Annotated in this window: 70 protein-coding genes and 2 pseudogenes (1 of these 72 cut by a window edge); 35 read left to right on the top strand and 37 right to left on the bottom strand. The window is 61.4% G+C overall.

The genetic code is table 11. The annotated features are described in order from the left end of the window. Nucleotides 1-110 precede the first annotated feature (110 nt). From BM317_RS31375 to tagH (BM317_RS08520), 13 genes and pseudogenes are all read right to left on the bottom strand, one after another. Nucleotides 111-197, bottom strand: a pseudogene (locus BM317_RS31375) (nucleoid-structuring protein H-NS); the annotation flags it as partial. Between the two features lie 552 nt (nucleotides 198-749). Further along, entirely contained in the window at nucleotides 750-1,694 is a 945-nt protein-coding gene (gene tagQ / locus BM317_RS08575) for a type VI secretion system-associated lipoprotein TagQ (RefSeq protein ID WP_092168400.1), read from the bottom strand. Between the two features lie 86 nt (nucleotides 1,695-1,780). Then, nucleotides 1,781-3,523 (bottom strand): formylglycine-generating enzyme family protein, encoded by a 1,743-nt coding sequence (locus tag BM317_RS08570; RefSeq protein ID WP_170842308.1) that lies wholly within the window; start codon nucleotides 3,521-3,523, stop codon nucleotides 1,781-1,783. Further along, on the bottom strand, nucleotides 3,501-4,697 hold the full coding sequence (locus BM317_RS08565; RefSeq protein ID WP_092473973.1) for an ABC transporter permease: 1,197 nt from the start codon (nucleotides 4,695-4,697) through the stop codon (nucleotides 3,501-3,503). Before BM317_RS08565 ends, BM317_RS08570 begins: the two co-directional genes overlap by 23 nt. Further along, nucleotides 4,697-5,413 carry an ABC transporter ATP-binding protein gene (locus BM317_RS08560; RefSeq protein WP_092168392.1) on the bottom strand — a complete coding sequence of 239 codons (717 nt, stop codon included), beginning with the start codon at nucleotides 5,411-5,413 and terminating at the stop codon, nucleotides 4,697-4,699. Before BM317_RS08560 ends, BM317_RS08565 begins: the two co-directional genes overlap by 1 nt. Then, nucleotides 5,413-8,514, bottom strand: coding sequence for a serine/threonine-protein kinase (locus BM317_RS08555; RefSeq protein WP_092473971.1), 3,102 nt, complete (start codon nucleotides 8,512-8,514; stop codon nucleotides 5,413-5,415). Before BM317_RS08555 ends, BM317_RS08560 begins: the two co-directional genes overlap by 1 nt. Next, entirely contained in the window at nucleotides 8,511-9,242 is a 732-nt protein-coding gene (locus BM317_RS08550; RefSeq protein ID WP_092168386.1) for a PP2C family protein-serine/threonine phosphatase, read from the bottom strand. Before BM317_RS08550 ends, BM317_RS08555 begins: the two co-directional genes overlap by 4 nt. Next, nucleotides 9,243-9,896 (bottom strand): type VI secretion system-associated protein TagF, encoded by a 654-nt coding sequence (tagF, locus tag BM317_RS08545; RefSeq protein WP_092168383.1) that lies wholly within the window; start codon nucleotides 9,894-9,896, stop codon nucleotides 9,243-9,245. Next, entirely contained in the window at nucleotides 9,893-13,393 is a 3,501-nt protein-coding gene (gene tssM, locus BM317_RS08540; RefSeq protein ID WP_092168380.1) for a type VI secretion system membrane subunit TssM, read from the bottom strand. The genes tagF and tssM (BM317_RS08540) overlap by 4 nt, the downstream gene beginning before the upstream one ends. Then, nucleotides 13,390-14,703 carry a DotU family type VI secretion system protein gene (locus BM317_RS08535; RefSeq protein ID WP_092168377.1) on the bottom strand — a complete coding sequence of 438 codons (1,314 nt, stop codon included), beginning with the start codon at nucleotides 14,701-14,703 and terminating at the stop codon, nucleotides 13,390-13,392. Before BM317_RS08535 ends, tssM (BM317_RS08540) begins: the two co-directional genes overlap by 4 nt. Before the next feature lie 6 nt (nucleotides 14,704-14,709). Further along, nucleotides 14,710-16,044 carry a type VI secretion system baseplate subunit TssK gene (tssK, locus tag BM317_RS08530; RefSeq protein WP_092168374.1) on the bottom strand — a complete coding sequence of 445 codons (1,335 nt, stop codon included), beginning with the start codon at nucleotides 16,042-16,044 and terminating at the stop codon, nucleotides 14,710-14,712. Between the two features lie 15 nt (nucleotides 16,045-16,059). Next, nucleotides 16,060-16,566 carry a type VI secretion system lipoprotein TssJ gene (gene tssJ / locus BM317_RS08525; protein ID WP_092168371.1) on the bottom strand — a complete coding sequence of 169 codons (507 nt, stop codon included), beginning with the start codon at nucleotides 16,564-16,566 and terminating at the stop codon, nucleotides 16,060-16,062. Between the two features lie 68 nt (nucleotides 16,567-16,634). After that, the gene (tagH, locus tag BM317_RS08520) at nucleotides 16,635-18,131 is read right to left on the bottom strand and encodes a type VI secretion system-associated FHA domain protein TagH (protein WP_092473969.1); all 1,497 of its coding nucleotides are present in this window, start codon (nucleotides 18,129-18,131) and stop codon (nucleotides 16,635-16,637) included. A 416-nt stretch (nucleotides 18,132-18,547) separates the two neighbouring features. Here tagH (BM317_RS08520) and tssA (BM317_RS08515) point away from each other — a divergent pair, with 416 nt between their 5' ends. From tssA (BM317_RS08515) to BM317_RS08440, 16 genes are all read left to right on the top strand, one after another. After that, nucleotides 18,548-19,585, top strand: coding sequence for a type VI secretion system protein TssA (tssA, locus tag BM317_RS08515; protein ID WP_092473967.1), 1,038 nt, complete (start codon nucleotides 18,548-18,550; stop codon nucleotides 19,583-19,585). Nucleotides 19,586-19,666: 81 nt separating this feature from the next. Next, nucleotides 19,667-20,173: a type VI secretion system contractile sheath small subunit gene (gene tssB / locus BM317_RS08510; RefSeq protein WP_003206923.1), complete on the top strand. Its 507-nt coding sequence runs from the start codon at nucleotides 19,667-19,669 to the stop codon at nucleotides 20,171-20,173. A 2-nt stretch (nucleotides 20,174-20,175) separates the two neighbouring features. Then, nucleotides 20,176-21,672, top strand: coding sequence for a type VI secretion system contractile sheath large subunit (gene tssC, locus BM317_RS08505; RefSeq protein ID WP_060740019.1), 1,497 nt, complete (start codon nucleotides 20,176-20,178; stop codon nucleotides 21,670-21,672). Between the two features lie 159 nt (nucleotides 21,673-21,831). Beyond that, nucleotides 21,832-22,320 carry an Hcp family type VI secretion system effector gene (locus BM317_RS08500; RefSeq protein WP_025216165.1) on the top strand — a complete coding sequence of 163 codons (489 nt, stop codon included), beginning with the start codon at nucleotides 21,832-21,834 and terminating at the stop codon, nucleotides 22,318-22,320. An 81-nt stretch (nucleotides 22,321-22,401) separates the two neighbouring features. Further along, nucleotides 22,402-22,860 (top strand): T6SS effector amidase Tae4 family protein, encoded by a 459-nt coding sequence (locus BM317_RS08495; RefSeq protein ID WP_092473965.1) that lies wholly within the window; start codon nucleotides 22,402-22,404, stop codon nucleotides 22,858-22,860. Further along, nucleotides 22,857-23,306 (top strand): hypothetical protein, encoded by a 450-nt coding sequence (locus BM317_RS08490; RefSeq protein WP_092473963.1) that lies wholly within the window; start codon nucleotides 22,857-22,859, stop codon nucleotides 23,304-23,306. Before BM317_RS08495 ends, BM317_RS08490 begins: the two co-directional genes overlap by 4 nt. Beyond that, nucleotides 23,300-23,812 carry a type VI secretion system baseplate subunit TssE gene (gene tssE / locus BM317_RS08485; protein ID WP_058542707.1) on the top strand — a complete coding sequence of 171 codons (513 nt, stop codon included), beginning with the start codon at nucleotides 23,300-23,302 and terminating at the stop codon, nucleotides 23,810-23,812. Before BM317_RS08490 ends, tssE (BM317_RS08485) begins: the two co-directional genes overlap by 7 nt. After that, entirely contained in the window at nucleotides 23,809-25,668 is a 1,860-nt protein-coding gene (gene tssF, locus BM317_RS08480; protein ID WP_060740016.1) for a type VI secretion system baseplate subunit TssF, read from the top strand. The genes tssE (BM317_RS08485) and tssF (BM317_RS08480) overlap by 4 nt, the downstream gene beginning before the upstream one ends. After that, entirely contained in the window at nucleotides 25,632-26,681 is a 1,050-nt protein-coding gene (gene tssG, locus BM317_RS08475) for a type VI secretion system baseplate subunit TssG (RefSeq protein ID WP_092473961.1), read from the top strand. Before tssF (BM317_RS08480) ends, tssG (BM317_RS08475) begins: the two co-directional genes overlap by 37 nt. After that, on the top strand, nucleotides 26,674-29,352 hold the full coding sequence (tssH, locus tag BM317_RS08470; RefSeq protein WP_092168358.1) for a type VI secretion system ATPase TssH: 2,679 nt from the start codon (nucleotides 26,674-26,676) through the stop codon (nucleotides 29,350-29,352). Before tssG (BM317_RS08475) ends, tssH (BM317_RS08470) begins: the two co-directional genes overlap by 8 nt. Before the next feature lie 168 nt (nucleotides 29,353-29,520). Beyond that, nucleotides 29,521-31,458: a type VI secretion system Vgr family protein gene (gene tssI / locus BM317_RS08465; protein WP_092168355.1), complete on the top strand. Its 1,938-nt coding sequence runs from the start codon at nucleotides 29,521-29,523 to the stop codon at nucleotides 31,456-31,458. 18 nt (nucleotides 31,459-31,476) lie between these two features. After that, entirely contained in the window at nucleotides 31,477-31,911 is a 435-nt protein-coding gene (locus BM317_RS08460) for a DcrB-related protein (RefSeq protein WP_092473959.1), read from the top strand. 12 nt (nucleotides 31,912-31,923) lie between these two features. Next, nucleotides 31,924-36,363 (top strand): RHS repeat-associated core domain-containing protein, encoded by a 4,440-nt coding sequence (locus BM317_RS08455; RefSeq protein WP_092168352.1) that lies wholly within the window; start codon nucleotides 31,924-31,926, stop codon nucleotides 36,361-36,363. A gap of 1 nt (nucleotide 36,364) precedes the next feature. Then, nucleotides 36,365-36,643, top strand: a complete 279-nt coding sequence (locus BM317_RS08450; protein WP_092168349.1) for a hypothetical protein — start codon at nucleotides 36,365-36,367, stop codon at nucleotides 36,641-36,643. Nucleotides 36,644-36,725: 82 nt separating this feature from the next. After that, on the top strand, nucleotides 36,726-41,123 hold the full coding sequence (locus tag BM317_RS08445) for an RHS repeat-associated core domain-containing protein (protein ID WP_256574085.1): 4,398 nt from the start codon (nucleotides 36,726-36,728) through the stop codon (nucleotides 41,121-41,123). Between the two features lie 6 nt (nucleotides 41,124-41,129). Continuing rightward, nucleotides 41,130-42,146: a hypothetical protein gene (locus BM317_RS08440; RefSeq protein ID WP_092473957.1), complete on the top strand. Its 1,017-nt coding sequence runs from the start codon at nucleotides 41,130-41,132 to the stop codon at nucleotides 42,144-42,146. 147 nt (nucleotides 42,147-42,293) lie between these two features. Here the strand turns inward: BM317_RS08440 and BM317_RS08435 are convergent, their stop codons facing one another. Further along, a complete protein-coding gene (locus BM317_RS08435) occupies nucleotides 42,294-43,466 on the bottom strand; it encodes a hypothetical protein (RefSeq protein ID WP_092473955.1) in 1,173 nt (390 codons plus the stop codon). A gap of 697 nt (nucleotides 43,467-44,163) precedes the next feature. Between BM317_RS08435 and BM317_RS08425 the strand changes: the two genes are divergently transcribed. Next, nucleotides 44,164-44,523: a DUF6124 family protein gene (locus tag BM317_RS08425; RefSeq protein ID WP_092473951.1), complete on the top strand. Its 360-nt coding sequence runs from the start codon at nucleotides 44,164-44,166 to the stop codon at nucleotides 44,521-44,523. 644 nt (nucleotides 44,524-45,167) lie between these two features. Beyond that, entirely contained in the window at nucleotides 45,168-46,655 is a 1,488-nt protein-coding gene (locus BM317_RS08420; RefSeq protein WP_092473949.1) for a Fic family protein, read from the top strand. 91 nt (nucleotides 46,656-46,746) lie between these two features. Here the strand turns inward: BM317_RS08420 and BM317_RS08415 are convergent, their stop codons facing one another. From BM317_RS08415 to tssA (BM317_RS08340), 16 genes and pseudogenes are all read right to left on the bottom strand, one after another. Then, complete coding sequence (locus BM317_RS08415; RefSeq protein WP_092473946.1) at nucleotides 46,747-47,691, bottom strand: serine/threonine-protein kinase; 945 nt, start codon at nucleotides 47,689-47,691, stop codon at nucleotides 46,747-46,749. Further along, the gene (locus BM317_RS08410; protein ID WP_092473944.1) at nucleotides 47,688-48,416 is read right to left on the bottom strand and encodes a PP2C family protein-serine/threonine phosphatase; all 729 of its coding nucleotides are present in this window, start codon (nucleotides 48,414-48,416) and stop codon (nucleotides 47,688-47,690) included. The genes BM317_RS08415 and BM317_RS08410 overlap by 4 nt, the downstream gene beginning before the upstream one ends. Continuing rightward, nucleotides 48,413-51,886: a type VI secretion system membrane subunit TssM gene (tssM, locus tag BM317_RS08405; RefSeq protein WP_092473942.1), complete on the bottom strand. Its 3,474-nt coding sequence runs from the start codon at nucleotides 51,884-51,886 to the stop codon at nucleotides 48,413-48,415. The genes BM317_RS08410 and tssM (BM317_RS08405) overlap by 4 nt, the downstream gene beginning before the upstream one ends. A 13-nt stretch (nucleotides 51,887-51,899) precedes the next feature. Further along, on the bottom strand, nucleotides 51,900-52,763 hold the full coding sequence (gene icmH, locus BM317_RS08400; RefSeq protein ID WP_092473940.1) for a type IVB secretion system protein IcmH/DotU: 864 nt from the start codon (nucleotides 52,761-52,763) through the stop codon (nucleotides 51,900-51,902). A gap of 5 nt (nucleotides 52,764-52,768) precedes the next feature. Then, a complete protein-coding gene (gene tssK, locus BM317_RS08395) occupies nucleotides 52,769-54,100 on the bottom strand; it encodes a type VI secretion system baseplate subunit TssK (protein ID WP_092473938.1) in 1,332 nt (443 codons plus the stop codon). Further along, nucleotides 54,097-54,600, bottom strand: a complete 504-nt coding sequence (tssJ, locus tag BM317_RS08390; RefSeq protein WP_092473936.1) for a type VI secretion system lipoprotein TssJ — start codon at nucleotides 54,598-54,600, stop codon at nucleotides 54,097-54,099. The genes tssK (BM317_RS08395) and tssJ (BM317_RS08390) overlap by 4 nt, the downstream gene beginning before the upstream one ends. Nucleotides 54,601-54,659: 59 nt before the next feature. Further along, a pseudogene (gene tagH, locus BM317_RS08385) lies at nucleotides 54,660-55,442 on the bottom strand (type VI secretion system-associated FHA domain protein TagH); the annotation flags it as partial. Between the two features lie 20 nt (nucleotides 55,443-55,462). Next, nucleotides 55,463-55,603: a type VI secretion protein gene (locus BM317_RS31030; RefSeq protein WP_092200458.1), complete on the bottom strand. Its 141-nt coding sequence runs from the start codon at nucleotides 55,601-55,603 to the stop codon at nucleotides 55,463-55,465. Between the two features lie 62 nt (nucleotides 55,604-55,665). Next, nucleotides 55,666-57,183 (bottom strand): sigma-54 interaction domain-containing protein, encoded by a 1,518-nt coding sequence (locus BM317_RS08375; RefSeq protein ID WP_092473932.1) that lies wholly within the window; start codon nucleotides 57,181-57,183, stop codon nucleotides 55,666-55,668. 10 nt (nucleotides 57,184-57,193) lie between these two features. Continuing rightward, nucleotides 57,194-59,779 carry a type VI secretion system ATPase TssH gene (gene tssH, locus BM317_RS08370; protein WP_092473930.1) on the bottom strand — a complete coding sequence of 862 codons (2,586 nt, stop codon included), beginning with the start codon at nucleotides 59,777-59,779 and terminating at the stop codon, nucleotides 57,194-57,196. An 11-nt stretch (nucleotides 59,780-59,790) separates the two neighbouring features. Continuing rightward, nucleotides 59,791-60,795 carry a type VI secretion system baseplate subunit TssG gene (tssG, locus tag BM317_RS08365; protein ID WP_092473928.1) on the bottom strand — a complete coding sequence of 335 codons (1,005 nt, stop codon included), beginning with the start codon at nucleotides 60,793-60,795 and terminating at the stop codon, nucleotides 59,791-59,793. Continuing rightward, on the bottom strand, nucleotides 60,759-62,546 hold the full coding sequence (gene tssF / locus BM317_RS08360; protein ID WP_092473926.1) for a type VI secretion system baseplate subunit TssF: 1,788 nt from the start codon (nucleotides 62,544-62,546) through the stop codon (nucleotides 60,759-60,761). Before tssF (BM317_RS08360) ends, tssG (BM317_RS08365) begins: the two co-directional genes overlap by 37 nt. Then, a complete protein-coding gene (gene tssE, locus BM317_RS08355) occupies nucleotides 62,546-62,959 on the bottom strand; it encodes a type VI secretion system baseplate subunit TssE (protein WP_092473924.1) in 414 nt (137 codons plus the stop codon). Before tssE (BM317_RS08355) ends, tssF (BM317_RS08360) begins: the two co-directional genes overlap by 1 nt. Nucleotides 62,960-62,965: 6 nt before the next feature. Further along, nucleotides 62,966-64,441 carry a type VI secretion system contractile sheath large subunit gene (gene tssC, locus BM317_RS08350; protein ID WP_092473922.1) on the bottom strand — a complete coding sequence of 492 codons (1,476 nt, stop codon included), beginning with the start codon at nucleotides 64,439-64,441 and terminating at the stop codon, nucleotides 62,966-62,968. A 25-nt stretch (nucleotides 64,442-64,466) separates the two neighbouring features. After that, nucleotides 64,467-64,970, bottom strand: a complete 504-nt coding sequence (gene tssB, locus BM317_RS08345) for a type VI secretion system contractile sheath small subunit (protein WP_092473920.1) — start codon at nucleotides 64,968-64,970, stop codon at nucleotides 64,467-64,469. A gap of 32 nt (nucleotides 64,971-65,002) precedes the next feature. Then, the gene (gene tssA / locus BM317_RS08340) at nucleotides 65,003-66,559 is read right to left on the bottom strand and encodes a type VI secretion system protein TssA (protein WP_092473918.1); all 1,557 of its coding nucleotides are present in this window, start codon (nucleotides 66,557-66,559) and stop codon (nucleotides 65,003-65,005) included. 448 nt (nucleotides 66,560-67,007) lie between these two features. On the opposite strand from tssA (BM317_RS08340), the gene BM317_RS08335 reads away from it, so the two are divergent. From BM317_RS08335 to BM317_RS08290, 10 genes are all read left to right on the top strand, one after another. Beyond that, nucleotides 67,008-69,056 carry a type VI secretion system Vgr family protein gene (locus BM317_RS08335; protein WP_092473916.1) on the top strand — a complete coding sequence of 683 codons (2,049 nt, stop codon included), beginning with the start codon at nucleotides 67,008-67,010 and terminating at the stop codon, nucleotides 69,054-69,056. Then, nucleotides 69,053-69,907 (top strand): DUF4123 domain-containing protein, encoded by an 855-nt coding sequence (locus BM317_RS08330; protein ID WP_092473914.1) that lies wholly within the window; start codon nucleotides 69,053-69,055, stop codon nucleotides 69,905-69,907. Before BM317_RS08335 ends, BM317_RS08330 begins: the two co-directional genes overlap by 4 nt. Further along, on the top strand, nucleotides 69,904-70,677 hold the full coding sequence (locus tag BM317_RS08325) for a hypothetical protein (RefSeq protein ID WP_092473912.1): 774 nt from the start codon (nucleotides 69,904-69,906) through the stop codon (nucleotides 70,675-70,677). The genes BM317_RS08330 and BM317_RS08325 overlap by 4 nt, the downstream gene beginning before the upstream one ends. An 11-nt stretch (nucleotides 70,678-70,688) precedes the next feature. Beyond that, the gene (locus BM317_RS08320) at nucleotides 70,689-72,866 is read left to right on the top strand and encodes a lipase family protein (RefSeq protein ID WP_092473910.1); all 2,178 of its coding nucleotides are present in this window, start codon (nucleotides 70,689-70,691) and stop codon (nucleotides 72,864-72,866) included. Between the two features lie 213 nt (nucleotides 72,867-73,079). Then, entirely contained in the window at nucleotides 73,080-74,213 is a 1,134-nt protein-coding gene (locus BM317_RS08315; protein WP_092473908.1) for a type IV toxin-antitoxin system AbiEi family antitoxin, read from the top strand. Next, the gene (locus BM317_RS31025) at nucleotides 74,198-75,094 is read left to right on the top strand and encodes a hypothetical protein (RefSeq protein ID WP_092473905.1); all 897 of its coding nucleotides are present in this window, start codon (nucleotides 74,198-74,200) and stop codon (nucleotides 75,092-75,094) included. The genes BM317_RS08315 and BM317_RS31025 overlap by 16 nt, the downstream gene beginning before the upstream one ends. Nucleotides 75,095-75,673: 579 nt before the next feature. Next, the gene (locus BM317_RS08305) at nucleotides 75,674-76,033 is read left to right on the top strand and encodes a DUF6124 family protein (RefSeq protein WP_092473903.1); all 360 of its coding nucleotides are present in this window, start codon (nucleotides 75,674-75,676) and stop codon (nucleotides 76,031-76,033) included. A 401-nt stretch (nucleotides 76,034-76,434) separates the two neighbouring features. Then, entirely contained in the window at nucleotides 76,435-77,466 is a 1,032-nt protein-coding gene (locus tag BM317_RS08300; protein WP_092473901.1) for a histone deacetylase family protein, read from the top strand. An 11-nt stretch (nucleotides 77,467-77,477) separates the two neighbouring features. Continuing rightward, the gene (locus tag BM317_RS08295) at nucleotides 77,478-78,578 is read left to right on the top strand and encodes a polyamine ABC transporter substrate-binding protein (protein WP_092473899.1); all 1,101 of its coding nucleotides are present in this window, start codon (nucleotides 77,478-77,480) and stop codon (nucleotides 78,576-78,578) included. A 232-nt stretch (nucleotides 78,579-78,810) separates the two neighbouring features. After that, nucleotides 78,811-83,424 (top strand): dermonecrotic toxin domain-containing protein, encoded by a 4,614-nt coding sequence (locus BM317_RS08290; protein WP_092473898.1) that lies wholly within the window; start codon nucleotides 78,811-78,813, stop codon nucleotides 83,422-83,424. A 35-nt stretch (nucleotides 83,425-83,459) separates the two neighbouring features. Here the strand turns inward: BM317_RS08290 and BM317_RS08285 are convergent, their stop codons facing one another. Beyond that, nucleotides 83,460-85,007 carry a MocR-like pyridoxine biosynthesis transcription factor PdxR gene (locus BM317_RS08285; protein WP_092473896.1) on the bottom strand — a complete coding sequence of 516 codons (1,548 nt, stop codon included), beginning with the start codon at nucleotides 85,005-85,007 and terminating at the stop codon, nucleotides 83,460-83,462. Nucleotides 85,008-85,107: 100 nt separating this feature from the next. Here BM317_RS08285 and BM317_RS08280 point away from each other — a divergent pair, with 100 nt between their 5' ends. From BM317_RS08280 to BM317_RS08270, 3 genes are read left to right on the top strand one after another with little or no spacing between them, the layout of a single operon-like run. Next, a complete protein-coding gene (locus BM317_RS08280; protein ID WP_092168322.1) occupies nucleotides 85,108-85,749 on the top strand; it encodes an FMN-binding negative transcriptional regulator in 642 nt (213 codons plus the stop codon). Between the two features lie 2 nt (nucleotides 85,750-85,751). After that, nucleotides 85,752-86,198: a GNAT family N-acetyltransferase gene (locus BM317_RS08275; RefSeq protein ID WP_092473894.1), complete on the top strand. Its 447-nt coding sequence runs from the start codon at nucleotides 85,752-85,754 to the stop codon at nucleotides 86,196-86,198. A gap of 10 nt (nucleotides 86,199-86,208) precedes the next feature. Continuing rightward, on the top strand, nucleotides 86,209-86,880 hold the full coding sequence (locus BM317_RS08270; protein ID WP_092473892.1) for a GNAT family N-acetyltransferase: 672 nt from the start codon (nucleotides 86,209-86,211) through the stop codon (nucleotides 86,878-86,880). A gap of 93 nt (nucleotides 86,881-86,973) precedes the next feature. Here BM317_RS08270 and BM317_RS31020 read toward each other — a convergent pair whose 3' ends face one another. Then, nucleotides 86,974-91,920 (bottom strand): OTU domain-containing protein, encoded by a 4,947-nt coding sequence (locus BM317_RS31020; protein WP_256574081.1) that lies wholly within the window; start codon nucleotides 91,918-91,920, stop codon nucleotides 86,974-86,976. A gap of 176 nt (nucleotides 91,921-92,096) precedes the next feature. Beyond that, nucleotides 92,097-92,996 carry a homocysteine S-methyltransferase family protein gene (locus BM317_RS08260; protein ID WP_092473890.1) on the bottom strand — a complete coding sequence of 300 codons (900 nt, stop codon included), beginning with the start codon at nucleotides 92,994-92,996 and terminating at the stop codon, nucleotides 92,097-92,099. A 114-nt stretch (nucleotides 92,997-93,110) separates the two neighbouring features. Between BM317_RS08260 and BM317_RS08255 the strand changes: the two genes are divergently transcribed. The 3 genes from BM317_RS08255 (at nucleotide 93,111) to BM317_RS08245 (ending at nucleotide 97,301) form a co-directional block, all read left to right on the top strand. Next, a complete protein-coding gene (locus BM317_RS08255) occupies nucleotides 93,111-93,932 on the top strand; it encodes an ABC transporter substrate-binding protein (RefSeq protein WP_092168310.1) in 822 nt (273 codons plus the stop codon). Next, the gene (locus BM317_RS08250; RefSeq protein ID WP_060739974.1) at nucleotides 93,929-94,762 is read left to right on the top strand and encodes an amino acid ABC transporter permease; all 834 of its coding nucleotides are present in this window, start codon (nucleotides 93,929-93,931) and stop codon (nucleotides 94,760-94,762) included. Before BM317_RS08255 ends, BM317_RS08250 begins: the two co-directional genes overlap by 4 nt. 418 nt (nucleotides 94,763-95,180) lie before the next feature. Next, entirely contained in the window at nucleotides 95,181-97,301 is a 2,121-nt protein-coding gene (locus BM317_RS08245; RefSeq protein WP_092168307.1) for an autotransporter outer membrane beta-barrel domain-containing protein, read from the top strand. A gap of 208 nt (nucleotides 97,302-97,509) precedes the next feature. Here BM317_RS08245 and oadA read toward each other — a convergent pair whose 3' ends face one another. Further along, the gene (gene oadA / locus BM317_RS08240) at nucleotides 97,510-99,318 is read right to left on the bottom strand and encodes a sodium-extruding oxaloacetate decarboxylase subunit alpha (RefSeq protein WP_092168304.1); all 1,809 of its coding nucleotides are present in this window, start codon (nucleotides 99,316-99,318) and stop codon (nucleotides 97,510-97,512) included. 102 nt (nucleotides 99,319-99,420) lie between these two features. Then, nucleotides 99,421-100,836, bottom strand: coding sequence for an acetyl-CoA carboxylase biotin carboxylase subunit (locus BM317_RS08235; RefSeq protein WP_025216234.1), 1,416 nt, complete (start codon nucleotides 100,834-100,836; stop codon nucleotides 99,421-99,423). 187 nt (nucleotides 100,837-101,023) lie between these two features. On the opposite strand from BM317_RS08235, the gene BM317_RS08230 reads away from it, so the two are divergent. After that, nucleotides 101,024-101,986 carry a LysR family transcriptional regulator gene (locus tag BM317_RS08230; RefSeq protein ID WP_060739971.1) on the top strand — a complete coding sequence of 321 codons (963 nt, stop codon included), beginning with the start codon at nucleotides 101,024-101,026 and terminating at the stop codon, nucleotides 101,984-101,986. On the opposite strand, the gene BM317_RS08225 is transcribed toward BM317_RS08230, so the two are convergent. Together BM317_RS08225 and hexR are read right to left on the bottom strand one after the other, a co-directional pair. Beyond that, nucleotides 101,928-102,137 (bottom strand): PA3496 family putative envelope integrity protein, encoded by a 210-nt coding sequence (locus tag BM317_RS08225; RefSeq protein WP_092168301.1) that lies wholly within the window; start codon nucleotides 102,135-102,137, stop codon nucleotides 101,928-101,930. The two genes, BM317_RS08230 and BM317_RS08225, sit on opposite strands and share 59 nt — an antisense overlap. 275 nt (nucleotides 102,138-102,412) lie before the next feature. Further along, nucleotides 102,413-103,101: the 3' portion of a transcriptional regulator HexR gene (hexR, locus tag BM317_RS08220; RefSeq protein ID WP_003187110.1), read on the bottom strand. Its footprint extends 178 nt past the window's final position; the window shows 689 of its 867 coding nt (coding positions 179-867); the start codon falls outside the window, past its right edge; it ends in the stop codon at nucleotides 102,413-102,415.

The following is a 103,101-nucleotide window of genomic DNA, read 5'->3' as shown; positions in this document are numbered from 1 at the left end:
AGGCCGGCTATTAGGCCGCCTTCGCGGGCAAGCTTTGCTCCCACAGTTGGATGGGGGGACGGCCAAAGAGCCAGGTCGGCTATAAGGCCGCCTCGGCGGGCTTTTGATCTGGGGGCCCCGTTGACCACGCTGGCCGAACGTAGGTATTGCGCAGTGGGCACCTCGGCATGGATGCCGAGGTAGCCGCGCTGGGCCATGGATGGCCCTTCGCGGCGGCCCACGGAGCAATGCCGGAGTGAGGGCACACCGAGCCTAAGCGAGGTGCCGAGTGGTGGGGCAAAGACCTTTTGGTTACTTTTGGGGCGTTTGCCAAAAGTGACCCGCTGTAAGAGCGGAACCGCCAGTAGCCGTTACCGCAGAAATGGATATGTACTTAGTCAAAAACATCCTGGCCGGCTGTCAGGCCGCCATCGCGAGCAAGCTCGCTCCCACAATTGGATCGGGTACAACCGCAAGAGATAGGCCAGCTACTAGGCCGCCTTCGCGAGCAAGCCCGCTCCCACAATTGGATCGGGTACAACCGCAAGAGATAGGCCGGCTACAAGGCCGCCATCGCGAGCAAGCTCGCTCCCACAGGGGATTGGAGGTGTCGCAGATATCACCGGCAACACAAAACAACTGTGGGAGCGAGCTTGCTCGCGATGGCGGCGGGTCAATCGACATGGATGCCAACTGAACGGACGCTATCGCGAGCAAGCTCGCTCCCACAGGTTTTGGCTGCTGACCAATGATCAGCAGCCCTCACTCAATCAAACATTCGGGCAAGGCACCGGTGCCCAGTCACCCAGGTCCGGGTTCTTGCACATGCTGTTGACCTGAGTGGTACCGGCACTGGCCACCTGCTTGCTCTCATCCTGCTTGGCCTTGGCGGTCTGCAGGGTTTTCTCGGTGGTCACCGCTTCTTTCGGCACGGTCGGCAGGTCTTTCTTCTTCGCCGGCTGCACGTTCTTGTTCTTTTTCTTGTTGGTAGTGGTCTGAGCCACGACCGGCGTGGTATCAGCAGTGGCCACGGTCACCACGTCAGTACGCTGCACACCCACTTGCTGCAGGTCTTTCTCATAGGCCTGGGTGTAGTTGTTCAGGTCTTCCGAGGCTTTGCCGTTGACCGCGACGATCAGGTCGTTCGACTCTTTCAGGCCGGAAACGATTTCCGCCAGGCGCTTGCGGCCTTCGGTGTCGTTGACGGTCTTGGCCTTGCGGTCGGCAACCAGTTTGCTGAACGCGTTCTGGTAGCACTGCTGCGAGGTCTTGGCGTAAGCGGTGCTGCGGTCGATGTCGGAGACGCTTTTGTTGACGTCGGCAGCGTAGGAGGCGATGCGCTGGTTGTCATCGGCGATCTGCTTCTGGCGCTCGGTGTAGTAACCGGCTGCGCCACCGGCCAGGGCGCCGCCCGCGGCACCGATGGCGGCGTTGCGGCCACGGTCTTCCTTGTCGGCGGTCAGGGCGCCCAGCAGTGCACCACCGACAGCGCCGACAGCGGCACCAGTGACGACCGACTTGGTCATGTTGCCTTCGGTGGAGCGCAGGTGCTGCACCGGCTCGTAGCAGTTCGGGTAGTACTCGACCTTGGTGCTCGAGGCGACCTTGGAGGTCGGAGACGTGGCGCAACCGGTCAGTACGGTGCTGAAGCCGACAGCGACCATCAGCAAGTGACGCTTGGAAACCGAAGCAAATGGTTTACGGGAGAAAAGCATAGTTGTGTTCTCGTTTAAGTGTTGACCAAGCTCAGCGCGGCGCTATCGCCGCCTGAGTCCCTTCCAAGCTCGCTGACAACGGACACTCAAGACCGCTGAGCGTTCGATGCGAGCAATTCCTTCAATATCGCCGCCGGGTCGGCTCGTTTTTGCTGACGATAATCCCCGACATGACGAACGAATAACGTTGCACGCGCCACCAGGCTCTTGCCCAGTACCGGTTTGCGCTCCAATTCTTCCTTGATGCGCTGGAACTGCGCCTGGATCACGGCATCGGTGTAGCGCGTGCCGGTGGCCAGGTTGTCGATGTAGATCGCCACCGCGCCATCCAGTGCGCTGCGGCCGTTGTCGATGGCCGTGGCGAACAGCGTGGCGCTGGCCTCATCCTTGGCGTCCAGCGCGGCTTGCCGGCTGTTCTGCAGATTGGTCAGGCGAATGTTGTAGTTGTTGACGGTCTCGGCCACCAGGGCCGACGACTGGATCAGGTTGCCTGCCGCCTCCTCGCGCTGCTGGGCGATGAGCGAGACGTTGCGCTTGAGCTCTTCGTTGACCAGGCCCAGTTCGGCTTGCAGGCGCGGATCGACGCTGGCGGCGATGATGCTGTCCAGGCGCTTGGTCGGGTCGTCGGCGTCATCGATGGCGTCGGTCAGGGACGCGAGCCGGCCTTCTTTCTGCCATTGGGCGAACAATTCCTTGTAGCGCGAACGCGGCGCCGACAATGCCCCGACGGCCACGCGAAAACCGGTGGTTTCGTTGCTCTGCTCGGTACCGTCGGCGGCGAACAGCGGGTATTCGCGGCGCATGCCGGTGAACAGCGTGCCCTCGCCTTCCAGGTAGTTGCCGCCCTTGACCACGAAGCCGCCATAAGCGCCCTGGCGGCGACCGGCGTGCACCAACTGGAAGGATTCCTGGACCATCTCGGCCGCGTTGCCCACCACATCGAACAGGCCGATGGGGTTCGGCAACTTGGTGCCGATGGGCATCAGCCGCGCCGCCTGACCGGTGCCACCGGCGACCTGGTTGAACACCGCCCAATCGGCCAGCGGCCCGTCGCTTTCACTGCCCTCCAGGCGCCGGGGAAACAGGCGCCCTTCCAGGTCCTGGCGGCTGACGGCCTGCCCGCCGCGGGCGGCGAATTCCCATTCGACTTCCGTCGGCAAGCGCACGAAACCCAACCCGCCGTCTTCGGCGGAGGTGCCGCGACCGCTCACCGGCAGCAGGTCCTTGTGGTATTTCATCAGCCAGGCGCTGTACACCGCCGAGAAGCGCTCGGCCTCGAACTTCGACAGTTTCACCTTGGGCAAACGCCCCGCCACGCCTTGGGGCAAATCGGCTTGCAGGGTTTCGCAGGCCGGCGCCGCTTCGCCACTGGCCAGCGATTGCGCCTGGGCCATGACCTGGGCGTATTGGCGGGCCGTGACCTCGTACTTGCCGATGAAGTACAGCATCGGCTTGAGCGGCGTCTTGGCGTCGGTCTTGGGCATCAACGGCGTGATGGTCTTGTTCCAGTCCGTGGGCAGGTCCTTGAGGGTGAACTGGCCGTTGATGAAGTCGCGCCGGTAGCCGGAAATGAACGACTGTTGATAACCCGCCTCGCCTTCGCTGAACGGGTAACCGAGACTGATCTCGCGGTCGTCCAGGGTGCCCTGGGCGAGGATGTAGACGTAGCGGAACACCATCTGGCCTTCGCACGGCAGCGGCAGGCTGACGTCGTCGGGCAACGGCTTGGGGTTGTCCAGCTTGTCCGTGCCTTCATCTGCCCAGACCATGCTGGCCAGGCTCAGCGCCACGGCGGCGCCCAATAACTTATACATCGCGAATTCCTTCACACGCCTGGATGCGCGCCACCCGCCAGCCACCGCAAGCCGCCGCGACGGCGCTGACGCCGAGCACGGCCAGCAGGGCCAAAGTGTAGTGACGCACCAACAGATGGCTGGCGTATTCGCCGGGCATCTGTGCAAATAAATAATTGAGGCCCGACTGCGCCAGGCCATACAAGCCGGCACTCAGCAGGGCCGCGAACGTGGCGCTGTAGAGCGCCTGCAACACCACGAACAGCAACAGCGCCGCGGTGGAAACCCCCAGCAGGCGCAACACCGACAACTCCCGACGCTTACGCTCGACCGCCGCCAGGGCGCCGGCAAAGATCGCCGCGAAGGCACCGGCCAAGGCCAACCCGGCGATGATCCAGAACACGATCGACAGATTGCGGCTCAGCGATTGCACTTGTGCGATGGTCTGGGCCTGGGTCGAGACCAGCAGGTTCTGCCCGGCGAAATACTGACGCAGCGGCTCGACGTCGCCGAGGCTGCGGGCATACAAACGAAACGCCGGGTAGACCCGTTGCCCGGCCACACTCACCGCATCGCCCGGCCAGCCGAACGCGGGCACGGCGCGGCCGTCGCGGTAATCCTCGGCGGCCTCCAGCAGGGCCAGCGGTGCAAACAGGCCGTCCCGGGCAAAGGCTTCCAAGGGCAGCACGTGCAAGACCTGAACGCGGGTGCGCTGCGCCTCGCTGCGACCGGCCACCTGCCGGCCGAAACTGGCCTGCACCCAATCGCCGGCCTTGGCGCCGAGCTTTTCAGCGGCGGTCTGGCTGAGCACCACTTGATCCAAGCCTTGAGGCACCGGCAAATGCTCGAACAAGGGATCGTTGGCCGCGGTGGGAATCATCTCGACCGTAACGACCGAAGCATCGCTGCTCAGATCCGCCGTGGCGGCGATCTGGCGGGTGCGCGGCAAGGCAAAGGCCACGTCGCCGCGCTGGCTTAACTGTTCGATGAATTCGGCACTGAAGCGACCGCCGCCCAAGGGGATGATTTCCCGAGTGGCCGGGTCGTTCTGCAAGCGCTCGGTCAGGCTGCTGACCAGGCCGAACTTCAGGCCGAACAACACCAGCAACGGCGCCACCACAGCCACCAGAGCAAGCACCGAGCAGGCCGACAGCCAGGCATCGTTGCGGTAATCCTGCCAGGCCAGGGAAGCCACCAGCGCGCCGCGCATCAGCAAGCCTCCCCGAGGGTGGCGGTGACACCGCCGTCGGCATCGCGACGGCAACTGATGCGTCGCACCTGCAAACCGCTGGCGCGGGCCAGCGCCTCGTCGTGGGTGGCGACCACACAGCACACGCCGTGTTCGCGAGCCTGGGCCACCAACAACTGCATGACGCGCTCGGCGTTCAGCGGGTCGAGGGCGGCGGTCGGCTCATCGGCCAGCAGCAGGCGCGGCCCATGGGCCAACGCCCGGGCACAACTGACCCGCTGGCGCTGGCCGACGGATAAGTCCGCCGGTTTCTTGTCCAGTTGATCGGCGATGTCCAACTGCCCAGCCAGGCGCGTCACGCTTGCGTCATCCTTCAAGCCCAGCAATTTGCGCGACAACGCGATGTTGCCGCGCACATCCAGGAAGCCCAACAGGCCGCCGGTTTGCAGAACATAACCCAGGTAACGACTGCGCAGCTCGGCCAAGGTGCCCTGTTGCGACGCACGCCACAATTTGGCGATGTCCAGCGGCGTGTCGGCGGGCGTGAAGTCGAACCGCCCGGCCTGATCCGGCGCCAACACCAGCGCCAGCAGGTCCAGCAACGTACTCTTGCCACAACCGCTGGGGCCGACCACCGCCAGTTGTTCACCACCGCGCAATTGCAGCCGTGGAATCACCAGGCTGTAGCGCTGGCTGCCGGCGCCCCGGCTTTTGTGCACGGCGTTGAGGGTCAGCATCACGGCAGCGTCGACAACGGAACGCGGTACAAGGCATCGCCCGGCTCGGCGTCGCCGAAGCGCACCCAGTTGGCGAGGTCGTTGTGGAAGGTTTCGTAGAGGCGGATTTTCGAATCCAGCTCGTCGATGAAATCTTCCTGCTCGGCCACGCTCAAGGACAGCCACAAGTCCTGGGTCATGTTCAGCGACTTGCTGCGGTACGGCAGCCCTTCCAGGTACTCGCCGAGAATCCCGCCGTCGGCCAGGTTGCCGCCCTTGCGCAGGGCCGACGGGTCGCGGCTCATGTAGGCACTGGCGCTGGCGATTTCCTGGAAGAAATCCTTGGGCGAGCTCTGGGTCTTGCGGGCCGCGTCGACGATCAGCTTCAGCGACTGCTGCAGGTCGTTGAGTTGCAGCTTGGTCAGCATCACGCACACCTGGAACGCCGGCAGCGCCGGGTTGGTCAGGTCGCGGTCGGCGGTCCAGGCGCTGACCAGTTGCGGCGCCTGGCTGGCGGATTTGCGCCCCAGGAAATCCATGTGCATCGCGTAGCCGACCGCGGCCGACTTGTCGGCCAGGCTCGGCGCGGAGCTGAGCAGTGGCACGCTTTGCGCCTTGTTGCTGCGCACCTGATGAACCAGGTCGGCGAACACCGAACCGATCTCGTCGACCCGCTCGCCGAACTTGCGCACGTCGGCGCCCGGCACCGGAATGTACAGGTCGCCGATCTGCGGATTGGCGTCGGCGGTCAGGGTACGGTACTGGCTCTGGGCGCCGGCATGGGTTTTCTTGCCCGCGTCGCTGAGCAGGTGCAAGGCGTAGATCTTGATCTGCTTGCCCAGCGCCGCCTGGCGCACTTCGGCCTCGTTCATTTGCGTGGCGGCAAATGGGTCGTTCTTGCGCAGGGCTCCGGCGTCGGTGACCAACAGGATCAAACGCCCACCGTAACCGGACCAGTCCATGCCTTCGACGGCTTCCATGACCCCGGCGAACGCATCTTCGTTAAACGAATGGCTCGACACCGTCGATGCCTTGACCTGCCGCGCCAGCTCCATGAAGCGCTGCGGGTCGCGGCCCTGCTCGAGGGTGATCAGGGTCTTGGCGACGTATTCCAGGCCCGGGGTTTTCTTGATGCTGCTGCGGAAACCCACCATGCCGAAGCTGACGCTGTCCAACTCGCCGCGCTCGGCGATGCGGGTTTGCAGTTCGTGGACCACGTCGCGCACCTGGTCGATGTAGGGCTGCATCGACACGGTGGTGTCCACCACCAGCACCACGGCGGTGCGGAACGCGTCGGCGTTGGCGGTGGTGATCGGCGTGTTGCCCGCCGCCTTGGGGGTGTTGCCAGGGTCGATGGACGCCACGTTCAGCAACTGCACCGGCTGGCCGTTTTCATCGAGGCTTTCGCGGGAATCGAAGATCGGCAACAGATAGAACTGGCTCTGCGGCACCGCGCTGGCGGCCGGTTCAAGGGCCAGCACTTGCTGGTCGTCCTGCGGGCTCTGCTGGGCCTTGAGCAACACGTTCTTGGCGGCCGATGGGTTAGCCAGGAGCTTTTCCACTTCCCCAGGCTGACGCAGGAACATCACTGGCGCACGGCCGGAACGTTCGGTGAATTTGAGCACCAGGCTTTGCTTCCAGTCGCTGACCTGGGCGGCAGGCAACCAGCCGTCGCTGCGCCCGTCGGTGGCCGCGCCGACCCGTACCCAGGCGCTGCCATCGAGGTCTTTGCGCTGATACACGTACAACACCGAAAACGCCGGCAGTGCCTTGCCCGGTGCGGCACCCGGCGCCTCGGCGAGTTTCGCCCCCGGCTTGCTGAGCACGCGCTGGAACAGGGTTTTCTTGCCGGCCATCAAGAGCGGACGCTGACCACCGTCGGCCTCGGTCGCCACAGGAGGCTGGGCCGGCGGGGCGGCGGGTGGCTTGACCGCCGGCACGTCCGGGGCCTGCGGCGGCGTCACTTCCGGTGGCTTGACCGAGGTGGCCGTGGCCACTGGCGTCTTCACTTCTTTGCCATCGTCACCGGCCAACCACCAATAACCCGCGCCACCCAACGCCAGCGCCACGGCGACCGCAACGGCGGCCAGGGCGAACACCGGCCCTTTGCGTTGCTCCGACACCGAGGATTGAACCGTCGGTTTTATCGGCGGAGGAACGGGCTTGGACTGCGGCTTGGACTGTGGCGGCGGTGGTGAATAAGCCGGGCCGCTGGGAATGTCGATGGACATGGGCGTCAGGCCCGCCAAGTCATCCACCGCAGGCGACGTGGTCGGCAGTTGCAACGACAACGGCCGGATCAGCGTCGCTTCCGACTCCTCAGGCAGGTTATCCAGCGCCCGCAGCAACGCCGCCGCGTCCGGGAAACGCTCCGCCGGGTCCTTCGCCAACAGTTTGCGCAACACGTCCTGGTAACGGCCGTGGTGCACCGGCAACTCCGGCAACGGTTCGGTCAGGTGCGCCAGGGCCGTGGACAGGGCGTCGTTGCCGGTATACGGCAGTTTGCCGACGAGGATTTCGTAAAGCACCACGCCCAGGGCGTACAGGTCGGCGCGACCGTCGATGTCTTGCCCACGGGCCTGTTCCGGGCTCATGTAGCTGGGGGTGCCGACGGCAAAGCCGGCCTGGGTGAACTGGGTGCGGTCGTCCAGGGACTTGGCGATGCCGAAGTCCGAGAGCACCGCCGTGCCGTCGGCGCGGAACAGGATGTTGGCCGGCTTGACGTCGCGGTGGACCAGGCCCAAGCCGTGGGCATACCCCAGGGCCGAGGCGATCTGGCGGATGTAGGTCAGGCCCTGCTCCGGCGTCAGGCCCGCGGCGATGCGTTCCTTGAGCGTGCCGTTGGGCAGGTACTCCATCGCCATGTAATACAGCTCACCGACGTTGCCGATGTCATGGATGGTGACGGTGTGCGGGTGCGACAGGCGCGCCAGGGTCTTGCCTTCGCGCAAAAAACGCTCGCAGAACGTCGGGTCGGCGGCCAGGGCTGCCGCCATCACTTTCAACGCCACCTTGCGCTCCAGCGAACGCTGGGTCGCCAGGTACACGCTGGCCATCGCGCCTTCGCCGATCGGCCCTTCGATGTCGTAGCCGGGGATGACAATGTTCAGGGTCAAGCTCATGACGCCACCTTCACGACCACCACGGTGATGTTGTCCGGCGCGCCACGCATCAGGCCCAGGGACACCAGGCTGCTGGCGATTTCGCCCGGCTCGTCGTGGCTCAGTACTTCGCGGATCTCCTCATCCTCGACGGTCTTGGTCAGCCCGTCGCTGCACAACAGGTAGCTGTCGCCAGGCACCAGCAGCAGTTCGGTCAGCGCCAGGTTCAGTTGCGCCTCGACGCCAATGGCCCGGGTGACGATGTTGGCCCGCGGGTGCACCCGCGCCTCGGCTTCGCTGAGCAGGCCACTGTCCTGCAGATCCTGGACGTAGCTGTGGTCCCGGGAGATGCCTTCGAGCACGCCGTCGCGCAGGCGATACAGGCGGCTGTCACCGGCCCACAGGCACATGCCCCGCAGGTCGCGGACGGCCAGGACCACCACGGTGCTGCCCATCATGGTCACGCCACGGTTGGCGGTTTCTTCCCGCACGGCGGCGTTGACCCGTAGCAGGTCGCTTTGCAGCGCCGCGACGTACTCATCCAGCGAACGCCCCACGGCGATGCCGCGCAGGCTGTCGACGATCAGGCTGCTGACGTAGTCGCCCGCCGCATGCCCGCCCATGCCGTCGGCCACCACCCAGAGGCCGTTTTCCGGCAGGTCCAGGCAGGCGTCTTCGTTGACCTGGCGGACCATCCCGACATGACTCTTGCTTGCAGACTTGATTGCTTTTCCGGCACTTGGACGCATCTACACAACACCTTCTTGGCCGAGCAAAAATTGCGCAAAATCAGCGGCTGCCGGCATTCCCTGGCAGCGCATCAAACCCGGGGCAATGCGCTCCGATCCCTGGCCCCACCACAGGCTCACGCCTTCACAGGCCGACTCGGCCAGGGCGCTCATGCGCCGCTGCGGGTCGGTGGCATCGAAACGATGCAGGCTGGCGAAACGGCTGCTCGGCGTGCGCGGCAGGTGCATCGGGCTACCGAGGGTTTCCAGCTGTTCGTTGAACGCCTCGAAACTGGCCTCCACGCTCAACGTGCTCAGCAACAGGTTTTCGACCCGCTCAAACCACTCGTCGGCACCGCCCACCACGGACGCCGGGTCCGCATCGGGCTCCAGCAGCACCGCGACGGTCAGCGGGAAATAACGGCCGACCCGGTCGATGCTCGGCATCACCACCCCGACGGCGGCGTCCGGGCCACACACACCCGGCGCGAGCATGAAGCGCCACAGCGGGCTGACCAGGTAAGCATCCAGCCAGCGCTCGCCGAGGCTGCTCTGGCTGGCGAGCAAACCCGCCGCCAACCACGAATCCCACGGCCCGATAAACCCCTGGGGCAAGCCACGGCTGACGAAATCGCCGCGGCTGGCCAACTTTCCATAGAAACCCGGCGTACTCATAGCCGCTCCGGCAGGCTGAAGCCGCTGAGCACTCGGCTCTTGAACGGGTTGAAGGCGCTGTTGGCCCGCAACTCGTAAGAGGCGCTGGCACCATCGACCCGCAACCGCAGGTTGAAGCGATCCGGCGAGTTGCCGGCGGTCAGGTCCGATTGCTCCAGCAAGCGGAACCAGGCCCACGGCCCGTCCAGGGTGATGCCGGAACGACCGCTGGACGACGGCGGCATGATGGAGATCCGCACCACGCCGATGCTGCCCGGGTTCGGCCACTGCATGGCGGTCGGGCGGCTCGGGCCGTGGTCGTAGCTCAACTGCTGGCCGTCGAGGTCGAGCAGGAACTGGGTGATGGTCGAGTCCATCGCCACCGGCTTGAGTTCGAAGCGCACCATCGGCTGGGTGCCGCCGGAGCGGAAGAACGCATCGCGGATGGTGGCCGCGCGCTGGAAGGTCTGCAGCACACCGGGGGCGATGCCGAGCTTCTGCGCCGCGCCCGGCTGCCAGCGCCAGGTCGGCGTCGAGGTGTCGACGTAGGGTTGCAGGTACTTGCGGAAGTAGTTGTCCATCACCCCGCCGACGCCGAAGAACTGGCCGAAATCGTCCAGGGTCGCGTCCCGCGCACTGCCCGGCGACATCGGATAGCGCCCGGCCAGGGACTGGCGATAGATGTTCACCACTTCGCTGGTCCAGGCGGCGTTCAGTTGGTTGCGCACCCCGCCCATCATGCTGTTGGTGGTGGAGTTGACCACCGACTTGACCAGGCCCTGCACCAGCGGCGGCTGGCGTTCGGCGTTGAGGCTGACGCGGGTGGCGGCGGCCGTGGCCTGGTTCTTGGCTTCGCCGAGCAAGGCGTCGCCGCTGGCCCCGACCATGGCGCTGACCTGCACGTACAGAGCGTTCATGTCGGCCAACAGACCGTCGATGGCCGCCGGCTCGCCTTCGCTTTTGCTGACGATGCTGTTGAGCTCGGCGAAGTGCGCGGTGATCGGGTCATCGCTCGCCGCCGGCGCGTTTGGCGTCGCCTGCTCCTGGCCGAGCAAGCTGCCCAAACGCTCCTTGAGCTTGTCCACGCCGCCTTCCACCGGCGCACCTTGGGCGGCCAGCAGGCGTTCATCCTGTTGCAGGTCGGTTTCCTTCGCCACCGCCACCAGCAGTTTTTTCAGCGGCGAGGTCGGGCCGGAAATCACCCGCAGCACATCGGCCGCCTGGGCCACGCTGGTGATCGGCACGAAGTCGATGTCGGCGAGCAAGGCGTCCCATTGGCGCAGGTAGTCCTGGAAGTACAAGCGACGCACATCGGCGGCCAGGCTGGCGACGTTCTGCTGATCGGCTTGTTCAAAGCCCAGCACCCACTGCTCTTCGGCCAGGGTGCCGGTCTGGCTCAGGCTGGTGAGCAAGAAGCCCTGGCGGTAGCCCTTGACGGTGAAGAACCCGCTCAGCGGCTCGCCCAACGGCTTGCCGCTCTTGCGGCTGAACACCAGCGCCGCGTCACGCCCAGCGGCTTCGTTGATGCGGAAGTCCGGGATGCCTTCGGGCAGTTTCTGGCGCTTGATCCGGTCATAGACCCGCTGGGCCACCGGCAATTGCTGCAACTGGCGCCGCAGGTCTTCGACCAGGCGCTGGTCCAGGCGCGCGAGGGGCGGACGCCGCTCGAACAACGCCTGCAAATGCGCGGTCAGGGCCTGGCGCTGCTCGGCCGGCAAGTCCCGCGGCAGGCTGCGGTCCCAATCCAGGGCGATCCAGGCCTTGATGAAGTCGGCATCGTAATGCTCGGTGTCAGCGAGCATCAGGTAGGCCTTCAAGCCCTCGTAGAGGAAATCCGAATTGCCGCCGCTGTGCAGTTGCTCTTCGATGCGCGTCAGCAGGCGTGGCGCGAACACCGCGATCAGCAGCTTGCGGTAGACGCTGCCGGACTCGGCTTCGAGCATGTCGCCCTGGTACAGGCCCAGGCCTTCGGCCCAGCTCGGGGCGTCGTCGGCCAGGTGTTTCACGGCGTTGAGCAATGGCAACACCGCGAGCACATCCCGTTGCGCCGGGCTGAGGTTCTGCACGGTCTGGCCCAAGGGCGCGACCTTCTGATCAACCTGGGCGATGTAGGCCTGGTTGGCACGGTAGCTGACCCACCACAACGTGCTGACCACCAGCACCAGCACCACCGTGGAGGCCAGAACGCCGCGGGCGATCCACTTGCGCCGACGCTCGACTTTCGGGTCGACGCCCACCAGCCCGCGCTCGGCGAAGGCCACGGCGGTGAAGAGTTTTTCGATGAAGTAGCTGCGCCCGGTGCCGGTCTGGCGCGCCAGGTGCTGACGGTCCAGGTTCATGCTCTGGGCCATGGAACCGATCAGGCGGTCGATCGGGCTGCCTTCCTGGGTGCCGCTGGTGAAATACACACCGCGCAGTAACACGCGCTCTTCGAAGGCATTGGGTTTGAACACCCCTTCGAGGAAGCTTTGCAGGCAATCCTTCAGGGCGCCGAACTGCTGCGGGAAGCCGTAGATCAGGTCGCGCCGCGCCGGGTCGCGCTCTTGTTGCAGGCGCTCCACCAGACGGTCGTTGAGGCGTTGCTCAAGGCCGGTGAATTCGCTTTGCAGGTGCGCCAGCGGGCTGTCGTTGCTCTTGCCATCGTCCAGGGCGAAGGTCATGCCCCAGACCTGGGCGCGCTCTTCCTTGCTCAGGGTATCGAAATACTCCATGAACCCGGGCACCAGGTCGAGCTTGGTCAGCATCAGGTAGATCGGGAAGCGCACGCCCAGCTGGGTGTACAGCTCCTGGATCCGCAAGCGAATCGCCGCGGCATGGGCGGCGCGCTCGGCGTCGCTGCCCAGCAGCAGGTCGGACAGGCTGATGGCGATGAATGCACCGTCGATCGGGCGTCGGGCCCGTTGCTTTTTCAACAGCCCCAGGAAACCCAGCCAGGCAGCCTTGTCGATGGTCGCGTCGCTGTCCTGGGTGGTGTAGCGCCCGGCGGTGTCGAGCAGGACGGCCTGGTCGGTGAACCACCAGTCGCAATTGCGCGTACCGCCGACACCGCGCACGGCACCGGCGCCCAGTTGCGCGGCCAGTGGGAAATGCAGCCCGGAGTTGACCAGCGCGGTGGTCTTGCCTGAACCCGGCGGGCCGATGATCACGTACCACGGCAGCTCGTAGAGGTTGCGACGCTCGTCACCGCCCAGCTTGGCTTTCTTGAGCAGGGCCAAGGCTTCGTCCATGCGCTGGCGCAGGGTTTCGAGCTCCTCGGCGGTGGCGATGCTGGTGGGGTCGGGCGGGGTTTGCGCGGCCAGGCTGCGCATCACTTCGGCGGCCTGACGGCGCGCCTGGATGATGCGGAACACCCGGTAGGCGATCCACACCGCGAACACCAGGATGATCAAGGCCCAGCGGCGGCCTTCAGGCACCAGCCAATCGAGCAGCGGGCCGACGAACCAGATGATCAGGCTCAGGGCGATGAGCCCCAGCAATGGAATGACCCAGCGGGTCATAAAACTGAAAAACGCCTTCACTCGACCCCCTCCGCCAATACTGTGATTTCAACCCGACGATTGCGCGCACGCCCCTCTGGGGTGGCGTTGGACGCCAACGGCTCGGTGTCGCTGCGGCCTTCGGCGCTGAAGCGCTCGGGCTGGCCGGTCTTGGCCGAAAGTATTTGCAGCACCGATTGGGCCCGCGCTTCGGACAACGCCCAGTTGGACGGGAACCGGAGGGTGGCGATCGGTCGATTGTCGCTGTGGCCGGTGACCAGGACCTGGCCCTTGACCTTGCGCACCGCATCGGCGATGCGCAGCATCAGCGGCTGGAAATCGTCCTTGATGCTGGCGCTGCCCGAGGCGAACAGTTCATCGCCGCGGATGGTCACCACCGAGCGGTCGACGGCGTCTTCCACGGCAATCCGGTTGGCCCGGATTTCATCGGCCAGAAAGCCTGCCAGGCGTGGGCGCTCGACCACTTTCGGCTGCACCACGGGGCGGTCGATGGTCTGCACCGGGATTTCGCCCAGGAAGTGGATGTTCTTGAACACCGGCTCGGCATCGGAGGCCAGTTTCATGCGCAGGCCGAACAACAGCGCCAGAAGCAAGGCCGCGCCAATGGCCACGGCGATCCACGGCGGCATGAACTGCGCCAGTCGGTCACGGGCCACGGTGACACCGCGCCAGTGCGGCGACAGCTCGCGCTCGTAGTCGCCCCGGGCGCTGCGGATCACCGCACTGGTGCGCTCGCGCAACGCTTCCAGTTGGCTGCGACCGTCGTTCATCACCCGGTAGCGCCCCTCGAAACCCAGGCACATGCACAGGTACAACAGCTCCAGCAGGTACAGGCGCTCGCGGGGGCTTTGCAGGCAATGCTCCAGCAACTGGAACACCTTCTCGCCGCCCCAGGCTTCGTTGTGCACGGTGATCAACAGGCTTTGCTTGCCCCAGTCACTGGTGCCGCCCCACGGCGTGCTCAATACCGCTTCGTCCAGCGCGGTGCACAAGGCGTAGCGGGCCAGCAACACATCGTTGCGCACCACACCGGCGGCCTCGGCGCGCTCTTCGAACTGGCGCAGGTAGGCCAGCAGTTGTGCGCGCAAACTGGCTGGCGCCGGGTGGGCGATGGTGTTGCGCAGGCGCGTCAGCAGGGCCAACAGTGGGCCGGCGGCGCTTTCCAACGGGTTGAGGCCCTCGGCCTTGCCGGTCAGGACCGGCGCGGCCGGCATCGCCAACGGCGCCGGCTGTGGACGACCCGGGTCCGGACGGCCAGGGTCCGGGCGGAATGGATCGGCGCCACGGCCACCGGGCGTCGGCATGAATTGGGTACGATCGTCATTGCTCATCGCGGTTTATCCTCGGATCGCCCAGAAAGCCAGGTTCAGCCCCGGGAACTGGCCGGCGATGTGGAACGCAAAACCGCCGGAGTTGCTCAACTGCTGCCAGTGGTCGCTGCCCCGGTCGAGTTCGTAGTAGGTGGAACCGGCGTGGTACGGCAGTTGCCGTGGCGCCACCGGCAACGGCAGCAGGCCGATGCCCGGCAGTTGCAGGTTGACCAGGTCGCGGATGTGCTCCACCGAGCCGACCTTGCTTTGCTGGCCGAAGCGGCTGCGCAGGGTTTCGGCCGGCACATCGGCACGCACCACCAGGATGAAGCTGGCGCTGTCGAGCAGGGTCTTGTCGGCCAGCATCGCCACGTGGATGCCGTAGGCTTTCTCGACAATCGGAATCGGCGTCGCCTTGCTGTCGATCAGCATCGACAGGGCTTCGCGCAAGGCCTGCATCACCGGCGCGTAGCTGAGGGCCAGGTCATCGTGCTGGTACGGCGGGTATTGCTGCGGTCGTCGTCCGGACGCGGTGAACGTGGAGAACTCCCCGGCCAGGCTCACCAGTTCGCTGTAGAAGCGCTCGGGGTGCAGCGGGCTCAACTGGCTCAGGTGCTGGATCAACGGCTGGGCACGGTTGACCAGTTGCAGCAGCATGAAGTCGGCAATCTCCGAGGCGCCACCGGCACCGGACGCCACCACCCGCCCGGCCAAGGCTTCGCCGCGTTGATGCAGCAGGCCCAGCAGTTCGCTGCGAAACGCCGCCAGCGGTTTGGAGGCGATGACATCCAGCAGTGGCGGGATGTAGGTGTCGTCGAGTACCAAGGCACGGTCGGCACGTTTTTCCTTGATGCGCACCACACCGATGGCGGCGTAGTCGCCGATGCCATCCTGTTCGGTCAACAACCGCAGGGCCCGGGAGCCAAGGGCCACCGGCGCGCGGTTTTCGAACGGCGCGTTGTCGTCGCGCACTTCGCACACCTGGCTCACATAACGCGCGGCGCCGAGGTCTTCGCCTTCGTCCACGGTGTCACGGGCGCCGGCGCGCTTGAGCGGCAAAGCCAGGTACACCAGGCCGTCGCGCAGGTTGTCATCGACGTTCAGCGGTGTGGGCGCCAGGTCATCCTGGGGAATGTCGAAGGGCGTGCCGTCCGGCAACAGGCCCCGCGCCGAGATGATCGCCAGCTTGCCCTGGGCCAGCAGGCCCTGGTCGATCAGCAATTCGGAAAAACCCCAGGCGCCGGCCGACAATGGACGGCTGCGTGCGTCGATGAGGTTTTCCAGGTAACGGTCATGCTGTTGGAAGTGCTGCGTTCCAATGAACATGCCTTCCGACCAGACCACGCGATTGTTCCAGGACATGGGGGCTCCGATTGCTTATTGGGCAGGGCTGGATGGGGGAACGACGACGGCACTGCGCACGGCGCGCACATCGAGGCTGATCTGGTATTCGGTGTATTCGCGCGCCGGGACATTCATCACCGTGCGCCACAACGACTGGTCCAGTTCGCGATAGCCCACCAGTATTCCGATGTGCCGCGTGGCCGGGTCGAGGTCGCGCTGCAGGCTCAGTTGCTGGCCGGGCTGGATCAGCACCTCGTCCTGGTCGATCAGGTCGGCGCCCAGCGTGGCCTGGGCCCGTTCGGCCAGGGCGAAATAATCGGAACGGCCAAAGGTCGCGGCATTTTTCAGTTCGAAAATGCGCACCCGGACCGGGGCCGGCTGGCCGGTGGCGCCGGGGTTGAGGCCGGCAATGGCATGGAAATGCAATTCGATGGCGGCGGTGTCGGCCTCAGCTTCTTCGGACTGGGGGTTGGCCGCATCCTTGGCGCACGCCGTCAGCAGAAGCGCGGTGGCGACTGCGAGTAAAAACCTGGGAATCATCCTGCGTCCTCAATGACGTTTGAGCTATCCGTTGTTGGCCGATCAATATTGTTATAGGACAGCGCCGCTCAACGGCGTCGCTGTCGTGTGCTGTGTTCTTCGTAGGCGCGACTGAACTCGCGACCGAACAGGTCCTGGAAATCCTCCTGGGCTTCCCGGGAAATGTTGCTGTAGAGCTCGGTGAACTGCTGCCAGTACTGGGCCTGCCGCGAGCCGCTGAAAATCCCCGAAAGCCCGCCGGGCTTGGCCATGCGCTCTTCCAGTTGCGCCGGCTCGAAACGCCCCAGCAAATGCTTGATGGCCGCTTCCACACCGGCCATTACCGCCAGTTGGTGGGCCCGCAAGTCGTCGAAACTGTCACGCACCGCCGCGTCCGGGGCCATGAACGCCTGGTTGCCGTGGCGCAACAGCAACAGCAAGGCTTCATCGACATTGGGGGCGAACTTCAGCGGGTTGTTTTCCACAGGCTGGATCATCGTCTGCTGAATGCGGAACTCACCCTTGAGGCTGCTGCGGGCGCGCAAGACATCGATCAGGCCTTCGACCATCAACCGATAACTGCGCCCGATGCTTTCCATCTGTGCTTCGGCATTGGCCTTGTCCAAGCGCAACTGATCCAGCCCGGCACCGCGCAGGAAGGCTTGCAGCAAGTCGGGTTGGGCAGCCTCGGCCGGGGCAACTGGAGCAACTGGAGCAACTGGAGCAACTGGAGCAACTGGAGGTGCGACCGGGGTCTCGACGCGGGTCACCGGCGCTTCACGCACGGGCGGCGGCGGTGCACTGATTTCAGCAAAGATGTCGACGAGCGGAGGCTGCGGAACAGGGGTCGCGACCGGCTCAACCACCGGCGGCACCGGCTGCGGGGCCACGGGCAGCGGGGCAACCGCCACCGGTGCCGGCTTGTCGCTGAACGGGTCCCAGTCGTCCGGAATCACCGAGGCAGCCGGCGGTACAACCGGCTCGACCACGGGTGGCGGGCTCGGCCGGGCAATTGGTGTCGGCGGGCGGAAATTGTGCTGCTCGGCCGGGACATGGTCAGGCTGGGTGGCCGGCGGGACACTGCTCGGGGCCAAGAAGTCGAACAGGTCCGGCAGGGTGTCCATGGCCGACACGCCCTGGAAATGCGCAGGCGAGGCCACCTGGACCGGCGACGGCGTATGCGCCGCGGCGCTCTGCTGCCCCATCAAGGCCTCGAAACTGCTGGGCGATTCGGCGAACGGATTACTGTCGGTGACCGGCAGGTTGAAATCGACGCGGGCCTGGATTTCATAGTCACCAATGCGGATCACCTCGCCGTCTTGCAGGGGCTCGCTATTGCCCTTGCGCAAGCGAACGCCGGCCTTGACCAATTCCACACCATTAGTGCTGTTATCGGTCAAATAATAACGCCCATCTTTGTATTGGATAACGCAATGTTTACCGGAAACCAGGCGCTCCGGGTCCGGTAATACCCAGTCATTATCGGAATTACGGCCAATTGCCATCACCCCCTGGTCCATGGACTTTTCAGAACACTGGCCTGGGGTAATTTTGTGATAACTAGTGATAGTCAAACACAGCGGCATCTTGCCTCCTTGCTGAATACTTCGCGCGCGGGCGGGAGTGAGGGTTCAGACCCTGACGACCCGCCGGCAACCTGCCAACAACCGTAAAAAACGGCTTTTTGCCAGCATGATTGCTGATCATAACCGGCTTGCGTGACAAAAATCCCACGTCAGTTGCCGCTTCGACCGGCAGGTCGGGCAGGCTGTTAAGCGCATCACAACTGTTACATAGGGCATACACAGGCGAAATAGCTTACCTTGACAAGCGATAAGTACTACACCAAAAATGCACAACTTCTTGAATATACATGATGGCACTTTAAGATCATCACGAATCTAAAGGGCCATTACCGTCAAGGAACATGTGAAGTTTCATCCGAAACTTGCGTGTGAACTGCCCGACTTCTATCAAGCGGGTGATAGGGAGATCGATCCAAGTGGATGTGCCTTTGCTGCTCGCCGCCGTTTCCGCGACTTCGCCGTGTGGTGAAGATTTGGAATATGACGCGGATTTCCTGCGCCTGGAACGTGACTCCCGGGGCCAACCCGAGCGCAGCATGGGTGATTCGATCCTGCCTGCCGAACCCCCTGAATGGCGCAGCATCCAGCAGCAGAGCCTGGACTTGCTGCAGCGCAGCAAAGACCTGCGCATTACCCATTTTCTGATGCAAAGCTCCCTGGCCCTCGAAGGTCTGCCGGGCATGGCCCGTGTGCTGACGCTGATCAGCGAACTGCTCAAGCAATACTGGGCCGAACTGCATCCGCGCCTGGACGCCGATGACGATAACGACCCCACCGTGCGCATCAATGCCCTCGCCGGCCTGACGTCCGATGTCACCATTCGCCTGCTGCGCGAAAGCATCCTGACCCGTTCGCGGACCTTCGGTGCCGTCAGCCTGCGCGCCGCCGCCAACGCCAGTGGCCTGCAAAGTTTCCCGGATGAAAACCTCGGTGCCGAACAGCTCGCCGGGGCCCTGCTCGACAGCGACCCCGAGCAGCTGGAAATCACCCGCGCCGCCCTGCTCGAAGCCCGCAGCGCCGCCGAAGCCATCGAGCAGCAGGTCAGCGACCAGGTCGGTTCCGCCCAAGGCGTGGACCTCGGCCCGTTGAAGCAACCTTTGAAGATGGCCCTGCAGATTCTCGGCCAGTTCGCCCCGCAGAGTGGCGACGACGCCCAGGCCGATTCCGTCGGCGACCACAGCGCAGCGCCCGCTGAGCATGTACATGTAAATGTCACAAGCTCACCGCGTAATACCAACACCGTCAGCGGCGACATCAACAACCGCGACGATGTGCTGCGCAGCCTGGACCGGATTCTCGCTTACTACACCCGTCATGAGCCCTCCAGCCCGCTGCCGGTGCTGTTGAACCGGGCCAAGAATCTGGTGCACGCCGATTTCGCGGCCATTGTGCGCAACCTGATTCCCGACGGCATGAGTCAATTTGAAAACCTGCGCGGCCCAGACAGCGAATAAAAAGCGAGCGGATCACGCAGTCACGTCACCGGCACCCCCGATGACGCCAACACCGTCGCTCAAGCGACCAGGAGCAGCAACGTGGCGAAGCAAAGTTCTCAGAAATTCATCGCGCGCAACCGCGCGCCTCGAGTGCAGATCGAGTACGACGTCGAGCTCTACGGCGCCGAGAAAAAGGTCCAGTTGCCCTTCGTCATGGGCGTCATGGCCGACCTCGCCGGCAAGCCCGCCGAGCCTCTGGCAGCGGTGGCCGATCGCAAGTTCCTCGAAATCGACGTCGACAACTTCGACTCGCGCCTCAAGGCCATGCAGCCGCGCGTGGCGTTCCATGTGCCTAACGAACTGACCGGCGAAGGCAACCTGAGCCTGGACCTGACGTTCGAAAGCATGGACGACTTCAGCCCGGCGGCCGTGGCCCGCAAGGTCGACTCGCTGAACAAGCTGCTCGAAGCGCGCACCCAGTTGGCCAACCTGCTGACCTACATGGACGGCAAGACCGGCGCCGAAGAAATCATCATGAAGGCGATCAAGGACCCAGCGCTGTTGCAGGCCCTGGCGAGCGCGCCGAAGCCAGCACAGGACCAATGATCATGACTGACAATACAGCCCGCGAAGGCGCACAGAACCTCGGCGCGACAGAAGAAACCAGCGAGTTCGCGTCCCTGCTGCTGCAAGAATTCAAACCCAAGACCGAGCGCGCCCGCGAAGCCGTCGAGACCGCCGTGCGTACCCTGGCCGAACAGGCCCTGGCGCAGACCGACCTGGTGTCCAACGACGCCATCAAGTCGATCGAATCGATCATCGCCGCCATCGACGCCAAGCTCACCGCCCAGGTCAACCAGGTCATCCACCACCCCGACTTCCAGCAACTGGAAAGCGCCTGGCGTGGCCTGCACTACCTGGTCAACAACACCGAGACCGATGAGCAGCTCAAGATCCGCGTGCTCAACATCTCCAAGACCGACCTGCACAAGACCCTGAAGAAATTCAAGGGCACCGCGTGGGACCAGAGCCCGCTCTTCAAGAAGATGTACGAAGAAGAATACGGCCAGTTCGGCGGCGAGCCTTACGGCTGCCTGGTGGGCGACTACTACTTCGACCAGTCGCCACCGGATGTCGAGCTGCTGGGCGAGCTGTCGAAAGTCTGCGCGGCCATGCACTCCCCGTTCATCGCTGCGGCATCGCCGACCGTGATGGGCATGGGCTCGTGGCAGGAACTGTCGAACCCGCGCGACCTGACCAAGATCTTCACTACCCCGGAATACGCCGGCTGGCGCTCGCTGCGTGAATCGGAAGACTCGCGCTACATCGGCCTGACCATGCCGCGGTTCCTGGCGCGCCTGCCTTATGGCGCCAAGACCGACCCGGTGGAAGCCTTCGCCTTCGAAGAAAACACCGACGGCGCCGACAGCTCCAAGTACACCTGGGCCAACGCCGCCTACGCGATGGCGGTGAACATCAACCGTTCGTTCAAACACTTCGGCTGGTGCTCGCGCATCCGTGGCGTTGAATCGGGCGGCGAAGTGGAAAACCTGCCAGCCCACACGTTCCCGACCGACGACGGTGGCGTGGACATGAAGTGCCCGACCGAAATCGCCATCTCGGACCGCCGTGAAGCGGAACTGGCGAAGAACGGTTTCATGCCGCTGCTGCACAAGAAAAACACCGACTTCGCCGCGTTCATCGGCGCCCAGTCGTTGCAGAAACCGGCCGAATACGACGACCCGGACGCCACTGCCAACGCCAACCTGGCCGCGCGCCTGCCGTACCTGTTCGCCACCTGCCGGTTCGCCCATTACCTGAAGTGCATCGTGCGCGACAAGATCGGTTCCTTCAAAGAGAAGGACGAGATGCAGCGCTGGTTGCAGGACTGGATCCTCAACTACGTCGACGGTGACCCGGCGCACTCCACCGAGACCACCAAGGCCCAGCATCCGTTGGCTGCCGCCGAAGTGATCGTCGAAGAAGTCGAAGGCAACCCGGGGTACTACAACTCCAAGTTCTACCTGCGCCCGCACTACCAGCTCGAAGGGCTGACCGTGTCGCTGCGCCTGGTATCGAAACTGCCGTCGGCCAAGGGCGCATAACACCGACCTTGATGTGATCGTTCCCACGCTCTGCGTGGGAATGCCGCCCGGGACGCTCTGCGTCCCAGTGACGCGGAGCGTCACCCGATGCGTTACCACGCAGAGCGTGGGAACGATCAACAAAACACAATGTGGTTAGAAACCACACAGGGAGAAAACATGGCTGTTGATATTTTCATCAAGATCGGCGACATCAAGGGCGAGTCCATGGACAAGGCCCACAAGGACGAGATCGACGTCCTGAACTGGAGCTGGGGCATGTCCCAGTCCGGCAACATGCACGTGGGCAGCGGCGGTGGTGCGGGCAAGGTCAACGTCCAGGACCTGTCGCTGACCAAGTTCGTCGACAAGGCTTCGCCGAACCTGATGATGCACTGCGCCAGCGGCAAGCACATCGACAAGGTCAAGCTGACCGTGCGCAAGGCCGGCGGTGAAAGCCAGGTCGAGTACATGATCATCAACCTGGAAGAAGTGCTGGTCACTTCCCTGAGCACCGGCGGCTCGGGCGGCGATGATCGCCTGACTGAAAACGTCACCCTGAACTTCGCCAAGGTGCTGGTGGACTACCAGCCACAGAAAGCCGACGGCACCAAGGAAGGCGGTCCGGTCAAGTTCGGCTGGAACATCCGTCAGAACGTCAAGGTGTAATCGAAAATACCCCCGGTGCCACGCGCCGGGGGTGTTTGGTGCTTGCTCGAATCCAATTCTTTCCCACGTGGTATCTGAGTCATGGCCAAGCCTTCGTTTATCAATTTGTGGAAAGCGTATTCCGATCTGCTGGTGACCTACCCCGACGCGAAACCCTGTGATGGTCCGTGGGCCAACCAGTGCGCGATTCGCATGAGTATCACACTCAATACCGAGTTGACCATCAAGGTCAACAAGTCCACCTACACCGAACCCAAGTGTGCCCATGGCCATGCGCGGGGTGCTGAATCACTGGCAAACTGGTTGTGGAAGCATCATCTAGGTCGTCCGACGATTCTCGGAGGCGGCGCAGAAGAGCGTCGCAAGCTGATGGACAAAAGAGGCCTAATCTTCTTCAAGGACTGTTTCCAGCAACTGGGGGAATCTTTAGACGGTCGCACCGGTGACCATATCGATCTATGGAACCGCGGCTTTACCGCCAGCCGGTATGACGATCCGTCCTATCGATCCAGGGCGATCTGGTTCTGGGAGCTTTTATGAACAAGGCTCGTTGCGCTGTATTGATTGGCGGCCTGTTTTCGAGCCTGACAGCCTGTGCCGGGCAGCAAGCGTCATCGGCGACTTCAACCGCAGCGGTGAATCAAGTCGTCGTGATGGGCGGGCAACAGTTGACGCTGGTCGATGACCAACAACGCTGCGCGCTACGCAAACCAGACCAGACGCTAATGCCACTCGACCTGCCATGGCCCTGCCAGTTCACGGTAGACAGACAAGGCAAGTCGCATGTCGAGACCTTTGGCAAGGTGCCTATTGTCATTGTTCTTCATTTCTCGACCGCGGCTCAGAACAGTCCGCAATGTCACTCCGAGTACCGCGCCATACGCCTGATCAATGGCCAACTCGAACCCTCGATAATCGCTCGCCACGCCAGCTGCATGGGTGGCACAGGTGACCAGAAGAATTACACGGGCCTTTTCACTTGGTAACCGAAATCGCCACCCGCGATCGCCTCCAACCCTCCCTATTGGACCGGTTGACCGACGACGATCCGACCAACCCCAAGGAAAGCGCCGACAAACGCGTGCTGTCCCTGACCCAATTGAAAGCCTCGGTGCTGCGTGACCTGGCGTGGCTGCTCAACACCACGTCATTGCTCGACGCCGATGCCACGTTGCATACCCCGGCGGGCACGTCGGTGGTGAATTTCGGCCTGCCGGCGCTGGCCGGCAACAGCGCGTCGAACGTCGATGTCTCGGCCCTGGAAACCTTGATCCACCAGGCGATTGCCACCTTCGAACCGCGCATCCTGCGCCACACCCTGCGGGTGCGGGCCCGGGCGACGGCCGAGATGAACCACAACGCCTTGAGTTTCGAAATCGAAGGCGACCTCTGGGCCCAGCCGGTGCCCCTGCGCCTGATGCTGCAGACCGATCTGGACCTGGAAACCGGCCATGTGCGCGTGGTCAACGCCGACCAGCGGAGACGCTCATGAACCCGCGCCTGCTGGAACTGTACAACCAGGAACTGCACCACGTGCGCGAAAGCGCGGCGGAGTTCGCCAAGGAATACCCGAAGATCGCCAGTCGGCTGACGTTGTCCGGCATGGACTGCGCCGACCCGTATGTCGAGCGCCTGCTGGAAGGCTTCGCCTACCTGACGGCGCGGGTGCAGCTCAAGCTCGACGCCGAGTACCCGACCTTCACCCACAACCTGCTGGAAATCGCCTACCCCCATTACCTGGCGCCGACACCGTCGATGACCGTGGTGCAGATGCAGGCCGACCCGGACGAAGGCTCGCTGAGCAGTGGTTTCCCGCTGCCCCGCGATACCGTCCTGCGCGCCGCCCTGGGTCGCGAAACCCAGACCTGCTGCGAGTACCGCACCGCCCACGCGGTGACGTTGTGGCCGTTGCAGGTCAGCCAGGCTGAATACTTCGGCAACCCTTCCGTGGTGCTCGGGCGCCTGGCCGCCAGCGAGCCCAAGGCCAAGGCCGGGCTGCGCATCACGCTGCGTACCGGCGCCGAGCTGCCGTTCAACAGCCTGGCCCTGGACAACCTGCCACTGTACTTGAGCGGCGCCGACGAACAGCCCTTCCGCCTCTACGAACAACTGCTGGGCAATGCCTGCGCGGTGTTCGCCCGCAAGCCCGGGGGCGACTGGGTGGAGCGTCTGCCCCAGGATGCGTTGCGCTCGCGCGGTTTCGACGATGCCGACGCCGCGCTGCCGGTGGTGTCCCGGGCCTTCCAGGGCTATCGCCTGTTGCAGGAATACTTCGCCCTGCCCCACCGTTTCCTGTTTGTCGACTTCACCCAGTTGAGCCGCGCGGTCAAACGCTGCGACGGCCAGGAACTGGAGTTGATCGTGCTGTTCGACCGTCACGATCCAAGCCTGGAAGGCAGCGTCGGCGCTTCGCAGTTCCTGCCGTTCTGCACCCCGGCCATCAACCTGTTCCCCAAGCGCCTGGACCGCATTCACTTGTCGGAGCGGGTCAACGAACACCACGTGATCGCCGACCGCACCCGGCCGATGGATTTCGAAGTACATTCGCTCAGCGGCCTCACCGGCCACGGCACCGGGCCGGAGCAGCCGTTCTTGCCGTTCTACGCCGTGCGCGATCCGTCCCGCTATGGCCGCGACCAGGCCTACTACACCGTGCGCCGCGAACCGCGCGTGCTGTCCAGCGACCAGCGACGCAACGGCCCGCGCTCGACCTACATCGGCAGCGAAACCTTCGTCAGCCTGGTGGACAGCCAGCAAGCGCCCTACCGCCACGACCTGCGCCAGCTGGGCGTGACCGCGCTGTGCACCAACCGCGACCTGCCGCTGTTCATGGGCGTGGGCAACGGCAAGACCGACTTCACCCTGGCCGACAGTGCGCCGGTTGGCGCCGTGCGTTGCGTGGCAGGTCCCAGTCGCCCACGGGCCAGCCATGCCCACGATGCCAAGGCCTGGCGGCTGATCAGCCAGTTGTCGCTGAACTACTTGTCGTTGAGCGAACAAGGCCAAGGCGCCGCCGCCCTGCGGGAACTGCTGCGCCTGTACGGCGACAGCAACGACGCGGCGCTGCAATTGCAGATCGAAGGCCTGCGGGAAGTCAGCAGCAAGGCTTGCACCCGACGCTTGCCGATGCCCGGCCCGATCGTGTTCGGTCGGGGCCTGGAGATCACCCTGGAATTCGATGAAAACGCGTTTCGCGGCACCGGGGTGTTCCTGCTCGGTGCGGTGTTCGAGCGCTTCCTGGCACGCTACGTGTCGATCAACAGTTTTACCGAGACGGTGATCCGTACCACCGAACGCGGCGAGATCATGCGATGGAAAGCCAAGCCCGGACGTCGTCCGACCCTGTGAGTACCCTGGAGGCGATGCACCAGGAGCCCTGGGAATACGACTTCTTCCAGGCGTTGCGGCGCATCGAGTGCGAATCTCCCGAGCTGCCGCGCCTGGGCCATTCCCTGCGCCTGGCCGATGACCCGTTGCGCCTCGGGCAACAGGCCGACTGCACCTTCGCCCCGGCCACCCTCGCCTCGGTGCAACCGGGCGGCGACGGTACGCCGGCGCGCCTGGAGCAATTCTTCTTCGGCCTCGGCGGCCCCAACGGCCCGATGCCGCTGCACATCACCGAATACGTGCGCGAACGCCAGCGCAACAACGCCGACAGCACCAGCAAGCGCTTCCTCGATGTGTTTCACCATCGCCTGCTCAGCCTGTTCTACCGGGCCTGGGCCGAAGCACGGCCGACCGTCAGCCATGACCGCCCGGACGATGACTACTGGTCGGCGCGCCTGGCGGCGCTCAGCGGCCGGGGCATGCCGAGCCTGCTCAACCAGGGGCTGATCCCCGACACGGCGAAGCTGCACTACAGCGGCCACCTGTCGGCACAGACCCGCTACCCGGACGGTTTGAAGGCGATCCTCAGCGAGTACTTCGGCCTGCCGGTGGAGATCGAAGAATACGTCGGCCAATGGCTGGAACTGCCCGAACGCAGCCGCGTCGGTGTCAACGCCCGACTAGGCGTGGACTTCTGCCTCGGCCGCTTCGTGTGGGATCGCCAGCACAAATTCCGCATTCGCCTGGGGCCACTCAAGCTCGTCGACTACATGGGCATGCTGCCCGGCAACCAACCGTTCAACGAGCTGGTGGCCTGGGTCGCCGAATACCTGGGTCATGAGTTGGACTGGGACCTGAACCTGGTCCTGGAACAGCCCGAAGTCCCGGCACTGCAACTCAACGGTCGTTTCCGCCTGGGGTTCAATACCTGGCTGGGTCGCCCCGAAACAGATGCCAACGATTTAATACTGGCCCGGCATTACGCCGAACAGGCCAACACCTCACAGACCTCAAGGAGCCATGAGCATGGGTGAAATCAGTCGCGCCGCGTTGTTCGGCAAACTCAACAGCGTGGCCTACAAAGCCATCGAAGCCGCCACCGTGTTCTGCAAGTTGCGCGGTAACCCTTATGTGGAACTGGCCCACTGGTTTCACCAGTTGCTGCAACTGCAGGACTCGGACCTGCATCGCATCATCCGCCAGTTCAACATCGAGCCGGCGCGCCTGGCCCGTGACCTCACCGAAGCCCTCGACCGCCTGCCACGGGGTTCGACGTCGATCACCGACCTGTCCTCCCACGTCGAAGAAGCCGTGGAACGCGGCTGGGTCTACGGCAGCCTGATGTTCGGCGAAAGCCAGGTGCGCACCGGTTACCTGGTGCTGGGCATCCTCAAGACACCGAGCCTGCGCCACGCGTTGCTGGGCCTGTCGTCGGAGTTCGACAAGGTCAAGGTCGAAGCCCTGAGCGAGCGCTTTGACGAATACGTCGGCGACTCGCCGGAAAACGCCCTGACCGCCAGCGACGGCTTCAATGCCGGTGCCGTGCCGGGCGAAGCCAGCGGCGCCATGGCCCCCAGCGCCATGGGCAAGCAGGAAGCCCTCAAGCGCTTCACCGTCGACCTCACCGAGCAGGCCCGCAGCGGCAAGCTCGACCCCATCGTCGGCCGTGACGAAGAGATCCGCCAACTGGTGGACATCCTCATGCGCCGCCGGCAGAACAACCCGATCCTCACCGGTGAAGCCGGTGTGGGCAAGACCGCCGTGGTCGAAGGCTTTGCCCTGCGCATCGTCGCCGGCGACGTGCCGCCAGCCCTCAAGGACGTCGAACTGCGCAGCCTCGACGTGGGCCTGTTGCAGGCCGGCGCGAGCATGAAAGGCGAATTCGAACAGCGCCTGCGCCAGGTCATCGAAGACGTCCAGGCCTCGCCCAAGCCGATCATCCTGTTCATCGACGAAGCCCACACCCTGGTGGGTGCCGGTGGCGCCGCCGGCACGGGCGACGCGGCCAACCTGCTCAAGCCGGCCCTGGCCCGCGGCACCTTGCGCACCGTGGCCGCCACGACCTGGGCCGAGTACAAGAAACACATCGAAAAAGACCCGGCCCTGACCCGCCGTTTCCAAGTGGTGCAAGTGGCCGAGCCCTCGGAAGACAAAGCCCTGCTGATGATGCGCGGCGTGGCTTCGACCATGGAAAAACACCACCAGGTGCAGATCCTCGACGAAGCCCTGGAAGCCTCGGTCAAGCTGTCCCACCGCTACATTCCCGCGCGCCAGCTGCCGGACAAATCCGTGAGCCTGCTGGACACCGCGTGTGCCCGCGTCGCCATCAGCCTGCACGCCGTGCCGGCCGAAGTGGACGACAGCCGTCGGCGCATCGAAGCGCTGGAAACCGAGCTGCAAATCATCGCCCGCGAGCACGCCATTGGCGTGGTCATCGGCACTCGCCAGACCCAGACCGAAAGCCTGCTGAGCACCGAACGCGAGCGCCTGGCCGAGCTGGAGAGCCGCTGGGCCGAAGAGAAAACCCTGGTGGACGAGCTGCTCGCCACCCGCGCCACCCTGCGCGAGCGCGTCGGCGTAGTGGACAGCGAGGACGGCAGCGAAGCCAGCCACGACTTGCGCGAGAAACTGGTGGACCTGCAACAGCGCCTGACCGCCCTGCAAGGCGAAACCCCACTGATCCTGCCCACCGTGGATTACCAGGCCGTGGCCTCGGTGGTCGCCGACTGGACCGGTATCCCGGTAGGCCGCATGGCCCGCAACGAACTGGAAACCGTGCTCAACCTCGACCAGCACCTGAAAAAACGCATCATCGGCCAGGACCATGCCTTGCAGATGATCGCCAAGCGCATCCAGACCTCCCGCGCCGGCCTCGACAACCCGAGCAAGCCGATTGGCGTGTTCATGCTCGCCGGCACCTCCGGCGTGGGCAAGACCGAAACCGCCCTGGCCCTGGCCGAAGCCATGTACGGCGGCGAGCAGAACGTCATCACCATCAACATGAGCGAGTTCCAGGAAGCCCACACCGTGTCCACCCTCAAGGGCGCACCACCGGGCTACATCGGCTACGGCGAAGGCGGCGTGCTGACCGAAGCCGTGCGGCGCAAACCGTACAGTGTGGTGCTGCTGGACGAGGTGGAAAAAGCTCACCCGGACGTGCATGAAATCTTCTTCCAGGTGTTCGACAAAGGCGTGATGGAGGACGGCGAAGGCCGGGTGATCGACTTCAAGAACACCTTGATCCTGCTGACCACCAACGCCGGCACCGAGCTGATCGCCGACGTCTGCAAAGACCCGCAGAACGTGCCCGAGCCGGAAGAAATCGCCAAGGCCCTGCGCCAGCCGCTGCTGGAGATTTTCCCGCCGGCCCTGCTCGGCCGCCTGGTGACGATCCCGTACTACCCGCTCAGCGACGAGATGCTCAAGGCCATCACCCGCCTGCAACTCAACCGCATCAAGAAGCGCGTGGAGAGCACCCACAAAGTGGCCTTCGACTACGACGACGCGGTGATCGATTTGATCGTCTCGCGTTGCACCGAAACCGAAAGCGGCGGGCGTATGATCGACACCATCCTGACCAACAGTCTGCTGCCGGACATGAGCCGCGAGTTCCTGACCCGCATGCTCGAAGGCAAGGCCTTGGCCGGGGTGCGGATCAGCGCGGTGGACAACGAATTGCAGTACGATTTCAGCGACGCGGCCTGACCTGATAGGAACCGGATCAAGTGTGGGAGCGGGCTTGCTCGCGAAGGCAATCTGTCAGCGACATTAATGTTGGCTGACACACCGCTTTCGCGAGCAAGCCCGCTCCCACAGTGCATCCGGTGTCTTCAGGCAATCAGCGGCGCAGCCATTACAACGATGAGATGAGCGATGTTATTCAACCAAGCCTCACGCCTGGCCAAGATCACCAGCCCCCTGGGACCTGAGGTACTGCTGCTCAAGGACATGGGCGGCGGCGAAGAACTGGGGCGGCTGTTCAACTACGAGCTGCAGTTGCACTCGCTGGACAACGCCATCGACCTCAATCAGGTGCTCGGCAAGCCCATGTGCGTGAGCCTGCAACTCGATGGCGGTGGCGAGCGTTATTTCCATGGCATCGTCGCCCGTTTCAGCCAGAACGTCGACCAGGGCCAGTTCGCCAGTTACCAGGCCACCCTGCGCCCGTGGTTTTGGCTGCTGACCCGCACCTCCGATTGCCGGATTTTCCAGAACCTCACCATCCCGCAGATCATCAAGCAGGTGTTCCGCGACCTGGGCTTTTCCGATTTCGAAGACGCCTTGAGCCAGACGTATCGCGAGTGGGAATACTGCGTGCAGTATCGCGAGACCAGCTTCGATTTCGTCAGCCGCTTGATGGAACAGGAAGGCATCTACTACTTCTTCCGCCATGAGCAGGGCCGGCATGTGCTGGTGCTGGCCGATGCCTATGGCGCCCACACCACGGCCCCCGGCTACGGCTCAGTACCGTACTACCCGAAGAACGAGCAGCAGCGCGAGCGTGACCACATTCACAACTGGCACCTGGCCCAGGAAGTCCAGCCCGGCTCCCTGGAGCTCAACGACTACGACTTCCAGCGCCCGAGTGCGCGCATCGACGTGCGCTCGGCCATGCCCCGCCCGCACACGGCCGGCGACTATCCCCTGTACGACTACCCTGGCACCTACGTGCAGAGCCAGGACGGCGAACACTACGCCCGCACCCGCATCGAGGCCTTGCAGACCCAGCACGAACAGGTCGAGCTGGCCGGTAACGCTCGGGGCCTGGGCTCGGGGCATCTGTTCAGCCTCACCGGCTTCACCCGCCAGGACCAGAACCGCGAATACCTGATCGTCGGCGCCCGCTACTACATTTCCCAGGAAAGCGGCGAAACCGGCGGTGGCGCGCCTTCGGCGCAGTTCGAAAGCAGCCTGATCTGTATCGACGCCCAGCAAAGCTATCGGCCACTGCCCATCACCCATCGCCCGATCGTCAAAGGCCCGCAGACTGCGTTAGTGGTGGGTCCCAAGGGCGAGGAAATCTGGACTGATCAGTTCGGCCGGGTGAAGGTGCATTTCTACTGGGACCGTCATGACCAATCCAACGAAAACAGCTCGTGCTGGATTCGCGTGTCCCAGGCATGGGCCGGGAAAAACTGGGGCTCGATGCAGATCCCGCGAATTGGCCAGGAAGTGATCGTCAGTTTCCTCGAAGGCGACCCGGATCGGCCGATCATCACCGGTCGCGTCTACAACGCCGAACAGACCGTGCCCTATGACTTGCCCGCCAATGCCACCCAGAGCGGCATGAAAAGCCGTTCGAGCAAGGGCGGCACGCCAGCGAATTTCAACGAAATCCGCATGGAAGACAAGAAAGGCGCCGAGCAACTGTACATCCACGCCGAGCGTAACCAGGACATCGTGGTCGAGGTGGATGAAAGCCATTCGGTGGGCCATGACCGCAACAAGAGCATCGGCCACAACGAGACGGTGACCATCGGCAACAACCGCCTGCGCATCGTCAAGCAGGAGGACATCCTCTCCGTCGGCCAGCGCAAGACCGACAGCATCAGCCAGAGCTACGTGATTGAAGTGGGCGAAAACCTGCGCCTGGTATGTGGCGAAAGCATCCTGGAGCTCAACGCCAGCGGCCAGATCAACCTGACCGGCGTACAGATCAGCTTCTACGCCAGCGGCGATGCCGAGTTCAACACCGGCGGCGTGCTGCACCTGAACAACGGTGGCGGCCCCGGAGCCACGCCGGACGGCCAGGGCGTCAAGGGCAGCATCGATGCCAACATCCAAGCCGCGTTCCCTGCACCCAAGGGCTAACCTCGAGATTTTCGCGCCATGACTTACCGCCTCAATGAATTCCAGTTCCAGCTGCCGCCCAGCGAATTGCTGGACGCGACAATCAACATCCTCAAGTTCCCCGAACTGGGCACGTCCTTGATCGTCAGCCGCAGCTTGCTGGCCGAGGGCGAGACCCTGCAAAGCAACCTCGACGACCAGCTCAAGCGCCTGGAAAAACAGGTCCAGGACCTGCGCTGCCAACCGGGCGCCACCGTGCGCTTAGGCGCCAACCAGGAAGTCGAAGCCATCGAACTGCGCAGCCAGTTCAACAAGGGCAATGAAAAGGTCTTCCAGTTCCAGCTGGCCCTGGTGCTGCCCGGCACGCGCAAAATGCTTGCCCTGAGCTACGTGAAAGCCGAGAAACTGGGCGATGCCGAAGCGGCGCATTGGGCAACGATCAAGGGTTCGCTGCTGTTCGACGCTCTGGCTTGATGAGCACCCTGCATGTCTGACGCACTCTGGGCCGCTCGGCTAGGCGACGCGCTGAACCACACCTCGATGATGGCCGATATCCTCGGCGGCGTCCTGGAAGTGGCCGCGAACATTGCGATCACCGCGGTGGCGACGGCTGCCGTGGTCGCGGCCACGGGCATTACCGTTGCCACTGGCGGCTTGGGTTGCTTCCTGCTCGGCGCGGTGGTGGGCGCCGTGGTCGGCCTCGCCATGAGCAAGACCGGGGCCGACAAGGGGCTAAGCGACCTCTGCGAGGGCATCGGCAACGCCCTCTTCCCGCCCACGGTGCAGGCCAACATCCTCACCGGCTCCACCAACACCTTGACCAACAACATCCCTGCCGCCCGCGCCGCCGGGGCGATCGAGTCCCATGTCGCGCCGGCCGGCACCGAACTTGAAGCACCCGAAGCCGAACCCAGCTACCTGGACATGGCCGAGAATTTCTTCTCGCAGATGTGGCGTCCCACCGTCGCCGTGCCCGCGCCCGGTGCCGTGCCCAAGCCGCTGGACATGATCACCTGCATGAAACACCCGCCGATGCCGCCGCAGTTCCTGGCCGAAGGCTCGGACAAAGTCACCATCAACGGTCAGCCCGCCGTGCGCAGTGGCGACCGCAGCACCTGCGATGCGACCGTGGTATCAGCCGGGCTGATTTCACCTGACGTGACCATTGGTGGCGGTTCGGTGGTGGTGCGCGAGATCCGCAGCGGCAAGACCCCGGGCGTCGGGCTGGCGGTCACGGCGCTGCTGATGCTCAAGGGCGGCAAGGGTAAATTCCTCAGTAACCTGCCCTGCATGTTGGTCGGCGGTGCGGCGTCGATGGCGGTCAGTAGCGCGATGGGCGCCGCGGCCAACGCCGCGATGGGCTCGTCGAACCCCGTGCACGCCGCCACCGGGGCCAAAGTGTTGGGCGATGTCGAGGAGATGGACTTCGTCCTGCCCGGCATCTTGCCGATCGACTGGCAACGCTTCTACAACAGCCGCGACGAACGCCGCGACGGATTGTTCGGTGCCGGTTGGAGCGTGCCCTACGAGGTGCGCGTCGAAATCCTGCCCCATCCAGACGGCGGCCAAACCCTGGTCTATAGCGACGAACAGGGCCGACGCATCGACATGGGCTCGATCCCCCTGGGCGGTGCCGTGTTCAGTGCCGGTGAAGGCCTCAGCGTGCGCCGGCATGCCAACGGCGAGCTGCTGATAGAGAGCGCGGACGGGCTGTACCGCTTGTTCGAACCCACGCCAGCCAATGCAGCGCTGCTGCGCCTGAACCAACTGGGTGACCGCAACGACAACCGTATCCACCTGGAATACGACGATAACGGACGCCTGGCGCAACTGCGTGACACCTTCGACCTGACCCGCATCGCACTGGCGTATGACGAGCGCTGGCCACAACGGGTCAGCCGGATCGACCGCCTCTATGCCGATCAACGCCGGGAAGTGCTGATGCACTATGGCTACGACGGCCAGGGCGATCTGGCGCAGGTCCGTCAGTCCAACGACCAGGTAAAACGTCGCTACGCCTACGACGCCGGGCGGCGAATGGTGGAACACCAACTGCCTACCGGGCTTCGCTGTTTCTATGAATGGGCGTTGGTTGAAAACCTGGAATGGCGCGTGGTTCGCCACTGGACCGACGCGGGCGACGCCTACACCTTCGATTACGACCTGGCCGCCGGGACCACGCGCATCACCGACGGTTTGCAGCGCATCAGCACCCGTCGCTGGGATACCCGATATCAGATTACCGAAAACACCGACGCGCTGGGTCGCACCTGGACCTTCCAGTGGAACGACGAAAGCCAGTTGCTGGGGGCGACCGATCCCAACGGCGGACAACATCAGTTCAGCTATGACGAAGCGGGCAACCTCTGCGAAACCCGCGACCCGCTGGGGCGCAGCGAGTCAACCCTGTGGCTCGAACACTGGGCCCTGCCCCTGGCTGAAACCGATGCCGCGGGAAATACCTGGCAGTACCGCTATGACGCGCGGGGCAACCGCATTCGCGAAACCGACCCGCTGGGCCACGTCACCCGCTATCGCCACGACGCCCACGGCCAAGTGGTGGAGGTCATCGACGCCACCGGCAAAAGCAAGCGCATGCGCTGGACGGCGCTTGGGCAACTCAGCGAACACACCGATTGTTCCGGTTACACCACACGGTTGAGCTATTGCGAGCGAGGGCTGTTGCTCAGCAGCACCGACGCACTGGGAGAACGGACGCTTTTCAGCTACGACGACCAGGGTCGACTGCTGAGCAAGCAACTGCCGGACGGGCGCACCGAGCACTATCAGCGTGACGCAAGCGGACAATTGATCAGCTATAGCGATCCGGCCGGGCATACGACAACTTTCCAACACACCCTAAGCGGTCAACTGCGGGTGCGCACCGACGCCCATGGTCGCCGGGTGGAGCTGAGCTACGACAACTACGGGCGCCTGCTGGCCCTGACCAACGAAAACGGTGAGCGCTACCGGTTCGCCTGGGACGCCGCCGACCGCTTGACCGCCCAACACAGCCTGGACGGCAGCCTCAAGCGCTACGCCTACGACCCGCTGGACAACGTCACCCGCGTGGAAGCGCTCGCGGTGCCTGGCAGCACCGACCTGGACCTCGCCCCCCAAGCCCCCATCATTCATGAGCTGGAGCGCGATGCGATGGGGCGACTGGTGGCGAAAGTCACCGCAGACGGGCGCACCGAGTACCACTATGACGCGCTCGACCAGGTCAACACGATCACCTTCACCAGCCAGACCGGTGAAGTACAAAGCCTGGGCTTGCGTTACGACGCCCTGGGGCAATTGATTACCGAGCAAGGCTGGGCGGGGAACCTCGAACATCGCTATGACGAACTGGGTAACCTGAACCAGACGCTGCTTCCCGACGGTCGTTGGCTGAACCGCCTGCACTACGGCAGCGGTCACCTGCACCAGATCAACCTCGACGGCCAGGTCATCAGCGATTTCGAGCGCGATCGCCTGCACCGCGAAGTGCTGCGCACCCAGGGGCGCCAGAGCACCCGCAGCGAATACGACCGCAGTGGCCGCCTGCGGGCCCGCCAGCGGCGGCAACAGGGTCAATCCACGCTGCTGCAGCCTGTGGCGCAATCGCTGTTTGGCTATGACGCCAGCGATCAACGGGTGGAGCGCTTCGACAGCCAGCCCGAAGCGTCCCATCGCCAGTTACTGCACTATGACGCCACCGGCCGCATTCTTGCCAGCCAGGACAACCTTCAAGGCCAGCGTGAAAGCTTCGCCTATGACCCGGCCGCCAACCTGCTGGACGGCCTGGGCACAGGCCAGGTCGCGCATAACCGCTTGTTGACCTACCAGGACAAGCGCTACCGCTATGACGGTTTCGGTCGCATGGTGGAAAAACGCAGCGCCCGACGTGGCGTCCAGCGTTTTCGCTACGATGCCGAACAACGCCTGGTGGAAGTGCGCAACGATAACGGCTCAGTCGTAAAAATGACCTATGACCCGTTGGGTCGACGCATCGAAAAAGCCGAGTACGACCGCAACGCCACGCTGCTCAGCCGCACCCGTTTCACCTGGGATGCGCTGCAACTTTTGCAGGAACACCGCGACAGCCAGACCAGCCTCTACATCTACGCCGACGACAGCCACGAACCCCTGGCGAGGGTCGACGGCCTGGGCGATCAGCAGAAGGTCCGCTACTACCACAACGACTTCAACGGCCTGCCCGAACAGCTCTCGGAAGCCGACGGCCACACACTCTGGCGAGCCCGTTACCAAGTGTGGGGCAACACCGCCGAAGAGCTGCGCGAACCGTACTACATCGAAGAGCAGAACCTGCGCTTCCAGGGCCAATACCTGGACCGCGAAACCGGGCTGCACTACAACACCCTGCGTTTCTACGACCCGGACATCGGCCGCTTCACCACACCAGACCCGATCGGCTTAGCCGGTGGGCTGAACCTCTACCAGTACGCGCCGAACCCGGTGAGTTGGATCGACCCCTTCGGGCTGATGAAATGCTCGACGCCGCCCAAGGGTCGCAAGGTCAACCGAACGGTGTATCGCTTTGAAGAGCCGGGGCGGATCAGCACGACTTGGACGGCGCACAAGTGGAACGTCGCCTCCAGGCACCGTTACACCGCCCCCGGCCTGGGCGGTGTCTATGGCGCCAACTCACGCAAGACAGCCATGGGCGAAGTCAATCACTGGGGCGTGGACCTGTCCACACGCGTGCTGGTCAGCAAGAAAGTGCAGCTCAACAACGTCCTGGACCTGACCCGGGCCGATGTGCGCAAACAATTGGGGGTCTCCCTCAAGAGCATTACCGGCGACAAATACACCCAGACCCATCAAATCGGCGCCTGGGCCAAGGCTAATGGTTATGATGGGATCCTGGCGCCGTCGGCGCGAAACCCGACCGGCAGCAACTTGATTTCGTTTGCAGGTTTTTAAAATGGGACTGGAAGACGAATACGTCGGCGATGCCGATTGGCAGCATTTCGTGCGGTTGTACGAAGAGGACTACCTCGACGACAACGCCCGCGCGCTGGCCAAGGCCATGGATGACAACCTCGACATGGCCGTGGTGCTCTACGGCAAAAGGGGGCTCAAGGAAGGCTTATGGTGGCTGGAACAGACCGTGCCCGCCCTGGGTAACAAACGCCCGGCCGATTGCCTCAAGACCCCAAAACTGATCAAGCGCCTGAGAATGGCCCTGATGAGCATGCCCTAACCCACAAGGACTGATGCAATGGAAGGCATCCAACTGCTTGAACACACGCTCCCCAGCCACCCTACCCGCCTGAGCAACCTGCATGTCTGACGCGCTCTGGGCCGCCCGCCTGGGCGATGCACTCAACCACACCTCGATGATGGCCGACATCCTGGGCGGCGTATTGGAGGTGGCGGCCAACATCGCGATCACCGCCCTGGCGACCGCTGCCGTGGTCGCGGCCACGGGCATCACCGTGGTCACTGGCGGCCTGGGCTGCTTCGTCCTGGGCCTGGTGGTGGGCACCATCGTCGGCCTGGCCATGAGCAAGACCGGGGCCGACAAAGGCCTGAGCGATTTATGCGAGGGCATCGGCAACGCCTTCTTTCCGCCCACGGTGCAGGCCAACATCCTCACCGGCTCCAAGGACACCTTCACCAACAACATCCCCTCGGCCCGGGCCGCCGGCGCGGTGGTTTCCCATGTTGCACCGGCCGGCACCGAACTGGAAATGCCCGAGCCGGAAGAAGAACCCAGTTACCTGGACATGGCCGGGAATTTCTTCTCGCAGATGTGGCGCCCCACTGTCGCCTCGCCCGCCCCCGGTACGGAGACCCGACCGGAAGACCTGGTGATCTGCACCAAGCACCCGCCCATGCCACCGCAGTTCATGGCCGAAGGTTCGGAGAAGGTCACCATCAACGGCCAGCCCGCCGTGCGCAGTGGCGACCGCAGCACCTGCGATGCGACGGTGGTGTCGGCCGGGCTGATTTCGCCCAACGTGACCATTGGCGGCGGTTCGGTGGTGGTACGCGAGATCCGCAGCGGCAAGACCCCGGGCGTAGGCCTGGCAGTCACCGCACTGCTGATGCTCAAGGGCGGCAAGGGCAAGTTCTTCAGCAAACTGCCGTGCATGCTGGTGGGCGGCGCGGTGTCCATGGCCGCCAGCAGCGCGGCGAACGCGGCCGCCAACGCCGCCATGGGCTCGTCGAACCCGGTGCATGCCGCCACCGGGGCCAAAGTGCTGGGCGCTGACGAGGACCTGGATTTCGTCTTGCCCGGCATCCTGCCGATTGACTGGCAGCGCGTCTACAACAGCCGCGACGAACGCCGCGACAGTCTGTTCGGCGCCGGCTGGAGCGTCGCCTACGAAGTCCAAGTGGAAATCCAGCCCCACCCCGAGGGCGGCGAAACCCTGGTCTACACCGACGAACAGGGCCGGCCCATCGACATGGGCTCCATCCCGTTGGGCGGCGCGGTGTTCAGCGCCGGCGAAGGCCTGGCCGTGCGCCGCCATGTGAATGGGCAACTGCTGATCGAAAGCGAAGACGGCCTGTACCGTTTGTTCGAACCTTCATCCGCCAACCCCTCACACCTGCGCCTGAGCCAACTGGGCGACCGCAACGACAACCGCATCCACCTCGACTACGACGACGCCGGACGCCTGGTGCGGCTGCGCGACACCTTCGACCTGGTGCAAGTCGAACTGATCCGCGCAGGCGAACGCGTCACCCACATCGAGCGCCTCTACCCCGACCAAACGCGGGAGGTGCTGGTCAGCTACGCCTACGACGCGGCCAACACCCTCGCCGAAGTGCGCGACGCCAGCGGCCAGGTGCAACGGCGCTTCCGCTACGACGCCGGGCAGCGGATGGTCGAGCACCAGTTGCCCACCGGCCTGCACTGCTTCTACGAATGGGCCCTGATCGACGACCAGGAATGGCGCGTGGTCCGGCACTGGACCGACGAAGGCGACGCCTACCAGTTCGACTATGACCTCAAGGCCGGCATCACCCGCATCAGCGACAGCCTGCAACGCGTCAGCACCCGGCAGTGGAACAGCCAACACCAGATCACCCACTACACCGACAACCTCGGCCAGACCTGGCTGTTCGAATGGAACGACGAACGCCAGTTGCTCAGCGCCACCGACCCACAAGGCGGCCAGTACCAATTCAACTACGACGACGCTGGCAACCTGATCAGCGAAACCGACCCGTTGGGCCGCAGCGAATCCACCCTCTGGCTCGAACACTGGGCCCTGCCACTGGTGGACACCAACCCCGCCGGCCACAGCTGGAAATACCGTTACGATCAACGCGGCAACTGCACGGCGCAAATCGACCCGCTGGGCCACGTCACCCGCTACCGCTACGACGCCCACGGCCAGGTCGTGGAAATCATCGACGCCACCGGCAAAAGCAAAAAACTGCGCTGGAACCCGTTCGGCCAATTGGTGGAACACGTCGATTGCTCGGGTTACCCGACGCGCTTCAGCTACGACGCGCGCGGTTACCTGCAGACCATCACCGACGCCCTCGGCGAGCGCACCCAATTCAGCTACGACGCCCAGGGGCGTTTGCTCGGCAGCCAGTTGCCGGACGGCCGCATCGAGCGTTACCAACGCGACACCGCCGGCCAACTCACCGGCTACACCGACCCGGCCGGGCACACCACGCTCTACCAACACAACCGCCGCGGCCAAGTCCGCCAACGCACCGACGCCCAGGGCCGGCAGGTGCAGTTTGTCTACGACAGCTTCGGCCGGCTGCAAGCACTGACCAACGAGAATGGTGAAAGCTACCGGTTTGCCTGGGATGCAGGGGATCGGTTGGCCGAACAGCGCAACCTTGATGGCAGCGCCAAAGGCTACACGTACGACGCCCTCAACAACGTAAAGCGAGTCGAAACCGTCGCCGCGTCGCGAGGTGGTCATCAGCCCAGTGAAAAGCCCCTTGTTCATCAGTTAGAACGTGATGCCATTGGCCGGCTGACAACCCGCATCACACCGGATGGACAGTCGCGGTACAGCTATAGCCCGTTGAATCAGTTAATCGAAGCCACGGTTGTCGATAACGACGGCAACGAACAACGACTGGGCTTTGCTTATGACGCTCTGGGTTATCTGATTGAGGAGCAGAGTTCAGCAGGTGTTCTGAAGCATCACTACGATGAACTCGGCAACCTGATCCAGACCCACCTACCTGATGGCCGTTGGGTCAACCGTCTGTACTACGGCAGTGGTCATCTGCACCAAATCAACCTCGACGGCCACGTCATCAGCGACTTCGAACGCGATCGGCTGCATCGAGAGGTGCTGCGCACCCAAGGCCAAATCAGCACACGGAGTGAATACGACCGTAGCGGGCGCTTACGCAGCCGCCAACGTCGGCATACCCGCCAACCGGCGTTGATCCCTGCCACCGATCAGACCCATTTCGAGTTTGATCCTGGTGACCACCTGGTGGGGCGTCTTGAGCGGCTGCCAACAGGTCAACAACGCCAATTGCTGCACTACGATGTGACGGGCCGGATCCTGGCAAGCCAGGGCACTCGGCAAGGCCAGAATGAAACATTTTCCTTCGATGCCGCCGCCAATCTCCTCGACAGTTCACCGGGTACAGGTGGGCGGGTTACGCACAACCAACTCAAGCGCTATCAGGATAAGCACTATCGCTACGATGGCTTTGGCCGAATGATTGAAAAGCGCAGCAGCCGGCATGGCCTGCAGCGTTTCAGCTACGACTCGGACCATCGGCTGGTTGAAGTTCGAACGCACAAGTCCGACGGTGAAAGCATCGTCAGGATGCGCTACGACCCGTTGGGCCGAAGGATCGAGAAAACCGAACACGATGACGACGGACGTCTCATCGCCTGCACGCGTTTCGACTGGGATGGCCTGCAACTACTCAAGGAACATAAAAATAGCCTGACCAGTCTGTACCTCTACATCGGCGACAGTCACGAACCCTTGGCCCGCGTCGACGGCATCGATGAACATCAACGCATCCGCTATTACCACAACGACCCCAATGGTTTGCCACAAGCCTTGACGGAAAGTGACGGCCATCCGCTATGGCACGCTCGCTACCAGGTATGGGGCAACACCACTGATGAAGTCCGTGAACCGTACTACATCGAAGAACAGAACCTGCGGTTTCAGGGGCAGTACCTGGACCGGGAAACGGGCCTGCACTACAACACCTTCCGCTTCTATGATCCCGACATAGGCCGCTTTACCACGCCCGACCCGTTGGGCCTGGCGGCAAGCCTGAATCTCTATCGCTACGCACCGAATCCATTTACCTGGATCGACCCGCTGGGGCTCAAAGAGAATGAGATTATCCGGTACATGGGCGAAAGCGAAACCGTCTCGTCCAAGGCTGCCAACGGAGGCAAAGGTGGCCTGGTTCCGAATATCCGAGGAGAGAAAGCGGTGTGGGTCAACCAGGACAGTAACCCTGGATTCAACCCAGGCAATGAGAAGTATCGGGTAGTGGCCACCGTCAATAACGAAGGTGTGAGCATGCTCAATAATCACAAGGACATCTCTACCGTTGACTATAAAGAGACGGGCCTGAAAGATGGCGTGCTGTCCAAGACGAATGAGCCCAAGGCCAGAGGCATCGGTTTCCGATTATTGGATAAATTCAATAAAACCATTACGTCATTTCGTGTCGAGAAAAAAGGCCCGAACGGAAAATGGAAGACCTGCGGATAACGCCAGATGGACATATTCGATCTTCTCTCCTACAAGCTTGAAAACTTCCTGAACGTCCGGCCGTATCCGAAGGCGTTGGGTGCTGTTTTTTACGAAGAAGACGAGCCTGCGCTGCTGACCGCTGTCGCCAGAAAACACAATGGCGCGCCCTTCAGCGTTAGCCGCTGGCATGATTTGTTTTCCGTCAGCGCTTTCGAAAAAGCCATGTTGAAGAACGGCTTCACGGAACCCGACTGCTACGCCCTGCTGCTGGTCCTGTCGCGTTTTGGCTACCTGCTTGAAATCGACAACCGTCAACGAACCAACAAGCAATACTTTATTTTCTTCTACCTGATCCAACTGATCAGCTTGAAGAACAGCGCCCTGGATGCGGACGCGCACCTGAGGAACTACATGCTCAGGTTTCTGCTTTTCGAATTGAGCATTGATGACGAGGCTTATCGCCGGTTCAGCATCGAAGGCGATCAACTGATGATGGCGACCGACGGGCTGGGGCCCGTGGCTTTTCTGGAGGTGATTGATCGGGTCTACAAAACGATCAAGGCCGACAGCAGGAAAGAGCATGAACTGCTCAGGACGTTGAAAACCTTTCAAACAAGCACCGTCAGATTACTCACCGAGCCCGACGAGACTCATTACCGCTTCGCGATCAATGATCGGCACAGCGAGCTTATGTACCCCGATGTATTTCTGCTCACGTACGCTCAGGACCCGAAAAAAATATTTGATGCGTTGATCGATGCGGTCAATCCGCTTCAGTCAACGGCAAACCTGTTCGTCTCCAATATGGTTGTGATGAATTACGCCTTCCACATCCTGAAAGACAAACCTCGCGACGTTCTAAAACTGAAAAAACACGTCCGTGATGAAGCGTTGTTTGGCCAATTGCTGGAGGTGATCATCCGGCGTCGGATGGGGGTCGACAAAGCGCTGTTCGAAAAAATTCCCACGGGGCAGGATCTTGCCTTGATCAACGATGAGCACACCGCGTTCTACAACATCTTGTACAGCCACGCAGGTTAAGCACAAATCCCCGTGGCGAGGGAGCTTGCTCCCGCTGGGCTGCAAAGCAGCCCCAAAAAGGCCGGCGCACGCCTCCAGACAAACCGCATCATTTCGCTGGCAGAGCTAAGCTCCTGGCGCTCTACCCGTTTTTTTTACCGCGTCACGTCACTTACGAATCAACAACTGATCTGGGTTAAGCCCTATGGCCCGATACCCAATCGCCATTGGGCGCGGAAAGACTTGGGTCAGCGTTACGCCCGAACTGGAGACAGATTTCACAGCACCTGTAACCCCCGGCGCATCCGGTAAAAGGGCTTTGGATAGCTTGTCCACCTCGGCCTCGGTTTCGCCAATCTCCCGGGCAAGCTCTTTCATGGCCGTTTGCTGAGTCTGCGAATTCGACTGGCCCTGGCTATTGCCTGGCGTGGCCGGAGCCTCCTTCAGCATCGACTTCATCTGATCACGCAAACCTGCCAGCTTTTCAAACCGCTCGACCAAAGCCTGAGTGCTAACGGCGAGTTGCGCCGCCTGGCCCGCTGAGCTTGTAACGGAAATATCGATCGCGTTCGCGTAATACACTTCCGAAACCAGCAGCAGCTCCGGTTTCGAGCTATTGCCCTGTTTGTCGACGAAGGTTTGAAGCTTCATCATTCGAGTAACAACGCTTTGTAAGTCGCTAAACCCGTCTTTTGTCTTGAAGCCGTCGCCACCCAAGGCGCTCAGAAGCTCAGAAACGTCTACCCTTATGACCGTGACACTCGGCACCGAGACCGTCATAAGGTACTCATCCTTGCCCACCACACTGCCCTTCGCCCCCACCGTGCCCGCCATCACATTTGCGCCCATTCCCGACTCGACACGTGACCCAAACTGAAAAGCCGGGAATGCCGTGACGCGGTTGACTCTGAAGTCCGCGTCTTTGTAGTCACTGCATTTGAAGTTCGAATAGTTGATAGCCGTCGGCTGCCAAGGCGCTTCAGGCTTCTCCCCTGCCGGCTCCCCGCCCTTGGCCGGGTAGCCAGAAATTTGCGGTAGCTCCGGGGCACTGCGAATCGACACATACAGTTTGCACAGGTCCAACGAACCTACTGGCACGGGGTAATAGGTGTAAAACTCCGAAGGCTTTTCATCAGACCGACTTTTTCCGGGGTAGGTTGGAACCAGCAGCAAATTTCCTGGATACAAGCTTTCCTGCAACGGATAGACCGCTCGAACACCCAGGTTCGCCACGCTCTCCGACCAGGTCTTGAGCATCGTGCCCGACTCCGGTCTGGAAGCACTGCACCCTCCGATAAGCGCCAGAGCGGGGAAAAGAGAGATGAAAATCTTGAAGTCCATACGCCTCCGTGGGACATGAAGAAATAGCATGTCGCCATCACTGGTATAGCCGTCAATGATTAAAACTCAAGCACCTGCTGGTCTTTCCTGCTGTTCGAACGGGGGCCAGTTCCTTTGCCATAGATCGAGTCCCGCAAAAGGGAGAGTGGATTCACTGCTGGCGAACCGGGTGCTCGATAACGTCGACCCACGCTAGCCGCCACACCATCAACCTGTGGCGAGGGGATTTATCCCCGCTGGGCTGCGCAGCAGCCCCAAAACGACGGGCGCATCCCTACAGAAAAACCGCTGCGCCACCGAGCGAGAGCAAGCTCCATCGCCCCGAATCCTGGGCACTACGAAGGCTTGTTTATTCTCCCACCCCAACGCCTCCACCAAGCTACGCATCCTTGCGCCATTGCCTACAACTACGCCAGAATCCGCCCGCTTGTGCGCCTTGCCCATGGCTTCTATCGTTTCCCTGCCACTGCCCATCAGTGGTCGGGCTTGGCGGCCCGGTACACGAAAGGCGCAACAGCCCCTCAATAGGATTTGCGATGCCTCTGGCATTGGCACTCCTATGTTATGGCGGGTTGCGCAAGGATCCCTTCGGGGATGCCGGGTTTCTTTCGTTCCGGTCCGCCAACCTTGTGTAATCCGTCACCCCATCTGCTTGGCGGCAGACGGTGATGGTTCCTCTTACGAAAGGAGCTCCACCATGTTCAAAATCACACCAAATCCCCCCGAAGCAGATCGCACCTCTGCGCCCACTCAATCCAAAACGAAGAAACAAGACGAGGCAGAAAAGCGCGCCCTGGATTACTACCTGCTACCGAAACCGGAAAAGTCCGAAGAGGCATCCAAACCAGGCCAGCTATTCACCGTGGCAAAAAACGCCGACAACGAATGCCTGCTCGCCAACCTTAGCGAAAACCTGGCATCTGCCGACGCGATGATCAGCAACCTGGCCTTCGACCTGGAAGGCCCCCGCCGCCACATCGCCCTCGGCGTCCAGCAACTGATTGAACTGAGTTCATTGCTGGCGAACCGAGTGCTGGATAACGTCGATCCACGCTAGTAACCAGGTCAAAGGAAAGGCATATCGGTTCAATCGATATGCCTTTTCCTATCTGGCCAAGAGAATTTTCACGGTAGCTCTGCCTAGCCATCTGACGGGTGCCAGCGAGTTAAGAAAAAATCAGAAAAATAGGCTCAATTGAAGATTTTCTTGGCGCATTAAAAAAAATCCTATTCCAAGGGAAGAAAATTAAGAATTCTCGCTATGACGGCTCAGCCCTTGGCATCCAACCACTATCGAACTGAGTTCATCGCAGGCAACCGGATGCTGAATCACGTCGTTCCCCAATAGCGGCCTCGCCATCACTCCCGTGGGGCGACGAAGCCGCCCACAAAAGTTGCACTCCGACAGAACAGCCACCGCACCGTCGAGCGAAAGTAAGCTCTCTCGTCCGGAATTCCAGGTATTACGAATGCCTTATTTATTCTGCAACCAGAGCCAAAAAAGGCATATCGACTCAATCGATATGCCTTCCTCTTCTCCGTAACCTTCATTGCCCAAAAACTATCCGCGGGCGCTCAGCTAGGCACTTAATATGTGACGCTGGCGAGTTAAGAAAAAATCCGCATAATTGGCTCAAATCAAGATTTTCTTGGTGCCCTGAAAAAAATTTATGCCAAGTGCAGAAAAATTAAGGATTTGCCATGAACTCTGCTGGATACGCTTGGCTACAGGAGTCTCTACGACTTTCAAGCTTCCCGTTACGCCGACCGGCACGGGTACAACCCGTAACCCGTATCGAGCAGATCGGGGAAACCTTGGCGGTACCGGCCAATACAGCCCCAGCACCGGATGATCTTCTAGGGCACCTACTATTTGCGCTCAAACATGAGGGTATCAATCTCGCCATTTTGGCCCAGGCGCTTCCACAGATCCCGGCTGTGGCCTTGGAGGCTGAGTTCGAAAGAGCCCCTAACGGTATCTACATCCGAAAAGCCTGTTTTCTACGTGAAGCCTTCACCGGAGAAAAACTGAACCAGTCGTCGTCGGTGCGTGGAGCGTTCATTCCGCTATTCGATCCACAGCTCTACGTAACAATGCCCGGGGAGCGCAATTCCCGCTGGAGGGTGGAGTTCAACGGTATTGGATCGCTTGAGTATTGCGCCACCGTTGAACGTACCCCTGAGATTGTCGCGCTCTTGGAATACGACATCCTGGCTCGCGCTCAAGACTTCATTCAAAATCTGCCGTCGGGAATGATGGATCGGACCATCAATTGGGCCTATCTCCACGAAACCAGGGATTCGTTTGCGATAGAGAAGGAGTCGCCAAGCGAAGACAAGGCGCGAAAATTCATTAAGCTGCTGCGACAGGCCCATGAGGGTATTCCACTGAGCGAGGATTATCTGGTCCACCTTCAAAATGCGACAATTTCAAACCCGCTCGACATGGCTGCTGCATTTCGCCACGCGCAGAACCATTTGGCGGGTCCACTACACGGTGCGGCAGGAGTTACTTACGTCCCCCCTCCCCCCGCCCTCTGCCGAGAGTTGATGGAACAACTCATGGTGTTGGGTAACAACGCACCGGGACGTATTGATCCTCTGGTAGCCGCCGGCATCATTTCATTTGGCTTCGTCTTCCTTCATCCGTTCATGGACGGGAATGGTCGTCTTTCCCGCTTCCTGATTCACCAAACGTTGTGCCGCGCCGGCGCTCTGGAGAACGGGCTGCTCCTGCCCGTATCTGTCGCCATGAAACGTGAGGAGCGGTTGTATCTGGAGACGCTGGAGCAGTTCTCCCGACCGGCACGAGAGTTCTGGGATGTCCGCTGGATTGATCACGGCCAATTCACATTCGATTTCATCGGCGATCCCGCCATCTACCGCTTTTGGGATGCGACACCTGGGGTCCGTTTCACCTTGGAAATGGCAAAACGCGCGATTGAAATCGAGCTTCGTGAAGAAACCATTTTCCTTGAGAACTACGACCGGATCGTTCAAGCAGTCAACGAGACCTATGACGTGCGCGGTAGCGATCTGGCAAACCTCGTGATGATGTGTTTGACGAATAATGGGACCGTTTCAAAGCACCGTCGTAAGCAGTACCAGTATTCAGTCCCGAACGAAGTGTTCGATTACATTGAGAAAACGACACAGTCTTTGCTCAGGGAGCAACAACTGGAACAGTGACCAAAAATAAATATCAAATCGACTCACACTAGCTCTAGGGGCTTTTTATGGCCCGCTGAAAATAAATGGCAAGCATCAAGAATCGGCGGATTCAGCATGTCCTTTTCCACCAGAAGGGCCACCCCTCCAAGGCATCACGCAACTGAGCCGCACCAATACGCCGCTGCTCCGGATCAAGCGCCAACGCCATTCGCAGCGCCGGCCAGCAACGCCTGGGCAGGTTGCGCGGTGCCTTGAGCCCGCGCTCCAACCGGGCATCGCGAGCCTGGGTGGCGGGTAACCGTCGGAACGGGTGTTGGCCGCTCGCCAGTTCATACAGCACGCATGCCACACCATAAACATCTGCCCGCGCTGACAGGTGCGCACCTTCAAGCAGTTCAGGCGCCGCATAACCTGGCGTCCAGGCGTTGAGGCGCTCACGGTTCAGGTTCGGCAGGTGCTGCGAGGGCCCTCCCTCGGCCAGGCCCAAGCCAAAATCGAACAGACGCAGGCCTTCCTCGCTCAACATGACGTTGCTCGGCTTCATGTCGCCATGCAGTACGCCACGGCTATGGGCGTATGCCAGGGCATCGAGCAGCGGCACGGCGATCGCCTTCAGTTCAGGCCAAGGCAGCCCCAGAGGCCGTTCGCAAAGCAGTTGGTCCAGGGTCAAGCCGCGCATCAACTCCATGGTGATGAACGCTCGCCGTTGACCGACATCCACTTCGAAGGTGTAGGGACGCAAAATATTCGGGTGGTGCAATCGCCGCGTCAGGGCGAACTCGCTGTAGAGCAGCGCACTCCCATCGGCTGACTCATCGAATGCCTCACTGAGCATCTTCAACGCAAGGTACGGATCGGGATCGGCGTATTGTTCGTGCAACAGGTCTAGCGCGCGGTAAACCACACCCATGCCGCCGGCCCCAAGCAAGCGTTCTAGGCGATAGCGCCCTGCGAGTATGTCCGGTACTTCGCTGGCGCAACGCGGGTTGGATTTCACAGCGGGTGCCGCGTTGGCGAAGGCGAAATACGTGGGATGACCAGCCTCTTCATTCATGGTCGGATCACTACGGCCGTCAGGTTATCCCGCGCCGGGCCACGCAAGACGTCATCGAAAAGCTGCTCCAACACCCTAGGTGGCGATGCCAGGCCCAAGGCATTGCCAAGGGCTTGCGCACCAAGGCCTTGGTACAGACCGTCACTGCACAGCAAAAATGTATCTCCCGGGTGAACATCCAGCTCCAGCACCTCCAACGTCAGTTCTGGTGCAGCGCCCACCGCGCGAGTCAATGCCTTGGCCGCAGGATGGGCACCAGCTTCATCGCGACTGATGTGTTGCGTATCGATCAGTTGTTGTTGCAGTGAGTGATCCTTGGTCAATTGGTACAACCGACGACCGCGCCACAGGTAACAACGGCTGTCGCCCGCCCAGATGCAAACCCCACGGTTCCCCTCCAGCAACAGCACCACCACCGTGCTGCCGGTAATGCCGGGATGATTTTCAGTGACGGTAAGCTCCTGACTCAGCCGGCGGTTGGTCCAGCGCAGGCACTGGCGCACCGCTTTCGAACGTTCATCCAAGTCCTGGTACAGGGGCAGTTCCGTCAGGTTGGCAACGATCAACTGACTGGCGATGTCGCCGCCCGAGTGACCGCCCATGCCGTCGGCGACCGCCCACACTCCCTGTCGCGGGCAGTCGAGAAAGGCGTCCTCGTTACGTGCCCGGGTCTTGCCAGGGTCCGTGCGCGCGGCGCTGCGCCAGGGGCCCGGCGCCTGTTTCAAAGCTGCACCGGCAGGCGAAATGTGCGCAGCACGCTCATGTCGAAAGGGTTCGGCGTGCGCTGGCTCGTCAGTAAATAGTTGGCGCGCAGGCCACCCAGGTCCGCCTTCAATACACGGACATCGCGCCCGATCAGGTATTCGCTCTGCATCAGGTCGAACAAACGAAACAGCGACCACGGCCCGGTATTCTTCTCGATGCCGACGCCGCGACCGATCATTTTGTCCAGCACCAGGGCGGTCCGACCATTCTGCGCGTCGCTTGGCCAGGTAAACGCCACCGGTAGGATCGGACCGTGGCGGTATTCAAGCGTCTGGTCGCCAAAGCGGAATTCAGCACGGCTCACCGCCGGATCCAGGGTGTACGGTTCAAGCTTGAACTGCACTTGCGGCTCGGTCGGGTTTTCGGCGAAAAAGCTCCGGCGGATGGTATGCGCTGTCACCATCTGCTCAAGGTAGACCCGGGACATCGGCAAGCTCTGGCCGTCGATGCTACGCAAGCGATAGTGTCCCGCAGGGCCACTGACGAAGGGCTGCATGTAATGTTCGAAGAATCGATCGACGATGCCCTGCTCCTTGAAAAACTCCCGGAAGTCGTTGAGCGCGACGTCGCTGGCACTGTGGGCGCTGAACGGATACCGCTTGTCGATCGCCTTGCCGTAAAAACTGTACAGCTCGCTTTGATAACGCTGGTTCAGGTAGCGGTACGAGTCGTTGAGCACCAAGCGCCAGCTATCCTCGGCCAGCACGTTGAACCATGCCTTGACCGGTCGCGGAAGCCGGGCGGAGGCGTCGCGCAGGCTGCTCAGCGCATCGCGCTGCCCGCTCATGCGATGCCTGGCCAATTCGAACGCCGCGTGTTCCGGTGCACTGGCCCGGGCCAGGTTCGCCAGTTGCAATTGCACCTCATCAAGGGCCCTCAAGGCCTGGAGCAGATCAGCCGTGGGGCCGCCATCCCCATCCAGAAGGCGATGCAGCGGTTCGAAACGCCGTCGCAAGGATTTTTGCGCGGTGTCCGGCAGATGCTCGGTCAGAGACGCAGCGGCTTTCCCAGCCACGGCGACGAGCTTTGTCACGGCTTGTCCACCCTTCCCGGCCGCTGGCGCCAGATCGTCGAGTTGTTCGGCCCCCCCCTGGAGTCGAGTGTTCTCGCGCACTTGTACCAGCAGCCGCAGAATCGGCGAATGTGCCGAGGTCAGGCCCGCGAGTTGCTCGGCGCCCTCACCCGGATGGCTGATGGTTTGCAGGGCGACCTGGCCGACGGCTTCGCTCCAGTGGTCGGCATAATCACGAAAATACAGCTGTTCCAGTTCGACCATCAGGCGACGCATGTCCATGCCGCTGAGGCCGTCGCCTTCACCCAATACCCAGTTGTCCCGCAACAATTCGGTGACCAGGGCCACGCCCTGGACCGAAAAGTAGCGTTCGTAACCCTGGCGGGTGTAGAAACCGGGGATCACACGGTCGGTGCCAACCAGTAGCGCACCTTGTGAACCCAGGTGTTGGCTGAGTCGGTAGAGCGGCAGATGATTGGCCTGTTCGTGCAGCATCCTGTACACGACGGCGGCCAAGGACTCACGGCGAAGGGTCTCCCGAGCTTGGGCCACCAGCGGCTCGTTGAGCTCATGGATGAAGGGCAGCTCCAACAGGCGCGCGAAGTGGGCATTCAAGCGCTCTTGCCGCACAGTGTTGCCGGGGTAACGAAGCGATTCGTCGTTGGCCACCCGGTCCTTGAGCCAGGCGATATCGCGACGCTCTTTAAGGCCCAGCATCAAGTACGCACGCAGGCTGTTGAGCAGTTGCTCGCGGTCAGCGCGGTTGTTGCGGACATGCTCTTCCAGCCTCTGTGCAATCTTCGGCAACAGTTGCGCCTGAAGCTCACGCTCGTAAGCGTCGGTCACCGCAGCCTTGATCGCTTCCCCCTGATACAAGCCGACACGCTCATACAACGGCACCGCACTGTAGGGTGGGAAAACCCGAGTGGCCTCGAAACGGGTATCCAGTGATTCAAGCAGCGCACTCCAGTCATCAGCATTCAGCTGGGTCGATTGCTGCTGGTCCCAGCGTTGCGCCAGCGTACGCAAGCTGTCCAGGCGCTCGTGGTTGACTGAAAACCCCTTCGCCCACAACAGCCCGCACAGGCCAACGACCGTCAGCGCTCCAAGGTACAAGGCCCGCTGCCCCCAATGGATGCGACGGCGCTCGCGTTGAACGAGGTCGCTCAAATCGGCTTCTGGAAAGATCACCCGGCTGAGCAAGTGATGAATGAACCGCGAGCGCCGGCCAGGTGCGGTATGGCTGCCCGCCAACCCTTTGTAGCCGGGCTCGGCGGTCGAGGTCGCCGCCCGGTACGGCGACGATGCGCAGGTCAAATAGAAACCACGCAACGTCCCGACGTTACCGCTGAACACCTGCTCGACCAGCAGGCACAGACTGGTGCCGAGCTGTCCAAGTTGATGAGGGAAATCAAGCATACGGCTGCGACGCAGTGTGTCGCGCTCCTGATGCATGCGCATGATCATTTGGCTATTGAGCCGCTGCAGCAACGCCTCAAACTCGGCACGTAACATGGTGATGCCACTGCCACGTGGGTCCCGGCTGAAACTCGCCCCCAGTACCTGGTCGTTTTCCTCACGCGTCAGTGAATCAAAGAACTCATTGAAACCAGGCACGCTGTCCGCTTTGCTCAAGACCAGGTAAATCGGGACATCAATGTGCAGTCGCTGTTGCAGCGACTGCAGGCGACCACGAATCTGACGGGCCAGCGTGGTCACGTCGCCCTCGCTGCCCTGCAGCAGAAGCTCGGCCGACACCGTCACCAGTACACCGCCCAACGGACGACTGCGGCGACGCTTGCGCAACAGTTCGAGCAGTACGGCCCAGCCGCGGCCGTCGACCTCACTGTCCGTCTGAGTCAGGTAGCGCCCGGCGGTGTCGACCAGCACGGCGTGCTCGGCAAAATACCAATCGCAATACCGAGTGCCAGATGCGTCGCTGACAGGACTGTGATCTAGCCTGTTGAGAGGAAACTCCAGGCCCGAGCACTCCAGTAGATGGGTCTTGCCACTGGCAGGCGGGCCTATCAGCAGGTACCAGGGCACATCGCGACGGCCGGCATAAAGGTTCGAGGACCTTGACGTGGTCAAGGCCTGCTTGAAGCGCGACCGCACTTCGCGACGCTCATCGTCGATCCTGGCTTGGTGCAGGGCGCGAGCCTGGTCGGGGACGTTTTGTTGGGAGTTGGTGTTGGAAGCGGCGCGCTCATGGACGAAAACCATGCCCAGGCCCCAGCCCAGCGCCAGCACGCTGGCGGTCAGCAATCGCGCCGTCGGACTCGCCCAGAACTTGTAGTCATTGACGGCCACGAGTGGCCCGGCGAACCACACCAACAGCGTGATACACAGCACCAGCAACAGCGTCCAAACCCAAGTCTGGCGCACCCAGGCGCCGGCTTTCCTGAAAAGCAATTTCATGACACGTCCCTGTTTACGGCAGCGGCTGGGCAGCGACCGGTTCTGACAGTTGATAAGGTTGCAATACGCTTTTGCGTTGCTCGTCCAATACCCAGGCGAAACTCGCGTACATCACCCCCAGGCAGGCCAGCGTGAACACCGCCACCGTCCAGGTCGGGACAATGCGCACCGGACGACGTCGCGCACCGTCGAAGCCTTCCCAGTGAGGCGACAGTTCACGCGGGGTGTCGCCGCGGGTCTGGAGAATCAGTCGATACAGGGCATCGCGCAGGCTTTCGAGTTCGAGCATCCCACGGGCCTGAATCCGGTATTTACCCTCGAAACCCAGGGACAGGCACAGGTACAACAACTCAAGCATCGGCAGGTGCTTGATGGGGTTCTTCGACAAGCGCTCGAGCAATTGAAAGACTTTCTCGCCGCCAAAGGTTTCATTGTGGAAGGTGCTGAGCAGGCTTATCTGTGACCAACCACCTCCGTGGCCCCACGGCGTGGTGACAATCGCCTCATCGATCACCGTGCACAGCACGTAACGCGCGGCGATCAACTGACTGTTTTCAACACCCCCCTGCAAGGCACAGGCTTCGAACTGCTCCAGGCCCCGCTTCAGCTCTCCTTTAAGGGCGTGCAGGTCCTCGCGTTCGCGACCGTGCTTGAGCTGCACCATGTGCGACAGCAATCCGGACGCCGCCGCCACCAGCGGATTGAGGCTGACCGTGAATACCTGGGGCTGCGGCAGGTGCGCGGCGTAGATCATTCGCTCTTGCAACTGTTCGAAACGCGGTGGTGCGGCAGCGTCGGTCAAGGGCCCTGAAACAGGGCGTTGTCCATGGTGGTCGAGAAGGACCGTTTTTTCGTCCTGAGGACTTTCCTTATCCATTTGGTTCAGTTCCTGATGGCCCAGAAATTCAGTTCAAGCTCGGCGAAATCACCGCTGACATGGAACGCAAAACCTGCGGAGCGCTTCAGTTGCGCCAGGTCTTCGGCGTTAGGCTCGAGAATGAAATAGGTTTTGTTGGCATGGAATGCAATCTGCCGAGGGGCCACGGGCAAAGGCCTGATCTTGATGCCGGGTAGATGCAGGTTGACCAACTGGCGGATACGCTCCACCGAACCGACCTTGAGGTGCGCCGGCAATCGATGGCGCAGCTCTTCGCCTTCACAGTGGGCACTTGCCGCCAGTACGAATGAAGCGGTGTCCAGCAGTGTCAGATCCTGCATCGGCGAGACGATGATTCCGTATTGGCGCGGCTGCAGTTGCAGCTCGATAGCGTGCTGCTCGAGCACCATCGATAGAACCTGGCGGATCGCTTGCATCAGGGTTCGAAAACACGCGCCTTGATCGCTGTGCCGGTAGCGGTTGTTGAGCGGTGGACGCTTGCTGTCACCGGAGAACGTTGCCAAGTCACCCAGCAAGGCCAGCAGCGCTCGGTACAGTGTTTCGGGGTGCACCTGCTCCAGGTCCAGGTAATGACGCAGCAACAGTTCGCTGCGGTTGATCAGTTGCAGCATCATGAAATCGCCGACTTGCGCACCACCAGCCTTGCCATTGAAGCGGACCCGCTCGGCCAGGCTATCGCCCCGATGGGCAAGCATGCCGATGATCTCCTTGAGGCACGCCAGCAAATAATGGGAGGAGCGGGCCTGGATGAAGGTCGGCACAAAGTTCGGATCGAGCCTGATGACACCATCGGCCGTGGTATCGAGCACCTCGCAGAGCTTGAGCTTCACAAACGCATGGTCGCTCTGCTGTTCGCCCAACAGCAGGCGCAGGTCCGGGCGGCCGCAACTGATCTGGCTTGCACCGGCATCCCCGGCGTTGGAGTCGGTCACTTGCGCGTCGTAGAGGGTGTAGCGTGCCAATACATCCGACTGCTCCGGGCGACGGGACTCGATGTGATTGCCGGTCACCAATGGCAGCGCGAGGTAGATCGGTGTATTGCGGGTATTGGACGGTACTTCCAAGGCCAGCGGCTCGGCGTTGCCACCCAGCTCGAACAGACTGCCGTCCGGCAGGACCCCGCTGGCCTGGCTGACCACCAGTTGCCCCATGTTGAGGAATTGCAGATCGATCTCCAGCGCCAGGAACCCCCAGGCGTAGCTGGCCAGCAACCGAGTGCGAACCTTCAACTGGTGATCGAAGTAGCGATCGTTGTGTTGTAGATGTTGCGGGCGCAATAGCATGCCTTCCTGCCAGATGACCTTATCGTGATTCATCGGTCATCCACCTTGGCCAGTCGCTCAAGCGTGTTGGCAATCCCATCCTCGTCGAGTGTCAGGTTCGCTTCATTCAACTGCGTCGCCGCCACCGGCAGTGTGTAGCGCCAGCGGGCGCGTGGCAGGTCACGGTACGCCACCAGTATGCCGACGTAACGGCCATCCCCGCTGATAGCGAGCCTGAGCTCGACGGTTTCGCCTGGGCGCAGTTCCAGCTCCTCGCTGGAAACCAGATCAGGTGCCAGTGTTTCCCTCGCGCGCTCATAGAGGCTGAAGAAATCTGCGTTTTCATAAGCCACGGGGTGCTTGAGTTCGAACAACCGCACCACCACGGGTGATGGCCGTCCATTGAGGTCGGGGTTGAGTTGATCACTGGCCGTCAGGGTGAGGTTGAGCTTGGTCATCGTCGAAAAGGGCGATAACGCGGAGCAACCGGCCAGCAGCAGGGTCGTGGCTAACGCCGGCAAAATTTTGGATAAGTGCATCGTGCAGTGCGGCATGGACATCATCCGTGGTGGTCGATTTGCAGGCCGGCAATCAAGCGAACCCGCTCTTCATAGGTCTGGGCCTGGTGCCATTCGCTGTTCAATTCCGAACAAGTACGCAGGCTCTGTTGCAAACCCTGGATGCTTTGCTTGAGCAGCAGCGCGGCATTGATCGCCAGGGCTTCGCGGGCCTCGCCATCCAGGCTTTCGAGATCCATGCCCAGGGCGGTACCGAAGCGCTGCCAAAAGCCGTCGTGAGGGTGATCAATAACGTCGGCCGGCGGGCCTGGTTCAAGTGGGGGCTCCTCGACCAGTTCCGGCCAGAGCAGGCTTTCCATGTCGATACGCGCATAATCCGGCCGCCCAAGGGCATCCGACGGCACGACAGCGGGATTTATCAGCTCATCGACGTCCAGCACGCCCCGCTCCTGCTGATCCAGCGCCTTCAGCGGATCGAGTTCCAGAAAGGCGTCATCCGGAATGAGGCTGTCGATCGGCATCGGACGGCTCGCTTCGGCAAGGTGGCCCGCCGGCCTGGAGACCAGCCGTGCGAGGACCTCGAAATCGCCCATGATGTAGGCCTCTCCGTCCTGTATCCGTACCGGCTCGCCCTTGGGTAGACGCGCGCCGCTTTGGCGATGCGTCGTACCGTTGCCACTGGTGTCGGTCAGAAAAAATACACCGTTACGGAAACTGACCTGCGCATGACGCTTGGACAGCAGGCGCTCGCGGTCATGGATGACCCAGTGGCAGCCCTCGCCCCGCCCGATCACGCCACCGGCGGGCCCAAAGGTCTTTTGGCACAGCCGTGGCGGGACGAACTGGTTGGCGTTCAGTATTTCGAAAACAAGTTCCATCTATCAAAGGCTCCTTGGGATCACTTGCCGCGATTAACCGCCTGTGGATCACCCAAAGGGCGATAACCACTGTCGTTGAATGTGTAATTGGCGCTGCATCCGCCCAGAGTGAGTGACACGAAAACCGTCAACAGGACGGCTTGCCAGGGAAAAACAGGCATCGAAAAGTCTCCAGGAATGAAAGGATCGGGCTGGAACGGCTACGAATAGGGCGAGGACAGGGTCAATCATTGAAATCACTGCGCTGGACGTTCAGGCGCGCGAGGCGATAGATCAATGTGCGCAGCGGCAGGCCGAGTTCACGGGCGGCGCGGGTCTTGTTACCCGAATGCTCGCGCAGGCAATCGATCAACAAACCTCGTTCAATCTGCTCCATTCGCTCACGCAGGTTGATTCGGCCGCGCTCGGAGGGGGGTTCGATGTGCAGCGCAAAATGCTCGATGAGCAGTTCGCCGCTCTCGCACAGGAGCACTGCCCTTTCCACGACACTCTTGAGTTCACGGACGTTGCCCGGGAAACCGTAGGCAGCCAGGTGATCGAGCGCTGCGTCTGACCAACGCACAGGATCACGCTGCAGGAGCGTGCAAGCCTTGTCAGCAAAATGCCGCGCCAGTTCGATGATGTCGCCGTCGCGCTGACGCAACGCCGGTAATTGGATCGGAAATTGTGCGAGGCGGTAATACAGGTCTTCGCGGAATTTACCCTCCTCCATCAGCTGCTTGAGGTCGCGGTGAGTGGCGGCAACGATGCGTACATCGACGTGATGAGTGTCGTTGGACCCCAATGGGCGAATTTCGCCCTCCTGCAACACTCGCAACAACTTGGCTTGCAGGGACAACGGCATGTCGCCAATTTCATCGAGCAACAGCGTGCCACCGTTGGCCGCGTCGAACAGCCCGGCACGATCCCGGTCGGCACCGGTGAACGCGCCCTTGCGATAGCCGAACAGCTCGCTCTCCAACAGATTCTCGGGAACCGCCGCACAGTTCTGCACGATAAACGCCTTGGATCGACGCGGGCCGTGGTCATGGAGGGCCCGGGCCACCACTTCCTTGCCGGTGCCGGTCTCACCCCGCAGCAAGACGGTATAGGGGCTGTGCAGCACTTTACTGATCAATGAGCACGTCTTGCGCATCACCACGCTCTTGCCGATCAGGCCATAGCTGATGCCACTCGGCAGGCTTGAGGTAACGGATACGGGCTCGGTGACAGGACGCTGCAGGCGTTGCAGCAGATGCATCTGGCCAAGGGCAAAAGCCCCGAGCTGTCCTAGGGATTCAGCAACCCCATGCAGGTCGAGATGCTGATCGCTGGCACACAGCAATAGGCCCCCGACACGACCCTGCGGGTCGACCAGGGGTACACACAGCAGTGACTGCCAGGGTGTGGCCCGGGCTGGCAGGAAGCGGGTTTCGTGCACGCTGTCGCCCAACGCGCCGAGACACACCACACGGTTCTGGCCCAGGGAAAACTGCAGCAATTGCTCAGCGCGATAATCGGAAGGCAGGCTTTGCGGGTCACGAAACTGCAACTGGCCTTCCAGGCATTCGGTGTTCATTTCCAGGCGGGTACCGGTGGCATCGAGCACGTACAACTGCACCAACTCACAGCCGCTGAGCCGCGCCACGCCCTGAAGGAAATTCCCCACCAACACCGCACCCTCCGCCAAACGTGAGAGGCTGAAGAACTGCGCCAAGAGTGCTTCGGCATAGTCCAGCGGCTGCGAGAGCGTCTTGAACATGGCGCCCACTTCAGGAGAACTCGCACGCGACGCTGGCTTCACCCTCGAGCACCGCGTGTACATGCCGTAGCGGTTCGCCACCGGCCATGGCCGTGAGCAAGCGGTCGGCCACCAGCGGCATCAGGTGCTGGTCGAGCAGGTGGTCAATCAGCCGCGCACCACGGTCATTGCGACTGCAGCGCTCGACCAGATGGCTCACCAGATGTCCGCAATAACTGAAGCCCAACTGCCGACGACGCAACCGCTCACCCAGGCGGTCGAGTTTGATTTCCACCAGCTCACGCAACACCGGCCCGCTGACCGGGTAATACGGGACCACGCACATGCGGGCCAGCAGCGCTGGCTTGAAATGCTCGCTGAGGATCGGGCGAATGGATTCTTCGAGGCGCTCGGCACTCGGTTGTGCGCCGTTTTCGCACAGTGCGTCGATACGTTCACTGCCCAGGTTCGACGTCATCAGAATCAGGGTGTTGCGAAAATCAATCTCCCGCCCTTCCCCATCGTTGGCCAGGCCCTTGTCGAAGATTTGGTAGAACAGGTTCAACACATCGGGGTCGGCTTTTTCAACCTCATCGAGCAACACCACGCTATAGGGCTTTTGCCGCACGGCTTCGGTGAGCATGCCACCTTCACCAAAACCGACGTAGCCCGGCGACGCGCCGATCAGCCGGGAAACGGTGTGTTTTTCCTGGAACTCGGCCATGTTGATCGTGGTGATGAAACGCTCACCGCCATAGAGCAGGTCGGCAAGGGCATGTGCCGTTTCGGTCTTGCCAACGCCACTGGGGCCTACCAACAGAAATACGCCCACCGGGGCATCGGGTTTGTTCAAGCCTGCGGCGGCGGCGCGCATCGCACGATCAAGGGCCTGCACAGCCGGTTCCTGACCACGAATACGCGCACGCAGGTCCGTGGCGAAACTGGCGACTTTCAGATTGTGCTCGCGTGCCAATTGCGCCAGCGGTACACCGGTCCACGCGTTGATCACCTCGGCTATCAGTCGCGGGCAAACTTCGAAGCTGACCAGACGCTCCTGGGTTTGCGCAGCCACCAGCGTGCCGTATGTTTGCTCCACCGCCGCTTCCAGGGCTTCAATACTGAGGTCTTGATCCACTGCGCTTTCCCGAGCCCTGGCCAATTGCTGACGCAGCGACAGCAAACGCTCCGCGAGGATACGTTGCTCGGTCCATTGGATTTCCAGCGCTTGGCACTCGTCTTCGATGGTCGCCAGACCTGCCTCCAACGTTTCCAGGGCCTGAAGGTCAATGGATAGGCCCGCCTCGGCATCGCGCCGCAGCGCCCGGCGTTGGCACTCGCCTTCGGCCAGCTCGCCGCGCAATCGCTCCAGGCTTTGCGGAGCAGCGGCCAGGCTGATGCGCACGCGAGCGCAGGCGGTGTCGAGCACGTCGACGGCCTTGTCCGGCAACTGACGTCCGGCCAGGTAGCAGGCCGATAATTGCGCCGCCGCGACCACCGCATCATCACGCAGGTAGATGCCGTGGCTGTTTTCGTAGATACGGGCCAGGCCACGCAGGATGGTCACCGCTTCACCGACGGTCGGCTCGTGCAATTGCACCGGTTGGAAACGACGGGCCAGGGCCGGGTCTTTTTCAAAGTATTTTTTATACTCGGTCCAGGTGGTGGCCGCGATCGTACGCAGCTCGCCCCGGGCCAAGGCTGGCTTGAGCAGGTTCGCCGCATCGGCGCCCCCGGCGTTGTTACCCCCGCCGATCAAGGTATGGGCCTCGTCGATGAACAGGATGATGGATTTGGACGAAGCCTTGACCTCGTCGACCACCCCCTTGAGACGACGCTCGAATTCCCCTTTGATGCTGGCACCGGCCTGAAGCAGCCCCATATCCAGCGAAAGCAGTTCAACGCCCTCAAGCGCCGGGGGCACGTTCCCGGCGACGATGCGCAACGCCAACCCCTCGACGATGGCGGTCTTGCCCACCCCTGCTTCACCGACCACGATTGGATTGTTTTTGCGGCGACGAACGAGAATATCGATCATCTGCCTGATTTCGTCATCGCGACAAAGCACCGGGTCGAGTTGGCCTTCGCGGGCCTGTCGGGTCAGGTCATGGGTAAAGCGCGCCAGCAGGGAGTCGTCCAGCGTGGTGGACTGGCCGGCAACCGGTTGAGCCTGTTGCGACAAGGCGAACGCTTTCAGCCGATCGACGTTCAGTCGGGTCAGCAGCGCCAGGTAAGCACTCCCGGCGTAGCGGAGTGGATTGCGCAGCAATGCCAGGATCAACGCGGCTTGTCCGACCTGACTGCGACCGAGTTCGAGATTGGCCACCAGCAGCGCATCCTGCAACCACTGCACCAGTTCCGGGGCAAATACCGGGTTGCGCGAAGCACTGTGCCCCATCCGCGGTTGCAGGGCCGCGCTCAGTTCGCCGGCACTGACCTGGGCATCCTGCAAGGCACACGCGAGCAGCCCCTGCGGACGCTCCAACAAGCCCAGCATCAAGTCCTCCACCAGGACCTTGTCTGCGCCACGGGCCACGCATTGCTCGGCCGCGCGCTCCAGATCACGCCTGGTTTCGGCGTCCAATGCCTGGATCAATTGTTGAAGGTCTACGTTGATCATGTCATCCATTCCTAATGAATTTTGCTGCCAAGGGTCACCATCCCATCGGCGCGCTCGTGTCCCAGCCAACTGGTCCATCCCAGGCGGCAGGTGTTCTGTTCACCGATGCACAGCTGACGAATCTCCTGCTGGCGCAGGACCAGGCGAATGTCATATTCAAGGGGGTCACGCAGGGTGAATCGCACCAGCGAGCACAACGGCTGGTAACCGCTTCCGATGGGCAAGAATTCGTGGAAACGCTGCCAGTCCAGCTCGCAGACATGGATCCGGAACTTGCCGCTGCGGTCGCGCACCCGCTCGCCAAGCACCAGGTCCTGGCTGAGCAGGCTATTGGCGCCTCCCAGGCGATTGCGCTGTTCCTCAAGGATATCCACATGCCGCTCGATGCACTGTTCGAGGTTCAGTTCGGCGTGCTTGAAGTAATAACGCAGTACGGCTTCGATCAGCGCCGCCGAATGGGCACGCAGGCTCAGCAAGCCCAGGTATGGCAGCAGACGTTTCCAGTTCAGTTGGCTGGCCTTGCGAATCTCTTCGCCCCCCAAACCGATCAACGCGTACAACTGTTCGGAAAATGGATCTCGGGCACCGCTCTGGAAACTTGCGCAGTAACGGTACTTGCGCCAGATCGGCAACATCAGCCGTTGGAGACGATGGTGAAAGACATCAAGGAAGTCCCGTGTCGGGTTGTTCTTTTCCTCTCCCAGGGCCTGCTCACCATAGAACGCCGGCAGCGGCGACCCCGCCCCGACCAGTCCGATCAGGTTCAAGCACAGACGCGCCCGCACCTGGCCGTGTTCTTCGAAAAACTCCACACGATCAATGTCGCTGGCCGGGAACCCCAGGCTTGGGTTGGCCTGGAATTCCAACCGGTCGTACAGCGCTTCATCATCCAGCCCAGGGTGAGCCTCGCGCAGCCGATCAATGACCAGCAACACAGCCTGGAATAACGAGTACTCGCGTATTCCTCGTGTCAGCACGCTCAGAGAAGCGGCTGTTGGCCCATGCGGGGTGTCCATTGGTACACCTCTCCCTGTGTGCTGTTCACCCGCAGTTCGTGGTACGAATTGAGGCTGGCATACAACGCGAAGAACTCGTTGAGGACCGACGCGAAGACGAACAGGTCGCCCTCGCCGATATAACCCTGCGGGTCGACGGTCAGTTCGGTGCGCAAGCCACGCACCGGCAAGCCCCGGTGCAGGCGGTCGACGTGCTGGTGCCGGATAGACTTGAGCCCCTCCAGCAAACGCTTGCTGACTTTCTCTGCCTGCTCGTCGTGGTAACGCGGAAAATCGTAACTTTCGAGAATCACCTTGAGCGCATTGACGTCTGCCAGTGACAGGTAGTTGAGAGACATGTTGCTGATCAGCTTCCAGAGGAAGTCGTGATTGAGTGGCGGCGCGAAGCTTGGCGTGACGGGGCCGATGTTGCGGAAACTCAGCCCCTCGGGGCTTTTTTCGCCGGGTTGGTCGATGTCACCCGGCTTGAGCTGACGCGGCAGGTTCCGGTTGGTGCACATCAACTCGATGGACAGGGTTTCATGCGGGTGAGTGTGTCGGACACCAAAGCCCAGGCAAGTGTCCAGACCGCCGTGCAACAACGAAGGTCGCTGACGAACGCTGTAGTAGGGGCGGCTGTGGGGCACATCGAAGCTTGAATCGTGCTCGAAAGACTCGAACGGCACATAAGCCTGATAACCCAGGCCTCCGGGGCTCCAGCCAGTGACGCTTTCGACCGAAAACACGCCGCAGTGCGCCTGGTCGTAATCGGCCGGCAACAGCAAGTACTCATCCTGTTTGCCGTCCAGGCGGATCGGCTGGGCGTCATGCTTGAACAGATTGACGATCGGCGTGCAGTACAGCTTTATGTTATCCAGCGTCGGGCGCATCCGCTGGATACCACTTTTGCCAATATCGAAGCGCAGCTCCAGGCCGCGTATCTGTTCGATGTTGCCGTGCGGCAAGGCGTTGATCACGTCCAGGCCATCGATGTCGACGAACAGGAACTTGTCCTGGAAAGCGAAATATTCTTGCAGGTAGCGATAGCCGCGAAAGGTATTCAGAGGATACGGGACCAGCGCTTCCTCTTCGGCAAACCCTACCGGCTGCACACGGTCGGCGGGGAGCCTGAATGTCATTGGACTGCCATCCGCAGCCCGCAGGGCCACACCGGTGCCGTCCAGCGGGATCAGCTCGATAACCTCAAGATTACGTAACAGGCTGAGATAGAGCATCTGGCTGATGTAGCGCTCGCCGGTCAAGTGCAGGCGCAAACGGCTCAGTTGCAGCTCGCCTAAATGACCGTCGCAACACATCTCCAGATGCAGGCTCAACAGCGACCCCTCCCCTTTCACGGAGTAACTCAACCGAGTCAGATCAAGCGCCAGGACTTGCGTGGGGTAACACGTCAGGAAACGACAACGCACCTGCTGGACAGGCTTGCTTTCGACCGGCGTATCGCGCTCGACCCGCAGCGCCGGGCCGGATCGCTGCAGCGGATCGAACTGTAAAATGCCGAAGGCTGGCAATGGCCGCATGTAGTTCGGCCACAACAGCTGCATCAGCGAATGGCTCAGCTCCGGCAACTGGTCATCGAGCTTCTGGCGCAGTCGCCCGGTTAGAAATGCAAACCCCTCCAGTAGCCGTTCCACATCCGGATCCCGTCCGGCCTGTCCCAGGAAGGGGGCCAGCGCCGGGTTACGCTCGGCGAAATGTCGACCCAGTTGGCGGAGCGCCGTCAGCTCGCTCTGGTAGTAATGATTGAACGACATCAATGGCTATCCTTGACCTTGACCTGACCGCTGCCGTCCAGGCACGCGGAAAAACTGACCTGCCGCTTGATCCCTTCCACATCCAGCAAGGCGTCGATGCGCAAGGACAGGTGGAGCTGATCGGCGCTACTTGGCATTGAAACGACACAGACATTGCGCAGACGTGGCTCGTAGGCCTTGATAAAGGTCTCGATCGCCTTGCGGGCCTGGCTCCCCGCGTCGTGCAGGCTCAAGCGCATGTCATTGAGGTCCGGCAGCCCGTAATCCACGAGCGTCTGCACGCTACCCGCCCGGGTGCTGAGCATCTTGGCCAGATGCGCAGCCACTGATGTGACGATGCAGACCTCGCGGCTCAAACCCGCGCGCTTTTTAGAATCACCGGCCAGGCGCTCGAAAAGGCTGCCGTAAGTCATGGGTGCTTACGCCTTGTCCAATTTGCCAACCAACGACAGCGTGAAATCGGCGCCCATGTACTTGAAGTGAGGCCGAACGTTGAGGCCAACGCGGTACCAGCCCGGCTCACCGTCCACGTCACTGACAATGACCTTCGCCGCACGCAATGGACGGCGGCCACGGACTTCGGCACTCGGGTTCTCCTGGTCGGCCACGTACTGGCGGATCCAGTTGTTGAGCTCACGCTCCAGGTCCGTACGCTCTTTCCAGGATCCCAATTGCTCGCGCTGCAGCACCTTCAAATAATGAGCCAGGCGATTGACGATCATCATGTACGGCAACTGGGTGCCGAGTTTGTAGTTCAGCTCGGCATGCTTGTCCTCGGAACTGTTACCGAAGATCTTCGGTTTCTGCACGGAACTGGCGGAAAAAAACGCGGCATTGTCACTGCCTTTGCGCATGGTCAGGGAGATGAAGCCTTCCTCGGCCAATTCGTATTCGCGACGGTCGGACACCAGCACTTCGGTGGGGATCTTGGTTTCGATTTCGCCCATGCTTTCGAAGTGGTGCAACGGCAGGTCTTCGACCGCGCCACCGCTTTGGGGACCGACGATGTTCGGGCACCAGCGGAATTTGGCGAAGCTGTCGGTCAGCCTCGTACCGAACGCATACGCCGTGTTGCCCCACAGGTAGTGCTCGTGGCTGTTGGCAACGGTTTCCTTGTAGACGAACGACTTGACCGGGTTCTCTTGGGGGTCGTATGGGTTGCGCAACAGGAAGCGCGGTACGGTCAGGCCGAAATAACGGGCGTCTTCCGATTGACGGAAGCTCTGCCACTTGGCGAATTGCGGGCCTTCGAAATGGTCTTTCAGGTCTTTGAGGTCCGGCAGTCCGGTGAAGCTCTCCAAGCCGAAGAATTTCGGACCGGCCGCGGCGATGAATGGCGCATGGGACATGCAGGCGACACTGGACACGTACTGCATCAATTTCACGTCCGGCGAGCTTGGGGACATGAAGTAGTTAGCGATGACCGCACCCACCGGCTGTCCACCGAACTGGCCGTACTCTGCGGTGTAGATATGCTTGTACAGGCCCGATTGTATGACTTCCGGCGAGTCCTCGAAGTCATCCAGCAAATCGTCCTTGGACACGTTGAGCATTTCTATCTTGATGTTTTCACGGAAGTCAGTGCGGTCCACCAGCAACTGCAAGCCGCGCCAGGCCGACTCCAACGCCTGGAATTGCGGGTGGTGGAGGATTTCGTCCATCTGGCGACTGAGCTTGGCGTCGATTTCGGCGATCATGCGGTCAACCATGGCTTTCTTGACCGGTTCGCCGCTGTTTTGCGGCTTGAGCAACTCTTCGATGAACGCGGATACACCGCGCTTGGCAATGTCGTAGGCCTCATCGTCCGGGGTCAGGCGGGTCTGGGCGATGATGCGTTCCAGAATGCTGTAATCCGCGTTGTCCTGGCTCTGCTGCTGTACTGCATGGGTACTCATGTTTCGGCTTCCTTGGCTGAAAGAATCAAGCGCTCTTCGCGGTGGTATCCAGACCCAGCTCATCCAGGACGCGACGGCGGGAATCGTCATTGGCGAGTACGCCTTCGATGGCGTTACGAAACGCCGGCGCGTTGCCCAATGGGCCCTTGAGCGCCACCAACGCGTCGCGCAACGCCATCAGCTTGCTAAGTTCCGGTACTTGCTCGACCAGGCTCGCCGGGTTGAAGTCTTTCATCGAGTTCAAGCGCAGCTGTACCGCCAATTCCTCAGTACTGTCCTGTGCCTGGAGACGATTCGGTACGCTCAGGGTCAGGCTCAGCGCTTGCTTGGCCAACACTTCGTCGAAGGTCATTTTGTCGATGCCAATCGGCTTGCGATCCTCGACCTTGCGTTCGTCCTTGCGGTGGGTGTAATCACCGAGCGCCAACAATTTCAACGGCAGTTCAATGTCCTCCCGAGCACCGCCGGTGGCGGGTTTGAAGGTGACGTTGATGCGTTCCTTAGGGGCGACCGAGCCTTCTTTGGCCATGACTTTCTCCTTACAGTTTGGGACTCTGAGACCTATTCAATGACCCGTTCCAGATCGAGGTGACACAACCTGCGATGGGTCTCTTCCTTGCACTCACGTACAGAGTGGTTCTGTGGCAACAACTCGCAGCAACTGTGCAACAGGTGCAGCACCTGCAGTTCCAGGAGGGGTTCCCAGGCGTTCAGACCTGCGTTTCGTAGCGTCTGATCGAGTGCCTCCAGTTGAACCTTGGTGAGTTCGTATTTCCTGGCTGAGAAGCACAGTCGAGCCAGCGCGAACTGCCAGAGGAATCGCTCGCGTGTCCCATGGGCGCCTTGCATGGCTTGCCGGAGCAACTGAACGGCAGGTTTGAGACCGTCCTTGCGCAGGATCGCCTCGGCCTCCTCCAGCTCCAGTTCCCAAGGCGCCTGGTTGTCGGTGACATCGGCTGTGGGGGCCCCGCCGGGACTTTGCAGGTGAGGCATGACCTGGACGGCGATCCAACCCCGGGTGGCCGAGTCGGCGAACGGCGTACCGTCATGCCAGCGCAACTCGATAATGCCCGGCAGGCGCTGGATGAATGACGCGAAGTGGATTTCCACTTCACACATGGCCAATTCGGCGTTCAGCCCTTGCAGGCATTCCCAGGCAAGCCTCTGGCCATCGAACCAGAACGGTGCCGTCGCCAGGCTCGCCTCGATATCCACAAGCAGGTCTGCGTAATCGCCCTGCTGGAGACGGTCCTGATAAGCCTTGAGTTTGTCCGCCGGCAGGCCACGCAACTGGGTGACCCGCTCGGCGTTGCGCTCGGGCAATACATCGATGGCCAGCCAGAGCATGGTGCGATTCAGGCGCAGGGCACGAGCGTCAGTCGCTTTTTGTTTGAGCCACCAGGTGCATAACGGCCGCGCACCTTCCTGCTGGACGCGCAGGGCCTTGTGGGCTTCTTTTTCGTTCTCGATCGGAGTGCCGGGCGTGAACAGCTGGGTGGCAACGTGCTTTACCTGGGCCACAACCGTTCCAATGGCACCCGTTTGCGGCAGGTTTTCGGTGGCCCGCTGGATCATGGTGTTGAGGCGCCGACACAGCGGCAGCAGTAGAGGCGCGTCATCACCCAAGTGGGCGGTGCAAGCAGCGTCGAGGCCTTCCAGTTGCGCCGCCAGATGACGGAATATCGGCAATTGCTCCTTGATCGCAATGTCATCGCCGAACGCTTGCTCAAGGCGAGGCATCAACCAATTGATGCTGGCGGCACGGGTTCGATTTTTGAGCGGATGAATGTCCAGCCAATGGTGCTTGCATAAGTGCTGCAAAAGACCGAGACCCGCCAGCAACCCCTGGAACGACTCACACTGATACAGCGCCCACACCAGCCAGGCCACCACCCGCAGATCCTTCGACTGGGTGCGCAACAACGCTTCACTTGCCTCAAGAACCTTCGGCCAGTCGACATGGCCACTTTCATGCATTGACTGGGTTTTGCTTACCTCGCGCTCCAAGGCTTCGTATTCATTTGAAAAACGCACATCCGCACCCGCAAAACTTTCCTTGGACACAGGAGTTTCGGCGAGCGCCAGATAATGGACGGACAGTTTTTCGGAATACGACATTCACGCCCCTGCTAAGACAATTCGGTTTGTGGCATGGGTTGTTTGGACGACATGGTTATTGAGTGGTAAATATTCAGCTTCGCTTGTAGGAAGTTTCGCCAAACATAATCCAGCCACTTCCTCCTGAACTCACACCACTTTTTTACCAGCCGAACGCTGCGAAGAATGCCAAGGTTTTCAGGATAAAAAAGTAGGAGCTTTCCTTTTTTCAAAGAAATAAATGCAAATAGACATTCGCTGAAACATCCGAAGACGAAACGGTCGTTGACAACGTTTGACCCTCCAGTCCAGGCAACGAAAACCACTTCGAATTATTTCATTCGCAACCTCTTTCTCTTCCAGAGAAAAGTCCTACATCCTTTTCTTTTTTTACCAGCGCCTGCGCGCGCATCCAGCAAGGCTGCTTCAATGAGAGCAGGAGTCAAAGCCACAGCCCAAGGACGTTCGCATGTTCCATACCCTTGATTTGCCCAGCTTCCGTCTCACGATTACTGATCTCAAACATGATCTCCAAGTCGTGGCCTTCAAAGGTTACGAAGCCATCAGCGCACCTTATTCGTTCGATATTGAACTTGTAAGCGAACAAAGCGACATGAATCTGGAACATTTATTAAACAGGCAAGCCTTTCTAACATTCGATAAACAGGGACGCGGTGTCCACGGCCTGATTTATCGCGTTGCACAAGGCGACACCTGCAATCGCTTGACTTACTACAAAGTAAGATTAATGCCACGACTGGCTTATTTGGAACACCGCACCAATCAGCGAATTTTTCAACAAACCAGTGTGCCGCAAATCATCACAACGATTTTCAAGGAGCACGGCATTCTCACGGATGCTCATCGTTTCCAATTAAGTGAAAGTTATCCCCCTCGTGATTACTGCGTGCAATATGGAGAATCCGACTTGCACTTCATTGAACGCCTGTGTCACGAAGAAGGCCTGCATTACCATTTTCAGCACAATGAGTCGGGCCATCAATTGGTATTGGGTGATGACCAGACCGTATTTCCCCGACTTGAACAGCACACTATTTATAAACACGACAACGGGATGGTTTACGACGAACCGGTTATCCATCGGTTTGGCCTGCGGCTGGAACCCCGAACCAGCCGCGTCACGCGTCGTGACTACGACTTCAGGAAGTCGACACGCCTATTGGAGAGCAGTTGCCAGCCCAGCCTCGAAGCGGTCCGGCCAGAGGTGGAGGCCTATGTATATCCGGGTGACTTTACCCAGGAAAAACGCGGCAAGTTATTGAGCCAGAGGACCTTGGAGCGCCATCGCGCCGACTACGTCCAGGCTGAAGGAAAGAGCAATCAGCCGGCACTGACGACGGGACACTTCCTGGCATTGAGTGAGCACCCTCGCCAGGAATGGAATGACCTATGGCTCCTGACCCAGGTGCATCACGAAGGCAAGCAGCCGCAGGTGCTGGAGGAAATGGCCCCTTGCGACACAGGTAGACATGAAGACCACTTCAACCAGGGCTATCGCAATCGCTTTGTTGCCACGCCTTGGAACGCGATCTTCCGCTCGCAGCGGGTTTATCGAAAACCACGTATATCGGGCAGCCAGACGGCAATTGTCACGGGACCCAAGGGTGAAGATGTTCACTGCGACCCGTATGGCCGGGTCAAGGTCCGGTTTTTCTGGGATCGTGCGGGACACTTCGACGACGGCAGCAGTTGTTGGTTGCGAGTCGCCTCCAACTGGGCAGGCAACCGCTACGGCGGCGCCACGATCCCGAGGGTGGGCATGGAGGTGCTAGTGACCTTCATGGAAGGAGACCCTGACAAGCCTTTGATCAGCGGGTGCCTGACCAATAGCGCCAATGCCGCGCCCTACCCGTTGCCGGCACACAAGACCCGCACGGTGTTTCGTTCTTGCAGCTCGCCGGGCAGCCAAGGCTTCAACGAGTTGCATCTGGAAGATCGCGCAGGTCAGGAGCTGATCTATCTGCGGGCCCAGCGCGACATGGAACAGCAAATCGAGAACGACAGCCGCCTGGAGATTGGCAACGATCGGCGGGAAACCATCAAGGGCAACAGCATCACCGTGCTGCACGCCGAGGAGCATCGAACCACGGCCGCCGACCGATCAGTCCAGGTCAAAGGCAATGATTACCTGCGCGTCACCAACCGACACACCCGCGTCGATCAGACAATGGTCGTCGAGGCCGGACAACACGTGCATATCAAGGCGGGTGCCCATCTGGTCCTTGAAGCAGGTGCGACCCTCAGTTTGAAAGCCGGTGGCGAGCACATCGTGATCGACCACAGCGGTGTCTACAGCAGCAGTGCAATCCAGCTCGGCGGCGCGCCCATGGGCAGTATCACCGCATCGTCGTTCACGCCAGGCTCCACGGATCCCTCGCCGGAGCTCGCCCCCACCCAACGTGCCCTGATAGCGGCCAGCAAAGCAGCGGGACTGGATTTCTGCCCTGTCTGCGAGGCTTGCCGTGAGGGTTTCTGCCCAACGGAAGCCGCCGCATGACTCGCTCATTCCCGCACCGATGGCTGATCGAGCAGCAACGTCTCGGGCATGCCTTGTGCGTCGTCCTGGACTCAGAAAATGAGCACCCCATGCGCCAGACACTGCTCAAGAGCCGTCGTCCCGACCAATACCTGAGCATCTACGCCCAAACCCTGGTTGCCGAGCTGGGTGACGCCGGGCCCTTTGTGTTCAGCGTCGAGCGGCCCGGCGACGAACCTATCAATGAATTGCTCAACCGACCGGACAGCCACTGGGGATGGCTTGCCAGCGTTCCCCAAGGTGGCCTGCCAAAACTGGTGGAGCACTGGCGTGAGCGGTTGATCATTGGAGAACGTCCTCATCAGGTGCTGTATCGCTTCCATGACAATCGAGTCCTGGCCCGGGCGCTCAAACATTTGCCCGTTGAAGCCTATCCGGCTTACCTCGGACCGGCGCTCAGTGTTTGCTATTGGCAGGACACGGGTTGGGCAAGCACGGGCAACCCGGCGCCTGGGACATATCCAGTGCCTGATTCACCTCTTTGGTTGCAGGTGCCTGCTACCCCGCAACAAGCAACGCAAGCTCGCCTGCTCAATGCCCGCCGTTTCCTGTTGGCCGAGCATGTCCAGGCCTTCGCCACACTTGCCGAACAACAGGACCCGGAAATGTGGTTGCGCGCCACGCTCGATCAGGCTGGGGCATGGCACTGGCAGACGCCTGAGCAGTTGGAGTTTTTGCTGACCCAAGGCCTGCAAGCTCCCGCCTATAGTCGGGCGTCGTACTGGCAAGTACGCCCAGCAGAAAAGCCCGACGAGCATTTTGAGCGGGTGCGCCTGATGGCGGCGTTCTGCCAAGGAGACGCGCCGCGATGAAACATGCCCTGCGAATTGCGGCTTTGAACGGTTGCCTGGCGATGGCGACAGGTTGTGCCGACAAACCACCGAACACGTTTATTTTCACGGCAGATTTGCCGCCTGACTTTGCCTATCGTGCGGCGGTGTACTACGTACCCGCCCCAGGCGAAACCTGCACCGTCGAGACCCGATATAACAAAGCACCGGTGTTCAACAGGGCGTGGCGCGAGGCCTACAAACCTGATTCCGAAATCGTCATTCGCCGCACCCGCATGGGCTGCCCGCTGGTGATCAATCGCATCGAACTCCAAATCCACTCCGCCTACGGCAAGGATTGGAGCGATATCAGTCAGGACTCGGCCAATATCGTGATTCGCGATGCCCTGGAAGAACAATACAAAGGTGTTTTCAGCGAAGCGGGTGAAAGTACTTTTTACGGCCAATGCCAATGGTTGTTCCGCACGTCAGGCAAGCCTCGCATCCTCAGAAAACTCCTCGACTGCAAAAAAACCAACCCACAGGGCGAGCTTGGGCGCGGGCGTCCTTTCTCGGCGTACACCCTTGCTCAGCTCCCGGGTAGAACCGTGAGGATGAAGATCAACTTGGCCCGCGAAGAGAGACCCTACATGGGTGATACCTGGATAAAGGTGCCCAACGGCTGGAAGCGTTGCATGGGCGATAGTTTCGAAGACCCATACGCATTTTGTTTCGGTAATCACAAAGACTTCAGCGGTTTTCAGATGCCCGACGGACGCAAATGCACTATTTACCCCGGTTGTACGGAATAAGGAGATCACGTATGACGTCGTTTCAAAAGGAATTGGAATCAAGGCTGAGCAGCCGCAATCTGACCTGCCCTGTAGGGGGTAGATGGACCAGCTTTCAGCTCGTCGATGAATGGGGCTCTGGTGAGCCTTATGCGGGGCTGGCCTATGTCGCTACCGATTCGGAAGGACAAAGATATTCGGGCAATCTGGATACCAGGGGTATCGGCAAGGTCACCAACCATTACGCCGGGCCCATTGCCCTTACCTTTGAGCAACCTTGTCAAGGGCAGGAAAAACTCTATATCGAGCTTCAACGCAGAGCTCACTACCCCCTCAAGATCACTGAACTGCAAGTTCGCGCCGAGCAAACCCGCTACCTGAACCCAAACGCCACCCGCACCCGGGAAAACCCGGCACAAGCCTGCGCAGACGACTTTTTCCAGGTGGAAGTGCGGCATCTGGTCGAGCACGTCGCACATTTGCCACCCGAGGTGTACCGCCATTACCCGCAACCGGCAGGGCCGGCACGACTGATGGGCGAACATGGCAAGCTCGGCGTGGCTGTGATGCCGCAAAAACACACGGTACTAGAAATACGGCCGTTGCGTGCCCTGCGGCCCATGCTGTCCACCGCCTCAGCATTCTGCGCGCTCAACTTGTACCAGTTGGCCCTGATGTCGACACTGACCTATTGCTCCTTCGGCCAGAAACCCGACAAGGCTCCGATCACAACGGCGGTGAGCTTCACCCGACAGCCAAGTGTGGGTAACTGGTTCGCCGATGCACTGGCCAAGTCCGAGGAACTCGGGGAGTGCTATCCAGGGCAAAGAAAACCCTACTACTCGCTGTATGAAGACGTGCCCTACTCCAGACGCCTGGAGATCGTGCCATTCGACCCGGCCCTCTACGCGGTCAACGATCCTGAATTGGGCATACATCAAGAGCATCCCGCCAAAGTCCATTTTCTTGACGACACCGGCGAAGAAGACAGCACGGACACCCAGGCCTACATCACCCACAACGACGAGCTGATCCTGATAGCCGTGCGCGGCACCCAGCAACTCGCCGACTTCCTGCGCGACGCCGATGCACGCCAAGTGCCGTTTGAGGAAGGTGTCGGCCAGGTGCATCGAGGCTTCTATGGCGCCGCCAAAAAAACTGCGGCCTTCGTGACGAGTTATCTGGACCGGTTCTACGCCGGGCAAAAACTGCTGATCTGCGGTCACAGCCTGGGCGGCGCAGTAGCATTGCTGCTGGCAGAAATGCTGCGGCGCCGACCGGAAGGCTACACCCTCCAGCTCTACACTTATGGCGCACCTCGCGCCGCCGATGCCACCTTCACAAAAAACGCCGCCCCCCTGGTGCATTACCGAATGGTCAACCACAACGACCCGATACCCAGCGTGCCCGGCAGTTGGATGAATACCAAGGGAAACGTTTATGGCACAGGATTGGCCCTTGCATTCGCCAACGTACCGGTCGGCCTTTCCGTGTTCATCGCGGGCATCACTCGCTGGACGGGCGAATCGTATGAACACCACGGGATCTTGCGACATTTCCTGCCAGTAGAATTCGATCGCAAGGAGCGCTCTTCGATCCTGTGGATGCCCCGTTGCGACACCATCACCCAACACGCCGCCTGCGAGGTGGCCCTCGAGCACAAACATGGCCTGCCGGATCGCCCGGCCTTACTGGCCCAACTCATCCAAACCGGCAACCATTTCATGCTCCCCAGCTACATCCCTGCTTGCTGGGCGACCTTGCGCCGTTGGCAGGAAGCGCACATAACCGGAAGCCCACTGGCGACAAAACGCGAATATGAATGGATCGACAATGCGCTGGCACGGATTACCCAACAGCTGCGTGATGAAGAGCGCTCCCTGGCGAGACGAGGCGCGCCCAATGGACGTAGCGAAAGCGACATCAACATTGCGCTCATTCGCGAGGTCGACAAGCTGCACAGCACCCGCGCGCGTCTGGCTACGTTGCGCACTGCGTCGGTCAGCGAAAAAGACGTCTATGGGAGCTTGTCGGAACACCCCGAGCAACTGGCACAAGACCTGGCCCGCTGGCAGGCACACCCGGAAAACAGGGAGGTGGAGCAACTGGCGATGGCACCAGCTCGGGCTGACGACAGTGAATTGATCCGTGGTGCTCACGGGTACGCCATTGGTGAACCGTATACGCTGGATCTCGATTCAATCGTTTGACCGGCGTAGCCGCCCCCGGGCGAGGAGCAAGCACCGTCGCCAACCAGCTACAAGCCCGTCCTAATGCGCCCAGAATCCTCATAGGTCAAAAAACGATCTATGATTAGCTTATTCGGCTTATTTAGCTGTTCAGCTAAACACCTAATTTGGGCTAAGGTATTGCTTCTTGCAGAGGTTTTGCTGGCCAGCTAAAGATGGGATTGGAGCTAAGATATGGAACGACATCATGATTGGGACTCCAAGCTTGAGGGTCAGGTCTTGGATAGCTTAGAGCACAGTCTCACTGACGCCTTTGGTCACGAGGCACACGTTAAAGTGCACTCAGGCCTGGATTTTTATCATGGGCATGAAGGCCTAAACGCAAGTCCCGACGGTGTGATCGAGCTGAGCATGTCAGCTAAAGACCTAAAGATCCTCGTCGAGGTCATTGGCAGTGCTTACCCCCGAGACATCCGAGACGCAGTCTGGCGCTTGGACAGTTTTGAACGAAATCGCCTCCGCGATGTGGATAGTGTCCGGATGATTGCAGCGGAATCGCTGAGTCCTGGCGCAAAGAAAGAACTGAAAGAGAGAGACATCGCATTTTTTGAGCTAGGTGGAAGCCTCTACCTAAAACATGGCCACTGGCTAGTTGATATACAGCGGCCATCAAAACCCAACACCTCAAGGCGAGCGATACAGCTTTTTACAGATGCTCGCGAAAACGTCATTCATTCGCTGCTAATGCACAGTCATGAATGGCTGACGGGAACCGAGCTATCGAATTTGGCAGAAACCTCTCAGTACACCTGCTCACTGGTGCTTCAAGAGCTAACGCAGCGCGAATGGTGCGAGTCTGTAGGTGGAGGGCCGACCCGCCGGAGACGGTTGGTCAACCCTGGAGCCTTACTCGACGCGTGGGCCGAGCAATGGCAGGCGCGAGCACGTGAGAACTCATCCACTTGGTATACGTTTGTGGAAAGCTCAAAGCACCTGCTTGCCCGGGTTGCAGAAACGGTTGCCGAAAAGCAGGTCGATTATCCATGGGCATTCACAGGGACCGCTGCTGGAAACGTATTCGCACCCTTGCTCACAAGCACAGACACCGTCGACCTGATTGTTCCTAAGGGGTATACGCAGGACATGGCGGATATGCTCGGGCTCAAGCCCGCAAAAAAAGGGTCGAACGTAACCATCACTGAGCGTGAAGGCACTAGCTTGCTGTTCAGGCAGCCGCACCCTGAATACCCTGCATATTTTGCAAGCCCATACATTCTGTATCTTGATCTCCTTGATGGTAGAGGGCGAAACAAAGAGCTGGCTGAGCACATCAGGAATTTTTTGGAGATTGAATGGGCAAGGAATTGAAACCCCGCACGGCTGCGGGGTACGACGCTGATGTGACGCACGCCTGTGAGAGGACCTTGCTTACGCTACTCAGTGCGTTTGGTAATTTGAAGGACACATTGCGTTTAGTCGGCGGCCTAGTGCCTCGCTACCTGACTCCAGAGGCGCCACCAGATGTGCCAACGCATGCGGGTACGTCTGATGTAGACATTGTGCTGAACCCGGAAGTCCTAGCGACCGGCGACGAATACGTTAGTCTTGCCGATCAGTTGAAGGCGCGAGGATTTGTACGTTGGGTCGAGAATGGAAAACCAACGTCTTGGAGATGGCGCAGACAAGTTGATGAGCATATTGAGGTCGTCGTAGAGCTACTGCGTGATGCCGGTGACGAGCAACCTGGAAAGGCCGTAAGCGTCAGCGGTGAGCAGGTCTCAGCACTCACCATTAAACACGCCAGAATCGTGCACGACTGGTATCAAGAAAAAGAGGTCGGTGCTCAACTGCTCGACAGTGGAGGAATGTCGGTCGATATCATACGTTTTGCAGACGTGCCTGCATTCGTGATTCTGAAAGCGCTTGCCCTTGACCAGCGGCAAGAGAACAAGGATGCAGCGGATCTCATCCATGTAGTTCGGTACTCAGGCTCACTTGAAAATGTTGCCAGGCTTTTTGTCGAGCGAATTCGCACGGGGAGGCATGGAGAGGCCGTAAGCGATGGATTGGCTGCATTGGCCCGGCGCTTTGGCGATGATCATTTCAGCGAAGGTTTTGAAAAGGTGGGGGCAGTCGCATACGCACGGTTTCATGGCGGCGAAGATGAAGACGACCTCATTAGCGCACAGCGTTATGCGGCAGGCTTAATTCAAGGCTTGCTCGCAGAAATTGAAGCTCAAATGGCCTGACTTCAGGTTGTTCAAACACCTTTAGACTGCACTCTGGCATGACCGCTGTGCTGCCGCCATCGCGAGCAAGCTCGCTCCCACAAGGAGGTGGCGGTGGACGTACATTTTGTGGCGAGGGGATTTATCCCCGCTGGGCTGCGCAGCAGCCCCAAAAAGGCCGGCGCAGTCCTACAGAAAAACCGCTGCGCCACCGAGCGGGAACGAGCTCCTTCGCCCCGAATCCTGGGCATTACAAAGGCTTGTTTATTCTCCCTTCGCAACGCTTCCACCCAGCTACGAATCCTTGCGCCATTGCCTACAACTACGCCAGAATCCGCCCGCTTGTGCGCCTTGCCCCCGGGTTCTATCGTTTCCCTGCCACTGCCCATCAGTGGTCGGGTTTAGTAGCCCGGGGTTGTGTCAGTAAGATGTACAAGCTCTCCATCGAAGCAGGTTCCTAACCTGTCCTTGATGGTGGCTGTGCGCAGGGCGCTTCGGCGCGCCGGCAATGCTGATCTCCCCGGTCTACTAACCTGCGTACAGCCGCCACCCTTCTTTTAGTAGGGAAGAGGTTGCGGCTTAACCATGGAGTATCAGCACATGTTCAAGCCTACACCGAATCCCCCAGGGACAGACCGCACCTCCCCGCACACCAGATCCGAGGCTAAAAGGCACGACGAAGCCGCCAAACGCGCCCTGGATCACTACCTGCTACCGAAACCGGAAAAGTCCGAAGATGCATCCAAACCGGGGCAGCTCTTCACCGTCGCAAAAAACGCCGACAACGAATGCCTGCTCGCCAATCTCAGCGAGAACCTGGCATCCGCCGACGCGATGATCAGCAACCTGGCCTTCGACCTGGAAGGCCCCCGCCGCCACATCGCCCTCGGCATCCAGCAACTGATTGAACTGAGTTCATTGCTGGCGAACCGAGCGCTAGATAACGTCGATCCACGCTAGCCGCTACAGCACCAATCCCGTGGTGAGGGAGCTTGTTCCCTCGCCACGGATTGTCTACACCTCATAAGCAGGCATCTACCCCGCTGCCACCTTCGCGAGCAGGCTCGCTCCCACAGTGTCCGCAAGCCTCTGCCAAAAGTCGAATTGGCTTAAAGCCCCGCCCATCCGCGACGGCTACGCCGCCGAGCGGGAGCAAGCTCCCTCGCCACAAAATCACCGCGTCGCCATCGAAGCTGCCGTCCTGCTGCCCCAACCCCGCGCACACCCGCGCCAACAAGGGGCGATTTACGGTCAAACTTATTGGCCATTTCGATCCCCTTTTGGCCTCTCCTGCCGTTCTCTGAAACGCCCCACGCCGCAAGACTGTGTTCAAACCGACCAGCCTAGCGGAGAACAAAAAAATGCTGACGATCTACTCAGACGATCACCACCTGCACCATGGGCGCTGCGAGTTGATGGATGGGCAATTGATGCCTTGCTTCGAGATGCCGTCCCGGGCCGATCATGTGTTGGAGCGGGTCAAGGCGCGGGGGCTGGGGCCGGTGGAGGCGCCGCAGGATTTTGGCCTGGGGCCGATCCAGCGCATCCACAGTGCGGCGTACCTGGAATTCTTCAAAGGCGCCTGGGACCGCTGGGCCAAGTACAACCGCGACGGTGATTTGTTGCCCTTTACCTGGCCGGCGCGAACGCTGCGTTCGATCATCCCCACGAGCCTGCACGGCCAGTTGGGTTATTACAGTTTCGACGGCGGCGCGCCGATTACCGCCGGCACTTGGCAGGCGGCTTACAGCGCCGCGCAAGTGGCCCTCACCGCTCAGGCGGACATCCAGCGCGGGGCGCGCAGTGCCTTTGCGTTGTGCCGCCCACCGGGGCACCACGCCGCCGGCGATTTGATGGGCGGTTATTGCTACCTCAACAACGCCGCCATCGCCGCCCAGGCCTTTCTCGACCAGGGCCATCAGAAGGTCGCGATCCTGGATGTGGATTACCACCACGGCAACGGCACCCAGTCGATTTTCTATGAGCGCAGCGACGTGTTGTTCGCCTCGATCCACGGTCACCCCGAGGCGGAGTTTCCGTTCTTTTTGGGGTATGCCGACGAGCAGGGCGAGGGCGACGGCGAGGGCTTCAATTTCAACTACCCTTTGCCGGCCGGCTCCGGCTGGGACACCTGGAGCGCGGCGCTGGAGCAGGCCTGCGGGCAAATCCGGGGTTACGACGCCGATGTCATCGTCGTGTCCCTGGGTGTAGACACGTTCAAGGACGACCCCATCTCGCAATTCAAGCTCGACAGCCCGGATTACCTGGCGATGGGCAAGCGCATCGCGGCGCTCGGCAAGCCGACGCTGTTCGTGATGGAAGGCGGCTACGCGGTGGCAGAAATCGGCATCAATGCCGTGAACGTTCTTGAAGGTTTCCAAAGCGCCCCATGAGGAATCACAGCATGAACAGACTCAAGCGTTTTATGGCTCCAGCCGTGTGCGCCGCGCTGCTTTGCGGCGCTGCCCAGGCCGAGGAGCGCACCTTGCGCGTCTACAACTGGTTCGACTACATCACGCCCAAGGCCTTGGACGATTTCAAGGCGCAGAACAGCCAGGTCAAGCTGGTCTACGACATCTTCGACACCAACGAGGCCCTGGAGGCCAAGCTGCTGACGGGTAATTCCGGCTATGACGTGGTGGTGCCGTCCAACATGTTCCTGGCCAAGCAGATCGAGGCCGGGGTGTTCCAGCCCCTGGACCGCAGCAAGTTGCCGAACTGGAACCACCTCGATCCCAAGCTGATGAAGCTGATCGAAGCCAACGACCCGGGCAACAAGTTCGCCGTGCCCTACATGTACGGCACCATCCTGATCGGCTTCAACCCGGACAAGATCAAGGCCGCCCTGGGCGACAACGCGCCGGTGGACAGCTGGGACCTGATCTTCAAGGAAGAGAACATCAGCAAGCTCAAGCAGTGCGGCGTGGCGTTGCTGGATTCGCCGTCGGAGATCCTGCCCCTGGCCTTGCAGCACCTGGGCCTGGACCCCAACAGCAAGAAGCCGGCGGACTACGCCAAGGCCGAAGCGCTGATGATGAAGATTCGCCCGCACATCACCTATTTCCACTCGTCCAAGTACATGGCCGACATCGCCAACGGCGACATTTGCGTGGCGGTGGGTTACTCCGGCAGCTTTTCCCAGGCGGCCAACCGCGCCAAGGAGGCCAAGAACGGCGTGACGGTGGACATGCGCCTGCCCAAGGAAGGCGCGCCGATCTGGTTCGACATGCTCGCCATTCCCAAAGGCGCCGCCAACCCAGGGGACGCCTACGCCTTTATCAACTATTTGCTGCAACCGCAGGTGATCGCGCCGGTCAGTGATTTTGTCGGCTATCCGAACCCGAACAAGGACGCGACCGAGATGGTCGACCCGGCGATCCGCAACAACCCCAACCTGTACCCGACCGAAGCGGCCATGGCCACGCTTTACACCTTGCAACCGTTGCCACGGGATGCCGAACGGGCGCGGACGCGGGCCTGGACGCGGATCAAGTCCGGTCAGTGAGACCGCCAAGCTAAACAGAAAACCTGTGGGAGCGAGCTTGCTCGCGAAGACGCCGGCACATTCAACATCACCGGCGCCTGATACACCGCTTTCGCGAGCAAGCTCGCTCCCACAGGCGTTATCCCCGTCCCATACATAGTTACCACCTTCCCCGTTTTGAGCCGCCCTAGCATGGAAAACCCCGAGCGTTTCGCTCCGGGAACGCCATGGATCACAAGACAGGGAGACTCAGATGACATCTACGTCTAACACCAGGCCCAAAGCCGACCCCAAGGAAGCGGTGTACAACCAGTTGCTCGCAGGGCCCACCTATCCAGAGGTCGCGGCCGTGCTCCTGAGCGATGGCCTCAAGAAGCTCTACCCCACGCTCAACCTCGATCCGCACAATACCTTGGTCGGCGAGCCGGCCTGGGACATAGTCGATGACGAAATCGTGCGGCGCCCGACCCGCTACGAAACCCTCAGCGAGATGCTGGCCGGGCTGGTGAACGAAAAAAGCGACCCGCTGCTGCTGATCGAAGGCTTGCACTTCCTCACCCAGCTGCCGCTCACCGAGCCCGAAGTGCATTTGCCGGTGCGCATCGACCAGATCGGGCGCCTGCTCAACGAACTGGTGCCGGCCATGCTGACCGCCTGTCAGGAGCAGCAACTGGCGTATTGGAATGCGCCGCAGGGCGAGTCCGGCCCACTCTGGCATGAACTCTCCAGCACCCTGCGCAAGGCCTGGGACGTCGGGCACGTCAAGGGCTGGACAGCGACTGAATGCGCCATGGCCAGGCAATTGTTCCTTCACCCCGACCGCAAGGACCGTAAGGACCACGACCCTTATGACAGCCACGCGTACCTGGTCGACATCGATAACGTCGATGGCCCTGAGGTCAGACGCCTGGGCGACAACTCGCTCGTGGTGCTGATCGGTACGGTCGATAGAAAGGAAGTCATCCTGGCCTACTCGCTCAACAACGGCTATGAGAAGTTCGATTCACGGCAGGCCCTGGGGAAATCCTTGCCGTCCCACTTCGTTCCGGGCAGCTACCGGAAACTCCAATGGCGGCTGTACGAGCCCGACGGCAATATTTTCGATCACAAGGCCTGCGGGGTAATCGCCGAGCAAGTCACGATCCTCGGGACCTTTCCGCAAACATGGCCGACCTCCGAAAACACATTGTCCCCGGCCTACGGCGAAGAAACGGACGACGATGCGCTCGTGGCCTGGTTCCAGAGACAAATGCCCGATTGGTTGCTGGGGGCCTCGCCGACCGACCAGATCCTGTTCGCCCAACACATGAAGAACCTGTCGATCTTGAACCAGGTCCATGCCGGCAAAACCTACCTGGATGAGATTCCTCCCCTCAAGGAATATGCGCTCGGCCTGCTGAAAAAGCAGATGGTCTCGGAACACGCCGACGCCTCGAAGCTCGACCTGGACGCCATCGAGATCGAGGTACGCAGCCCCGTGGTCTGGGGCACCTTCGTGGTGCCCGGCAAGATCGAGACCACCCGGTTCAGCCTTGTCGAGCTCGCCTTGCAAAACCTCATCGCCCTTCCCCTTGGCGACAAGATCGTCAAGTTCGTGGACGACACCGAGTTGCCCGATTGGATGACCGTCGAGTACGTCGAGAGCCTCATCACTCAGGTCGACATCGGCCGTGTCTACCCCGAGCTGATCAAGCACAAGCTGCTCGACGATCCGGCGGAGTCGAGCCGCCGCGAAAAGCTCTACACGTCCCAGTTACGCATCCAGCTCCCGATGCTCGCGCTGGAATGCAAGATCCGTGGCCTGGGTCACTTGGACGATCGAGGCTACCGCTACGTCGCCGCACTGATGCAGCCCGAAGAAGCCAATCGCAAGGTGGATGGAAAAACCATCGTCCTGCGCAAACTGGCCTTCGTGCCCGAGCTACAGCTGGGCGACGCGGAGGATGTCGTGGCCAACATGTTCATCATCGGCCCCGAGGACTCGAGCGCCGGGCCCTGCGTGCTGTATCGCCCCATGATGGAGCCGCAGTTGAGCCAGTACCCGGCGTTCAGCAACCTGTTGTACGCGATCCGGCAAACCCCTTCTTTGCGTCAATCGGTGCTGGCGTGGTTGCCCGATGGGGTGCGCGACGATTACGGCCGGTTTGTCTTTCCCGACGTGCTGCCCTCCCCTTGGAGCATCGTGGCGTTCGTGGCCGCCCCGTTGACTTCATTGGCCAATAGCGGCCCCGTCAGGTTGACCGACAAGACCCTCGGGGCGGATTTTCTGCCGCTGTTGTTCAAGGCCAACGCCGACGCGCTGGTGGAACTGGCTGATCGGCAAGCGGTGTCCAACCGTGAAAATCGCTGGGAAACCTTCAAGCGGACAGGCTGGCTGATTTTCAACCTGGCCTTGCCTTACCTCGGGACCACCGTCGGCACTGCGGCCTGGCTCTGGCAAATCATGGACGACATCGACAAGCTGTCGCAGCGCAACGACGAAGCCAATCGCCCGGTCAAGTGGGAGGCGTTCGCCGATCTGTTGTTGAACATCGCACTGGCGATCATCACCCACGCCATCGACCGCGCCAGGGCCGTCAGGAATTCGAATCGGGCACAGCCATCGAAGGAGGTGCGCGAACTCGAGAGCCTGCCAAAACCCGAACATCAACTGGTGATAGAACAGCTCGAACCGTTGTCGAGCACGGCGCTGCCGACCGAACACTACAAGGCCATCCGTTCCAGTGGCGCCTTGATGGGACGCTCGAGGGAAAGCACCCGGCTCCTGGACGCCTTGAGCATCGACGAACCCGCAGAGCCCGGGCAACTCCAGGCCGAAGGCGCGCTAAAAGGGCTCTACGAACGAAGCGGGAACTGGTACGCAAAAATGGCGGGGAGCTGGTTCAAAGTAAAAGTCGAAGGCGAGTCGGTCTCTATCGTCGACGGGAAAGATCCCTCCCACGAGGGCCCGCCCCTGATGAGCGATGCGCACGGCACATGGCATATCGATACGCGCCTGCGATTACGCGGCAGCGGTTCCAAAGGCGTCCGGCAAAAAGTCATCGCCGACGCGCAGCGGCGCCGGACCGAGCTGCTGGCCTCCCTGAACCGGTTCGAAGAAAAGAAACCGCAGAACCAGAAACTGCTGACCATGCAAGCCAAGGAAATGAACGAGGCTGCGGGGCCGGCCAAGGAAATAAAACGCGACGAATATGTGGACCTGCTGAAAACACAGCGGGAACACTACGAGAAGGCGTTGCGGACATTGATGGAATGGCCACTCTTCCAGTCGCGGCCCGACTACGCTCGCACCCGGCTCGGCTACCTGAACGCGCAGATCGATTTCACCTTCGCCGAAATGGAGGCGCTCCAGGAACGATTCATCCCGGCCTTGAACAAGGCCAAGGGCATGATCACCTCCGGGGTCGAGGTGCTGGAGCAACAGCACATCGACGCGGCCGAGAGCATGATCAGCGTCGGCGACGACATGATCGAACGCCTGGACTACATGGAAACGCGCTTCACCGAGCTGAAGACTGTGGGCTACGAAGGCTTCGAATTTGTCCATCGGCACCGCAAGAAGATGCCGCTCTACACGGGCGCCGACCTTCGTATGATCAAGCTGGATATGTATCGCCATCTCTGCCTGTCGCTGGAAAGCGTCGAGTCGATGCCCGAGGGCTGGGAGGCGGTCAACCAGGTCGTGGATAACGCCACGGTGGCGTTCCAGAGCTTGCGCGACGCGATCGATGAACGAAGTGCGATCCGGCTGGACGAGCGAATCGATGCATTTGGCAGCCTGGCCGAACAGTTCACCGCCATCGATGAACACCTCCAATACCTGGGTAACGAATACAAGGGCAGCGTTCGGCCGTTGCAACTGGCTCGACTGCGCTCGGGGATCGCCACGCTGGAGCAATGGACGCTGCGCCACCTGGGGGCGGCCCTGGATGAACGAAAGGATCGGCGCAGCTCGGGGTTGCCTTATGAGCAACGGCCCAGGCCCAGGAAGAAATTCATCCGGGCGCGTTTTTGGGGCCTGGTCAGTGGCGAGCCGCGCTTGTCCAGGTTGATGGAGGAAACGGACTGGGTCGATGTGAAAAACCCTTTCTCGGGAGAAATCATCGTCACGTTCCACCGCAAGGAAACCGGCGAATGGATCCCCCACGTAAAGCCCGATGCTGCACCGGCTGCCGTCCCGGCATTGAATATCAGCGTCGCCAAGGGCAACGACCTGATCAATGGCTTGGCGGCGTTCAAGGCGCAGATCGAAGAAACCGCAAAAAAACCCAACCAAACGCCCGCCGGTCTCGGAATGATCCTCAACGCCCACGCCGGCAGGATGGAGAAAATCAGCGCGGCAATCAAAAAAGCACTCGACCAGGCGCAAGGCGTGGCCTCCAACGAAACGTTCGAACTGCCGGCAGAGCAACGGCGCGCGGCCGAAACCTTGCGCGGGCAACTCGAAAGGGAATCGAGCGCCCTTTACATCCTGGGCTTCGACACGGTCTTGAATCTCATCAAGCAACGCCCGCCGACCATGAGCAGCATCCTGTGGCTCAAGAGCCGGAACCAGATTTCCATCAGCAAACAAAAGAGCCGTCAACGCATCAAGACCCCACCCTACGGCTATCTCGACCGCTACGAGATCAAGGACGTGAAAACCAATAAAACCCTCTGGTTCGCGGATTTCCGTTACTCGAAAAGCTGGGTTCCCGCCTACGCATTTCTTTCTGCACGCTTGAAAACCATCGAGCAAGCCGGTCAAGAAGCCCTCGACGTCGAAGACACCCAGTCCCTCACCCAGCATCAACTGGTCGACCATTACCGCAGCGAAATTGCCGTGGATCAGGCCAAGGAAGTGTTCTTTCATAAAGCCCGCTCATGAACCAAGGCCGGGGCATTTGCCGATGCTCCGGTCCCTTAAAGTGCCCAGGTTTTTTCCAGGCTCGCCAGTGCGGCAGCGATCGCCGCGGGCGGCACGGCCGCGAAGCCCAACACCAGCCCGGCCCGCACCTGTGTCGAGGCCGTGGTCGGCAACCAATAGCTGCTCAAACCATTGACTTCGACCCCCGCCGCCGTCGCCTGGGCAATCAGGTCGCGCTCCCGGGCGAGGCTGTCCACCGGCACCGTGACATGCAGCCCGGCCACGACGGTCGGCAAGGTGCCAACCCCTGGAATGTCTTTGGGCCAACCCGCCAACAGCGCGTCCCGTCGGACCAGCGCGGCCCGCCGCATGCGCCGGATGTGCCGCTGGAAATGCCCGGCGGCCATGAACTCGGCCATTACCGCCTGGGTGCTGACTTCGGAATGGCGCACGTCCACGGCACGACGCCGGGCGAAGGCGTTGACCAGGCCCGGCGGCAGCACCAGGTAGCCCAGGCGCAAGGCCGGGAACGCCACTTTGCCGAACGTACCGACGTAGAGCACCCTCCCCTGGCGATCCAATGCCGCCAAGGGCGCCAGGGGCGCGCCGCTGTAGCGGTACTCGCCATCGTAGTCGTCCTCGACGATCCAGCCCTTGTTGCGCTCGGCCCAGGCCAGCAGTTCCAGGCGCCGGGGCAGGCTCATGACCACCCCGGTCGGGTATTGATGAGACGGGGTGACGTAGGCCAGCCGGCAATGGCTCAACCCACCGAGCGCCGTGCAATCCAGGCCCTCATCATCGACCGGCACGCCTCTGACGTCGGCACCGGCGACGGCGAACGCATGCCCGGCCGCGCGATAGCCGGGATTTTCCACCGCCACGACGTCGCCCGGGTCCACCAGCAGCTGTGCACAAAGGCTGATGCCCTGCTGTGCGCCACTGGTGATCACAATTTGTTCAGCCGTGCAGTGCAGCCCCCGGGAGCTGCGCAGGTAAGCGGCGATCAGCCCGCGCAAGCGCGCATCCCCTTGGGGGTCGCCATAACACAGCTGCTGCAGATCCGGCTTGCGCCAGAAAGCCGCGTTCAGCTTGGCCCAGACGTCGAAAGGGAACAGATCGAAAGCCGGCACACCGACCCTGAATGCTCGCGGCGGGCCACTGGGCGGCTGGGGTAAATGGTGGTTTTCGACCCGATTCAACCCATCGCTGTGGATAACTTTACTGGATGAAACCACAGGCAAATCCAGCCAATCTGTGGATAAGGCTGTGGGTAAGCCTGTTGAAAACCCTGTGGATACTTTTGTGGATATGTTTTTCAGCGGCAGGGTCGTCGAGGACAGTTTCGCCACATAGGTGCCGTCCCCTACCCGCCCTTCGATGAAGCCCTCGGCGTAGAGCTGGTCGTAGGCCCGCACCACGCTGTTGCGCGAGATCGACAAGGCCGCCGCCAGGTCACGGCTGGCCGGCAGGCGCGTGCCGCTGGCCAGGCGTCCGTCCAGCACCCGGGTGCGCAGCGCCTGGTAAAGCTGGCGGCTGAGCCCCTGGCGGCGGTCCAGTTCGATGCCGGCGGGGTTGAACGACAGTGGCGGCACGACGTTGTGCATGGCAGCCCTCACGAATGGACCTATCGAATTGGCCGGAAGTGGCTCTTACAACAGACCAATAGCCTGCCTAGGATGCTCGCATTCGCCAAGGAAAATCATCATGTACAACCCCAAAGCCTTTGCCGTCGAAGACTTGCCCCCATTGCACCAGATGATGGGCGATTGCCGCCTGGCCGTGCTCGTCACACACGGTGAACACGGTTTGCAGGCCAGCCATTTGCCGCTGTTGCTGGACACGCAACAGGGGCCGAACGGCACCCTTTACGGGCACATGGCCCGGGCCAATCCACAATGGCGCGACTTGCAAGCCGGCGCCGAGGCCCTGGTGATATTCGCCGGTGCCGAGGCCTACGTCAGCCCGGGTTTCTACCCGAGCAAGGCCGAACACGGCAAAGTCGTGCCGACCTGGAACTACGTGGCCGTACACGCCTACGGCAGCGCGGAGGTGTTCAGCGACGCGCAGCGCCTGCGCAACCTGGTCGGCGCCCTCACCGACCGCCACGAAACCGCTCGCGAGCAGCCCTGGAAAATCGACGATGCACCGCCGGAGTACATCGACAGCATGCTCAAGGCCATCGTCGGCTTCGCCCTGCCCATCCAGCGCCTGGAAGGCAAGCGCAAGCTCAGCCAGAACCGCAGCCCCGCGGATGTCGCCGGGGTACGCAACGGCCTGGCCGCCAGCCCCGACCCGCAGGACCAGACGCTCGCGCGGCTGATGCCTGATCCATCGTCCAAGGAGTGAACATGAGCCAGATTGAAATCCGCCGCGTCAGCGCCAACGATCACGCCGCGTGGCTGCCGCTGTGGCAGGCCTACTTGCGTTTCTACAACACCGAGCTGCCGGAGGCGGTCAGCCAAAGCACCTGGCAGCGCTTGCTCGACGACCGCGAGCCAACCCACGGTGCCCTCGCCTGGAACGGCGACACGGCAGTCGGCCTGGTACATTTCATCTACCATCGTTCGAACTGGAGCATCGAAAACTCCTGCTACCTGCAAGACCTGCTGGTGACAGAACAGAGCCGTGGCACCGGTGTGGGTCGCCAGCTCATCGAATTCGTCTACACCACCGCCAAGGCCGATGGCTGCTGCAAGGTGCACTGGTTGACCCACGAAACCAACGCCACGGCGATCCAGCTGTACGAGCGCATCGCCGAGCGCCCAGGCTTCATTCAATTTCGCAAAGCCCTTTAAGGAGCCCCCCATGTCGTCTTCACTCGCTGATTGGAAAGGTGTCCCGGCGCCGTCTGCGCAGTTGCTCGAAGGGCATTTCATTCGCCTGGAAAAACTCGATCCGGCGCGGCATGCCGACGGCCTGTGGCAAGCCCTCGAAGGGCCCGGGGCCGATCCGAAACTCTGGGATTACTTGCCCTATGGCCCGTTCAAGGATCGCGGCGCGTTCGATGCCTGGCTGAACAACCACGCCGCCAACACCGACCCGTATTTCTTCAGCGTGATCGACCGCGCCAGCGGCGAGGTGCAGGGCATTCTCAGCCTGATGTCCATCGTCCCGGCCCAGGGCCGCATCGAGATCGGCCACGTGACCTTCGGCGCGCCGATGCAGCGCTCGCCGAAAAGCACCGAGGCGGTCTACCTGCTGGCGAAGGAGTCTTTCGCCCTGGGTTACCGACGGCTGGAATGGAAGTGCAACAACGGCAACGCCCGCTCCAAATATGCCGCCGAACGGCTGGGATTCACGTTCGAGGGTGTGTTCCGCCAGCACATGGTGGTCAAGGGCCAGAACCGCGACACCGCCTGGTACTCGATGCTGGATTCGGAATGGCCCGCTATTGGCGCCGGGTTCGAACGCTGGTTGAGCGAGGAGAACCAGCGCGAGAACGGGCAGGTGCGCGGCTTGGTGGAGTGCCGGTCCTAGGTCCGATGCCGGACACTTGCCCCGTGGTTGGCTGTAAGCCAAAAACCCGTGGCGAGGGAGCAAGCTCCCTCGCCACGGGGGTTGGTTGGCCTGTCAGGACTCAGGCGGTTTCCTCGTGGCCAGGAATGGCTCGAGCACCTCGGGCGTCACCCCTCTTCGGGCAAACGGCCAGGCCCATTGCGGTATGGCCCCATGGGCGTTCACATAACTGGCGAAATCCAACCGGCTGTGCCCCGCAAGCCCCCCCGAAAAATCGAAGTTGTAGAGGAAGTACTGGGCTTGCCTGTCGCTCATGCTGTAGGCATCCAAAATCAGCCGATGCGCCCGGGCCTCATCCTGGGTCAGGCTGTCGATCAAGGCGCTCGTGAACGTTAACTCGCTGTCGAGCGCACCGGGTCGGCCCAGCACGAACCGGATGTTGTCGTTGCTGAAGTGCGGCCCGGTCAGATCCAGCCAAATGCTCCGGGCGCTTGCGCGCGTGATCCCGCGCATGGCGAGAATGGACGACCACAGGTCCGGCCTGTTGAACAGGATCGCGATCCGGCTATTGGAAAACGGCTGGCCCGGCGCACTGAACAACCTGGCGACAGCAGACAAGTCGCTGTCCCTGACGTATCGGGCCTCCAGGATAAAGCCGGAGAACGCCAGCAAGGCCCTCCGATGCGTGAACAGATTTTGCAGATTCCAATCATCGAACGGCTGCATCCAACGGATATCGACGCTGCCGTACAGCTCCAATTCGTCATAACGGCCCGTGAGATATCGGGCAATGAGTTCAAGCCGCGCATCGGATAAGCCAGGGGTGCGTATCCATTGCGCAAGCAGGTTCAAGGGGAACAGCCCGCCCAGGTTGGAAGCGATCAAGGGTGACTTGAGCAGGATGGTCGCCCGCCTCGACAAGATAGGGAATCGTTGGAGGGCGACAGTCAGCAGGTCGACCAGGTCCTCGGCCCGATCGTATTGAATGAATTGCGCCAACAGATCTTCATCGTCGAACAGGCTGCGGCCGGTTTCCTCCTTGAACCTTATCCCGACCTTCTTCAAGTCTCCACTGTCCACCAGATAGGCACCGTTGAGCGTGTTTTCGAGTTGGTCTTCAGTGAGATGGCCATGCACGGCCTGGTCGTAGCGGACGTACGCCATGCTGTTCTTGGGGTGGTGATCGGTCAGGTCCCGGGCCTTGACCCCGTACTCGAGCATGATATGGAGCACGTCCTGGGAGAACATGAGGAATTCATTGTTGAGCAGCTCGGCAACCTCCGTATGCTCGACAGGCGCCAGCAGCGTGTCCTCGAAAAAGCTCTGCAAGGACTGATCGTTTTGGGTGTAGTAGGGAATGCTGCTCAGCACCGGTCGCCCCGGAGCCCGGTGAGATAGGAAGCTGCCGATGTGGCGCAGTATTTCCGGCGGCAAGGCAGCGTCCGATGCCCGGTTCAACACCCTGCGCGCCATGTCGTCTGCATGCAGGTGCAAGAGCCTCAGCAGCGGTTGAAACAGGTTATGCGGGTTGCGCATTCCGTAGACAATCTGACTCAGGTCGAATACCGCCCCCTCGCCCAACAGGTTCTCCAAGGGACGGGCATTATCGACGAGCGCCTGCTGCAACCCGGTGGGCTGCGTCACCAGGTAATTGTTGAGCTCCGGGTGCTGATCGATGTAGGCGGCGGCTTCATTGCGCAATCCCTGCATCGAAAACCTCGGCTGCGCCTGCCCCTCGTTCAAGCCCCGCGCGAGGGCGTTGAAGAAGCAATCGCCGTCGGCCGCGAACATGACGTCCGTATCGTCAGCCAGCCTCAAGGTGTAATGGTTTTCCTCCGTGCGTATCAACACCACGTCGGTGCTTGACCTGAGCGGATGCGTGCCCGATGGGTAGCTGCTTTCGTACTGCCCTGGGGTGAAACGCACGGTCCAATCCCGGTGCCCATGGCGTCGATCGATGATCAGCAAGCTGCGATTTCGCGGCCAACTCGCAATACGGGTGATGAAGGAAGGCACCAGTTCCATGATCTGGACGTCCCATACCCCTGGCGTACGGATCAGGTCGGAAACGGCGCGAAGCGAGGGTGCCGGTCGCTTGGGGTCTGAAGGGCCCGGCTGGGGAGAGCCTTGCGACGATCGTTTGCCTCCGCCCAGGCCAGAGCCTACGGCGCGCCACTCGCCATCGGGCCCACGGGCCACCGTGCTCCTCATCACCCCGCTGGAGCGGATGCTAAACCCCGTGGCCGGGTTGACGATGGTGGCTTCGGTGGCGTTGAGCGGCGTATGGTCGTGCACCCGGAACACCGTCCCATCGGGTTGCCGTACATACACCTGGCGCGTGACGCGGCCCGTGGCGCCGTCGGTGATGGCGGGGCGATAGAAGCCCCGGGTATCCGCTGACAGCCCACGGAGCAACGCGGTATCCGTCACGGCATAACGGCGGTACAGGGCATCCTCCAGGGGCAATCCGAGCAGCGCTTCAGTCGAGTTCTGCCGAGCCGCTGCCGGCAGGAAAGTCCCCTGGCCTCGTACCTTGAATGACACGCCGCCGAGGCCTGGCGACCGTCGGGTGTTCGCCACCGTGTGCACGAACATCAGCGTGTCCAGGTGCGTGGGCACGGCACCGGTCTTGAGCACCAGCAAGCCCGTTTTGACCGCACGCGTCAGCATCTGGAAACCGGGGATAAGCAGCAGCCCTGCCAGGTCCATGACCAGCTCCACCACCATCATCGCCAGCCTCAAGGCGGTTTGGTGACTGATATCCCGGTTGCTGTTGGAGCGGTGATCAGCATGGGCGCTGTGGAAGTTGACGTGGGCCCGGTGAAAGTCCTCGAGGAAGTTGCCACTGATCAGGAACCCTCGAACCAGGGGGCGACCGCGATATTGCCCCAACGCACGCTTGATCTCCTCCGGGTCGAGGGTGGACATGCGCGAACGGAAATACGTGCGCCATTCTTCTTGTTGCAGCAACCCCGTGACGCCATCGCTCAGGTCCGAAAATTCATGGAAGTCATCGCCATGAGGGCTGTCCGGGAAATAGACGCCCACGGTTCCCTCGATCAGCGGCCCCGCTTGGTCAGAAAGAATCAGCACGCCATCGATACTGATCGCGTTGCCCAGGGTGCCGTGCTGCAAACCGACGGTGCCGCCCAGGAGAAGTCCGTAGACGCGCACGCTGCGCCCGCCGACCGATGGGCGCTTGGCGGCGGTGGGCGATTGCAGCAGCGCCTCCAGCCAGGCCGCGACCCGCTTCTGCGCCTTCGGTGGGCTGGTGTCGGGATTGATCACCGTCGCCGTGAACACATCGTCGCCCCGGAGCCCGGCCGCGTAACCTTTGAACTCGAGGTTGGCCAGGTACGCCGCCTGCCAGGCCGCCTTGTAGTGCGGCGCGTTCATTTGTTCGCGAAGCAGGATTTCATAGCGGCCACCGGCATCGATGCTCGACGCCATCCGGGCCAGTTCGCTCCCGGTCACCGTGATCAGGAAACCGCTTGCCGGGTGCCGGACACGTTGACCATGCCGGTCGACCAAATCAACGGCCAGCACTTCTCTCATTGCGTTCGGGTACTGCGGCGCACGCAGATTATCGAGCATCAACTGCGTCAGGCTGCTGGTCCGGGACTGCCTCGGGTTGGCCCGGTCGCCGAAGAACAGCCTGACCATGGTCCGGTCCGGATCCGGCTCTATGCGCGGGTGGATGCTTTGCTGAAGGTATTGCCGGATCTCCTGGCGAGTGAACTGCACCAGCGTCGGGACACCGCTGCCCAACGCGTAGACGGCCTGGAATACCCGGTCTTCGAGATGGCGATAGCGGGCCTGTTCGGCCCGCGTCGCGGCTTTGTAGAAACCCGGGCGACGATTGTCCACCAAGGTTTCCTGGCGGGCCGCCAGCGGCCCGGTCAGTGACAACATGGGCAGGCCAAGGGCAGCTTCCGTTCGTTGGGCAAAGACGTCCACCGGCACCGTTGCGTTGTCCGGCGCATCCAGTACTGCATCCAGGGCAGCGCTTTGCATCTGCAGCAAGTCCGCTGCCGCCACCTCGAACACATGCCCGGCCAGTTCAGGGGACATATCCCGGATCGAGCGTTCCTGGCCCTCGTGGAGCGGACGGACGTTGTCGACCAGGTCCTGGAAAGAATGAAATCGCTGCAGCCCGCGTTCCAGGGAATACAGGAACAACGAGGGCCGGTCGGTGAACTTGATCACCATCGCCGCGGGCCATTTCTGCGGCGAATCCGTGCCCTGGTCGAGCAGGACGGTATAGACATGGGGAATGGGCGCCCGTAGCAGCCGGTTCCTGTCAGCCTGGGAAGGATGGGTGGTGATGAGGTCCAGCAGGCGATCGTCATCGGCCTGCTGGATTCGCGCGGCTTGGGTGAGTGGAGCGGCAGGATCCCGATCCGCTTTATACAAATTGAACAGGTGCAGGAATCGTTGGGAAAGCAATTGGGCAAGGACCGCTTCTGCCGTGGACGATGCGTTCGCCTCGCTGGCGTCGCCCCGGTTCTTGCCCAGGCGAAAGTGCGCCAGTTCGTCACGGAACTGACCTTTCACCCGGTCGTTCGCCGTGGGCCGGGAAATATGGAACACCGATTCCAAGGTCCGTAGCGTCTGCGCATCCGGTTGCCGGGCGAATACGCTGTCGGCCTCCTCCAGCGAGTCCGGACGGGTGAAGAAGCCGACGCCACCGTTCGTGAAGTCAGGCGCGGTGTCGCTGAGCAAACCGTTGCGCAGGACATCGGTGAAACGCTCCGAGGACGTCAGGGCACGGCCACCGGCCTGGTCCGTGGTAAAGCGGTTCACGTAGCAGTTATCCGGATCGATATCCGCAAGCAGCGATGGGCGGAATCTGTCGGCGGGAATCTTCGCCTTGAGCAGGTTGACCAGCAGGTTCCCAAGCACCCCGTCGAACGTGGGAAGGCCTGCAAACAACTGGGTGAGTTGAATCTGGTTGGTGTCCAGCAACTCCAGTTGCCTGAGTTGCACCCTTGCCTGGGCGCTGAGCGGTTCGCCCTGGGGGACGACGGCGTTGGCCGGGTCGCCTTTGGAGAAAATAGCCATCTGAATGGTCCGGTTCTGATTGAAGAATCCGGACCCTATCGCGCCGTCGCCGCCCAAACGGCATACATATTTATAGCGTGGCTAGGCAGCCTGGCGAAAAACGTAATCCAACGTGTCGCCCTCTATCGATGGCCGTGGGGCCGGCCTGGCGTGAGGGCAGTCACCCGCCAGACGGCTCAGCCCAGTTGCTGCGCCAATACCGCAATATGCTCCGGCCCGATCCCGCAGCAGCCGCCCAAGTGGCTGGCCCCGCGCTTGCGCCAGTCAGCCGCCCATTGCAGGTATCCCGGTGGATCGAGGTCTTCGCGCAGCGGGTCCAACCCGTCGTTGGCGGTCGCTTCTTTGGGTTGCGGCGGAAAAGCGTTGGCATAGGCGCCGATGTGGATCGCCACGCCCAGGCGCTCGAAGGTTTCGCGGGCAGCGTCAATCGCCGCGCCGATCACCTCCGGTTGGCTGCAGTTGAACAGCAGCACTTCGACGCCCAGTTCGGCCGCCACTGCCGCGGCTTCCGCCACCGGTTCGCCGGAGCGCAGGCGCGGTACTTCATCAGTGTCTTCGTCTTTCAGGGTGAACGACAGCCAGAACGGCTTGCCGTCCTTCGGCAACCCGGCGTGAATCGCCCGCGCTTCAACGGTCGAGCTTTGGGTCTCGGCCAGCCACAAATCGATGTGGGGGGCCAAGCCGCTTACCAGGGGCGCCAACAGTTCACTGGCGCGGGAAGCGTCGAACAGATCCGGCCGATAGGAACCGAACAGCGGCGGCAGCGACCCGGCCACGCGCACCGCTTTGCCTGAGGCCTGCACCGCCCGTTGCGCCAACTCGCCAGCCAGCGCGGCCAGGGCCTGGCCTTCGGCGGCGAAACGCGCTTCGCCAATATGGAATGGCACCACCGCATAGCTGTTGCTGGTGATCACGTTGGCGCCGCTGGCAATGTAGGCCGCGTGCACGGCTTCTACTGCCTGGGGCGCTTCGCTCAAGGCCAGGGCCGACCACTCGGGCTGGCGGAACGGCGCGCCCCGGCGTTGCAGTTCGCGGCCCATGCCGCCATCGAGAATGACTGTCGTTGCTGCGCCCATATGCGATTCACTCATAAGCTTATGAAAAATACTCACTACCGGAGTTGTTCTTATAACTATTTAATACGCACCATTCGGTTAACTACAACTTATTTTTCTACCCAGGGACTTTCCGTGAAATCACAACCATTGCTGGCCCTGGGCCTGACATTGCTGGCCGCCTCTTCGCAAGCGTTTGCCGGTGCCACGCTGGATCGCATCGAACAGAAAAAAGAACTGGTCGGCGTGTTGATGGAAAGCTATCCGCCCTTCTCGTTCCTCAACGATCAGAACCAACTCGACGGGTTCGACGTCGATGTGGCCAAGGCCGTGGCGCAGAAACTGGGGGTGAAGCTGCGCCTGGAGACGCCGTCCTGGGACGTGATCGCGGCCGGTCACTGGAGCGGGCGATATGACATCTGCATCTGCTCCATGACGCCGAGCAAGGCCCGCGCCGAAGTGTTCGACTTCCCGGTGCAGTACTACGCTTCGCCCGCGGTGATCGTGGTCAACGCCAAGGACGACCGTATCCACGGTGCCAAGGACTTGAGCGGCAAGAAAGTCGGCCTGACCAGCGCCTCCAGCTACGAAAGCTACCTGAACAAGAACCTGGTGATCGAAGGCGCCGAGGATACCCAACTGAGCTATCCGTTCGAGGACGTGCAGGTCGCCCCGTACGATACCGACAACGTGGCGTTCCAGGACTTGGGCCTGGGCGCCGGGGTGCGCCTGGACGCGGTGCTGACCAACCTGGTGACGGCCCAGCCGCGCCTGACCGAAGACAAGCGCTTCAAGCTGGCCGGCGAGCCGCTCTATTCCGAACCGAACTCGGTGGCCATCGAAAAAGGCGACGCCCAGTGGGACAGCAAGGTGCGTGAAGTCTTCGCCCAGTTGAAACAGGACGGCACCTTGAGCAAACTCTCGCAAAAATGGATCGGCGCCGACATCACCCAATGACTTCTTTTCCACCCCCTCAGCCACCGCCATCGGTGGCTGAGTCACGTCTGCAGAAAATCTTCGGTTTCCGCACCCGGCTGTATCTGACCTGGGCGGCCATGCTGGTGCTGTTCGCGAGCTTCTTCCTGAGCTTCGACCTGAAGTTCTCCATCATCCTCGACAAACTGCCGAACCTGCTGGGTGTGCACCTGGCGCCCAATGGCTTTTTGCAGGGTGCGGTGCTGACGTTGTTCCTGTGCCTGTGCTCGATCGTCGCCTCGTCATTGCTGGGCTTCATCACCGCCCTGGCGCGGCTGTCCAGCAGCGCGGTGGCGTTCGGCATCGCCAGTTTCTACGCGTCGTTCTTTCGCGGCACGCCCCTGCTGATCCAGATCCTGCTGATCTACCTGGGCCTGCCCCAACTGGGCGTGGTCCCAGGCGCCATCGCCGCCGGGATCATCGCCCTGTCGCTGAACTACGGCGCCTACCTGAGCGAAATCTTCCGCGCCGGCATCCTCGGCGTTCCCAACGGCCAACGCGAAGCCTCCCTCGCCCTGGGCCTGAGCGAAACCGTGATCTTCTGGCGCGTCACCCTGCCCCAGGCCATGCGCACCATCATCCCGCCGACCACCAACCAATTCATCTCCATGCTCAAGGACTCTTCGCTGATCTCGGTGATGGGGGTTTGGGAAGTGATGTTCCTGGCGCAGTCCTATGGTCGTTCCAGCTATCGCTACATCGAAATGCTCACCACGGCGGCGATCATTTACTGGTTGATGTCCATTGCGCTGGAGCTGATCCAGGCGCGGATGGAGCGGCATTATGGGAAGGCGTATCTGAATAACCGCTGAGCTGTTGCCAGAATTGCCGGTATGACTCACCCGCATGGCCCGGTACAAAAACCTGTGGGAGCGAGCTTGCTCGCGATGACGCCGGCACAGCCAACATCACCGCAAACTGCCTCACCGCTATCGCGAGCAAGCTCGCTCCCACAGGAGAAACACGTTCATTCCTAACCATGCACCGAGCCTAGGCGAGGTGCCGAGTGGTGGAGTATTGCTCCGTCAAACGCCGGTCAAATAGAAAGGTCCGTGGGGGCTGTAAGGCAAAGCTTCGAACCATGAAAGCCAACGAACCGCCACGCTGATCACAGCACGAGCAGCCTACAGATTTCATCCGCCGAATCTTGCCCGCGGTGAGAAAACGGCTGGCATCGCCGCCCAGGTGGAATTTTTAAAGTGCGACCTCTTCCATCAGAGGTCCCATTCGATGCCTACCCAACACCTGTTTCTGCCCCAGCATCTCGCGTTGGCAATTGCCTTGGCACTTGGCTGTGTCGAGGTTTCGATGGCGCAGTCCGTTGACGGGCCACCCCGTCCATACGAAACAACCGCCGAAATGCAGACTCGCCTCAAGGCGTTCGCAGCTACGCCGGACATCAATATCAAGCGGGTCACCAACGCCCAGGAAATGCCGCTGTCGCAGGACGACGGCGACGACCTGGTGATTGTCAGCAGGCAAGGCGAACTCGTCGGGCTCACCGACGGTGGCGGCGGCGCCAATGTCTTGCAACTGGAGATCGCCAAGGGCGGCGAGTTAGGCGAGATACGCAATATCCAGGATGTGTATTTGAAGCGAGGCGAATGGTCGAACGGCAAGGATTTCGACAGCCGCAGCCTGATTGATTCGAACGCCAAATTGATCAACACCGGCCGTATCGGTGGTGCGGTTCACGTTTTGGGTGAGTTCGCTAACCAAGGCACCGTCGCCGGACCGGTCTTCGTGGGGAAAAAGGCCAGGTTCAGCGGCAACGGGACGGTCGACGCGCTGGACGTGGCGGGCTCGCTGGAAGTCGGCCCTGACATGGGCGCCCCTTCAGTGGTCAACGACCTCAGGTTTTCCAAGGGCGCGACGCTGGTCTATGGGATCGACGCAAAGAAAGGCGGCGCCACGATCAAGGTCGGCGGCACCGCCATCCTGGACAATGCCATCTTGAAAATCGCAGCCGTACCGGGTGAATACATCGACACGAGCAGACACATCGTGATCGACGCGGATACGGTCGAGGGGGAATTCGGGAAGATCGTCAATGACCTTGCGTACATGACGGCTACAGTGGACTACACCACAGGAAAACAGGTCGGCCTGACCTACACACGTAACAATGTCCCGCTCGAACAGGCCGCGACCACTGATAACGGCCAGGCACTTGCAGCCAGCATCCTGGCGCCGGCCTCAGAACCCGTCGTCACGGCAACAGCCCCACAACCGCCTGCCACCGAGCCGCCACCCCATCACGTCACACCCAAGCCCGCGGAACCCGCAAAAATCGCCAGCGCCGCGCCCACCCCCGCCAGCCAAGCGCAAACCACCCAACCGGGCCCCAAGCCTAACGCCGCCATCAACGCCCTGCTCGGCAGCAACCTAGTCATCGCCGCCGATGGCCTCGACCAGTTGAGCGGCTACGACACCGCCGACCTGGGCAACGCTACCCTGAGCAGTGTCGCGCCCATCAGCACCGGCATGCTCGCGGCCATGGGCCAGAACACTCCGCAGGGCGCCCACGGCAATGGGCAGGTCTGGGTCCAGGCCATCGGCAACAGTGGCCGCGTCGGTAAGCATCTGGACGACTACGCGCTAAAGCATTCGACAACAGGTTTGCTGCTGGGAACCGACTGGGCGATCAACCCGACTTGGCGCCTGGGGGTCATCGGCGCCAAGAGCGAGACGCGGCTGGACGGTCATCGATTCGATGGCCGGCTCGACAGTTGGCATGTCGGCGCCTATGCCTTGCGCCAGGATGGGCCGCTGGCGCTACGCTTGGGCGCGGTGTATGGCGATCACGACGGCAGCACCAAGCGCCACGTGGCTTTCAATGGTTTCAGCGATCGACTCAAAGGTCGTTACGACGCCAACACGCAGCAGGTCTTCGGGCAAGTCGGCTACAACCTGGACGTCGGGTATTTCGATGTCGAGCCCTATGTCCAACTGGGCTACCAGCGCTACCAACGCGATCGCTTCACGGAGAAAGGTGGCGACGCGGCGCTGCGGTTCGAGAGCCAGACCCAAGACCACTACACCAGCGAGCTGGGCCTGCACCTCGCCCGCCCCTTCGTTCTTGACCAGGGAGCGCGGTTGACGCCGCGCCTGAATGTCGGCTGGAAACACCTTTATGGCGACGTCCGAGGCAGCTCCCGTCAACGTCTGGTCGGCGGCGGCAAGACCTATACCGTCGAAGGCATCGAGCTGGACCGGGACAGCTTGCTCCTGGAAGCCGGCCTGGACCTGGCCGTTTCGCCACGACACACCTTGGGGGTGAGCTACCAGGGTGAAAGCGGCCAGGACAATCGCAACGGCGCGCTGGTGGGGCAGTGGCGGATGATGTTCTGACTCATTTTCGGCAGACACCACCACCCCCTGTGGGAGCAAAGCTTGCTCGCGATGCAAGCGACTCGGATCCAGCTTGGTACCGAGGCGCTACTATCGCGGGCAAGCCTTGCTCCCACAGGCTCGCTCCTACAAGGACTGCGGAAAATTGGGCAAAAAAAGGGGAGCACATGCCCCCCCGAGGTTAAAACGTTGTATCGAGGCTGTTAACTCAGCCTTCGATCTCGATCAGGATCTCGCCCGGGTTGACCCGGTCGCCCTTGGCCACATGAATGGCGGTGACCTTGCCGGCGATGGCCGCCTGCACTTCGGTTTCCATCTTCATGGCTTCGGTGATCAGCACCGCTTGGCCGGCCTTCACCACGTCGCCCTCCTTGACCAGGACATCGACGATGTTGCCCGGCATGGTGGTGCTGACATGGCCCGGCGCAGTGGCTTGCTTGCGCTTACTGCTGCCGCCGCCGACAAACTCATTGAGCGGTTCGAACACGACCTCTTCCGGCATGCCATCGATGGACAGGTAGAAGTGACGCTTGCCTTCAGCCTTGACGCCCACACCGGTGATGTCGACACGATAGGTTTCGCCGTGAACGTCGATGACGAACTCGGTCGGTACGCCTTCGCCGCCGGCGGAACTGACGCTGCCCGCCTCGGGGATTGGCAGCAGCACTTCCGGGGTCAGGGTGCCGGCGTCGCGTTCTTCGAGGAACTTGCGACCGATGTCCGGGAACATGGCATAGGTCAGCACGTCCTCTTCGGACTTGGCCAGCGCACCGATTTCGCCACGCAGCTTGGTCATTTCCGGCTTGAGCAAATCGGCCGGACGCACGTCGATCACCTCTTCGCTGCCGATGGCCTGGCGACGCAGCTTTTCACTCACCGAACCTGGCGCCTTGCCGTAGCCGCCCTGCAGATAGAGCTTCACTTCGTTGGTGATGGTCTTGTAGCGCTCACCGGCCAACACGTTGAAGAACGCCTGGGTGCCGACGATCTGCGAGGTCGGGGTCACCAGCGGCGGGAAGCCGAGGTCTTCGCGTACCCGCGGGATCTCCGCCAGCACTTCGTTCATCCGGTTCAGTGCGCCCTGCTCTTTCAACTGGTTGGCGAGGTTGGAGATCATCCCGCCCGGTACCTGGTTGACCTGGACGCGGGTGTCCACGGCGGTGAACTCGCTTTCGAACTGGTGGTACTTCTTGCGCACGGCGTAGAAGTACAGGCCGATTTCCTGCAGCAGCTCCAGGTCCAGCCCCGTGTCGAACTCACTGCCTTTAAGGGCAGCGACCATCGATTCGGTGCCCGGATGGCTGGTGCCCCAGGCGAAGCTGGAAATCGCGGTATCAATGTGATCGGCACCGTTTTCGATGGCCTTGAGCTGGCACATCGCGGCCAGGCCGGCGGTGTCGTGGGAGTGGATGAACACCGGCAACGATTGCTCGGCCTTCAGCGCTTTCACCAGTTCGCCAGTGGCATACGGGGTCAGCAGGCCGGCCATGTCCTTGATCGCCACCGAGTCGCAACCCATGGACTCCATCTGCTTGGCCTGGGCCACGAACGCCTCGATGGTGTGCACCGGGCTGGTGGTGTAGGCGATGGTGCCCTGGGCGTGCTTGCCGGCGGCCTTCACCGCTTCGATGGCGACCCGCAGGTTACGCACGTCGTTCATCGCATCGAAAATACGGAACACGTCGATGCCGTTGACCGCGGCCTTGGCCACGAACGCCTTGACCACATCATCGCTGTAATGGCGGTAGCCCAGCAGGTTCTGGCCGCGCAGGAGCATCTGCAAGCGAGTGTTGGGCAGCGCCGCGCGCAGTTGGCGCAGGCGCTCCCACGGGTCTTCCTTCAGGAAGCGCACGCAGGCGTCGAATGTCGCGCCGCCCCAGACTTCCAGCGACCAATAGCCGACTTTATCGAGCTTGTCGCAGATCGGCAGCATGTCTTCGGTGCGCATGCGGGTGGCGAGCAGCGATTGGTGGGCGTCGCGCAGGATTGTGTCGGTTACAAAGATTTTCTTGGACATTTCAGGAGCTCCTCATAGCGGCAAGCTTCAAGCTACAAGCTGCAAGTAAAAGCTGATCCGCTCTCACTTGTAGCTTGGCGCTTGCAGCTCGCCGCTGCTTGTTCATAAGCCTGCGTGGGCGGCAATGGCGGCGGCGATGGCCAGGGCCAGCTCTTCGGGTTTGCGCTTGATCGAGTAGTTGGTCAGTTCAGGGTGGCTTTCAACGAAGCTGGTATTGAACTGGCCGCTGCGGAATTCCGGATTGCGCAGGATCTCCTGGTAATACGCGGCGGTGGTCTTGACCCCCTGCAGGCGCATGTCATCCAGGGCTCGCAGGCCACGGTCCATCGCTTCTTCCCAGGTCAACGCCCAGACCACCAGTTTCAGGCACATCGAATCGTAGAACGGCGGAATGGTGTAGCCGGTGTAGATCGCCGTGTCGGTGCGTACACCCGGGCCGCCAGGGGCGTAGTAACGGGTGATCTTGCCGAAGCTGGGCAGGAAGTTGTTTTTCGGGTCCTCGGCGTTGATCCGGAACTGCAACGCGAAACCCCGGTGCAGGATGTCTTCCTGCTTGACCGACAGTGGCAGCCCGGAAGCGATGCGGATCTGTTCGCGAACGATGTCGATACCGGTGATTTCTTCGGTGATGGTGTGTTCCACCTGCACCCGAGTGTTCATCTCCATGAAGTACACCTCGCCTTCGGCGAGCAGGAACTCCACGGTGCCGGCATTCTCGTAGCCCACGGCCTTGGCCGCGCGCACCGACAGGTCGCCGATGTAGGCGCGCTGCTCGGGCGTCAACTGCGGGCTCGGGGCGATTTCGATCAGCTTCTGGTTGCGACGCTGGATCGAGCAATCACGCTCGAACAGGTGCACCACGTTGCCGAAACTGTCCCCCAGGATCTGCGCTTCGATGTGCTTTGGGTTGACGATGCATTTTTCCAGGAACACTTCCGCCGAACCGAATGCCTTGGTGGCTTCGGAGATGACCCGGGGGAAGGCCTGTTCCAGTTCTTCCCGACTGTTGCAGCGACGGATACCGCGACCGCCGCCGCCAGACGTGGCCTTGAGCATCACCGGGTAACCGATCCGATCACCTTCGGTCAGCGCTTCTTCAATGCCCGATACGTTGCCTTCGGTGCCTGGCGTGACCGGCACACCGGCCTTGATCATGCTGCGGCGCGCTTCGGTCTTGTCGCCCATGCGGCGAATGACTTCCGCCGACGGGCCAATGAATTTGATGCCGCGTTCAGCGCAGATGTCCGCCAGTTCGGCGTTTTCCGAAAGGAAACCGTAACCGGGGTGCAAGGCATCGCAGCCGGTTTCCACCGCCAGGTTCACCAGTTTGCGCGGGTTGAGGTAGCCGGCCAGCGGATCGGCGCCGATGCTGTGGGCCTCGTCCGCACGCTTGACATGCAACGCATGACGGTCCGCGTCGGAGTAGACCGCGACCGAGCGAATGCCCATCTCGGCGCAAGCGCGCACGATGCGGACGGCAATCTCACCACGGTTGGCGATCAGGATCTTTGTTATCAATTGGAGGTTCCCTTGAGCCGGTGATACCACGGCCTGAGGTCCAGGCCGACGCGTGACCAGATGTAACAATTGGTCGCAGCTCCACACTAGTCCTGGCTGTGGATTAACAAAAATGAATAATTATTGGGTCGTGCATAAGCAAAGACTTATAGTTGCATTATCCGTCCCACTCCAGAGTGCCTAGAAAATGCGTAAGTCATTGATGCGTATGACATTGCGTCAATTGCAGATTTTCAACGAGGTGTGCGACCTGAGGTCTTACAGCCGTGCAGCCGACGAAATGTCTCTCACACAACCGGCCGTTAGCCTACAGATCCGATCCCTGGAAGAGCTGATTGGCCAGCCGCTGTTCGAGTATGTCGGCAAGAAACTCTACATGACCGAAGCCGCCGAAGCCCTGCAACGTGCCAGCCGAGACATCTTCGGGCGCCTGGAAAACCTCGATATGCAGCTCTCGGACATGCAGGGGTCGCTGCAAGGCCAATTGAAGCTGGCGGTGGAGTCCAGCGCCAAGTACTTCGTCCCGCACCTGTTCGCCGCGTTCAAGCGCCAGCATCCGGAGGTCAATCTGAACCTCACGGTGGTCAACCGGGGCCAGGTCATCCGCCGCCTCTCGGACAACCGTGACGACCTGGTGATCATGTCCATGGTGCCCCAGGACATGGGCCTGGAGTTCCTGCCCTTCCTCAACAATCCGATCGTCGCCGTGGCGCCGCCCGATCATCCGCTGAGCCACCTGGGTCCGCTGCGCTTGCAGGACCTGGAGCCCTACACGCTGCTGTTGCGCGAACCGGGGTCCGGCACGCGACTGGCCTGCGAGGAATACTTCAAGGAGAAACGGGTGCATTTCACCCAGACGCTGGAAGTGGCGTCGGCGGAAGCCCAGCGCGAATGCGTGGTGGCCGGGCTGGGCGTGGCGCTGTTGACGCGCCACGCCGTGAGCCGGGAGCTGTCGTCCGGCGCACTCATCGAGCTACCGGTGGAGGAGTTGCCGCTGTACCGCAGTTGGTGCCTGGTGCAGGCCAGGGCCAAGCGCCTGTCACCGGTGGCCCATGCCTTCCTGGCGTTCGTGCGCGGCGAGCGCGCTCAGATCATTGGCCTGGTTGAGCGTTTCGACGGGAAACCGCCGACGATGCCTGCCAGTAATTGAATTCTGCCACGTCAGGAAATTCGCTGATCTCGGCCAGGAGCTGGCGCTGCTCATAGCGGTCTTCGATGGCGCGACGGAACGCCATGCGGCGCTGATCTTCCTGCTGACGACGGGTTTTGACGGCGCTGCGTTCTTCGTAGGACTGGGTCATGTCGAGACTCCCAAGACGTATACGGGAGTTTCACGATGACGGCGCGCGATGACCGTTTGGCGGCGCGGGAGTTACAGAACGATGAATTCCGGCGATTGGATCTTTTGGAGGGTAAGCCTGTGGCGAGGGGATTTATCCCCGTTGGGCTGCGAAGCAGTCCTCCCAAGAAGCCCCCACTTCAAATAGATACCCCTGAGGACAGCTTGGGACTGCTGCGCAGTCCAACGGGGATAAATCCCCTCGCCACAAGAGCGCTTGCCCTACTGACTTGGGATTTAGTCGTCCAGCGCCTTCACCGACTTGGGCGACAGCCGCAGGCTGCGAAGGCTGCGCTTCACGCTCTTGAGGTGGTTGACCAAGCTCGGGCCACGGGCCATGGCGACGCCCATTGCCAAGACGTCGATCACCACCAGGTGGGCGATGCGCGAGGTCAGCGGCGTGTAGATCTCGGTGTCTTCATGCACGTCGATGGCCAGGTTCACCGTGGACAGCTCCGCCAGTGGCGTCTGGCTCGGGCACAAGGTGATCAGCGAGGCACCGCTTTCACGCACCAGGTTCGCGGTGATCAGCAGATCCTTGGAGCGCCCCGACTGGGAAATGCAGATCGCCACATCGGTGGGTTTCAACGTCACTGCCGACATGGCCTGCATGTGCGGGTCGGAATAGGCTGCCGCCGTGAGCAGCAACCGGAAGAACTTGTGCTGGGCATCGGCCGCCACCGCGCCCGAAGCGCCGAAGCCATAGAACTCGACACGCTGGGCCTGGGACATGGCCGTGACAGCCTTTTGCAACGCCACCGGGTCAAGTTTCTCGCGAACCTCCATCAACGTATGCAGGGTGGTGTCGAAGATTTTCAGGCTGTAGTCCGCCACCGAGTCATCTTCATGGATCGCAAACTGACCGAAGCTCGCCCCGGCGGCCAGGCTTTGCGCCAGCTTGAGTTTCAGGTCCTGGAAACCCGAGC

The organism is Pseudomonas sp. NFACC24-1, from assembly GCF_900115235.1.
GTDB lineage: Bacteria > Pseudomonadota > Gammaproteobacteria > Pseudomonadales > Pseudomonadaceae > Aquipseudomonas > Aquipseudomonas fluorescens_AA.
Note: the sequence above shows the minus strand (reverse complement) of the source record. Positions and strands in the feature narration are given on the sequence as shown.

What these genes read in the sequence shown, in the direction of transcription:
- tssK (WP_092473938.1), bottom strand. Translation starts at nt 54,100, where the DNA reads ATGAATCACGATAAGGTCATCTGGCAGGAAGGCATGCTATTGCGCCCG.
- tssI (WP_092168355.1), top strand. Translation starts at nt 29,521, where the DNA reads ATGTTATTCAACCAAGCCTCACGCCTGGCCAAGATCACCAGCCCCCTG.
- tssA (WP_092473918.1), bottom strand. Translation starts at nt 66,559, where the DNA reads ATGTCGTATTCCGAAAAACTGTCCGTCCATTATCTGGCGCTCGCCGAA.
- BM317_RS08535 (WP_092168377.1), bottom strand. Translation starts at nt 14,703, where the DNA reads ATGAGCAATGACGATCGTACCCAATTCATGCCGACGCCCGGTGGCCGT.
- BM317_RS08450 (WP_092168349.1), top strand. Translation starts at nt 36,365, where the DNA reads ATGGGACTGGAAGACGAATACGTCGGCGATGCCGATTGGCAGCATTTC.
- BM317_RS08230 (WP_060739971.1), top strand. Translation starts at nt 101,024, where the DNA reads ATGCGTAAGTCATTGATGCGTATGACATTGCGTCAATTGCAGATTTTC.
- BM317_RS31030 (WP_092200458.1), bottom strand. Translation starts at nt 55,603, where the DNA reads ATGCCTGTTTTTCCCTGGCAAGCCGTCCTGTTGACGGTTTTCGTGTCA.
- tssG (WP_092473961.1), top strand. Translation starts at nt 25,632, where the DNA reads ATGGAAAGCCAAGCCCGGACGTCGTCCGACCCTGTGAGTACCCTGGAG.
- tssJ (WP_092168371.1), bottom strand. Translation starts at nt 16,566, where the DNA reads ATGATTCCCAGGTTTTTACTCGCAGTCGCCACCGCGCTTCTGCTGACG.
- BM317_RS08375 (WP_092473932.1), bottom strand. Translation starts at nt 57,183, where the DNA reads ATGTTCAAGACGCTCTCGCAGCCGCTGGACTATGCCGAAGCACTCTTG.
- BM317_RS08245 (WP_092168307.1), top strand. Translation starts at nt 95,181, where the DNA reads ATGCCTACCCAACACCTGTTTCTGCCCCAGCATCTCGCGTTGGCAATT.
- BM317_RS08225 (WP_092168301.1), bottom strand. Translation starts at nt 102,137, where the DNA reads ATGACCCAGTCCTACGAAGAACGCAGCGCCGTCAAAACCCGTCGTCAG.
- BM317_RS08495 (WP_092473965.1), top strand. Translation starts at nt 22,402, where the DNA reads ATGGCCAAGCCTTCGTTTATCAATTTGTGGAAAGCGTATTCCGATCTG.
- BM317_RS08300 (WP_092473901.1), top strand. Translation starts at nt 76,435, where the DNA reads ATGCTGACGATCTACTCAGACGATCACCACCTGCACCATGGGCGCTGC.
- BM317_RS08490 (WP_092473963.1), top strand. Translation starts at nt 22,857, where the DNA reads ATGAACAAGGCTCGTTGCGCTGTATTGATTGGCGGCCTGTTTTCGAGC.
- BM317_RS08335 (WP_092473916.1), top strand. Translation starts at nt 67,008, where the DNA reads ATGTTCCATACCCTTGATTTGCCCAGCTTCCGTCTCACGATTACTGAT.
- BM317_RS08305 (WP_092473903.1), top strand. Translation starts at nt 75,674, where the DNA reads ATGTTCAAGCCTACACCGAATCCCCCAGGGACAGACCGCACCTCCCCG.
- tssH (WP_092473930.1), bottom strand. Translation starts at nt 59,779, where the DNA reads ATGATCAACGTAGACCTTCAACAATTGATCCAGGCATTGGACGCCGAA.
- tssB (WP_092473920.1), bottom strand. Translation starts at nt 64,970, where the DNA reads ATGGCCAAAGAAGGCTCGGTCGCCCCTAAGGAACGCATCAACGTCACC.
- BM317_RS08460 (WP_092473959.1), top strand. Translation starts at nt 31,477, where the DNA reads ATGACTTACCGCCTCAATGAATTCCAGTTCCAGCTGCCGCCCAGCGAA.
- BM317_RS08560 (WP_092168392.1), bottom strand. Translation starts at nt 5,413, where the DNA reads ATGCTGACCCTCAACGCCGTGCACAAAAGCCGGGGCGCCGGCAGCCAG.
- tssC (WP_060740019.1), top strand. Translation starts at nt 20,176, where the DNA reads ATGACTGACAATACAGCCCGCGAAGGCGCACAGAACCTCGGCGCGACA.
- tssG (WP_092473928.1), bottom strand. Translation starts at nt 60,795, where the DNA reads ATGGACACCCCGCATGGGCCAACAGCCGCTTCTCTGAGCGTGCTGACA.
- BM317_RS08320 (WP_092473910.1), top strand. Translation starts at nt 70,689, where the DNA reads ATGACGTCGTTTCAAAAGGAATTGGAATCAAGGCTGAGCAGCCGCAAT.
- tssF (WP_092473926.1), bottom strand. Translation starts at nt 62,546, where the DNA reads ATGTCGTTCAATCATTACTACCAGAGCGAGCTGACGGCGCTCCGCCAA.
- BM317_RS08420 (WP_092473949.1), top strand. Translation starts at nt 45,168, where the DNA reads ATGAACTCTGCTGGATACGCTTGGCTACAGGAGTCTCTACGACTTTCA.
- BM317_RS08325 (WP_092473912.1), top strand. Translation starts at nt 69,904, where the DNA reads ATGAAACATGCCCTGCGAATTGCGGCTTTGAACGGTTGCCTGGCGATG.
- BM317_RS31025 (WP_092473905.1), top strand. Translation starts at nt 74,198, where the DNA reads ATGGGCAAGGAATTGAAACCCCGCACGGCTGCGGGGTACGACGCTGAT.
- tagF (WP_092168383.1), bottom strand. Translation starts at nt 9,896, where the DNA reads ATGAGTACGCCGGGTTTCTATGGAAAGTTGGCCAGCCGCGGCGATTTC.
- tssE (WP_092473924.1), bottom strand. Translation starts at nt 62,959, where the DNA reads ATGACTTACGGCAGCCTTTTCGAGCGCCTGGCCGGTGATTCTAAAAAG.
- BM317_RS08275 (WP_092473894.1), top strand. Translation starts at nt 85,752, where the DNA reads ATGAGCCAGATTGAAATCCGCCGCGTCAGCGCCAACGATCACGCCGCG.
- BM317_RS08425 (WP_092473951.1), top strand. Translation starts at nt 44,164, where the DNA reads ATGTTCAAAATCACACCAAATCCCCCCGAAGCAGATCGCACCTCTGCG.
- BM317_RS08315 (WP_092473908.1), top strand. Translation starts at nt 73,080, where the DNA reads ATGGAACGACATCATGATTGGGACTCCAAGCTTGAGGGTCAGGTCTTG.
- tssJ (WP_092473936.1), bottom strand. Translation starts at nt 54,600, where the DNA reads ATGCCGCACTGCACGATGCACTTATCCAAAATTTTGCCGGCGTTAGCC.
- tssK (WP_092168374.1), bottom strand. Translation starts at nt 16,044, where the DNA reads ATGTCCTGGAACAATCGCGTGGTCTGGTCGGAAGGCATGTTCATTGGA.
- tssH (WP_092168358.1), top strand. Translation starts at nt 26,674, where the DNA reads ATGGGTGAAATCAGTCGCGCCGCGTTGTTCGGCAAACTCAACAGCGTG.
- BM317_RS08445 (WP_256574085.1), top strand. Translation starts at nt 36,726, where the DNA reads ATGTCTGACGCGCTCTGGGCCGCCCGCCTGGGCGATGCACTCAACCAC.
- tssM (WP_092473942.1), bottom strand. Translation starts at nt 51,886, where the DNA reads ATGAAATTGCTTTTCAGGAAAGCCGGCGCCTGGGTGCGCCAGACTTGG.
- BM317_RS08270 (WP_092473892.1), top strand. Translation starts at nt 86,209, where the DNA reads ATGTCGTCTTCACTCGCTGATTGGAAAGGTGTCCCGGCGCCGTCTGCG.
- BM317_RS08435 (WP_092473955.1), bottom strand. Translation starts at nt 43,466, where the DNA reads ATGGACTTCAAGATTTTCATCTCTCTTTTCCCCGCTCTGGCGCTTATC.
- tssC (WP_092473922.1), bottom strand. Translation starts at nt 64,441, where the DNA reads ATGAGTACCCATGCAGTACAGCAGCAGAGCCAGGACAACGCGGATTAC.
- BM317_RS08330 (WP_092473914.1), top strand. Translation starts at nt 69,053, where the DNA reads ATGACTCGCTCATTCCCGCACCGATGGCTGATCGAGCAGCAACGTCTC.
- BM317_RS08440 (WP_092473957.1), top strand. Translation starts at nt 41,130, where the DNA reads ATGGACATATTCGATCTTCTCTCCTACAAGCTTGAAAACTTCCTGAAC.
- BM317_RS08565 (WP_092473973.1), bottom strand. Translation starts at nt 4,697, where the DNA reads ATGCGCGGCGCGCTGGTGGCTTCCCTGGCCTGGCAGGATTACCGCAAC.
- BM317_RS08555 (WP_092473971.1), bottom strand. Translation starts at nt 8,514, where the DNA reads ATGAGCTTGACCCTGAACATTGTCATCCCCGGCTACGACATCGAAGGG.
- oadA (WP_092168304.1), bottom strand. Translation starts at nt 99,318, where the DNA reads ATGTCCAAGAAAATCTTTGTAACCGACACAATCCTGCGCGACGCCCAC.
- tagQ (WP_092168400.1), bottom strand. Translation starts at nt 1,694, where the DNA reads ATGCTTTTCTCCCGTAAACCATTTGCTTCGGTTTCCAAGCGTCACTTG.
- BM317_RS08500 (WP_025216165.1), top strand. Translation starts at nt 21,832, where the DNA reads ATGGCTGTTGATATTTTCATCAAGATCGGCGACATCAAGGGCGAGTCC.
- BM317_RS08260 (WP_092473890.1), bottom strand. Translation starts at nt 92,996, where the DNA reads ATGGGCGCAGCAACGACAGTCATTCTCGATGGCGGCATGGGCCGCGAA.
- tssF (WP_060740016.1), top strand. Translation starts at nt 23,809, where the DNA reads ATGAACCCGCGCCTGCTGGAACTGTACAACCAGGAACTGCACCACGTG.
- BM317_RS08285 (WP_092473896.1), bottom strand. Translation starts at nt 85,007, where the DNA reads ATGCACAACGTCGTGCCGCCACTGTCGTTCAACCCCGCCGGCATCGAA.
- BM317_RS08550 (WP_092168386.1), bottom strand. Translation starts at nt 9,242, where the DNA reads ATGCGTCCAAGTGCCGGAAAAGCAATCAAGTCTGCAAGCAAGAGTCAT.
- BM317_RS08250 (WP_060739974.1), top strand. Translation starts at nt 93,929, where the DNA reads ATGACTTCTTTTCCACCCCCTCAGCCACCGCCATCGGTGGCTGAGTCA.
- BM317_RS08295 (WP_092473899.1), top strand. Translation starts at nt 77,478, where the DNA reads ATGAACAGACTCAAGCGTTTTATGGCTCCAGCCGTGTGCGCCGCGCTG.
- BM317_RS08455 (WP_092168352.1), top strand. Translation starts at nt 31,924, where the DNA reads ATGTCTGACGCACTCTGGGCCGCTCGGCTAGGCGACGCGCTGAACCAC.
- icmH (WP_092473940.1), bottom strand. Translation starts at nt 52,763, where the DNA reads ATGGATAAGGAAAGTCCTCAGGACGAAAAAACGGTCCTTCTCGACCAC.
- BM317_RS08290 (WP_092473898.1), top strand. Translation starts at nt 78,811, where the DNA reads ATGACATCTACGTCTAACACCAGGCCCAAAGCCGACCCCAAGGAAGCG.
- BM317_RS08415 (WP_092473946.1), bottom strand. Translation starts at nt 47,691, where the DNA reads ATGAATGAAGAGGCTGGTCATCCCACGTATTTCGCCTTCGCCAACGCG.
- BM317_RS31020 (WP_256574081.1), bottom strand. Translation starts at nt 91,920, where the DNA reads ATGGCTATTTTCTCCAAAGGCGACCCGGCCAACGCCGTCGTCCCCCAG.
- tagH (WP_092473969.1), bottom strand. Translation starts at nt 18,131, where the DNA reads ATGCCGCTGTGTTTGACTATCACTAGTTATCACAAAATTACCCCAGGC.
- BM317_RS08280 (WP_092168322.1), top strand. Translation starts at nt 85,108, where the DNA reads ATGTACAACCCCAAAGCCTTTGCCGTCGAAGACTTGCCCCCATTGCAC.